The sequence below is a fragment of the Nonomuraea sp. NPDC002799 genome (assembly GCF_053592075.1).
In genome coordinates this window covers 54,211-168,437 of sequence record NZ_JBSFVA010000007.1, presented here as the reverse complement: position 1 = coordinate 168,437, position 114,227 = coordinate 54,211, and the positions used below count along the sequence as shown (strand labels likewise).

The window sequence follows — 114,227 nt, the reverse complement described above, 5'->3', positions numbered from 1 at the left end:
ACCTGCGCTTCTGCGCCCGCACCGGCAACGAGGCGCGCGGGCTGGAGATCCTGGAGCGGGAGCTGCCGCTGCTGGAGCGCCCGCCGTCGCCCGACCAGGCAGCCTGGTTCATGATGGGCGCCACGCTGGTGCTGCGCCGCCTGGAGGAGACCGGTCACACGGCTCTGACGGTACGCCGTTCCGGCGCGGACGTGCCGGTGCCCGTGCTCCGTGCCGAGATGGAGGCGGGCGCCCGCGCCATCGCCGCCCGCTTCGACGCCCGCAACGGCAACGACGTGCACACCCTGCGCATGGAGGCCCGGCTGGCCGCCACCCCCTTGGCCGAACGGCTGCCGCTGGTGCCGCACGCCCGCCGCAAGGTGACCGGCTCGCCCGAGGCGCGCTGGCGCAGCGGGATCGCCGCCATGGACGTGCGCGATCTGGAGGAGGCGGTGGCCGGGTTCACGCAGGCGGGCGACGGGGGACGGGCGGCGCTGGCGCGGGTGGACCTGGCGCGCGCGTACCTGGAGACCGGCCGCCCGCTGGACTCCGCCGAGGTGGCTGAGGAGGCCGTCCTCCTGCTCGCCACCGCGCCGGAGAGCGTGAACATCCCTGGGAACATCCCCGCGGGCGCCGTCACGGCCGCGGCCGGCGACGGCGGAGAGGGGGCGAAGACGCCGCAGGACGCGGCCCGCCGGATGCTCGCCCGGGCGCTGACCCAGCTCGGCGAGGCGGGCCGGGCGCTGGACGTGCTGCTCCCGCTGGACGACCCGGAAGCGCTGATGGAGGCCGCCGAGCTGCTCTCCGGCAAGGACGACGACCGGGAGGCCGCGGCGGCGTTCGCGGCGGCGGCCGAGCTGTACCGGCGCGACGGGGACCTGCTGCCGGCCGGCCACGCCCTGCGCAGGCACGCCCGGTCGATCTACTACGCCTCCGACCACGGGCCCGAGATCACCGCCGCCTACGAGCGGGCCAGGCAGGTGCTCGACGAGGCCGCCGCCGCCTCCGTCGAGGGCGCGGCGGCCGAACGGGCGGCCCTGGTCTACGACGAGGCCTCCGCCCTGTGCTGGCTGGGCCTGCGCGAGGCCGCGATCGTCCGCTGCCAGGAGGCGGCCGACGCCTTCCGCGAACTGGACGACCAGGCCGCGTTCGAGCTGGCCGTCGAGTATCTGGAAGAACTTCGCGAACAGGACGACTGATGCTGTTCACCCGCCCTTGACTCCAGGGTCACGGCGGAGTCAGCGGGGGCGGACATATCTGTGGACGTGGACCGCAGAGCCTTCCTGACAGCGGCGACAGCCGGCCTCCTCCTCCCGCGGACCGCCGTTCCGGCGTCCTCCGCCACCTCGGGGCGAACCCTTGTCCCGGCGTCCTCCGTCACCTCGGGGCGAACCCTCGCCTCGGACCCCTTCACGTTGGGCGTGGCCTCCGGCGACCCCTCGGCCGACGGCTTCGTCCTGTGGACCAGGCTGGCCGCCGAACCGCTGAGCGGCGACGGCCGCGGCGGCATGCCCGCCCGCGACCTGGACGTGGACTGGCAGGTCTCGTCCGACGAGCGCTTCGCCAAGATCGTCAAGTCCGGCACGGCCACCGCCGGGCCGCGCGACGCCCACAGCGTCCACGTCGAGCTGAACGGCCTGGAGCCCGGACGCGACTACTTCTACCGGTTCAGGAGCGAGGGCCGGCTCTCGCCGGCCGGCCGCACCAGGACGACGCCGACGGGGGAGACGCCGCTCACGTTCGCGGTGGCGGCGTGCGCGCACTACGAGCACGGCTACTACACCGCCTACCGCCGCCTCGCCGAGCAGGAGCCCGACCTGGTGGTGTTCCTCGGGGACTACATGTACGAGTACGGCCCGAGCGGCTACACCGCGCTGGCCGGCCGCGTACGCACGCACACGCCCGGCAAGTGCGAGACGCTGGCCGACTACCGGCTGCGGCACGCCCAGTACAAGAGCGACCGCGACCTGCAGCGGGCGCACGCGGTGGCGCCGTGGCTGGTGGCCTTCGACGACCACGAGGTGGAGAACAACTGGGCGGGGCCCGTCTCCAGCACGGGGGCGCCCGGGTTCGCCAGGCGCCGGGCGGAGGCGTTCAGGGCGTACTACGAGAACATGCCGCTGCGCCGCGCCAGCGTCCAGGGGGCGGTGCTGCGGGTGAACCGGCGGATCTCCTGGGGGACGCTGGCGCGCTTCCACCTGCTCGACACGCGGCAGTTCCGGGACGACCAGGCGTGCCTGGACGGGGTACGGGCCGGCTGCGACGACCGGCTGGCGGCCAAACGCACGCTGCTCGGGAGCGACCAGTGGCGCTGGCTGGAGAGCGGGCTGCGCGAGTCCGGCGCCCGCTGGAACCTGCTCGGCCAGCAGATCCTGATGGCGCAGCGCGACTACAAGGTCGGGCCGGGACGTGAGGTCAACCTGGACTCCTGGGACGGGTACGCGGCCGAGCGGACCCGGCTGCTGGGGTCGTTGTCGGGCACGTCCAACCCGGTGGTGCTGACGGGGGACGCGCACATGCACCACCTGGCCGAGCTCAAGGCCGACTTCGACGACCCGGACTCGCCGGTGGTGGCCAGGGAGCTGGTGGCGTCGTCGATCGCGAGCGACGGGGACGGGTACCGGGACCGGACGTGGATCGCCGAGGCCCTCCAGGAGAATCCCCATATTTCCTATATCGACCAGCGGCGCGGCTACCTGATGGCGCGGCTCACCCGGGACGAGCTCTCGGTCGACTTCCGGACCCTGGACTACATCTCCCGCAAGGGCGCCCCGGCCAAAACCGCCCACCACCTCACCATCCCGGCCACCACCGCCGCCGCCCGCGCCGCGGCGGCCGGCAAGGCCGGGACGCCCAGGGTTGGCTGAACGTTTGCTGGGAGCACGCTGAGGATCCGCTCAACGCCACGGGCGAACCCGCGCGCGTGCCCGGTCGCATCCGCCCTGGTCAGGCGTCTGGCCAGGCGCCTTCGGGGAACTCGCCCGAGGTGCCGCCCGACATCACCACCTGGTCGCTCTCGCTCAGCCCCGACTTCACCTCGACGTACTGATCACCACGCACCCCCGTCTGCACCACCTTCGCCAGGTCGCGATCGCCCGAGCGGACCGTGACCACCTGAGTGCCGTCCGACCGGGTACGGACCGCCGACGCGGGCACGTAGACCGCGTTCGCGGCCTCGTCCGTGGTGACCGTCACCGAGGCGGTCTGGCCGAGCATGAGGCCGGTGGGCGGCTGGTCGAAGGCCAGGGCGACGGAGTAGCGGACGAGCTGGCCGTCCACCGTGGCGGTCGGCGCGATCGACGTCACCGTCCCCTCGTGCCGCTCGCCGCTGCGGGTGGCCAGGGTGACCTGGGCTTTCTGGCCGAGCTTGAGCCGGTTCACGTCCGACTCGGTGACCATGGCCTGGACCTGGAGTTCGTTCAGGTTGCCGAGGCTGATGAACGTGCTGGTGCCGGCCGTGTCGCCGACCGCGCCCGCCACCGACAGGACCGTGCCCGCCGCAGGAGCGACGATGCGGGTCGCCCGTACGGCGTCGGCGGCCTGTTCGAGGGCGGCTTCGGCGCGGTCCACGTTCGCGGCGGCCTGCTCCTCGCTCATCCCGCCCTTGGCCGCCGCGCCGGTGCCTCCGCTGGTCCCCGCGCCCGCGTTGGTGCCGGTGCCCGCGTTGGTGCCCGTGCCGGCATTGGCGCCGGTGCCCGCCCTGGTGCCGGTGCCTCCCGTGCCGCCGCTGCCGCAGGAGCTCTGGGACGGGCGGGAGGCGCCGGTGCTCGACTTACCCGTGGGCTTGCCGCTCGCCGACGGCTTGGCGCCGGTGGAGGGCTTGGCGGAGGCGGAGGGGGACGCGGTCGTGGACGGGCGGCCGGTAGAGGGGCTGCCCGTGGAAGGGCCGCCGGTAGAAGGGCTGCCCGTGGACGGGCCACCGGTGGAGGGGTTGCCTGTGGAGGGACCGCCGGTGGAGCCACCGGTCGGGGTGGCGGTGACGGTCGCGGTGACGGTGGCCGTCACCGTAGCCGTCACGGTGACCGTGGCCGTCGGCTGTGGTTCGTGGCCGGTGGGCTTCGTGGTGGGGCCGGTGGTGGGTGTCGTGGTGGCCGTGGGGTGCCCGGTCGGGCCCGTCGTCGGATGCGGCGATGCGGTGGGATGCGGGGTGGAGACCGGTGTCGTCCTCGCGGCCGCGGCGGGGGCCGGCACGGTGGGCCCGAGCGCGCCGCCATTGGCCCGCGTCTGGGCCGAGCCGGCGGCGGGCGCGGTGGTGACGGGCGCGGTGACGGGCGCGATGACGGCGGGCCCGGTGGTGGCGGGTGCGGTGGCGTTGGGTGCGGTGGCGGCCGGGGAAGCGCCGCCGGCACCGGTCCCGCCGTTCACCGCGCCGCCGGTGGCACCGCCGCCGGGGGCCGCACTGCCGCTGGCCCCGCCGCTCGGGGCGCCGCTGGGAGCACCGCTCGGGGCGCCGCTGGGCGTGCCGCCGGTCGGCTGGGTGGTCGCCTTGCCCGCAGGCGTGGCGCCTCCGCCGGCCGGGGTGCAGGTCGCGGGCGTGCCCCCGGCGTTCCCGGTGGAGCCGGCAGGGGAGGCGGCGGCCGTGGCCGCCTCCTCCTGGGTCTCTTCGGCGGCGGCCAGGTCGGCCTTGGCCGCCTCGTACGCCTCCCGCGCCCCCCTGCCGTCGATCCTGGCCAGCACCTGGCCCTTCTTCACCTTGGTCCCGGGCTTCACGGACACCCTGGTCAGCGTTCCGGAGGAGCCGAACGCCAGGTCCCTGCGCGAGCCGTCCACCGTGCTGCCCGCCGCACTGACCGAGGCCGTGATCTGCCCGCGCTGCGCGGCGGCGAGCCGTACCTGGACGGCGGCGGGTGTGTCGTCGTGGAGTGCCAGCGCCAGGCCGGACCCGGCGACGAGCACGGCCAGGGCGAGGCCGCCCAGCACGAAAGTCGGTCTCATGACCGTTCATCCTGGCGCAGGAGGTTCGCGCCAGGCTGCGAGCATCCTCAGAGTTACCTGTGTGCCCGCCGGGGAGCCGGGGTTGTCAGCGAACGTTCAGCTAGCTCGCGGCTGCGGCGCAGCCTTGTGTGCAAGGGTCACCCGCTGTGAAGGTGTCGACAAGGCGCAGAGCGCTGATTACCAACGGAGTGCTTGCGGTGCTCCTGCTGGGCGGTGGCGTGATCGCCTACGCCCAGCTCGGCACGGGACAGGCCGCGAGCGAGACGACTGTGCGGACGGTCACCGCGGGCCGCGGCTCCGTGGTCGCCTCGGTGTCCGCCTCAGGGGCGGTCGAGAGCTCCAAGTCCCGTGCGCTCTCGTTCGGAGCGAGTGGCACGGTCGAGAAGATCTACGTCAAGGCCGGTGACAAGGTCGCCAAGGGCGACCTGCTGGCCAGGATCGACGACGCCGCCGCCCAGGAGAACCTGTCGGCGGCCAAGGCCACCTACGACAGCGCCCTGGACGACGGCACCGACACGGCCCAGCTCTACGCCGCCTACATCAAGGCACGCAACGCCTACCGCGAGGCGCAGCGCACGGTCGCGGCCACCGTCCTGAAGGCCCCGTTCAAGGGCACGGTCACCGCGGTGAACGGCTCCGTGGGCGCGACCGCCTCGGGCTCGGGGTCGGGCGGAAGCACAGGACAGAGCACGGGCCAAAGCTCGGGGCAGAGCACGGGACAGAGCACCAGCGGCTTCGTCGAGATCGCCGACACCGGAGCCCTGCAGCTCGTCGGCACCTTCACCGAGTCGGACGTCGGCAAGCTCAAGCAGGGTCAGGAGGCCACGGTCACGTTCGACGCGCTGCCCGGGGTGACCGCCTCCGGCGAGGTCACCCAGATCCAGCCGGTCGCCGCCACCAGCAACAACGTCGTGCAGTACCCGGTCACGGTGACGTTCACGAAGGTCCCGAGCCAGGTGCGGCTGGGCCAGACCGCCACGGTCGAGGTCGTGACCGGCCAGGCCGAGAACGTCGTCACCGTCCCGTCCACGGCGGTCTCCACCAGCGGCGGCCAGACCGCCGTCACCGTGCTGAAGAACGGCCGGCAGACCAGGACACCGGTCGAGGTCGGCGTCCAGGGCACCGCGCTGACGGAGATCAAGTCCGGGGTGTCCGAAGGCGACCAGATCGTGCCCCCGGCGGCCACGAGCACCACCACGAACGGCAACCAGCGCGGGTTCGGCGGCGGCGGCTCCGGGTTCCCGGGCGGCGGCGGCGTGCCCGGCGGCGGCGGCATGCCGGGAGGCGGCCGATGACCCCCCAGACGCTGGAGGTCGTGCCTCCCATCCCCGTGCTGCGGGTACGGGACCTCGTCAAGGAGTACGGCGAGGGCGACGCCAAGGTACGCGCCCTGCGCGGCATCACCCTGGACGTCGAGCGAGGAGACTACGTCGCCATCATGGGCGCCTCCGGCTCCGGCAAGTCCACCCTCATGAACATCCTCGGCTGCCTCGACGTCCCGAGCTCCGGCTCGTACCTGATCGACGGCGCCGACGTCGGCCGCCTCGACGAGCACCAGCTCGCCATCCTGCGCAACCGCCGGGTCGGGTTCGTCTTCCAGTCCTTCAACCTGATCCCGCGCATGAGCGCGCTGGCCAACGTCGAGCTGCCGCTCGTGTACGGCGGCATCGGCCAGGCCGAGCGCCGCCGGCGCGCGCTGGCCGCGCTGGAGCAGGTCGGCCTGACCGACCGCGTGCACCACGAGCCGAACCAGCTCTCCGGCGGCCAGCAGCAGCGCGTGGCCGTGGCCAGGGCGCTGGTCACCGCGCCCGCGCTGCTGCTGGCCGACGAGCCGACCGGCAACCTCGACACCGCCTCGACCGGCGACGTCCTGCAGATCCTGGACCGGCTCAGCGAGTCCGGCCGCACGATCGTGGTCATCACGCACGAGGACGACGTGTCGGCGCACGCCAAGCGGGTGATCAGGCTGGTGGACGGAGAGATCGTCGAGGACCGCCGCCAGGCACCCGTGGACGGCCCGCCGCCGCGCATGGTGGAGGTGGCCAAGTGAACCAGCTCGAGATCCTCCGCTTCGCGCTGCGCGGCCTGCTGGCCAACAAGATGCGCAGCGCGCTGACCACGCTCGGCATCCTCATCGGCGTGGCCGCGGTCATCATGCTGGTCGCCGTCGGCGAGGGCTCCTCGCAGAGCATCCAGCAGAACATCCAGCGCCTCGGCGCCAACACCCTGACGATCTCCCCGTCGTTCTCGGGTGGCGGCGGAGGAGGCGGGGGCGGCGGCGTACGGGCGCCGGGCGGCGGGGGCGGGAACACCGGCCCGCGCACGCAGGCCAGGCAGCTCAGCCTGGCCGACGCCAAGTCGCTGACCGACAAGACGACGGCGCCGTCCGTGCACAGCGTCTCGCCGGTGGTGAACGCCTCGTCCTCGACGGCCGCGTACGGGGCCGCCAGCCACGCCATCGCGCAGTTCGTCGGCACCTACCCCAGCTACTTCGAGGCCACGAACAAGCCCGTGGCCAAGGGCACCTACTTCTTCAACGACGACATCCTGGCCGCCAGGAAGGTCGTGGTGCTCGGCCAGACCGTGGTGGAGGAGCTGTTCGGCACCGTCGACCCGATCGGCAAGCAGGTCAGCGTGTCGGGCGTGCCGTTCACCGTGGTCGGCGTGCTGAAGGAGACGGGGTCCAGCGGCATGCAGGACGCCGACGACGTGGCCATCGCGCCGCTGCCGGCCGTGCAGCAGAGCCTGAGCGGCTTCGGCTCGCTGAGCTCCATCGTCGTGCAGGCCTCCGGAGCGGAGACCACCACGGCGGCGCAGTCCGAGGTCACGGCTATCCTCAACCAACGACACGGCATCACCGGCAACAACCCCGACTTCCGCATCCTCAACCAGGCCACTTTGCAGGAGACCGTCAGTGAGGCGACCGGCACCTTCACCGTGCTGCTCGGCGCCGTCGCCGCGATCTCGCTGCTGGTGGGCGGCATCGGCATCACCAACATCATGCTGGTCACCGTGACCGAGCGCACCCGCGAGATCGGCATCCGCAAGGCCATCGGGGCGCCCAGGAGCGCGATCCTGGGCCAGTTCCTGATGGAGGCCACGCTGCTCAGCCTGGTCGGCGGGCTGTCCGGGGTGCTGATCGCGTTCCTGGGGACCAGGTTCACCATCGCCGGCATCGAGCCGGTCCTCGTGCCGTCGTCCGTCGTCCTGGCGCTAAGTGTGTCGGTGGGGATCGGGCTGTTCTTCGGCAGTTATCCCGCCAACCGGGCGGCCAAACTCAGGCCGATCCAGGCCTTGCGCCACGAGTAAGGAGAAATGCGACATGGCCCAGCTTGACTCCTCCCCCTTCCCCGACGACGACCTGCGGGAAGAGCTCGCCGTACAGCCCAGGAAGAGCATGTCGAAGGCGACGCTGGCGCTGGCCGCCGGCGTGGTGCTGGTGGCGGGCGTCCTCATCGGCATCCAGGCGGACAACCTCTTCGGCTCGGAGGCGCCCGCCGGGGCGCAGCGCCCCATGGGCGGCGGGTACGGCCAGCAGCAGGGCGGCCTGCCCCCCGGTTACGGCGGCCAGCGCGGCGGCGGCCAGCAGCAGCCGGGCGGCCAGCAGCAGCCGGGCGGCGGCGGCCAGCCCGGCACCGGCCAGCAGCCCGGCGGCGGCCAGCGGATGGGCGGCGGCACCGTCGGCACCATCGAGAAGGTCGAGGACGGCAAGGTCACCATCAAGACCATGGACGGCTCCACCGTCACCGTGACCACCACCGACCAGACCGCCGTCCAGATCTCCAAGCAGGCCAAGGTGTCCGACCTCAAGGCCGGCACCACGATCGTGGTCCGCGGCCAGCAGGGCGGCGACGGCTCGGTGGCCGCGCAGTCCATCACGCAGGGCGGCCAGGGCTTCCAGGGAGGCGGCCCGCGATGACCGAACCCGAGGCCAGGCTGCTGGTGGTCGACGACGAACCCAACATCAGGGAGCTGTTCTCGGCCAGTCTGCGCATGGCCGGGTTCGAGGTGCTGACCGCCGCCGACGGCAAGGAGGCGCTGCGGGTGGCCGAGGAGAGCACGCCGGACCTGGTGATGCTCGACGTGATGCTGCCCGACCTCGACGGACTGGCGGTCGCGGGCAGGTTGCGCTCCCGCGGCCGCCGGGTCCCGGTGCTGTTCGTGACCGCCAAGGACACGCCGGAGGACCGGCTCGCGGGGCTGGGGCTCGGCGAGGACTACGTGACCAAGCCGTTCAGCCTGGAGGAGGTCATCGCCAGGATCAGGGCCGTGCTGCGCAGGACCCGCCGCGGCGCCCCGCCGCCGAACCGGCTCCAGGTGGCCGACCTGGAGCTGGACGAGGAGAGCCACGAGGTGTGGCGCGACGGCATCCCCGTACGGCTGTCGCCCACGGAGTTCCGCCTGCTGCGCTACTTCATGCTCAACGTCGGCCGGGTGTTGTCCAAGTCGCAGATCCTCGACCACGTCTGGAACGGCGACTGGCGCACCGACGTCGGCCTCGTCGAGTCCTACGTCTCCTACCTGCGCCGCAAGATCGACCTGGGCGACCGCAAATACCTGCACACGCTGCGCGGCGTCGGTTACATCCTGCGGCCTCCGCGCCTATGACCTCGGTGAGGAAGCACCTCTCGCGGACCCCGCTGTGGTTGCGGCTGGTGTCGGCGACGCTGCTGCTGGTCACCCTCGCCATCACGCTGACCGGCCTGTTCGCCGTGCGGCTGTTGCGCGGCTACCTCGTCGAGCGCGTCGACCAGCAGCTCCGCGCCGCCACCGGCCCGTTCCGCGACGCCCAGCCACCGCCCGACGACCCCCGGCCGGGGGTGCGCCCGCAACGTTTCCCCGGCCTGTTCCACTCCGCGGTGCTCGACTCCGGCGGCGTCACGATCAGGACGCTGACCGAGTCGACCGACGAGGACAGGCCCGCCCTGCCCCGCCTGACCGGCGCCGACGTCCTCGCGCTCCAGGGCCGTCCCTTCACCGTCGAGTCACGCGCCGCCGGCGGCCCGAGCTGGCGGGTGGTCGCCGTCCCGGCGCGCTTCGGCGAGAGCAGGGTGATCGCCGTCAACCTGGGCGACGTGGACGGAACGGTCTCCCAGCTCGCGCTGATCGTGGCGTCCGGGGGCGGCGGCACGGTGATCGTGCTCGGCTTCGCCACCTACTGGATGGTCCGCCGGAGCCTGCGCCCGCTCCAGGAGATCTCCCGGACGGCCCGGGACATCGCCGGCGGCGACCTGTCCCGCCGCGTGCCCCTGTGGGCGGGCACCACCGAGGTCGGCAAGCTCGGCCGCTCGCTCAACACCATGCTCGCCCGGATCGAGTCGGCCGTGCGCGAGCGGGAGTCCGCCGCCGAGTCGGCCCGCGAGTCGGCCACCGCCGCCCGGCGCTCGGAGGAGCTGATGCGCCGCTTCATGGCCGACGCCTCGCACGAGCTGCGCACGCCGCTGACGTCGATCAGGGGGTTCGCGGAGTTGTACCGGCTGGGGGAGAGCAAGGACCTGGCCGAGGCCGTGCGCCTGCTGCGGCGCATCGAGGGGCAGGCGGCCAGGATGGGGCTGCTGGTGGAGGACATGTTGCTGCTGGCCAGGCTCGACCAGCGGCGCGAGCTGGCGATGCGCCCCGTGGACCTGCTCAGCCTGGCCGCCACCGTCGTGATCGACGCCCAGACGCTGGCCCCCGACCGGCGGATCGAGCTGGTGCGGCTGTTCGGGGGCGAGGGGGAGGTGGTCGTGACCGGCGACGAGTCCCGCCTCGGGCAGGTGCTCAACAACCTCGTCACCAACGCGCTCGCCCACACCCCGCCCGGCACGCCCTTCCAGGTCCGCGTCGGCGTGGAAGGCGACCAGGCCGTGGTCGAGGTGGCCGACGAAGGGCCCGGGTTCTCGCCGGAGGTGGCCGAGCGGGTGTTCGAGCGGTTCTACCGGGCCGATCCGGCGCGCAGCTCGGGCGGCTCGGGGCTGGGGCTGTCGATCGCGGCCACGCTGGTGGAGGCGCACGGCGGCATCGTGATGGCGGAGTCGGAGCCCGGCGACGGCGCGCTGTTCAGGGTGATCCTGCCCGTCTCGGGCGAGGGCCCTGGGATGCCTCAGCCGAAGGTGTAGCCGTACAGGCCGGAGCCCTCGCTCAACCGCCGCACCTTGCCCAGGCGCAGGCCGGGCCTGCGGGAGCCGGGCACGTACATGACGAGTCCCTGGTCGGGGGCCGCCACCACGAGCCCGTACACCGGCCGCTTGCTCAGCGTCCGATACCGCTCGTTCAGCGGCAGTGCGGCCAGCGCGGCGCCGAAGTCGCGTCCCTTGCCCTTGACCAGCAGGTTCCCGGTCCTGGTGAGACCGCCCGACGCGCGGCCCATCAGCACCTGCACGGCCCGCTCCCCGGGCACGCCGATGGCCAGCTCGTCCCGGCCGTCGCCGTTGAAGTCCCCGGCCGCCAGCGCCGCCCCGAAACGGTCGTAGTAGCGCGGCACTCCCTCAAGGGTGTTCTGCGACCAGGCCTCGCTCCTGTGCGCCGTCAGGCCGCTCCCTGAGCCGTACAGCACGTCCACGGTGCCGTCGCCGTAGTCCATGGCCCGCTGGTTCGCGCTGAGCCCCTCGCCGGGCACGCCGACGGCCAGGTCGGCCTTGCCGTCGCCGTTGAAGTCGCCGGTGGCCAGGGCGGCGCCGAAGCCGTCCCACTTCTCCGCCGCGCCCTTGATCCCGGCCGTGCTCTGCGTGAGCAGCCGGGCCCGCTCGCCGCGCACGTCGATCACGGTGACCGAGCCCTGCCCGTCCAGCGTGACGCTGTCGGCGGGCGCGCCGGCCACCAGCTCGTCGCGCCCGTCGCCGTCGAAGTCCCCGGTGGTCAGCGCGGCGCCCCACTGGTCGGTCACGGCCGCCGCCTGCCGCACCCACGGCGTCTTCTGCGTGATCCGGTACGGCTTGCGGCCCTTCATCCAGTACACCGTCACGGCCCCGCCCGAGCGGTGGCCGGGCGAGCCCACGACGAGCTCGTCGCGGCCGTCGCCGTCGAGGTCCCCGGCGGCCAGCGCCGCCCCGAACCGGTCGCTCGACGGCTTGGCCGGCGCCAGCTCCTCGCCCGCGACCAGCCCGCCGGCGGACCCGCGGTAGATCTGCACGACCCCGTTCCCGTCGCCGCCCGGCACCCGCCGCCCGGCGAACTCCTCCGACACCCCGACGGCCAGGTCGGCGCAGCGGTCCCCGTCGAAGTCGCCCACGGCCAGCGCCGAGCCGAACGAGTCGCCGGGCTCCGCGCCCCGCTGGGTGAGCTTGACCCGCTGGCCCGAGCCGTACATCACGGTCACGGAGCCGGCCCTGGAGCCGTCGTAGGGGGCGGCCACGGCGAGGTCGGGGCGGGCGTCGCCGTCGAAGTCGAGGGGGTGCCCGCCGCACGACCGGGCCGCGGCGGCCGGCGTGCCGGAGAGGAGAGGAAGGATCAGGGAGGCGGCCAGCAGCGCGTTCATATCTGGAGGTATGTCCGCCGCGCCCGAACCACGCCTGAACACCGTGGGAACGTGCCAGGATAGATGAGTGGACATCGACCTCGCCGATCTGGACTTCTGGCGCAGACCCCCCAAAGAGCGTAACGAGGCGTTCGCCCGGCTCCGGCAGCTCGACCAGCCGGTGTTCTTCCCCGAGAAGAAAGTGCCGTTCCTGCGCTCGGGCAAGGGCTTCTACGCCCTCGTCCGCCACGCGGACGTGGTCGAGGCCAGCCGCAACGCCAAGCTGTTCTCCAGCGAGCCCGCCGTGACCAACCCCGAGCCGCCGGGCTGGGTGAAGCAGGTGTTCGGCGAGTCGATGGTCAACATGGACGACCCGCGCCACGCCCGCCTGCGCCGGATCGTCACCCGCTCGTTCAGCCCGAAGATGCTGGCCGGCCTGCAGGGTGACATCGAGGCCGCCTGCGCCCGCATCGTCGACGGCGTCGTCGCGGAGGGGCCGCGCGACTTCGTCTCCCAGGTCGCCGCCCGGCTCCCCATCCACGTCATCTGCGACATGCTCGACATCCCGCAGGACCTGCGCGCCAAGGTCCACCAGCACGTCGACGTCTCCACCGCCTACACCGGCGTGCGCCCCAGCCTGGCCCGCAGCGTGCGGCTTGCCGGCCAGAACATGCTGGCCCTGCTGGCGCTGCAGCGCATGGTGATCGGCCTCGGCCACGAGCGCGTCGCCGAGCCCAAAAGCGACCTGGTCTCCCTGCTGGTCAACGCCAACCCCGACGGGGAGAAGTTGTCGGACAAGGAGCTCGGCTCGTTCTTCGCGCTGCTGCTCGTCGCGGGCAACGAGACGGCCCGCAACACGATGGCCCACGGCATCCGGCTCCTCACCGAGAACCCGGCGCAGCGCGAGCTGCTGACGAGCGACTTCGACGCCCACATCAACGGCGCGGTCGAGGAGATGGTCCGCTACGTCTCGCCCATCATGCAGTTCAGGCGCACGGTCACCGAGGACTGCTCGCTGCGCGGCCTGGAGCTGAAGCAGGGCGACAAGGTGGTCCTGTTCTACGGCTCGGCCAACCGGGACGAGTTGGTGTTCCCCGACGCGGACACCTTCGACATCACCCGCGAGACAAAGCCGCACGTCGGGTTCGGCGGCCCCGGGCCGCACTTCTGCCTCGGCGCCAACCTGGCCAGGCAGGAGCTGCGCTCGATGTTCCGGGAGCTGCTGACCAGGCTGCCGGCCATCCGCTCGGTCGGCGAGCCCGACCTGCTGCTGTCCAACTTTGACAACAGCGTCCGCAGCCAGGCGTTCACCTTCTAGCCGCCGCCCTGGTCGCCGTCGCTCTAGCGGTCGTCCTGGTCGCCGTCGTCGGCCAGCACGTTCGTCCTGATGGTGAAGAACGTGATCAGCGCCGCCACCAGCATCATCCCGGCGCTGATCAGCATCGCCGTCCTGAACCCCGCGTCGAAGACCCGCGGCTGCCTGAACGCGTCACCCACCAGCCCGACCAGCGGCGGCACCGCGGCCACCGCCAGCAGGCTCCCGGTACGGGCGACCGCGTTGTTGATGCCGCTGGCCGTGCCCGCGTAGCGGTCGTCGGCCGTGGCCAGCACGGTCGCCGTCAGCGGCGCCACCGTCGCCGACAGGCCCAGCCCGAAGACGGTCACCGCGGGCAGCACCTGCAGCGGGTAGGAGGAGCCGAACCCGATCGCGCTCATCCACACGAACCCGGCGCCCACGGTGAGGATCCCGGCCGTCATCGGCCAGCGCGGCCCGACACGCCTGGCCACCTCGGCGGCCCTGGCCGACAGCAGCAGCATCAGCACCGTCGTCGGCAACATCGCCAGCCCGGCCGCGATGGGCGAGAAGCCGGAGACCACCTGGAGCTGCACGACCAGCAGGAAGAACACCACGCCCATGGCCGCGTACATGATGAGCGTCACGACGTTCACCGCCGTGAACACGCGGTCGCGGAAGAGCCCCACGGGCACCAGCGCGTCAGGCGACCTGCGGATCTCGGTCACCACGAACGCCACGCCCACCGCCAGCCCGGCGATCAGCGGCACCGGCGCGCCCTTCTCGGTCAGCCCGTAGGTGACCCCGGCCAGCGCCAGCGCGGCCAGCACCGAGCCGAGCACGTCGAACCGCCCCGCCGCCTGCTCGTCCCTGCTCTCCGGCACGTGCCGCAGGGTGACGAACACGATGAGCACCGCGAACGGCAGGTTGATCAGGAACGCCCACCGCCAGCCGGCCGTCTGCACCAGCCAGCCACCCAGCAACGGTCCGATGGCGCTGGCCACCCCGCCCAGCCCCGACCACACCCCGACCGCTCTGGGCCGGTCGTGCCGCACGAAGGACGCCTGGATGATCGCCAGCGCGCCCGGCGTGAGCAGCGCGCCGCCGACGCCCTGCAGCGCGCGGGCGCCGATCAGGAACTCGATGCTCGGCGACAGCCCGCACATGGCCGACGCCACCGCGAACCAGACCGTGCCGATGAGGAACACCCGCCGCCGGCCGTAGCGGTCACCGAGGGAGCCGCCCAGCAGGATCAGCCCGGCGAGGGTGAGCGTGTAGGCGTTGATCGTCCACTGCAGCCCGTCCATGCGCGCGCTGAGATCATGGCCGAGGAACGGCAGCGCGACGTTGACCACCGTGCTGTCGAGCAGCGCCAGCCCGGACCCGAGCACGGTGGCGGCCAGGATCCACCGCCCGCGCGCCGACTTGAGCGTGACATGGCCGTCGGCGCGGAGCCCTTCCGTCATGAGGCGCTTGCACTGCCGAATGAGGCGCTCGCGCTGCCGAGCGCGCGCAGCACGAACTCCGCGACCAGCGCCCCCGCGTCCTCCACCGTCACGTCGCCGCTGATCAGCGGCACCCGCTCGGCGCCGATCACGGCGAGGATCATCCGGGCCGTGGCGCTCACGTCGAGCACGCGGAAGTCACCCGACTCCGCGCCGCTGTCCAGGATCCCCACCAGGACGCGCTGCATGGGCGCCACGTGCTCGGCGAGCTGCTGGTAGGCGTCGGGCCCGAGCGCGGCGCTGAGGTCGGCGGCGCCCGGATGGGGATGGGCGAGCAGTCCCGCGAGCTGCAACCGCACGAACACCCGCAGCCGCTCGGCCGGGGAGGCGTCCGCGGGCAGCTCCCGCTGGTAGCTGTCGATGAAGTAGTGGGTCACCCGCTCGGTGAACGCCAGCAGCAGGGCGGCCTTGTCGGGAAAGTAGTTGTACAGCACCGTCCTGGTGATCCCGGCCTCGCCGGCCACGTCGGTCAGGGAGATGGCGTCGATGCCCTGCACCCTCGACAGGCGCGAGACGGCCTGCAGGATCCGGTCGCGCGTCTGAGCGCGGTGCTCGCCGATCGTGGCGGCGGTGATGCGGGGCATGAGCCCATCGTAGGCCGCGCCAGAGATCTCAGGGAGAAATCGACGCGCCCGCCGCCCCGGAGACACCCGCCCCGATGCAGGGTCTTTGTCACGCCCTGCCGGGATGCGCTCGCCTGCCGGGATGCGCTCGCCTGCCGGTACCGGGATGCGCTCGCCCCGCCGGGATGCGTGCGCTCGCCCCGCTCGAGGAGCGCTCGCCCCGCTCGAGGAGCGCTCGCCCCGCCGCGGTTCGCTCACCCCTCTGTGCGCCTCGCCGGCCGTCTCCAGGCTCGCCGTGCGGCGGGGCGCCACCCCCCATGACGCTGACCTTCGATGGCGACCAGCGGCACGGAATGCCGGGGCGGACACCTCGCCGGCGGCGTGCTGGATCGCCCGCTCATCGACGGGCGGTAACACAGGCCTTATTCAGGCTGTCATTCCCATTTCATCGGTAATATCATTGATTTCTATGATGATATCGGGCTTATCCTCTTCTGCCGGGGTCGGCGGCTTGGGCGATGCCGGGGGAAGGGTACCGAGGAAACTCAGCCCCCACGGTCGATTCCGGCCTCCACTCATACAGGCCTCCCTCTCATCGACTCTTCACCTGGTGACTCCTCTATGGGCCGTGTGACGAGGAGATCGGGACCAAGTATGGCCGTTACGGGCGCGACCTTTCTATAGATGAGGGGCCGGTAATTGACGGTGCTCAATTATTCAAAGCAGAATGCGCTGATAATTATGGATTTATGAACCCGGACGGGCACTCGTCAGAGGACAGGCATAGGCACAACGGCGACGGCGCGGCGTCGGACGGAGAGGATGCGGCTCAAGCGGCGGTGGCGCGGCGTTGGGTGGTGAGGGTGCGGCTCAGGCGGCGGTGGCGCGGCGTCGGACGGTGAGGGCGCGGTCAGGCGGCGGCGGCGTGCTGGAGTTCGGTGAGGACCTCCGTGTTGAGCTGGTAAGCCAGCCGCACCTCGTCGATGATCCGCTGCTGCTCGCGCTCGTCCAGCTCCAGAGCGTCCAGCCGGGCCCGGTATTCGTTCTTGAACCGGGGCAGACTGCCCAGCTCGTCGAAGAAATAGAAGTCGACGCCCCCGCCCCTCTGGTAGCCGTAGATCTTCTGCAGCTCCATCCGGATGAACTGCCCGCCGGACAGATCGCCCAGATAGCGGGTGTAATGGTGGGCGATGTAGCCGCCCGGCCAGTCGGCCACCTGATGGATCCGCGCCACCAGCCTCTGGGTGGACTTGGACGGCGCGATCCGGGCGCGCCAGTCAGGCCCGTAGATGGTGGCCAGATCGCGCTCCAGCGCCCGCTCGCGATAGAGCTCGGGGAACACGAACCGCCCGGCCACCGGGTGCTCGGCCAGCTTGCGGGACACGCCGTCGAGGGCCACGTAGGCGAAGTAGTGTTGCATGACCATCTCGCCGTATTCGTGCTCGCTCAACCGGCCGCCCATCAGCTCCGTGAGATAGCCCTCGGACTCGGCCGACTGGTGGTCGCCCCAGGTGGCGTTCCGCAAGGTCTCGGAGAACGACGTCGTCACTGCCCACCCCAACTTCGCTAGCTTTCATGACGAAGTGTCACAAACACGGCATCCGGCGTCAAGCTGATGACGACACCATGTCATCAAAGCTTCCTTCTCCCCTCACGTACCCACGAAACACGAAGTCAAGAGGTCACCTCGCCGGCGTACCCCTGGGCGATCAAGGCGAGGTTGCGCAGGGCGGGGGAGCCGGGCGAGAAGTAGTCGCTGTGCCCGCCGGAGCCCGCCGCGAAGACACGCAAGGGACAGGCACCGCCCGAGGGGCAGGCACCGCACAAGGGGCAGGCACCGCACAAGGGGCAGGCACCGCGTAGGGAATCGGCGCCGCACGAGGGGCAGGCACCGCCTAGGGGATCGGCGCCGAAGCCGAGCGGGCCGAGCTTGATCTTGGGCACGAACCTGTCCGGCCGCCGGATCGAGTGCTCGCCTGATTGCCCGTCCGACTGCCTGCCTTGCTGCCCGCTCGCCTGCCTGCTCGGCTGTCCGGTCGGCTGGCTGTTCGGTTGCGCGGGCGGCAGGAGGAATGCCAGGGCCGTCAGGAAGCCCGCGAGGGCGAGGTTTCTGAGCATGCTGAGAAGTTATGGAGTGCGGGGTGTGGCCCGCGTCACCTCAGGGTTTGATTCTTCGGGTCGTACCGGAGGGTGATTCCGGCCACTCTTGGTCGGCCTTCCGCGTCTGGTCAGGGACGATCCGGGGCCGTGCCGAACCGGGTCACCGTCCCCGCAGCATCGCCGTCCCGTCGCGGCGTCACAGGCTGTCCGGTCTGTTCGGGATGTCCGGACGCTGGTGCGCGTGAACACTCGCCGTACCGGACGTGTCCTCGCTACGCTCCGGAGGCAACCCCCGCATATACCGTCTGTCACGTCGAATCGGTGAATCGGGAGTCCCTGATGTTCGATAAAGCGCATTAACATACGAGCACATTGCCCGCCGCCGTCTCTGGAGTGATCTTTGTCGATTCATGCCGATGTCGCCCGCCGCCGCATAGAGGACCTGCTCCGTGCCAACGGGGAGCAGCTCATCAGCCGCTGGGGCCAGATCGCCAAAGCTCCGCGCGAGGAGCTCACAGACCTCTACCAGGCGCTGCTCGCCGCACTCGAAGACGGCAAGAACGACCTCGCCGAGCTTCGCGGCATGCTCGCCGAGCTGTCCCGTTCGCGGGCCCGCGCCGGATACACGCCGTCCGAGACCTCCAGGGCCGTGTTCGGGCTGAAGGAGGCCGTCTACGAGCTCGTCGAGACGGATGCCGACCCTGAGGTCATGCGGGGGTTCATCTGGTTCTCCCGCCTCACCGACGACCTGGGCCTGTACACGTTCGAGGCCTACGCGGAGGCCCGCGAGAAGATCATCCTCGACCAGGCGGAACAACTCCTGGAGCTGTCCACGCCGGTGGTCAAGCTCTGGGAGGGCATCGTGGCGGTGCCGCTGGTCGGCACGCTCGACTCCGCGCGTACCCAGGTCGTGATGGAGAAGCTGCTGCAGACGCTGGTGGACACCGGCGCCGAGCACGCGGTCATCGACATCACCGGCGTCCCGGCCGTCGACACGCAGGTCGCTCAGCACCTGCTGAAGACCATCGTCGCGGCCCGGCTGATGGGCGCGGAGTGCGTCATCTCGGGCATCCGCCCGCAGATCGCGCATACGATCGTCACCTTGGGAATCGAGTTCGGTGACATCGTCACCAAGTCGTCGCTGTCGGACGCGCTCGCCTACGCCTTCAAGCGCGGCGGCGTGCAGGTGGTCGGCGCTCCGGGACGGCGCATCGAAGTACGGGCGGAGAAGGCGTAGTGCAGCGGATCCCGATCCTCAAACTCGGCGAGATCCTGATCGTCTCCATCCAGGTGGACCTGGACGATCAGAGCGTGCTGGCCCTGCAGGAGGACCTGGCCGACACCGTCGTCGCCGTCGGCGCCCGCGGCGTGATCATCGACATCAGCGCGGTGGAGATCGTCGACTCCTTCATCGGACGGTCCTTGTCCACGGTCGCCTCCATGTGCGGCATGCTCGACGCGCAGACCGTGGTCGTCGGCATGCGGCCGGCCGTGGCGATCACCCTCGTCGAGCTGGGCCTCTCGCTCGGCGGCGTCCGGACGGCGCTCAACCTGGAGAAAGGGGTGGCGCTCCTGGACCACGTCAGGAGCGCCACGCCGTGAGCGGCGACCACGAGGTCGTCATCGTCGGCAGCAACGACGTCGTGGCCGTGCGCCAGATCGTCCGCAGCGTCGCGGTCGAGGTGGGGTTGTCGCTCGTCGACCAGACCAAGATCGTCACTGCGGCCAGCGAGCTGGCGCGCAACGCTCTGGTCTACGGCGGCGGGGGAGAGGTGCGGATCGGGATCGTGCAGAACGGCCCCAGACGCGGTCTCAAACTGGTCTTCAGCGATGAGGGCCCCGGCATCCCGGACATCGAGCTGGCCCTCACCGACGGCTGGACCACGGGCAACGGTCTCGGCCTCGGGCTGAGCGGGTCGCGCCGGCTGGTCGACGAGTTCGATCTGACCTCCGCCCCGGGAAAGGGCACCACGGTGTCGGTGACCAAGTGGGGCCGGTGATGAGCCGCCGGACGGGCGCCTGGGTTCGAGCGGAGGACCCGAGCGCGGTCGGCGCCGTCCGCCGCCGGGCCGTGGAGCTGGCCGAGGAGGCCGGGTTCGACCAGGCGCTCATCGGGCAGACGGCCGTCGCCGTCAGCGAGGCGGTCTCCAATCTCGTCAAGCACGCCGTGGAAGGGGCCGTCATGGTGCGCCCGCACCCGGAGGCGCCCGCCACGGTGGAGCTCATCACCATGGACAAAGGGCCGGGCATGGCCGACGTGACCCGCGCCCTGCGTGACGGCTACTCCACCTCCGGGACGCTGGGCATCGGCATGGGCGCCATCGCCCGCATCGCCAGCGGCTTCGACGTGTATTCGGTGCCCGGCAAGGGCACAGTGCTCGCCATGCACTTCACCGCCGGCGGCACCGCCGGCCCCCCGCTGCGGGCCAGCGGCCTGACCCGGCCCATCGGCGAGGAGGTCGTCTGCGGCGACGGTTTCGCCCTCGCCGAAACCGGCTCTGTCACCACCGCGATGGTCTGTGACGGGCTGGGCCACGGCGTCCATGCCGCCCAGGCCGCGCAGCTCGCCGTCGAGCTGTTCCTGGAGGTGCAGGAGCTGGAGCCGGTGGCGATCGTGGAGAGCCTGCACCGCGGGCTCGCCCGCACCCGCGGCGGAGCGGTGGCGGTCGCCCGCGTCGAGCCGGGCCGCGTGCGTTTCGCCGGGCTCGGCAACGTCTCCGGCTGGGTGGCGCACGCGCAGGGGCGCAAGGGCATGGTGTCGGTGCCGGGGATCGCCGGGCATCAGGGCGGCCGGCTGCGGGAGTACGTCTACGAGCTGCCCCCGTACGCTCTCGTGGTCCTGCACACCGACGGGCTGACGGAGCGCTGGGAGCCCGGAGCGGTGCCGGGCCTGTTCTCCCGCACGCCGGCGGTGGTCGCCGCGGGCCTGATGCGCGAGGCGGCCAGCAGGAGGGACGACGTCTGCGTCGTCACGGCGAGGCCGGTCGCATGACCGGGGCCGAGCTCATAGGCGTCCGGCTCGACCGCGACCAGGACGTGTTCATCCTGCGCCGCCTCGGCCGCGCCGCCGCCGAGTTCGCCGAGCTGGAGCCGCAGGACCAGATCCGGGTGGCGACGGCGCTCAGCGAGGTCGGCAGGGAGACCTTCGGCCCGGGATCGAGCGCGGCGATCATGCTCGGCGACGGCGAGCTGCTGATCACGCTGGAGCACACGCGCGGGCCGGATCTGGCCGAGTCCGAGGGCCTCACGCTGGCCAGGCGGCTGGTCGACAAGATCGTGATCGACGACGGCCGCGTCACGCTCGTCAAGCGCCTGCGTCCGCGCCCGCGTCCTGCCGCGCTGCCGGAGATCCGCCGCGCGCTCGCGACGCTCGCGCCGGCCACCGCCCTCGACGAGCTGCGCGAGCAGAACAGGGAGCTGGCCGAGACACTGGAGGACGTGCTGCGCCTCAACGCCGAGCTGCAGGAGACCAACACCGGCGTCATGGCGATGTACAACCAGCTCTCCGCCGAGCTGGAGGAGACCAACAGGGGAGTGGTCGCCCTGTACGCCGAGCTGGACGCGAAGTCCAGCCAGCTCCGCGAGACCACCGAGGCGAGAAACCGCTTCTGGGCCACCGTCAGCCACGAGCTCCGCACCCCGCTGAACTCGGTGATAGGACTCGTCAGGCTCCTGATGGGCCCGGGCGGCGACCCGCTGACCGAGGAGCAGAGCCACCAGGTGCGGCTCATCGGCAGCTCGACCGGGACGCTGCTGGAGCTCGTCGGCGAGCTCCTCGACATGGCCAAGGCCGAGTCCGGCCGTCTGGACCCCCAGCCCGCGCCGGTCGACCTCCCCCGCATGGCCGACCACCTCCACGTGACGATGCGCCCCACGAGCGAGCGCGTCGGCGTCACGCTGCGCCACGAGGTGGCCCCCGAGCTCGCCGAGATCTTCGTGGACGAGGAGATGCTCCTGCGGATCCTGCGCAACCTGCTGTCCAACGCGCTGAAGTTCACCCGCAGCGGGGAGGTGTTCCTGCGGGCGGTCCACGACGAGGCCGGGGGCGAGGTCGTCATCTCCGTGACCGACACCGGGATCGGCATCACGGCGGAGAACCTGAAGCACGTGTTCGAGGACTTCTTCCAGGTGCCCGGCCAGCTCCAGGTCGAGTCCAGGGGCACCGGCCTCGGCCTGCCGTACGCGCGCCGGCTCGCCGAAGCCCTCGGCGGCACCCTCGAACTGTCCAGCACGTACGGCGAGGGCACCACCGCCACGCTGCGGCTGCCGCACTACGGCGGCCCCCCGGAGCTGGGGCGGGTGCTGATCGCCGACGACGACGAGGTGTTCCGCGCCGCGGCCCGCCGGATGTTGCACGGCTTCGCCGCCCAGGTGGACGAGGCCGCCGACGGCGGCGAGGCGCTGGAGCTGATGACGGCGGACCTGCCCGACGCCATCCTGGTGGACCTGCTCATGCCCCGGGTGGACGGCAGCGTGCTGCTGCAGCGGATGTCCGAGGACGACGCACTCGCCCGGATCCCGGTCGTGATGGTGACGATCCAGCCGCAGCGCGCCCCAGACGGCCGCCCGGTGCTGGCCAAACTCGGACTGCGCAGAGAAGAGCTGCTGCAAGCCATCCGCAGCGCGAGAGAGGATGCCGGGTGATCGATCCTGGGACCGTGCTGGTGGTCGACGACACACCGACCAAGCGCTACATCCTGTCGAGCTGGTTGCGCCGGGCCGGCCACCGCGTCGTCGAGGCGGGCGGGGGCGAGGAGGCCCTGCGCATCCTCGCCGGGCAGCCCGTCGATCTGGTCGTCCTGGACGTCCGGCTGCCCGACATCCCCGGGTACGAGGTGTGCGAGCGCATCAAGGCCGACCCGGCGACCGCGTCGATCCCCGTCATCCAGGTCTCGGCCAACGCCATCACGGTCGCCGACCGCACCGAGGGGCTGGAGCGCGGCGCCGACGCGTACCTGGCGGAGCCGATCGAGCCCACCGAGTTCGCCGCCACGGTGGAGGCCATGCTGCGCTACTACCGGGCACGCTGGCGGGCCGAGCTCATGGCCCAGCGGCTGGCCAGGATGGCCGAGGTGACGCTGCGGATGAACGAGGCGGAGACCTTCGACCGGCTCCTGACGGTGGCCGTCGAAGGCGCGGCCGAGGTGCTGGACCGCTTCGCCGGCACCCTGGCGATGCTGCCCGACGGGCGGATCCGCCGTTACCGCGCCTATCCCGGCGAGCGCGTCACCTCCCACCCCGCCGCGTCCGACACCCTCGAACGCCTGGCCAGGATGGTGACGAGGGAGTCGGTGCGGGCCCACGTGCTGGACCTCGACGCCGGCGCCTGGCGCAAGATCACCTCCGACGTCCGGATCACCGGCGGCAGCACCGGTGTGCTCTGCCGGACGAAGACCTCCCGGGTGCCCGTCTACTTGGGGGTGGAGGCCGAGCCGCCGCTCGACGCGGACGAGATCAACGTGCTGCGCCAGCTCGGCCAGGCCCAGGCGCTGGCCCTCGACGCGCTGCGCGCCTTCACCGAGGAGCACGCGATCGCGCTGACCCTGCAGCGCAGCCTGCTGCCCAGCCGCATCCCCGAGGTGCCGGGCCTGCAGGTGGCGATGCGCTACCAGCCGGCCGTCGACAACGTCGAGATCGGCGGCGACTTCTACGAGGTGCTGCCGATCGGCGACCGGGTGCTGGTGGCGATCGGCGACGTGGAGGGTCACTCGCTGCACGCCGCGACCGTGATGGCGGAGCTGCGCCACGCCATGCGGGCCTCGTTCATCGGCCAGGTCGACCTGAGCGCCTCGCTCGACCTGCTCAACCAGATGTTGCGGCGCTACCACCCGCGCATGACGGCCACGGTCTGCCTGATGCTCATCGATCCGGCCACCGGAGAGGTCGAGGTGGCCAATGCGGGGCACATCCCGCCGCTGTTCGCCGGCACCGGCTCCTTCTACCACAATCTGGGCAATCTGCTGCTCGGCGTCATGCACGAGGACTACCAGGTGGACCGGATCAAGCTGCCTCCCGGCGGCACGATCCTCCTGTACACCGACGGGCTCGTCGAGGATCGCAACATCTCCCTCGACGAGAGCATGGAGCACGCCAGGCGGCTGGCCGAGACGGTCGAGGACGACCTGGAGGAGTTCGCCGACCGGATGCTCGGGGCGTTCGGCGTGAGCGAGGACGACATCGCGCTGGTGGCCGTACGCCGCGTGCCGTGACTCAGGAGCCCCGCTCGGCGTGACGGCCGCGCCCTCCGCTTCCAGCACGTGACGGCCGCGCCTTCCGCTTCCAGCAGGTGACGGTCGCGCGTCCGCGTCTCCGGCACGGGCTTCGACCTCTTCGCGGTACGCCTCAGCGCGTGTAGCGGTGTTTGGCACCCGGCGGGAAGTACTCCGGGTCGCCGGCCGCACGCAGCCGGATGACCGGCACCTGCCGCGCCGGCGGCACGTAGGCCGCGAACTCGCTGTTCAGCCGCCGCAACTGGGCCAGGATCGACGCGCCCGCGGCCTGGGCCGTCTCCTCCGAGGGCTGCTCGCCCGGCATCAGCTCCACCGTCACCGTCAGCCGCCGGTCGTGGCGCTCGTCCTCCACCACCTCCATCACGAACTTGCCCGTCACCGAGCCGCTCACCCGCGGCTGCTCCAGGCCGACCGCGATGTTCTCCGGATAGACGTTCGCCCCGTAGTAGGACACGGTGAAGTGGCCGCGCCCGAAGACGTACACGAACGGCCGCTCCGGGCCCGCCGCCTCCGGCGCGAAGCCGTGCCGCCCGACGAACTCCAGCATGCGCCCGTACGGGATCACGCCGCCCTCGTCGGCGATGTGGTAGCGGATCAGCGGGACGCCGTTGTCGCCCGTGAACAGCAGGGTGCCCTCGTGCGTCTCGAAGAAGCGCGCCCGCGGGTCGTACTGCAGGAGGCTCGGCAGCCGGGACTCCCCGAACAACTCCCTGGCCGTGCCAGGACGGCCGGCCAGGAAACGGCGGATCTCGACCGACAGCGCGGTCTCGTTGCCGAGGACGCCCGCGTCGGCGGTGCCGTACAGGGAGGCGATGCCCCTGACCGGGTCGGACATCCCGGCCCGCCGCGCCACCAGGGTGCGCCACTCCTCACTGAACACCTCACCCGCGGTGATCAGCTTGATGTTCCAGTCGGCCCAGGGGAGGTCCTCGGTGTCGATGACGTTCTTCAGGAACGGCGGATAGCCCAGGAGCACCACCTGGTCGAAGTACGGGGCCAGCTCGGGGATGACGCGCAGGATCTCCCGCCGGTCGGTGCCCGGCGCCACCACGCTGATCGGATAGCCGCGCTCGGCCAGGTGGCGGCAGCAGTTGACGGTGAACAGGCCGCCCACCCACGTGCCGAGGGCGAAGCAGACCACGGCCAGGGTCCGGCGTTCGCGGGCGGCGAAGGAGTCACGGAAGACCTCCTCGAAACGCGCGGCGATGACGCGCTCGTCCGACGCCGAGCGCGGCCAGAACGACGGCGTCCCGGTCGAGCCGGAGGACACCGCGATCATGTCCCCGATCACGCCGTCCCGGCACAGGTCGGGCAGGGGATGACGCCGGATGTAGCCCTCCTTGGTCGTCATCGGCAACCGCCCGAAGTCGTCCAGCGTCCTGATCTTCCCGGCGTCGACGCCGTTCTCCGCCAGGAACGCCCGGTACGCGGGAACGGCCGACGCCACCTGATGGAAAAGCTCAACCGGGTCCATCAGCCGAATGTACGTCGCTCGCCCGCCAGGGCGCACGAGCCCCCGGCTCGTCGCCGCACCTTCCTCCGGCGGCGAGCGGGCGGGCGGCCTCCGCTCTCTTGAACGACGACACAGCCGACAACGCCGGGATCGTCGCCAGGAGCACGGCGGTCAGCGCGGCGACGCCGGCGAACGCCCGCTGCACTCCGGTGGCGTCGGCGAGCAGGCCGAAGGAGGCCGGACCGGCGAGGTAGCCGAGATAGGCGACCGTGGAGATGGCGGAGGTGGCTCGTCCCCGTGACGTGCCGGGGACCGGCCGGAGCCCGTAGGACAACAGGGTGGGAAAGAGCACCGAGGCTCCTGCGGCGGCGGCCACGATGCCCGTCAGTGCGAGCGGCATCGTGGGTGCGAACGCCGTCAGGACGCCGCCGGCCGTGGCGATCACGCTTCCGCCGGCCAGCGTGGCGATCGGGCGGCGCAACGTGAGCGCGGCGGCGGCGAGCCGGGCCAGCGCGGCCGTCGTGGCGAACGCCGCCGGCGCGACGGCGGCCAGCGGCGGCGAGGCCGCGAACCCGTCCGTCAGCAGGACCGCACTCCAGGACTGGTAGGCGTTCTCCGATGCGAACGCCAGCGCGCCGATCGCGCCGACCACGAGCAGCGCGACCCGGCCCGGCACGCGACCGGCGCGCGCCGGCGTAGCCGGGCCTTGCGCTGCGGCAGCGTCCTGCGCGGGGGCTGGGCCTTGTGCTGTGAGAGCGTCCTGTGCAAGGGCCGAGCGTTGCGCCGCGTCCTGTGTGGGGGCCGAGCGCGTCGCGGCGACGACGGCCAGGCCGAGCGCGGTGGTGATCACGGCGGCCACGGTGAAGTTCAGCAGCAGGCTGCCCGCCATCCCGGTGAGTGCACCGGCTCCCAGGCTCGACACCGCGACCGTGGCGGAGAACACCGCGTGCGAGCGGGCCACGGCGGGGCGTCGGGTCAGCCGCTCCACCGTCGCCGCGAGCGTGTTGATCGCCACATCGGCCGCTCCGGAGCCGGCTCCCGCCAAGAGCATGCCGACGCACAGCGCGGCCTGGCTCACGGCCGTGACGGAGACGACGACGCCCATGACGCCCAGCAGTACGAGCAGCAGGCCGGCGATCCGCAACCCGAGCGCGTCGACGAGCCGCCCGGTCAGGAGCATGGCGGGCAGAGCTCCGGCGGCCACGAAGAGCAGCACGACGCCGAACTCGGCGTCGCTCACACCGGCTCTGGCGCGTAACAGGGGCAGGGTGGCCCCCCACACCCCCCAGAAGGCGCCGAATCCGGCGAAGCCGAGGAACGGCGCCGCACGGAACGTCACGGCGGAGCGAGTGATCACTATCGACATGTGTGTAACGCTACACAAGTAAGATGGGCCCCGTGCCGACCAGCCGTAGACGCGTGACCCTGAAGGATGTGGCGGCCCGTGCGGGGGTGTCGCCCATGACCGCCTCCTACGCCTTCACCCGGCCGGCGCGGGTCGCGCCCGCCACCCGCGACCGGGTGCACCGCGCGGCCGGCGAGCTGGGATATCGCCCCGACGCCGTGGGCCGCGCGCTGAGATCCGGCCGGACGCAGCAGCTCGGGGTGGTCTTCAGCGAGCACCTGGCGTACGCCTTCGACGATCCCCAGGCGGCACAGTTCCTGGCCGGGGTCGCGGAGGTCTGCGTCGAGGAAGGCCGGGGCCTGACCTTCATCCCCACGCGGGGCGACGCCGCCGACGCCGACCGGGTGCTGTCCGCGCCGGTCGACGGCTTCGTGTTGTGGACCACCGCGGAGGACGATCCGGTGCTGGCGGGGGTCGCCGGCGACCCCCGCCCCGCCGTCATCCAGGGCGGTCCGCCACGTGAGGGCATCGCGTGTGTCACCCAGGACGACTACCAGGCCGCCCTCGCGGCCGCCTCCCAGGGGCTCCGTGACGGCCGGACGCCCGCGGTGATCTCCTTCCCGCTCGATCGCGACCGCGAACGCATGGTGACGACCGGCGCGAACCTGCCGCCCCGCGCACCGTTTCCGGTCACCGACGCCCGCCTGCGCGGCTACCGCGCCGCCATCGAACGGACCGGGCTCAGGTGGACGAGCACGCCGATCGTCGTCGTGGCTCGCAACACGCGGCGAGACGGCGTCGAGGCGGCGCTGGAACTCGCCCCCGGGCTCGCCCCCGATGCCCTCATCATCGCCATGAGCGACGAACTCGCCCTGGGAGCCCACCAGGCCCTGCGAGAGACTCATCCGGAGGTCGCCTACCTCGGCTGGGACGCCTCACCAGCCGGCCGGCGGCTCGGCATCATGTCCGTCACGAACCCGCTACGAGACCAGGGCCGCCGCTGCGCCCATCTGGCACTCAACCCCGACCAGCTGAACCACCACGACATCCCCTGGACCATCACCCCGGACCCCGGACCTGGACCCGAAGCCGCTCACTAGGGACAGCGGACGTCGAACATCAGGCGGCGGGAGGGCGGGCTGGCCCCGTCCCCTCAGCGTTGCTTACATCATTACGATCGCCCTGAGCGAACATCGGCAATGAAGGGAACATTCGGAGGCTCCGATGAATTGAGTCGGTATAACTCAACCCTGAGGAGTTCGCGTGAGTGAGAGCTTGATCCTTCCGGTCCTGCCGCTGGACGACGCCGTCGTGCTGCCGGGCATGGTGGTTCCGCTGGACCTGTCCGACTCCGAGGTGCGCGCCGCCATAGAGGCCGCCCGTGCATCCGGTGGCAACAAGCCACAGGTCCTCCTCGTTCCCCGGATCGACGGCCGCTACGGCGGCATCGGCGTCCAGGCCGTGATCGAGCAGGTCGGCAGGTTGCCGGGAGGTGAGCCCGCCGCGGTGGTGCGCGGCGTGGGCCGCGTCCGCATCGGCACGGGCACGACCGGGCCGGGCGCCGCCCTGTGGGTGGAGGCCGAGTCGATCGACACGGTCCCCGCGGGCGAGCGCGCGGAGGAGCTGGCCAAGGAGTACAAGGCCCTGGCCACCACGATCCTGCAGAAGCGTGGCGCCTGGCAGGTCGTCGACCAGGTGAACACCATCGACGACCCGTCGGTGCTGGCCGACAGCTCCGGCTACACCCCTTGGCTGACCACGGCGCAGAAGGTGGAGCTGCTCGAATCGGCCGACCCGGCCGAACGGCTGGCCAGGCTGATCGAGTGGTCCCGCGAGCACCTCGCCGAGCTGGACGTCGCGGAGACGATCCGCAAGGACGTGCAGGAGGGCATGGACCGGCAGCAGCGGGAGTTCCTGCTGCGCCAGCAGCTCGCCGCGGTGCGCAAGGAGCTCAAGGAGCTCAACGGCGACTCCGAGACCGAGGAAGAGGACTACCGCGCCCGCGTCGAGGCGGCCGACCTGCCGGTCAAGGTGCGCGAGGCCGCGCTCAAGGAGGTCGACAAGCTGGAGCGGACCTCCGACCAGTCTCCTGAGACCGGCTGGATCCGCACCTGGCTCGACACGGTGCTCGACATCCCGTGGAACGACCGCACCGAGGACAACTACGACATCGCCGGCGCGCGAGAGGTGCTCGACGCCGACCACACGGGCCTGAGCGATGTGAAGGACCGCATCATCGAGCACCTGGCCGTGCGCAAGCGCCGCCAGGACAAGGGTCTCGGCGTGGTGGGCGGCCGCCGCAGCGGCGCCGTGCTCGCCCTCGCCGGTCCTCCCGGAGTCGGCAAGACGTCCCTGGGCGAGTCCGTGGCCCGCGCGATGGGCCGCAAGTTCGTCAGGGTCGCGCTCGGCGGCGTACGCGACGAGGCCGAGATCCGCGGCCACCGGCGCACCTACGTCGGCGCGCTGCCCGGCCGCATCGTCCGCGCCATCCGCGAGGCGGGCTCGATGAACCCGGTCGTCCTGCTCGACGAGGTCGACAAGGTCGGCGCCGACTACCGGGGCGACCCCACGGCCGCCCTGCTGGAGGTGCTCGACCCGGCGCAGAACCACACGTTCCGCGACCACTACCTCGAGGTCGAGCTCGACCTGTCCGACGTGCTCTTCCTGGCCACGGCCAACGTCCTGGAGGCCATCCCCGGCCCGCTGCTGGACCGGATGGAGATCGTCACGCTCGACGGCTACACCGAGGACGAGAAGGTCGCCATCGCCCGCGACCACCTGCTGCCCAGGCAGCTGGAGCTGGCGGGGCTGACGGCCGAGGAGGTCGCGGTCGAGGACGGCGCGCTGCGCAGGCTGGCCGCCGAGTACACCCGTGAGGCCGGCGTCCGGTCGCTGGAGCGCGCGGTCGCGCGGATCCTGCGCAAGGTGGCGGCCAACGGCGAGCTGCCCGTCACGGTCGGCGAGGACGGGCTGGTCGGCTACATCGGCCGGCCGAGGTTCGTGCCGGAGTCGTCGCTGCCCGAGTCCACCCAGCGCACCTCGGTGCCGGGCGTGGCCACGGGCCTGGCGGTCACCGGGGCGGGCGGTGACGTCCTCTACGTGGAGGCGTCGCTGGCCGACCCGGAGACCGGCGAGACGGGTCTGACGCTGACCGGCCAGCTCGGCGACGTGATGAAGGAGTCGGCCCGGATCGCGCTGTCCTACCTGCGCTCGCACGGCGCGGAGCTGGAGCTGCCGGTCACCGCGCTGAAGGACCGTTCGGTCCACGTGCACTTCCCCGCGGGCGCCGTGCCCAAGGACGGCCCCTCGGCCGGGGTGACGCTGACGACCGCGCTGGCCTCCCTCCTGTCCGGGCGCCTGGTCCGCGGTGACGTGGCCATGACCGGCGAGATCTCGCTCACCGGGCGGGTCCTGCCGATCGGCGGCGTCAAGCAGAAGCTGCTGGCGGCGCACCGCGCGGGCATCACCACCGTCCTCATCCCGGCCCGCAACGAGCCGGACCTGGACGACGTGCCCGCGGAGGTCCGCGACGAGCTGACCATCCACCCGGTCAGCGACGTGCGCGAGGTCCTGGACATCGCGCTGGTCCCGGCTCAGGTCGCCTCCTCCGTGGCGGCCTGACCACGCGGGCACCGCCCCGCCGCACCCAGCCTCCTGGAGTACGGCGGGGCGGTCCCATGTCCGGGTGGCCGCCCGGTGGCGGAGCGTGATGCAGATCACAAAACAGATCAGGAATATCGGGATATCACCCGCTGTTGACCATGGAGTGACCGAGACATACGCGACCGACCACAGCGCCCGCCGTGACGTTCTGTGTGTCTGCGTGTGTATGGGACGAATGCCGGCCTGACACTCCGACCGATCGCCCGTCCTCCTCGAAGGTCATCATGATCACACCTGACTATGTGCTGAGCAGGCTGAGTCACCTGCCGTTCCACCCGGGCACCCGCTGAGGGCCCCGCCTCTCCCATAGGTGATGTACGTTCCGCGGCTCGCCACCCGAGCCGCCCTCAGTCGTGGGGATGTTCCGTGATCCAGGCTTCCGGCCTGCGCAAGCAGTACGGCGACACCGTCGCGCTCGACGGCGTCGACCTGCACGTGCGCGAAGGCGAGATCTTCGGCGTGCTCGGCCAGAGCGGCGCCGGCAAGAGCACGCTGCTGCGCTGCGTCAACCTGCTCGAACGGCCCAGCGCGGGCACCGTCACCGTCGCGGGGCAGGACCTGACCGCGCTGCGCAGCGCCGAGCTGAACCGCGCCAGGCAGCGCATCGGCATGATCCACCAGCACTTCGCGCTGTTGTCGTCGCGCACGGTGGCCGGCAACGTGGCCTTCCCGCTGGAGGTCATGGGCGTGCCCAGGACCGAGCGCGAGCGCCGCGTCGGCGAGCTCCTGGAGCTCGTCGGGCTGGAGGGACGCGGGGGAGACCGCCCCCGGCAGCTCTCCGGCGGCCAGAAGCAGCGCGTCGGCATCGCCAGGGCGCTGGCGGGCAACCCGGACGTGCTGCTGTCCGACGAGGCCACCTCGGCGCTCGACCCGGCCACCACGCAGTCGATCCTGGCGCTGCTCAAGCGGCTGAACGCCGAGTTCGGCCTGACGATCCTGCTCATCACCCACGAGATGAACGTCGTCAAGAGCGTCTGCGACTCGGTCGCCATCATGACCCAGGGCCGCATCGAGGAATCGGGCACCATCGCCGACCTCATCAGGACCCCGGGATCCCGGCTGACCAGGGAGATCTTCCCGCTGCCCGACCCGGCCCCGGCCGGCTCGGTGACCCTGACGTTCACCGGCGACCCCCGGCAGCCGGTGGTGTCGGAGGTGGTGCGCAAGTTCGACGTGGACCTGAGCATCCTGGGCGGCTCCATCGAGGACCTGGCCGGCGGCTCCGTCGGCCGCCTGCGCGTGGCGCTGGCCGGCGCCGAGGCCCCCGCGGCGCTCACGTACCTGCGCGGGACCGGACTGATCGTCGAGGAGGCCGCGTGACCTGGGAAGAGATGCTGCCGCTGCTCTGGCCGGCGACGCTGGAGACGGCGCAGATGGTCGGGTGGTCGGCGCTGTTCACCGCGCTGCTCGGGCTGCCGCTCGGCGTGGCGCTGGTGGTGTTCGACCGGGGCGGGCTGCGGCCGATCCCGGCGCTGAAGTCGGTGCTCGGCTTCGTGGTGAACATCGGGCGGTCGCTGCCGTTCATCGTGCTGATGATCGCCATCATCCCGTTCACCCGGCTCGTCGTCGGGACCACCATCGGGACCGCGGCGTTCGTCGTGCCGCTCACCGTCGGGTCGGTGCCGTTCTTCGCCCGGCTGGTGGAGACCGCGCTCAGAGAGGTCGGCGCCGACGTGGTGCAGGCCGCCCAGGCCATGGGCGCGAGCCGGATCACCATCGTGCGCAAGGTCCTGCTGCCCGAGGCGCTGTCCGGGCTGGTCGCGGGGCTGACCGTCACGATCGTGGCGCTCATCGGCTACTCCGCCATGGCCGGCACACTCGGCGGCGGCGGCCTGGGGGACCTGGCCGTCCGGTACGGCTACCAGCGGTTCGAGACGCTGCTGATGATCGTGACCGTCGTGCTCCTCATCGTCATCGTGCAACTTCTGCAGAGCCTGGGCGACTGGGTCGCCCGGCGCCTATCGCATAAATAGAGGGAAAACATATGAGAATTTATCGCCTTGTGGGTGCGGCCGTACTGGCTCTGTCGCTCGCCGCATGCGGTACGTCGCAGTCCGCCGGCAGCACCGCCGCCGCCACGGCCCCCGCCGAGTCCGCGGACACCGTGCTCAAGATCGGCGCCAGCCCGGTGCCGCACGCGGAGATCCTCAACTTCGTCAAGGAGAACCTGGCCCCGGCCGCCGGCCTGAAGCTGGAGATCGTCGAGTTCACCGACTACGTGCAGCCCAACGTGCAGCTCGACGAGGGCCAGCTCGGCGCCAACTTCTTCCAGCACAAGCCCTACCTTGACGACTTCAACGCGACCAAGGGCACCAAGCTCAGCTTCGTCACCCCGGTCCACCTGGAGCCGCTGGGCCTGTACTCCAAGAAGCTCACCGACGTGTCGGCGCTGGCCAGCGGCGCCACCGTGGCCGTCCCCAACGACGCCACGAACCTGGGCCGCGCGCTCAAGCTGCTCGCCGACAACGGCATCGTCAAGCTGAAGGACGGCGCGGGCACCGCGGCCACCGAGCGCGACGTCGTGGACAACCCGAAGAAGCTGCAGTTCAAGCCGCTGGAGGCGGCCCAGCTCCCGCGCTCGCTCGAAGACGTCGACGCCGCCGTGATCAACGGCAACTACGCCATCGAGGCCGGGCTCAAGCCGGCCTCGCAGGCGCTGGTGCTGGAGAAGACCGAGGGCAACCCGTACGTCAACGGCCTCGTCGTCCAGGCCGGCCACGAGAAGGACGCCGGCATCGTCACCCTCGGCAAGCTCCTGCAGGACCAGAAGGTCAAGGACTTCATCAAGCAGAAGTACGAGGGCTCGGTCATCCCCGCGTAGTCAGCGGCCAGGAAAGCCGCGGTCCGTCACCGGGCCGCGGCTTTCGCATGCTGGCGCGGCGGGCGGTCTCCCGAATACTGTTCTGGTATGCATCCGGGAGCCATCGCAGCAGTCACCCCAGACAAGCCCGCTGTGATCATGGCGGGCTCCGGGCTGGTCATCACCTATCGAGAGCTTGACGAGGAGTCCAACCGGCTGGCCCACCTGTTCCGGAGCGCCGGGCTGCGGCCGGGCGACCACATCGCGTTCATGCTCGCCAACCACCCGCTCTTCCTGGCCGTGGCCTGGGCGGCGCACCGCTCCGGCCTGTACTACACGCCGATCAGCTCGCGGCTGCGCACCGACGAGCTGGCCTACATCGTCAACAACTGCGGCGCCCGGATCTTCCTGTCCAGCGCGGACCTGGCCGGCGTCGCCACCTCGATCACCGGGGACACGCCCGGCGTCGAGCTGCGGCTGATGCTGGACGGCGTGGCCGAGGGCTTCACCTCCTACGAGGAGGCGGTCGCCAAGCAGCCGGTCACCCCCATCGACGACGAGTGCCAGGGCATGGACATGCTCTACTCCTCGGGCACCACCGGCCGGCCGAAGGGCGTCAAGCTGCCCTCGGCGTACGGGCCGCTCGACGAGCCCGGCATGCTGTTCCGGCTCATCCAGGGGCTGTTCGCGCCGTCGCAGGAGAGCGTCTATCTCTCGCCCGCGCCGCTCTACCACGCCGCGCCGCTGCGTTACTGCCTGACGTTCCAGCGGCTGGGCGCCACGGTGGTGGTGATGGAGCGCTTCGACCCCGAGCAGTATCTGTCGCTGGTGGAGCGATACGCGGTGACGCACTCGCAGCTCGTGCCGACGATGTTCATCAAGATGCTCAAGCTGCCCGAAGAAACCCGGACAAAATACGATATTTCATCACTCAAGTACGCGATCCACGCCGCCGCGCCCTGCCCCGTCCCCGTCAAGGAGCAGATGATCGGCTGGTGGGGCCCCATCGTCCACGAGTACTACGCCGGCACCGAGGGCAACGGCTTCCTCTACGTCGGCTCCCAGGACTGGCTCCAGCACAAGGGCACGGTCGGCCGCTCGCTGCTCGGCGTCGTGCACATCTGCGACGAGGACGGCGACGACCTGCCGCCCGGCGAGCACGGCACGATCTACTTCGAGAACGGCGGCCGCTTCGAGTATCACGGCGACCCCGGCAAGACCCGCTCGGCCCAGGATCCCCAGGGCCGGGGCTGGACCACGCTCGGCGACATCGGTTACCTGGACGAGGACGGCTTCCTCTACCTCACCGACCGCCGCTCGTACATGATCATCTCAGGTGGCGTGAACATCTACCCGCAGGAGGCCGAGAACGTGTTGTCGGTGCATCCCAAGGTGGCCGACGTGGCGGTGTTCGGGGTGCCGGACGAGGAGATGGGCGAGCAGGTCAAGGCCGTGGTGGAGCCGGTGACCCCGGCCGAGGCCGGCCCGGAGCTGGAGGCGGAGCTGATCGCCTACTGCCGCGAGCACCTGGCCTCCTACAAGTGTCCCAAGTCGGTGGACTTCCGCGCCGAGTTGCCCCGCCACCCGACGGGCAAGCTTTACAAGCGCCTGCTCAGGGACGAATACTGGCCGGTCGGCGACGTGCGCACAGCCGGCTGAAAAGACGAAAGCCCCCGCTCGGTTTCGCACTGAACGGGGGCCTCGCTTTGTGGGTGGCGACGGGACGGCTACCACCCCGTCCTTGTCGCCCGGGGTACAAACTGCTCCGCGAAGAGTCACCTGCACCGGCACCGACGATACCTCGTGCGGCGCTGAATGACTGCACAACGTAAGAGAATGGTGACTCTGCGTTCTGCATTCTCGGTGCTGTGTTCAAAAAGTTGAAGGGCAAGTCGCTACACGATGGCCATTGAAGGGAGTAGAGTGCCCATGTCGGGTACTTAGAGTGACCGTTTAACTACCACAAGTGGTCGCTCTTGTCGTTTATTCGACATGCTCCGCGAACTGGGTCTTATTGGGCATAACGGGAGGAAATATGTCCGCCCTGCACATCAGCGCTCTCTGCGTGATCCTCGCAGTTCTGACGCTCACGGGATACATCGTCCGGCGACTCTCCGATGTCGCCCCCAAGACCATCGCGGCCATTCTGCTCGCGCTGGCCACTCTCCTGGGAAGCATCCCTCTCCTGCTCGGTTTCTTCTCCGTCTGACCGCCCGGCCGAGAGGCGGACGCGCGGATCAGGTGGTCCTGAAGGCGTCGGCGTTCCGTTCGCACCAGGCGGCGAAGGTGCGGGGCTTGCGCTGGAGCAGGCGCTCCACGGTGTCGGTGCGGAATCCGGCGGTGTCGGCGCGCATGAGGTGGAACCCCTCGGTGATGGCCTCGGCCAGCGCCGGAGGCGCCCCGTTGGGGAATCGGGAGGCGACGGCCTCCTCCGCGGTGGTCACCGGCCGGATCGCGATGTCCCGGCCGGCCGTCGCGGCGAGGATCTCCACCTGTTCGGTGACGGTGAACACCTCCTCGCCGGTGAGGACGTATTCCTGGCCTTGGTGGCCGTCGCCGGTCAGGGCCAGGGCGGCGACGGCGGCGATGTCGGCGGGGTCGATCGGCGCGTACCGGCCGGGGCCGGCCGGATCGAGGACATAGCCCGCCTGGCGGATGGTGGGCAGCCAGTCGAAGGCGTTGGTCATGAAGCCGCCGGGCCGCAGGAAGGTGGCCGGGACGCCGGAGGCTCGGATGGCCTGCTCGCGCTCGTGGTGCCAGCGGCCCATGGCGGGCATGGGGTCGCCGAGCACGTTGAACGAGGACAGGTGCACGATGTGGCGCACCCCCGCGGCCTGGGCGGCGGCGACGGCGTTCCCGGTGTGGTCGAGGCCGATCCCGGGGGTGAGCAGGAACAGCCGGTCGACCCCGGCGAAGGCGGGCGGCAGCGTCGCCGGGTCGCTCAGGTCCGCCACGACCCGTTCGGCCCGCTCGGGCAGAGCGGCGGCGCGGGCCTGGTCGCGGACCAGGATGCGGAACGGCACGCCGCTCTCGTCCAGCTCGCGGACGAGCTCGCGCCCGACGTTTCCGGTGGCACCGGTCACCAGTATCATGAGAATCCTCAGTTCGTTTGCCGGTTAACGATCGGGAGAACGCTAACCGGTACACGATTTGCTGTCAATCGCACACCGGAGGCCTCGACGTGCCCGAGTTCCTGGACCTGCACAGCAAGGCGTCGAAGGCGCTGCGGACGGCGGCCGAGACGGCCGTGCGGCGGCACGGGCTGCATCTGGGGCAAGATCACCTGCTCGCGGTGTTGTGGCGGCAGGACGGCCGCACCCCGGGCGAGGTCGCCGCCGCGCTGAACGTCACCACCCCCAACGTCGTCAAGGCGGCCACCCGGATGGCCGCGGCCGGCCTGCTCACCCGTCGCCGCGACGACCGGGACCACCGGCTGGTCCGGCTCTGGCTCACCGACGCCGGACGCGCCCTGCAAGCACCCATCGAAAAGGAACGGCGGCTGCTCGAAGAGCAGGTCACCGCCGACCTCACCGACGCCGAACGCGAACACCTCCTCAGCGCGCTGACGAAGATCCACCGTTCCGCGACGGCCCTGATGAGCGCCCCCGTCGATCGGCACGGCTCGGCCGCCACCTGATGCCGCGATGCCCTTTTTTCGGCCGGTCGTGCCGGGGCGGCCGGCTCGGTGAGCAGCAGTGATAAGCCGCCCGTCAACTGTCGCTTGTTTCGCCGATCATTGGCTTAACCAGGTCTTACGCGCTTGTTGCGACCCTAGAGTCATAGGGACCTGAGGGAGATGACAGATGGACGCGAACGAGCCTCGCGAGCAGGCCACCGGCGGGTGGAGCCAGTTCGGCAGCACCCCGCCGGCCGCCGGGGGCTTCCCCCGGCGTGACACGCAGATCATGCAGCAGCCGCCCCCACCGCCACCGCCGCCCGCTCCGCCGAGAAGGCCGGGCTTCTCCGGGGGCCGCAAGGCCATCGCCGGGCTCGCCCTGGCGGTCACGGCCATCGGCGGCGGCATCGTGGGGGCCGTCGTCGCCACCTCGTTCCAGCCCGAGCAGGTCGCCAGCGGCGGCAGCGGCACGCCCAGCCCCGTCTTCAGGTCGGCCTCCAAGGAGCTGACCGTCGCCGAGGTCGCCGCCAAGGTGCAGCCGACCGTGGTGATGATCCAGGGCCAGACCGGCGAGGGCTCCGGCGTGGTGCTGTCGGCGGACGGGCTCATCCTCACCAACAACCACGTGGTCGAGGGCGCCGGCCAGGGCGGCGGTCAGATGAGCGTCAAGTTCAGCGACGGCAAGACGGCCAAGGCCAGCGTCGTCGGCACCGACCCGCCCACCGACCTCGCCGTCATCCGCGCGGAGGGCGTCGCGGACCTGACCGCGGCCGCGCTCGGCGACAGCGACGCGCTCAAGGTCGGCGACGCGGTGCTCGCCATCGGCAGCCCGCTCGGCCTCGACGGATCCGTCACCGCCGGCATCGTCAGCGCGCTCGACCGCACGCTCACCGTCGGCGGCGAGCAGCGCCAGCAGATCCCGCCGGGCTGGGGCCAGGAGCAGCAGCAGAGCCAGGGCGGCGCCACCACCACGATCGGCGGCGCCATCCAGACCGACGCCTCGATCAACCCGGGCAACTCCGGCGGCGCGCTGGTGAACGCGGCGGGCGAGCTCGTCGGCATCAACACCGCGATCGCCTCGGACGCGGCGGGCGGCGGCGTCGGCTTCGCCATCCCGGTCAACACCGCCAAGCAGGTGTCCCAGCAGCTCATCGACAGCGGCAAGGTCAGCCACGCCTTCCTCGGCGTCAGTGTCACGGACGCGACGGGCGACGTGCCGGGGGCGCTGATCCGGCAGGTCACCTCGGGAAGCCCGGCGGAGAAGGCGGGATTGCAGCAGGGCGACCTGATCACCAAGATCGGCGACAAGGCGGTTGACGGGGGAGATACGGTTGTCGGGCAGGTCAGAGGTTTCAAACCGGGCCAAGAGGTCAAGATCACATATATGAGGGACGGTAAGGCCGCCGAGGTCACCGTCACTCTCCAAGAACAGAGCTGACACAGAAGGACCCCCTCATGGACGGGTGTGCCGTTGAGATCGCTGCGGACTCGGCGGCACACCCCCCCATTACTCAGGTGAAGCGGCGCCCCTCGTCGCGGCGGTAGGCCCAGACCGCCGCGGCCGCCGTGACCACGGTCCAGACGGCCAGCATGACCAGCGCGACCACGTTGGGCGCGCGGTCCACGGTCACCAGCCAGAGCAGCTCGGCCACGCCCCTGGCGGGCGTGTACGGCGAGACGACGTCGATGAAGTCCGGCAGCACCTGCGGCGGCAGCAGCAGCCCGCCGAGGATCGCCAGCGGGAAGAACAGGATCTGCGACACCGCGATCGCGGCCTTGGACGTCAGCGTGAGGCCGATGAACAACGCCATCAGGATGAACGGGATCCCGCCCGCGACCAGCGCGCCGAGCCCGAGCAGCAGCTTGACCGGCGTGATCGTCGCCTCCGTGAGCAACGCCGCGACGACCAGCACGGGGATCACCGAGGTCAGCATGATCGCGATCGTCACCAGGATCCGGGCGGTGAAACGGGGGAACGGGCCGGCGGGAAGCGTGCGCAGGTAGGGGTTCCAGGGCAGCTCGCGGTCCATCGCGACGGTGATGCTGAGCCCGATGAGCGCCCCGGACATGGCGCCGAAGAACATCAGCGACGCGGTCGCCATCGTGGCCGCCTCCGGATCGGCGCCGGAGAACGGCATCACGAACGCCACCATCGTGACGGCCGGGAACAGCGCGCTGGCCAGGATGCTGATCGGCACCCTGAGCTGCTCGATCATCAGGTAGCGCGCGTGCGCGAGGACCAGGCTAGACATGTGCGGCCTCCGTCGAGGTCAGGGCCAGGAAGGCCTCTTCCAGGGTGCTCGGCCGGATCTCCAGGCCGGAGAACGGCGCTCCGCTCCGCACCAGCTCGACGACCAGCCGGTCGGGATCGGTGGTCACCAGCGTGATCCGCCCGTCCGCGCGCTCCGAGCCCAGGACGCCGGGCAGCTCGGGCAGACCGTCGGCGACGAGCGAGACCCGCCGGACCCCCACGACGTCGCGTACGGCCTGGACCGTGTCGTCGGCCAGCACCCGGCCGTGCCCGATCACCACCGCCCGCTCGGCCAGGGCCTCGATCTCCTCCAGGTAGTGGCTGGTCAGCAGCACCGTGCCGCCGCCCTCGTGGAAGGACTTGACGCCGTCCCACAGCGCCCGCCTGGCCTCGACGTCCAGGCCGGTCGTGGGCTCGTCGAGGAAGACCAGCCGCGGATCGCCCGCGAACGCCAGCGCCACCGCCAGGCGCCGCTTCTGCCCGCCGGACAGGCCGCCGACCTGCCGTTTGGCCAGGTCGCCCAGGCCGAAGCGGTCGAGCAGCTCGCCCTTGTCCGCCTTGGCCGTGAAGTGCGCCGACACGAAGTCGACGATCTCGCCGACGCGCAGCGCCTCGGGCAGCCCGGTCTCCTGCGGGGTCACGCCGATGCCGCGCCGCCTGGCCGGATCCTGCGGCGAGCCGCCGAGTAACTCGACGGTGCCCGACGTCGGCCGCCGCAGCCCCACGAACAGGTTGATCAGGGTGGACTTGCCCGCGCCGTTCGGGCCGAGCAGGCCGACCAGCTCGCCCGCCCGGATGTCGAGCGAGACGCGGTCGAGGGCGGCCACGTCGCCGTAGCGCCGGGTCACCTCGATCGCTCTGGCGAGAACGGTCATTGCACGCCTCCAGCGTTGTCGAGCAAGGCGCGGATCGCCTTGGTGTATTCCTCGAAGGCCAGCCGCCCGCGCTTGGTGATCGCGGTGTAGGTCACGGGGGTGCGGCCCTTGTGCGTCTTGGTGATCCGGATGTATCCGGCCTCTTCCAGCTTGGTGAGGTGCACCGACAGGTTCCCCGCCGTCATGCCGAGCAGATCCTTCAGCGACCCGAACGCCAGCTCGTCGCCGTCGCCGAGCACGTTGAGCGCGGCGATCACGCGCAGCCTGGCCTGGGCGTGGATCACGGGGTCGAGCTCGGGCAGGCCCTTGTCCTCGGTCACGAGCGGCGCCGCAGCCACAGGCCGGCGACGATGAATCCGCCGCCCAGCAGCACCGCGGTCAGCAGCGCGTGCCAGCCGGGGCCGAGCAGCACGCCCAGGGCGTTGACGCCCGCCGCCCAGACGCCGAGGAAGAACATCGGCCAGTTCAGCCAGATGGCGCCGCCCGCCATGTACATCACCGCCACGACCAGCAGGGACGTGCCCGACCAGAGCAGGCCGGTCTCCGCGGGGGGCAGGATGTCGCTCAGCCGGGTGCAGATGACCGTGACCAGCAGCATCCCGGCGAACCAGGCGTAGCCGTACATCGCGCCTCTGGCCGAGCTGTCGCCGCGGACGCTCATGTTCATCCGCACGATCCCGTACGCGGCCACCGACCCCGACACGAGCTGGGCGCTCATCAGGATGGCCAGCGCCTGCATCTGGGAGATCGGCGCGTACGGCCGGCCGTCGAGGCCGTAGTGCAGGAAGAAGGCGGTGAAGCCGAGCAGCCAGGCCACGCCCCAGGGGGTGTAGAGCAGCACGGGGTTGCCCCGCAGCCGCTTCACGGTGGCGACGCTCTGCTCCTCGATGACGCGGAGCATCTCCTCGGGACTCGGAGGGGTGTCGTCTTCTACCATGCGCAAACTCCTCGCAATCTCAAACTGGTTTGTACTGTAAACCTGATTGCGTCGCCAACTCAACCCCTAGCGGGATATGTCTGGACTTACCGTCTGGTCAGGATTTCGGACTGCCACAGGTCCCGGTAGTAACCGGGCACGGAGACCAGCTCGTCATGGTGCCCCCGCTGCACGACCCGGCCCTCCTCCAGCACGACGACCTCGTCGACCAGCTCCAGCCCCTTGAGGCGGTGGGTGACGAGCAGCGTGGTGCGGTTCCTGGTCACGTCGAGCAGATCGCTCATCAGCCGGTCGGCCGTCTCCTCGTCGAGCGCCTCGGCGGGCTCGTCGAGCAGCAGCACGGGCGGGTCGTACAGCAGGGCCCTGGCCAGGGCCAGCCGCTGCAACTGCCCGCCGGAGACGGTCCCGCCGTCCTCGCCCAGCTCGGTGTCCCAGCCGGTCCGCTCGACGAACCCGTCGAGCCGGGCGTCCCGCACGGCCCGCCGCAGCTCCTCCTCGCCGGCCTCGGGGCCCGCCAGGCGCAGGTTGTCGCGAAGGCTGGCGCGGAAGATGTACGGGTCCTGGGTGAGACCGGTCATCAGGACCCGCACGTCGTCGCCCGCCAGGTCCCGCAGGTCCGTGCCGTTGACCGTGATCGTGCCCGACTCGGGCTCGGCCAGCCGCATGAGCGCCGCCAGCAGCGTGCTCTTGCCGGCTCCGCTGGGGCCGACGATCGCCAGCCGCTTGCCCGGGGTCAGGCGCAGCGACACCCCGTCCAGGGCCGGTCGCCCGCCGTGACCTCCTGCGGAGCCGCCGGGTGTGGTGGCCGGCCGCGGCGGGTGACGGACGACGAGGTCGTCGACGTCGATGGTGAGCGGGGCCTGCGGGCGGGGCGCGGGCGCGGCGGGCTCCGTGGTCGCCGGGCGCGCCGAGCGGACCTCGCGCAGCCGCCCCAGCGCGGCCGTGATGCCCGCCAGGCGCTCGCCCGCCGCCGCCAGCGGCAGCACCGGCTCGAACGCCACCAGGGCGGTCAGCGCGAGCACGGCCGTGCCGACCGAGCCGGCGCCCGCGCCCTGGGCGAGCAGGACCACCGCCGCGACCGTCAGCCCCTGCGTCAGCGTGCCTCCCGCCAGGGCGGCTGCGTGCACGCGGGCCTGGCGGCGTTCGAGCGCTGCCAGGCTCTCGTCGGCGGCCAGCGCCCTGGCGAGGGCCTCCTCGTCGGCGCCGTACGCGGCCAGGTCGGCGGAGCCGTGCACCAGGTCGGCCACGCGGCCCGCCAGCGCCGCCCTGGCCGGGGCGATCCTGGCCGACCAGCGGCGGGCGGCGGCGGCCGTGGCGGCGGGCAGCGCCACACCTGCCAGCAGCAGCCCGGCCACCAGCACCAGCGCGGCCACCGGCAGGATGGTCAGGCCGACGACGACGGCCGCCAGCCCGGCGATCGCCGCCGCGGCGGCCGGGAGCAGGCAGCGGACGAGCAGGTCCTGCACGGCCTCGGTGTCGTCGACCATGCGGCTGAGCAGGTCGGCGCCGCCGTGACGGGGCTGCTGGGGCGGGATGAGGGCCTGGTAGAGGCGCTCGCGGCTGCCCGCCTGGGCGCGCAGCGCCACCTCGTGGCCGGTGAGGCGCTCGGCGTAGCGGAAGACGCCCTTGCCGGTGGCGAACGCCCGCGTCGCGACGATGGCCACGCTCAGGGCGGCCAGGGGCGGCTGCTCGGCGGCCCTGGTGATGAGCCAGGCCGCGGCCGCGATCAGGCCCAGCCCGGCCAGGTCCGCCGCCGCGCCCGCCAGCACGGCCCAGACGAGCCGCCTCCCCATGCGCTCACTCATCGATGACTCCCCGTGGTCGCCGGGCGGGGGGTGTCGGAGACGATGCGGCCCCCGTGGACCCGGATGACGCGGTCGGCGAGGTCGATCATGGCCGGCCGGTGGGCGACGATGACGGCCGTACGCTCCCTGGCCAGCTCCGAGGTGCCCGCGACCACGGCCGCCTCGCTCCGCCCGTCCAGGCGCGCCGTGGGCTCGTCCAGCAGCAGCACCGAGGCGGCGGGCCGGCAGAAGGCACGCGCCAGGGCGACGCGCTGGCGCTGACCCGCCGACAGGTTGGTCCCGCGCTCGCCCACCACGGTGTCGTACCCCTGCGGCAGCGCCTCGACGAAGTCGGCGTGCGCGGCGGCGGCGGCCTGGCGTACCTGCTCCAGGGAGGCCGAGGGGGACCCGAGGCGGATGTTGTCGGCGACGGACACGGCGAACAGGTGCGGCCGCTGCGCCACGAACGCCAGCCGCCCCCGCCATTTCCCGAGGTCGAGCTCGCGCAGATCGGCGCCGTCGACCAGGACCCGGCCCTCCGACGGCTGGACGAAGCCGAGGATGAGGTGGAGCAGCGTGCTCTTGCCGCCGCCGCTCTCCCCGACCAGGGCGACGCGTTCGCGGGGGCCGATGGTGAGGGAGACGTTCTCCAGCGCGGCGCCGTCCCGTCCCGGGTAGCGGACGGTGACGTTCTCCAGGCGGATCTCCGGCGCCGGCCCGTCGCCGGGCGGGCGGCCGGAAGCGGCGCCAGGGCGGGCCTGCGCGTCCTGTTCCAGTACGGCGAAGGCCGCGTCGGCCGCGGCCACCCCCTCCATGGAGGCGTGGAAGCGTGTCCCCATGGCCCGCAGCGGCAGGTAGGCCTCCGGCGCCAGCAGCAGCACCAGCAGGGCGGTCGTCAGATCCAGCGACCCCCCGAGCAGCCGGAGCCCGATGGGCACCGCCACCAGCGCCAGCGACAACGACGCGCACAACTCCAGCACCAGCGACGACAGGAACGCCACCCGCAACGTGCGCATCGTGGCACTGCGATGGGCGTCGGCCACCTGCTGGATCACCCCGGCCTGGTAGCGGGCCCGTCCGAACGCGCGCAGCGTCGGCAGCCCGCGCACCACGTCGAGGAAGTGGCCCCCGAGCCGCGACAACGCCAGGAACTGGCGCTCGGTGACGGCTTTGGTGGTCATGCCCACCAGCGCGCCGAAGACGGGGATCAGCGGCAGCGTGACCAGCACGATGACCGCGCCGGCGAGATCGGCGGCGAACAGCCGGATGAGCACCGCCAGCGGCACCACCCCGGCCACCGCGATCGCCGGCAGGTAGCCGGTGAGATAGGCGTCGAGCCGGTCCAGGCCGCGCCCGGCGAGCGTGACGAGCTCGCCGGAGCGGTGCCCGGTGAGCCCGGCGGGCCCGAGCTCGCGCAGCCTGGCCAGCAGCCGGTGGCGCAGCGCCGACTTCACGCCGGTCGCGGTGCGCCCGGCGAAGACGCCCTGCGTCCATGCGAGCAGCGCCCGCACGCCCACCACCGCCGCCAGCCCCGCCAGGGCGACGGCGGTGAACCGGCCGGACAGCACCCCGGCCAGCAGCTCGGCCTGGATGAGCACGAGCAGCCCGGCCAGGACGGCCGCGGCCATGGTGACGGCGAGATGGCGGCGAACCGGCCGTTCGGCCCGCATGAGCCGCAGGAGATCCTTGTGCACGAGCCCTCAGAAGAACGACGGGAGCCGGAAGGCGTCCTTACCTGGCCGGAAAGTCCGCCATACCCATACTTGCGCGCCCAGCATGATCGGCGCGCACGGAAACACCATGACACTGAGCACATTCAACGTAGCCGGAGAGGCGCTGTGCTCCAGCAGGTACGGCATCGCGCCCGCGAGCACCCCCACCACGGGCACGGCGGCCACCAGCGCCGATCCCAGCAGAGCGGGCCCCGACCGCGCCGCCCCGAACTCCCCGGGTGCCCGCCAGGCCAGGAACGTCCACCCGTGGAAGGCGAACAGCAGGGTCACGACCACGCCCAGCAGCACGCCGACGGGGTGCACGGGCGAGCCGTCGAAGCCGGTGGCCGCCGCGTACAGGGCCATGCCCCAGCCGAACGACAACCCCAGGGACCCGAACACGATCATCGCGTCCCAGAACCCCCGCCAGCGCGGGCCGTCCAGCCGGCGCCTGAACCACAACCCCGCGTCCCGCAGGACCCAGCTCAGCAGCATGGCCACCACCAGCGGGTACAGCCGGAACAGCACCTCGCCTTCGAGCCTCGGATAGACCCCGAACAACGTTCCGGCCACCGCGACCAGCCACACCTCGTTGGCCAGCACGTACGGCGCCATGGCCGCCACCATGCGATCACGGCCCCGCTGCGTCCTGCCCAGCACCGGAAGCAGCAGCCCCACCCCCAGATCGAACCCCTCAAGGGCGAAATAGCCGGCGAGCAACCCGGCGAAGATGACAAACCAGATCATTTCCACAACGACTCCTAAAGGCTCATCGCGGGGGAGCGCGTCTCGTCGGCCGGGGCCCCGAGCGCCAGGCCGGCCGGCCCGCGCCTGACCACCTTGGCGATGAGGACGTAGTCGGCGACCGCCAGCAGCCCCAGCACGGTGACGAACGCGGTCAGCGAGGCCGTCACCATGCCCGGCGTCAGCCCGGGGGACAGGGCGTCGGCCACCGTGAGCCGCTGCCAGATCATCCAGGGTTGCCGCCCCACCTCCCGCGCCGCCCACCCCAGGATCGACAGGATGAACGGCAGCGGCGTCATCGCCATCAAAATGGGGTGGGTCCAGCGCCAGCGGGGCAGGACGCGGATGAGCGGCACCATCACGAACAGCACGCCGAGGGCGAGCAACTGGCCGAACTCGACCATGATCCCCAGCGGGATGGCCGCCCCCGTATTGCCGTTGAACTTGTCCTCCTGGACGCCGGCGAACTGCGCGTACCCGAAGCCCATCGTGATGAAGATCCCGACGGCCGCCACGACGACGCCCGTGCGCAACGACCGGGTGAAGAACTCCACCTCAGCGGTACGGCGCCGCAACTGGTAGGCGCTGGCGCCGACCATCACCATGGCCCCGGTGAACAGCCCCGCCCCGACGACGTGCGGGAAGGAGAAGATCAGCGCCTTGTTCGTGAGCAGGGCGCCGAAGTCCACCAGCTCCAGCCGGTCGCCCCGGACGAGCGACCCGGCCGGGTTCTGCAGGAACGAGTTGGCCACCATGATGAAGAACGCGCTCGCGTACGCCGTCAGCGTCACGAGCCAGATACAGGCCAGGTGCGCCCATCGGGGCAGGCGTCCCCAGCCGAAGATCCACAGCCCGAGGAACGTGGACTCCAGGAAGAACGCCACCAGCGTCTCCATGGCCAGCGGGGCGCCGAAGACGTCGCCCGCGTAGTGGGACAGCCCGCTCCACGAGAGCCCGAACTGGAACTCCATCACCAGCCCGGTGACGATGCCCAAGGCGTAGTTGATGACGTAGATCTGACCCCAGAACCGCGTCATCCTCTCGTGCAGGGGGTTTCCCGAGAGGACCCATCGGGTGTGCATCAGCGCGACCAGCGGCGCCAGCCCGAGCGTCAGCACGACGAACAGGAAGTGCAGGCTGCCCGTCACGGCGAACTGCGTACGTGCCAGTTCCAGTACATTCATCATGACTCCGTGGTTGTGCCTGTCTACATATAGACAGCCTACATGTAGATTGGCTACATGAGACGCGGGTGTTTAGGATCAGAGCCATGAATCCAGACGCGCTGCGCGGGCACATGGACGCGCTGCTGCTCTCGGTGCTCGAAGCGGAGCCCCTGCACGGCTACGCGATCATCGAGGCGTTGCAGCAGCGCAGCGGTGGCGCGCTGAACGTGCCGACGGGCACCGTCTATCCGGCCCTGCGGCGGCTGGAGCGCATCGGCTACCTGTCCAGCGAATGGGCGACGGTGGGCGGGCGCAAGCGGCGCACCTACCGCCTGACGGCCTCCGGGCGCAAGCAGCTCGCCGGGGAACGAACGGCCTGGCGGGAGTTCGCCGCCGTGATCGGCGGCGTCCTGCACGCGGAGCCCGCCGCCGCCCTGGAGTGACCGGCGGGCCGCCGTCCGGCCGCCGACGTTCAGGGAACGACCGGCGGGCCGCCGTCAGGCCCGGACTGCTTCAGGCCCGGACTGCTTCAGGCGTGGACGGCGTGCGCGCGGGAGGGGCGGGTGATGCGCAGGCAGCGCGTGGCGCCGTAGAGCTGCATGCCCCACATGGCCGCGGTCACCAGGTTGGCGAGCACGGTGGGCAGGACGTCCAGGGTGTTGGCCGAGCCCGCGCCGTAGCTGAGCGGAATCGACAGCCCGGCGCTGATCGGCAGCGCGGCCCAGACGAGCACGCCCAGGGACCGCGTCATCAGCCGCGGCCGGCGGATCCACCGGGCGCCCCGGCTCAGCGCGAGCAGCACGAGCCCGCCGTACAGGCCGGTGCCGAGCTGGAGGAGGTCGAGCAGCCGCGCGACCAGCGGGTACCAGGCCGGCCGGTGCGCCCAGGCCTCGTCGGTGGCGGGATACAGGCGCCACAACATCGACCACATGAGCACGGTGAGCGGCACGCTGATGAACATCAGGACGCCCAGCCGCCGGCCTGAGCAGGCGGTGAGCTCGGCCTGGTAGCCGGGGACGATCTCGGCCACCGGCCCGAACTCGGTCACCGCGGCCCGCTCGGCCGCCGCCCGGTCCAGCCCGCCGGCCTCGAACGCCTCGGCGGTGTCGGTCAGGCTGTCGCGCGCTTCGACGACCAGGTCGCGCTTCGGCCCGTACGGCCCGGCCAGGGCGCGGCTGAGCTCTGTCACGTAGTCGTCGATCCGCATGGGCTCAAGTCTACGGAGGCCCGTCTCAGGGTCCCATCAGGGAAGTCCCCGATATTTCACCGCCATGGATTGTTATGTAGGGAAATTCCTACATATAGTGTCTGGCATGGCACTTTCCAGAATCCGACCCAGCGATGAGCCGCGGGGCCGCCGGTTGCCCTTCCAGGACCTGTTCGGTCACGGGTTCGCGGCCAGCCAGGAATGACCGCCGACCATGTGTTCACCGCGCTGGCCAGCCCGGCCAGGCGCGAGCTGCTGCGGCTGCTGCGCGACGAGGGTGCCCAGCCCGCGGGGCGGCTGGCCGAGCGGTTCGCCATGAGCCGGCCCAGCGTGTCGGAGCACCTCAAGGTGCTCAGGGACGCGGGCCTGGTGGCCGAGACCCGCCAGGGCAGGGAGCGCCACTACCGGCTGGAGGCGGCGCCGCTCATGGAGATCCGCGACTGGCTCACCCCGTACGAACGGTTCTGGCGAGAGCGCCTGACCGACCTCACCGCCCTGCTCGACGAGATGGAAGGCGACGACGATGCCCCAGGATGAGTCCTACCGTGAGTCCCACCGTGAGTCCCACCGTGAGTCCCACCGTGAGTTTCCCGGCCTCCCGGACGAGCCTCGCGGCGAGTCCCGCGACGACCGGCGCGCGATCCGGATCGACCAGTTCATCGCCCATCCGCCCGGGAAGGTGTGGCGGGCGCTCACCGAGCCCGATCTGGTCGCCCGGTGGCTCATGCCCAACGACTTCAAGCCCGAGGTGGGACATCGGTTCACCTTCACCACGACGCCGAAGAAGCAGGTCGGCTTCGACGGCGTCGTCTACTGCGAGGTGCTGGAGCTGGAGCGGGAGAAGCTCCTGAAGATCAGTTGGAGCGACCGCAAACTGGCCGACTGGACGGTCACCTGGCGGCTGGAGGCCGAAGGCGAGGGCACCCGGCTGTTCCTCGACCACGAGGGCTTCGATCCGGACGACGAGATCCAGCAGCTCTCGCGGCGGATCATGGGCGGTGGCTGGCGCTCCTCCCATTTCCGCGCGATCGCCGACATCGTGGCGGACCTCTGATCGGTCCTGGCCACCCGAGCGCGCACGGCGGGGCCGCCGCGCGCACGGGTGCGAGCTCAAGGCCGTACGGCAGGGTCGTGCGGTCTGGGATGCGAGTTCAAGGCCGCAGGGCCGGGCTGTGCGGTCGGGGGTGCCGGTCGGCGTGGGAGGTGGCGGTGGCGGTCCACACCACCGCCGCCACGCTGACCGCCACCAGCACCGTGAACCAGGTGGTCGCCCGCCCCAGCCGCGCGCCGTAGCCGCACAGCAGCCAGCTCAGCGACAACCACCACCGGTGCCCGGCCCGGCGGCGCATCTCCATGGCGGCGATGGCGAAGTCGGCCGAGGTGACCCGGTCGCTGAGGCGCAGCCCGGCGTACAGGGCGGCCAGCCGGTCGGGTGTGGCGCCCGGGTCGCCCTGGCCCGGGCGGCCGTCCTCGTCGGCCAGGGCGCTGCGCCGGGAGAACCACCGCAACATCGGCCGGCGCAGGCTCACCCGCACCCCGCGCGGCGTGATCGCGAACGTGCAGTCCTTCACCCGCACCCCCGACGGATGCGCGAGCCCGGCGAACCTGCAGGCCGACAGGTCCAGCCCGAGCAGCGTCAGGCTGGCCGCCTCCACCTGCCGCAGCGAGGTGAGCGTGGAGGCGCCCCGCCCGGTCACGGTGGCCGCGCCGCGCAGCACCGCGCCCTCCAGGTCGGCCTGCGAGTCGGTCAGCCGCAGCGTCGTGGTGCCGGTCACCTCCACCCCCCGCAAATCGACCCCGCAGCGTACGACCGCCATGTCCAGCAGCCCGTCGGCCCGCGCCCGGGCCACCGACAACCGGCCGGTCGCGGAGAGGTAGGCGTCGGCGGCGAAGTGCGCGGCGTCGAACCCGGCGTTGCCGTTGACCTTGCGGAAGGACAGCGTGCGGCCGAAGCGGGCCCCCCGGAAGGCGGCGCCGTCGCGGATGCGGGCACCGTCGAAGGTGGCGTATCCGTCGAACCTGGCCCGCTCGCAGGACAACCCGTGATCGAAGACGGCCTGGCTGAACAGCGCGTCGCGGGACATCACGGCCCGGTCCAGCGAGACGTGCCCGCGCACGGTGACGCCGTGCAGCGACAACTCGCGCAGGAACCGGGCGCCGGCCAGCGACACGTTGCCCTCGAAGCGGGCGCCGAAGAAGGAGGCCAGCCGGTCGAACCTGGCGCCGTCGAGCGACACGTCACCCGCGAAGACCACGTCAGCCAGCCGGACGTCGCCGGTGAACCTGGTCCGGTCGAGGCGCGCCCTGCCGGGCCTGCCCCTGATGGCTTCGAGCACCCGGGACAGCAGGTCGCCGCCCACGGTGGTGCCGCGCAGGTCGAGCAGCCTGCCGGGGGCGAGCTCGTCGAGCGCCTCGGAGAGTTGGTCCGGTGACAGGTGTGCCATGCAGAAGCCGGCCGGCCGGCTAGCGATTCCGGTGCAGGCAGCCGAATACGCGCAGGTGACCCAGTCCATGCACTGGTCATACCCGCAGGGGCGCGTGTCAAGGTTCGATGTTTTTATGTTCTATCCACTTTTACGCGGAAATATGCGGGCTAAATTGGCGGTCAAGTGTCGGACATGCCGCTTCATCGCGGGCTACCTCGGCCGCCGCCGGTTGCGGGGACGCGCTTCGCCGCCCCGCCTCAGCCGCCCACCGCGACCTCTGAGGTGATCTTCACGGTCGATGTCACCACGAAGCCACTCTGCTTCTGCGGCCATGATCCCCTGGTCGCCGGCCTGGTCCCGCCGGGCCGCCGCCGGCCCTCGCCGGGCCCGGCCGAGCCGGTGGCCGCGTCCGGCGCCGGAGCATGGAATTCTAGTAGTGGGTACGTGGTTGACACGGATGCACTTCAGCGCGACAGACGTCAAACTCCAGCCAACGAACGAGGAGCCACTTGATGGCGACTATCGAAGTAACCGAGAAGAACTTCAACGACATCGCCGACAAGGGCATTGTCCTGCTCGACTTCTGGGCAGAGTGGTGCCCGCCGTGCAAGAAGTTCGGGCCGATCTTCGAGCAGGCGTCGGACAAGCACGACGACATCACGTTCGGCAAGATCGACACTGACGCGGAGCAGGGGCTCGCGCAGGGGTTCGACATCTCCTCCATCCCCACGCTCATGGCGATCCGCGACGGCATCGTGGTCTTCGCCCAGGCCGGCGCCATTCCGGGGCCCGCACTCGACGACCTGATCCGCCAGGTGCGCGAGCTGGACATGGACTCCATCAGGGCGGAGCTCAGCGAGGAACTGAAGGACGCCCAGAAGAGCTGACGCCGGCGACGAGCCCCGCCTCCCGGCGGGGCTTTCGTGCGTCAGGGCTTGTGGCCGACGCCCACGTATCCGAAGTCGATGCCGTTGCCGGGGGCGTCCGGGTCCTCGGGCCGCCAGCCGTTCGGGTACGTCAGGCCCGGCTCGGCCAGCTCGTACCCGTCGAAGAAGCGCTCGATCCCCTCGCTGGTGCGCAGGTTGAGCGACGCCGTCGCCTTCCGGTAGATCTCCAGCGCCTGCGGCGTGGTGGCGGGCGTGCTGTCCACGGCGTGGCTGATCACGAGATGGCTGCCGGGCGCGCTGATCTTGCGCAGCTTCCCGACGGCGTCGTACGCCTGGTCGTCGGGGATGAAGTGCAGGATCGCCAGCATCAGGAAGGCCACCGGCCGGCTGAAGTCCACCAGGCCGCCGAGCTTGTCCAGCAGCGCGTCCGGCTCGCGCAGATCGGCCTGCAGGAAGTCCACGTTCTCCTGCCTGGCCAGCAGCGCCCTGCCGTGCACGCACACCACGGAGTCGTAGTCGACGTACACCACGCGCGCCTCCGGGGCGATCTCGTGGGTGTTGCCCTGGGTCGGCAGGCCGGCGCCGAGGTCCACGATCTGCCGGACGCCCGAGTCCACCACGTGCCGTACGGCCCGGCGCAGGAACGCCCGGTTGGCCCGGGCCCCCTCCTTGGTGTTGGGGAACGTCCGCAGGATCTGCTCCGCGGCCGCCCGGTCAGCCGCGAAATTGTCCTTGCCGTCGAGGAAGTAGTCATACATCCGCGCGACGTTGGGGACGTTAGGGTCGACCCCCTCCGGGGCACTATCCACGTTTTTCTCCCGAAATTTCGTTATCTTTCGGGGCGATCATAGCCGTGAAACATCGGCGCCCACTGGAATTCCGTTCTGCAATGAGACGCAGATCACCCCCAGGGCGCGGCGGGCCGGATGAGACCGGCCCGCACGACCGTGCGGATGGCTCGGTGCGACCCCGCCACCCGGAAAACCAGGTCGGAGGCGGGGCCGCTCCTGCAAAGCTTCGCGACGGGCGGGTCAGCTCCGGTAGAGCTCCGCCACCCGGAAGGCCAGGTCGAGCGACTGGCCGCGGTTGAGCCGCGGGTCGCACGCCGTCTCGTAACGCGTGCCGAGGTCGGTCTCACCGATCTCGTGCCCGCCGCCGACGCACTCGGTCACGTCGTCACCGGTGAACTCGATGTGGATGCCGCCGGGATGCGTGCCCAGCGCCCGGTGCACCTCGAAGAACCCCGCCACCTCGTCGAGCACGTCGTCGAGCCGGCGCGTCTTGTGCCCGCTGGGCGCCTCGAACGTGTTGCCGTGCATCGGGTCGCAGATCCAGGCCACCTGCGCACCGCTGGCGGTGACCTCCTTGACCAGCGCGGGCAGGTGCTCGCGGATCTTGGCGGCGCCCATCCGGGTGATGAACGTGAGCCGCCCGGGCTCGTTGTCCGGGTTGAGCCGCTCGACCAGCGCGAGCGCCTCCTCGGGCGTGGTCGTGGGCCCGAGCTTGACGCCGATCGGGTTGCGGATCCTGGCGAAGAACTCGACGTGGGCCCCGTCGAGCTGGCGGGTGCGCTCGCCGATCCAGACCATGTGCGCCGAGACGTCGTAGGGCAGCCCGGTGCGGGAGTCGATGCGGGTGAGCGCCCGGTCGTAGTCGAGGATCAGCGCCTCGTGCGAGGAGTAGAACTCGACCGTGTGGAACTCCTCGGGATCGGCTCCGCAGGCGCGCATGAACGCCAGCCCTTGGTCGATCTCCCTGGCGAGCTGCTCGTAGCGGCGCCCGGCCGGCGACTCGGCGACGAAGTCCTGGTTCCAGGCGTGCACCTGGCGCAGGTCGGCGTAACCGCCCTTGGTGAACGCGCGCGCCAGGTTGAGCGTCACGGCCGACGAATGGTAGGCCTTGAGCAGCCGCCACGGATCGGGCCGGCGCGACTCGGCGGTGAACTCGAACCCGTTGACCATGTCGCCCCGATAGGCGGGCAGCTCGATGCCGTCACGCGTCTCGGTGGGCTTGGAGCGCGGCTTGGCGAACTGGCCGGCGACCCGGCCGATCTTCACGACCGGCACCCTGCCCGCGTAGGTCAGCACGATCGCCATCTGCAGCAGCGTCTTCAGCTTCTGACGCACGTTGTCGGCGGTGGCGCCGGAGAAGGTCTCGGCGCAGTCACCGCCTTGCAGGACGAACGCCTCGCCGCGGGCGACGGCGGCCAGCTGCTGCTTGAGCTGGTCGCACTCACCGGCGAAGACCAGCGGAGGCAGGCCGCCGAGCTCGGCGACGACCTTGTCGAGCTCTTCGCGGTCGGGCCAGTCGGGCTGCTGCGACACGGGGAGGGCTCGCCAGGAATCAAGATCCACGAGATTGCTGCTCACGAGATAAGAGGGTATTCCACTGAGCCTGCCCAACCGACCCCTCTTGTCCACGTTTTGACATCGGTACCGGCAGCTAAGGCGTCAGACCTCCTTCACGCGCACATGTTCGGGGCGTACACCGAACCCCAGAAAGCGCGGCGCCAGCTTGTTGAGCAGCGGAATCCGGGTCAGGTCGCGCGGCAGCCTGGACGGGTCGAACCGGCGTCGCAAGGATTTACTGATCACTTGATTCTGCACCAGCCGCTGGGCGGCCTGGGTGGCCCGCGTCGGCAACATCCGCCTCCTTTGCACCAGGTGCAGCGTGCGCTCGGGAACGGGCGCGCCGGACTTGAGCGGGCCGGCCAGCAGGTTGGCCGCCGCGACCGCATCCTGTACGGCCAGGTTGATGCCCACCCCGAACACCGGCGACATCGCGTGCGCGGCGTCGCCGACGCACAGGAACCCCGGCCGGTGCCAGCGGCGCAGCCGGTTGATCGCGACCGTGAGCACGCTCACGTCGTCGAAGCCCGCGATCTGCCCGACGCGGTCGGTCAGCCAGGGCAGGAGCGCCGCCACGGGGTCGCGCAGCGCGCCGATGCCGCGGCTCACCAGCTTGTCGTAGCCGCCCTTGGGGATCAGGTACGCGAGCTGCCAGTAGGTCTCCCTGTTGATCGCGACCATCATGTGCCCGGCGGACACCCGCAGGAACGTGTCGTCGCGATCGGTGTCCTCGCGGGGCAGCCGGAACCAGACCACGTCCATCGGCGCGCCGAGGTCCTCGGGCACCAGCCCGGCCCGCCCGCGCAGCACCGAGTGCCGCCCGTCGGCCGCCACGGTCAGGTCGGCCCTGATCTCGTGCTCGCCCGACGCGTCCCGGTAGCGCAGACCCCGTACGGCACCGCCCTCCCGGATCAGGTCGTACGCCTCGGCGTTCATCAGCAGCCGGAACCCCGGATACCGGGCGGCGGCCGAGGTGACGAGCTTGAGGAAGTCCCATTGCGGGACGAAAGCGATGTAGTTGTACTTACCGGGCAGGTCTCGCAGGCTGGCCAGCCTGATGTCCCCGAGGTCGGTGACCATGGTGAGCCCGTACGCCTTCCGGTGCGGAAGCTTCAGGAACTCATCGGCCAGCCCGAGCTCGTCGAGCACCTGCAACGTGGATGGATGGATGGTGTCGCCTCTGAAGTCGCGCAGGAAGTCCTCGTGCTTCTCCAGCAGGGTCACCTCTACGCCCGCCCTGGCCAGCAGCAGTGCGAGCATCGCTCCGGCGGGTCCGCCGCCGGCGATCACACAGCGCATAATTCATCACCCCATGAGATTGTCTCACGCCAGAAGAAATGAGCAAGCCTCACAGCCATCCGCGATGGCCGAATCCTCGAAGTACCAGAGTGAGCCGCCTCTCACACAGGGAAGTGGATGATGAACGACGGACTCCACATCCTCTCTGGCGCCTACGCCGTGCACGCACTGCCGTACGCCGAGTGGGTGTTGTTCGAGGAACACCTGGTCGCGTGCGCGTGCTGCGAGGCCGAAGTCCGGCGTCTGCGGGAGACGGCCGCCAGGCTCGCCGAAGCGGTGGCCGCCGAGCCGCCTGCCCGGTTGCGCGCGCGCCTCATCGCCGCCGCCCACCGCGTCCGCGGTCCCGGGCTACGGCAGGCGCACGATGACAGCCCGACCGTCTGGCGCCCGCCGGCCGACCGCCGGCCGGCGGCCGCACCTCCCGACGCGCCCACCCTCGCCCTACCCGGCGCCGTGCCCCTGGACCCCGGCAACAGCCCAACCCTCGGGCTCCCGCCGGACTCCGGGCGCGGCTCGGTCGTCGGGCTCCCATCGGGCGTCGCGCCGCCGGACTATGACAACGGCCCGACCCTCGGGCTGCCGCCGGAGCGGCGGCCGGCCGTCGTGACGGGGGCGGGGACCCCCGTGCCGGCCGAGGGCGGCGAGGTGGTGCCCTTGCGCCGCCGGAGGACGAAGGTGCTGGCCGGGCTGGCAGCGGCCTCCGTGGCGGCCGCGGTCGCGTTCGGCGTGGTCGCCCTGGACGCCCGCCGCGACCTCGGTGAGCTGGGCAGCAGGAACTCCGAGCTGCTGGCCGTGCTGGCCGCGCCCGACGCCGCGACCGTGCGCCAGCCCGTGACCGCCGGGGGCACCGGCACGGTCGTGATCTCCCGGGCGCGCAAGCGCATGATCTTCACCGCGTGGGGGCTGCCGGACCTGCCGGACGCGAAGGCGTACGAGTTGTGGCTGATGGACGACGACGGCCCGCGTCCGGCGGGGATGCTGGCGCCCGCCCACGACGGCCTCACCCCGCCCATACTCGTCACACCGAAGGGCGGGGACGCCCGGGTGGCGCTCACGGTGGAGCCGGTGGCCGGCTCGGAGCGCCCCACGACCCAGCCGATCCTGCTGGCCGAGCTGCCCAGCGCCTGACACGAGCTGCCCAGCGCCTGACACGAGGTGCCCAGTGCCTGACACGAGGTGCCCAGTGCCTGACACGAGGTGCCCAGTGCCTGACACGAGGTGCCCGGCGCCTGGCCGAGCTGCCCGACACGAGGTGCCCAGCGCCTGACAAGGGTCCTGGTCGCGCGGCCACCGGTCGGCGATAGTGCAGGGCATGCGTAGATTCGCGGCCCTCGTCTCGGCCGCCGCCGTGTCTGTCACCCTCTTATCCGTCAGCCTCTTATCCGTCTCCCCGGCCCGCGCCGCCGAGCCAGGCGCGGCCACGGTGGTGCCCGTGCAGGTCACGGGCGCCCCGGCCAAGAGGTTCAACCTGATCCTCATGGGCGACGGCTACACCGAGGCCGATCAGGCCACGTTCAGGGCCGACGCCGACCGCCACCTCAACGTGATGTGGTCCATCGAGCCGTTCAAGTCCTACCGGAACTACATCAACGTCTACCGGATCGACATCGTCTCGGGGGAGTCCGGCATCAGTTGCGACCCCGGCCTCGACGCGCCGAGGAAGACGACGCCGCTCAGCATGGGCTTCTGGGGCCGCTGCAACCCGGCCAGCGTCCAGCGCCTGATCACCATGGACAACGCCGCCGCCACCCGCTACGCCGACCTGGTCACGGGCACCTCCTCCGGCAACCGGCAGATCCTCGCGATAGGCAACAGCGGCACGTACGGCGGCGCCGGCGGCTCGTACGCCACCGCCTCCGGCAGCAACAGCATGTCGGCCCTGATCAGCCCGCACGAGCTGGGCCACTCGCTGGGCGGCCTGCAGGACGAGTACGACTACTACCAGCGCGGCGTCCCCGGCGGCGCCTACACCGGCGGCGAGCCGTCGAGCGCGCACCACACGCTCCTCACCGAGCCGCAACTGCGCGAGCAGCGGCAGAAGTGGTGGCGCTGGCTCGGCGAGCCCAGCGAGTCCGGCGGCCCCATCGGCCGCTACGAGGGCGGCCAGTACTACACGACCGGCATCTGGCGCCCCAGCGCGCACTCCATGATGAAGACGCTCGGCTACTACTTCGACCAGGTCGGCCGCGAGGTCATGGTCCAGCGCATCACCGCCAAGACCATGGTGATCCAGGACGCCACGCCCGCCCAGCAGCCCGTCGGCGCGGACCGCGTGTTGTGGGTGGAGTCGATGCGTCCCGTCTCCCACTCCCTCACCACCACCTGGAACGTCGACGGCGCGGACCTGCCGGGCGACCGGGACGCCCTCGACCTGCGCACCCTCGGCCTCACCCCGGGAACGCACACGGTCACCGCCACGGTCTCCGACCCGACCGGCTTCGTCCGGGACCCGGCGATCAAGGCCGCCGTCACCAGGACCCGCGCCTGGACGGTCGACACCGCGCTGACCACCCAGCCGGACGGCGTCGAGCCCGCGTTCGTCTCCGCCACGCCCGCGGACCGGCCGCTCGGCCGCGCCGACGTCGTGTACGTGGAGACCACCCACCCGGCCGCGACCGTCCCCGAGGTCACGTGGACCCTGGACGGCACGACCCTGGACGGCACGCGGGCCGGCCAGGGCAGCGACCTCGACCTGGGCGCGCTGGACCTCACACCGGGCACGCACACCCTCACCGCGGCGCTCGCCGGCCGGACGCTCACCTGGCAGGTCGACGCCGGCAAGCCCGCCACCGCCTACGACCTGTCCGCCCCCCTCGTCTCGGCCGGCGACACCTACGTCTACAACGGCCCCTTCTCCATGAAGCTCACCGGCACCGACGACCACGACGGCTACGTGGTCTCGGAGTCCAGGGTCGACGGCGACGGCTGGTTCAACTACTTCGGCTGGCCCACGTCCTCGCAGTCGCCGTGGACGTTCACCGAGCAGGGCACGGTCATCGACTCCCTCGTGTACGGCAGGCTGCCGCGCGGGCGGCACACGATCGAGTACCGCTCGATCGACGCGGCCGGCAACCGCGGCGACGCCCGGAGCTTCACCGTCACCACGATCGCCCCGCCGCCGGCCTGCACCCGCACGATCACCGGAGCCCACCGCGGCCCCCTCACGGTCGCGGACGGCGTCACCTGCCTCGACGACGCCCAGGTCACCGGCGCCGTCACGGTCAGGCGGGGCGCCTCGCTGGTCGTCACCGGCGGCCGGATCACCGGCGCGCTGCACGCCACAGGACCCGCCGCCGTGCACCTGCTCAACACCCGCGTCACCGGCGCGCTCGCCGTCAGCGGCGCGGGCGAGCTGGTCGTGGCGGGCGCGGACGTGCGCGGCGCCGCGCTCCTCACCGGCAACACGGCGCCGATCCTGACCGGCACCACGGTCAAGGGCGCCCTCGCCTGCGCGGGCAACACGCCCGCGCCGGCGGACCTCGGCGTGCCCAACCGGGCCACCGGCGCCGGTCAGTGCGGCAGGCTAGCCGCGGGCGTCAAGGGCGGCGCGTACGAGGCGGTCCAGCACGTCGCTCAGTGAGCTGATGGACTTGTCGCGGACCCTGGCGTATTCCTGTTCGGGATACTGCCGGGGTCCGTTCTCCACCAGCAGGATCAGGTAGAGGTAGGCGCGGTAGAGGTCGAGCCGGACCCGGGCGGAGGGGGTCAGCTCCAGCGGCGTCACCTCGCGGTAGCCCGCCAGCAGCGGATCGTCCTCCGACAGGTCGCCGAAAAGGGTCGGGGTGACGAACTCCGCGATCGGATCGCCCCAGAAGGCGCGCTCGTGGTCGATGATGGCCTGGATCCGCGGCGGGCCGCTCAGGTCGAGGAAGACGTTGCCCGCCCACACGTCGAAGTGCACCAGCCGCGGCGTCGTGACCTCCGCCAGCACCGGCGCCGCCGCCTCGAACACGGCCATGATCTCCCCGGCCGGGCGCGGCAGCGGCGTCGGGTAACGCTCGGTGTCGCCGAGCAGCGCCGCCACCATCGCCAGGAACGCCTCCGGCCAGGTCGTGCCCACGATCCCGGCGTGCGGATAGCCGAACACCTCGCCCGTCACGGCGTTGAACCTGGCCAGATGGCGGCCCAGCTCCCGGCGCAGCGCGTCCTCGCCGTCGGGCTTGACGTCGTTCCAGGACACCCCGCTGAGCGCGCCCAGCAGCAGGTAGTCGCCGCCCAGGACCGGGTCGTCGAAGCCGGCCCGCAGCAGCGTCGCCACCGGCACCCCGGCCTTGAGCGCCAGCTCGTAGGCGGCGGCCTCCATGCGCAGCAGGTTGCGCTCGTAGCTGAGCTGGTCGAGGTCGGGCGGCGGCGACAACTTGAGCACCACCTGCCGCCCGTCGTGGAGCTCCAGCCGCCACACGGCGTTGGCGTAGCCGTCGGTCAGCTCCGTCGCGGTCCGCACGCCCGTGCCCAGCGCCCGCCGCGCCAGCGCGTCGAGCTCGGCCTCGGATAAGCGGCGCTTCGTCCTACTGTCCACGGGACTCCTCTCAGGTGGCGCTGATCGTCCAGCTCGCCTCGTGCTCCTCGCCGGGCCCCAGCACGACCAGGTCGACACCGGAGTTGAACGCGTCGGGCGGGCACGTCATCGGCTCCACCGCCAGGCCCTCGTAGCCGAGCTGCCGGCTGGTGCACACCTGCACCCACGGCATCACCTCGGGATCCCAGGAGATCCGCACGCCGCCGGCCCGCGCCTCGCCGCTCACGCGGGTGAAGGCGTGGTCGATCACCATGTCGCCCACCTGGTGCGGCCGGCTGAAGTCGAACGGCGTGCCGGCCACCTCCGCCAGGCGCACGGGCAGCAGATCCGCGTCGGTCTCCAGGACCTCCGCCGCGTCGAGCCGCAACTCGGCGCCGAGCAGCCACGGGTGCACGCCGCAGCCGTAGGGGACCGCCTGCTCGCCGATGTTGCGGGCGGTGAGCGTGGTGGTCAGCCCGGAGCCGCCGAGCCGGTGCGCCGTCCGCAGGGCGAGCGTGGACGGGTAGCCCGGGGAGGCCGTGATCGTGTGCTCCAGGATCACGTGATCGTCCTCGGCCTCCGCGACGTGCCAGTCGACCTCGGCCACCAGCCCGTGCAGGGCGTGGCCGCGCTCCGGCTCGTTGACCGGCAGGACGTGCAGCCGCCCGGCGAAGGTGTAGCGGGCGAAGGCCACCCGGTTGGGCCACGGGGCCAGGATCGTGCCCGCGTAGTAAGGCGGCGGGCCCGGCTCCGGCCAGGAGGTCAGCAGGTCGAGGTCACCATGCCGGAGCAGGCGGACCCCGGCTCCGCGCCGGCTGATCTGCGCGGTGTAGCCGCCGGCGGTGAGCTTGGGCACGACCGGAGTCCTTTCATGTCGAAGCCGGGGGCCCGGCCAGGATAACTCCTGGTCAGGCGGAATCTCTGCGTACGAGGTGCGTGTCGAGGATCACGACGGGCTGGCGGAGCTCCTCGCCGTTGATGCGGGCCACCAGGAGCTGGGCCATCTGCCGGCCCATGGCCTCGGTCGGCTGGTGGACGGTGGTCAGCGGCGGGTCGGCGTGCAGCGCGGCCTTGGAGTCGTCGAACCCGATCACCGCCACGTCGCCGGGCACCGTCCGCCCCTCGGCCTTGAGCACGCGCATCGCGCCCAGCGCCATCGGGTCGGAGGCGGCGAAGACCGCGTCGAGATCGGGATGCGTCCGCAGCAGCTCGGTCATCGCCGTCGCGCCGCTGAGCTCGGAGAAGTCACCGTAGGCGACCAGCTCCGGCAGGCCCGAGGGCAGCAGCGCGTCGCGGTAGCCGGCCAGACGGTCGACGCCCACGCCCATGTCCTGGGGGCCGGCGATCGCCGCGATCCCGTCACGGCCGAGGCCCAGCAGGTGTTTGACCGCCTGCCGGGCCCCTGCCCTGTTGTCCATGTCCACGTAGCTGTACGGGTCGAGGCCGACGGGCCGGCCGCCGAGCACCGTCGGCACGCCCATCGCCTCCAGCCTGCCGGGCAGCGGATCGGCGCCGTGCAGCGACAGCAGCAGCACGCCGTCGACGTGCTGCCCCGTGAGGTAGAGCTCCAGCCGGGCGTGTTCCTCGGGCGTGCGCGCCATCGCCAGGATGAGCTGGAGCCCCGTCTCCGCGAGCGCCGAGCCGATGCCGCGGATGGTGCCCGCGAAATACGGCTCGTCGAAAACGCGGAGCTGCGACTCCGACACCACCAGCGCCACCGTGTCCGTGCGGCGCGTCACCAGAGCGCGCGCCGCACGGTTGGGCACGTAGCCCAGCTCGCTGATGGCCAGCTCGACGGCCTCGCGGGCCCTGGCGCTGACGTTCGGCGAGCCGTTGATGACTCTCGACACCGTGCCCCGGCCTACGCCGGCCCGGGCAGCGACTGCCTCAAGAGTCGGTCGGTTCATGGCGCCTATTCTGCCGGATGATCTCCGAGTACCAGAGCGCGCTGTCCTTGAGCAGCCGCTCCTGCGTATCGAAGTCCACATGGACCAGGCCGAACCGCTTGCCGTAGCCCCAGGCCCACTCGAAGTTGTCCATCAGCGACCAGGCGAAATAGCCCTCCAGCGGCACGCCCGCGTCGATGGCCTCCTTGCAGGCGCCGAGGTGTGCCTCCACGTAAGCCTGCCGCTCGCGGTCGTGGATCCGCCCGTCGACGAGCACGTCGTCGAAGGCCGCGCCGTTCTCCGAGACCACCATCGGGATGGCCGGGTAGTCCCGCGCCACCCTGGTGAGGATCTCCACCAGGCCGCCCTCGTCGATCTCCCAGCCCATCGCGGTGACCGGCCGGCCGCCGTTGACGAACCCGACGTGCTCGCTGCCCACCCACGGCGAGGCCGAGTCCGTGGGAGCCGCCGCCGCCGACGCCTTGCCGCCCGGCGCACCCGAGACCGTGAAGCGGCTGTAGTAGTTGACCAGCAGCACGTCGATGGGCGCGCCGATGGTCTTCATGTCGCCCGGCTTGATGAAGTCCGGCTCGATCGGCAGATCGGCGAGCACGTCCTCCGGATAAGTGCCGGTCAGCATGGCGTCGAGGAAGAACCGGTTCTGCAGCCCGTCGATGCGCCGCGCCGCGTCCAGGTCGGCCGCGCTGTCGGTGGCGGGGGTGACCGCGTACAGGTTCACGCAGCCGCCGACCCGCTCGGCGTCCATCGCCTGGACGGCCAGCCCGTGGGCCAGGTTGAGGTGATGCGCGCCCCTGATCGCGTTCTGCGGCTCACGCCTGCCCGGGGCGTGCTCGCCCGAGGCGTAGCCGAGGAACGCGGCGCACCATGGCTCGTTGACGGTGCTGAAGGTGTGCACGTGGTCCTTCAGCGCCGTGTGCACCGCCGCCGCGTACTCGGCGAAGCAGTAGGCCGTGTCGCGGTTGGGCCAGCCCCCCTTGTCCTCCAGCTCCTGGGGCAGGTCCCAGTGATAGAGGGTCAGCCACGGGTCGACGCCGTGCTGCCTCAGCTCGTCGGTGAGGCGCTTGTAGAAGTCGAGGCCCTTCTGGTTGACCTTGCCGGAGCCCGTCGGCTGGATGCGGGGCCAGGAGACCGAGAAGCGGTAGGCCGTCAGGCCCAGATCCCCCATGAGGGCGACGTCTTCCCGGTACCGGTGGTAGTGGTCCATCGCCACGTCGCCGTGGTGCCCGTTGAGCACCCTGCCCGGTGTCTTGGTGAAGGTGTCCCAGATGGAGACGCCACGCCCGTCCTCGGTGACCGCGCCCTCGATCTGGTACGCCGACGTCGCGGCGCCGAACGCGAAACCAGCGGGGAAGCGCAGCCCAGCACGTGTCTGTTCCTCTTGTGTCGTCACGCCTTGACCGCACCTTCCATGAGTCCGCCGACGATCTGGCGGCCGAATGCGACGAATACTGCGATGAGCGGGATGATGGACAGCGCCGTGCCCGCGAAGATCAACGTGTAGTTCGTGGAGAACCTGGCGTTGAGCGAGGTGATCGCGATCTGCACGGTCGGGTTGTCCGGGGTCAGCACGATCAGCGGCCACATGAAGTCGTTCCACATGAGCATGAAGGTGTTGATGCCGAGCACGGCCATCCCGGGCCGTACGGCGGGCAGCACGACGTTCCACCAGATGCGCAACGTCGCGGCGCCGTCGACCCTGGCCGCCTCGACCAGCTCCATCGGCACGGCCTGCCGCGTGTACTGCGTCATCAGGAACACGCCGAACCCGTTGAGCAGGTAGGGCAGGATGACCGCCTTGAGGGTGCCCGTCCACTCCAGGCTCACCATCAGCCGGTAGAGCGGCACCACGCCCATCTGCTGCAGCGGCACCGCCATGGTGAGCAGCACGAGCAGCAGCAGCACGTTGCGGCCCTTGAAGTTCAGGTTCGCGAAGGAGAAACCGGCCAGGGTCGAGATGATGACCACGGAGACGGTGACGACGCTCGCCACGATGAAGGAGTTCGTCAGGCCCAGCAGGAACTTGGCGTCCTCGTTGTTGAGCACCGCGATGATGTTCTCGCCCAGGTTGCCCCCGGGCAGGAACGGCGGCGGCACCGAGACCGCGTCGGAGTTGGTCCGCGAGGCGATGACCAGCATCCAGTACAGCGGGAAGGCCGACAACAGGACGGCGAGCCCCAGCATGACCCTGGTGATGACGGTCGGTTTCCAGGTGGTCATTTCGTGCCCCCGATCCTGCGCACGAACAGGAAGTTGATGGCCGCGCCGATGAGGATCAGCAGGAAGAGCAGCCAGGCGGCCGCGGCGGCGTAGCCGTAGTCGAACTCGCGGAAACCCTGCTTGACGATGAACATGGCCACCGTCTGGAACTGGCCCTGCGACCCGCCGTCGACGTTGCCGTTGTAGAACGTCGTCGGCTCGGAGAACAGCGTCAGGCCGCCGATGGTGGAGTTGAGCACCACGAAGATCATGGTCGGGCGCAACATCGGCAACGTGATCTGCCAGAACTGCCGGCGCCGCGACGCGCCGTCGATCGCCGCCGCCTCGTACAGGTCGCGCGGGATCGTCTGCATGCCGGCCAGGAAGATGATCGCGTTGTAGCCGGTCCAGCGCCAGTCCACCATGGTGGCGATGGCGATCCACGACGGGATGCGCTCGGCGCGCCAGTTCGTCGCTTCGGCGCCGAACCAGCTCAGGATCCAGTTGACCAGGCCCCAGTCGCGGGCGAAGAGCTGTGTGAACACCACCGCGACCGCGACCACCGAGGTGACCAGCGGCAGCAGCACGCTCATCCGGATCGCCAGCCGGAGCCGGAAGCGCTTGTTCAGCGCGTTGGCCAGGAACAGCGCGAGCAACATCTGCGGGATGGTGGCCAGGAGGAAGATGCCCACCGTGTTGGTCACGGCGTTCCAGAAGTCCTCATCGGCCAGCAGCGCGGTGTAGTTGCCCAGCCCGGTGAACTCCGTGGTCCCGGCCAGGTCGTAGTCGTAGAGCGAGTAGTACAGCGTGAAGGCCAACGGGAAGAGCCCGAAGGCGGCGAACAACAGGAAATATGGGGACACCAGGGCGTACGGCATCGCCTTGACGTCCAGATGGGAACGCCTGCGGCGGCGGGGAGGGCGATCACGGCGGTGGTTGTTCCGCGCCGCTCGCGGGAGGGGGTCGAAACTCATAGCAGACCTTTCGGCGGCAACATGCCCGGCCCGCTGGTCGCGGGCCGGGCGGGGAAGATCAGCCCGCGGCCTTCACCGCGTCGTCGACGAGTTGCTGCCAGGCCTTGTCGTAGGAGACGGAGCCGTCGTCCATGCCCTGGATGACGGACTCGATGGCGTTCTTGACCTGGGCGTGCTTCACACCCAGGAAGACCGGCTGGAGGCTGGAGGCGGACTTGGCGAAGATCTCACCGATGGGGGCGTCGTTGAAGAACTCGTTCTTGGCGCCCTGTACCGACGGGTCCTGCTGAGCCTTGGTGTTGCTCGGCATGTTGCCGAAGTCGGTGAAGATGCTCGCCTCGGTCTGCGCGTTGGTCAGGTAGTCGGCGACCGCCGCGGCCTCCTTCGGGTGCTTGGACTGCTTGGGCACGGCCACCCAGGAGCCGCCCCAGTTGCCGCCGCCGCCGGGAACCGAGGCCACGTCCCACTTGCCCTTGCCGCCGTCACCGGCGTTGCCGGTCACCACGCCGAGCATCCAGGACGGGCAGCCGACCGTGGCGAACGCGCCCTTCTGGGTGCCCGCCGCCCACTCGTCGGTGAAGTTGCGCAGCTTGGCGGTCAGCCCCTGCTGGCTCATCTTCTGGGCGAAGTCGTAGCCCGCCTTCACCGCCGGGTTCTTGTCGACGATGAGGTTGTTCTGCTGGTCGAAGTAGGTGACGTTGCCGTTCTTGGCCGCCTCCTGGTACAGGACCACCTGGTAGAGGGTGTTCGTGCCGTCGGTGAACTTGCTGTCCTTCACCTTCGACTGGAACGTCTTGCCGACGTTCATGAACTCGTCCCAGCTCGGCCACAGGGCGCTGACCTCGGTACGGTCGGTCGGCAGGCCGGCCTTCTTGAACAGGTCCGTGCGGTAGCAGATGCTCATGCCGCCGATGTCGGTGCCGAGGCCGAAGAGCTTGCCGTCGGCGCTGACGCCGTTCTCCCACTTCCAGGCCGGGAAGTCGGCCTTACGGGACTCCAGGCCGAACTCCTTCAGGTCGGCCCACCACTCGGGGTGCGCCTTGGCCAGGCCCATGCCGCCCTCGTCGATGCCGACCACGTCGCCGGCGCCGTTACCGGCCTGCAGCCACTGGATCATCTGCGGCCAGTACTGCTGCTCGAACTGGTCGGTGAGGTGCTCTTCCTTGATCTGGATGTCCTTGTGCTCGGCGTTCCACTTCGTGATCGCGTTCTTGTAGCCGAAGTTGGTGCCGCCGCCGAAGGTCTGCACACGGATCGTGACCGGCTCCGCCGCCGCGGAGGAGGCGGGAGCGCCACTGGCCGCCGGGGTGCTGCCCGAACCGCACGATGCGACGGTCAGTGCCGCCGCGGCCAGGGCCGAGGCCGCGGCAAGACCGCCGCGACGCCTACTGATCATCATGGTGGACCCCTTCTCGGGTGAATGTTTGGGGAGGTGCACCGCGGCACACGCTCCGCCGCGGTGGGAGTCTTTGGGAGCGCTCCCACAAAGGGTGCACTTACCGGCCCAGCACGTCAATCCACCGAAACGCAACCGTTACCTTTGAGGCGATTTGTCGCCGTGAAATCGGATTTTGAACGTTAAACCTCTCAATCGCCTGATTGGGAGCGCTCCCATCACAAGAGACATCTTTTGTGCCGGATCAAGGGCATGTCACCCGCACCCTGCGCTCTTTCTCGTGGTCACAAGCCCAGTCACCGTCTGCTGGGAACGCTCCCAGCGGCCGGCCGGGACGTGTGCCCCGCTCCGCGCGGGTGCAGTACTCTCGTCCCACGGCGGGGCGCCGGCCGGTCGTCCGCGAGCACGGGGAGGCCGGTCGTCCGAGAAGCATGGGGAGGAGCACCAGGGGAGCGCAGGGGCGTCAGCAGGCGGCGGCGCGTTCCCTCAGCAGAGCTCGTTCGCGGGCGTTGCGGGTCAGGGCGGCCGCGCGCTCGAACTCCGCGCGGGCCTCCGCTCGCCGCCCCAGCTTGAACAGCAGGTCCCCGCGTACGCTCGGCAGCAGGTGATACTCCTTGAGCGCCGGCTCGTCCACGATCTGGTCGAGGAGTTCGAGGCCGGTCGCGGGTCCGTACGCCATGGAGAGCGCGACCGCCCGGTTGAGCTCGACGATGGGGGATCGGGACGTCCTGGCGAGCGACTCGTACAGGGCGGCGATGCGTACCCAGTCGGTGTCCTCGGGGCCGGCGGCCCGCGCGTGACATGCGGCGATGGCGGCCTGCAGGGTGTAGGGGCCGAGTGTCCCGGCGAGCTTCTCGGCGTGGTCGAGCGCGGCCAGGCCGCGCCGGATGAGGAGCTGGTCCCACCTTGCCCGGTTCTGCTCCAGCAGCAGGATCGGCTCCCCGGACGAGCTCACCCGGGCGGCCGACCTGGACGCCTGGATCTCCATGAGCGCCACCAGCCCGTGCACCTCCGGCTCCTTCGGCATCAGGCCCGCCAGCACCCGGCCCAGCCGGAGCGCGTCCTCGCACAGCGCGGGGCGCATCCAGTCGTCGCCGGCCGTCGCCGAATAGCCCTCGTTGAAGACGAGGTAGATGACCTCCAGCACGGCCGCCAGCCGGGCCGACAACTGCGCGCCCTGCGGCACCTCGAAGGGGATCCGCTGGTCGGCCAGCGTGCGCTTGGCCCGCACGATCCGCTGGGCCACCGTGGACTCCGGCACCAGGAACGCCCGCGCGATCTCGTCGGTGGTCAGGCCGCCGAGCACGCGCAGCGTCAGCGCCACCCGCGCCTCCTTGGACAGGGCGGGATGGCACGCGGTGAACACCAGCCGCAGCAGATCGTCCTCGATCTCGTCCGGCTCGGGCGGCCGCTCCTCGGCGCTCTCCAGCCGGTGGCCGAGCTCGGACAGGTTCCGTTCGAGGCGCTCGTTCCTGCGGATCAGGTCGATGGCGCGGCGCTTGGACACCGTCATCAGCCAGGCGCCCGGGTTGCGCGGCACGCCGGACTCCGGCCACTGCTCCAGGGCGGCGACCAGCGCGTCCTGCGCCAGCTCCTCGGCCAGGCCGACGTCGCGCACCAGCCCGGCGAGCCCGGCGATGAGCCGGGGCGCCTCGATGCGCCAAACCGCTTCGATCGCGCGATGCGTGTCTGAAGCCACCACCGGCTCATGAGAGCAGCACCCGGCCCCGCGGCGCAACCCTGCCCGCCACCCGCCCGCCCGGTCACCGCAGTCCGGTCGGCCGGCATCGCCCGGTCGTGGCGTCCGCCCGGCGTCAGCGTCAGGAGTCGGCGCGCAGCCGCTCCCGCAGCGCCTCCTCGTACTCGCGCACGTTCGCCGGCATCGAGTCGTCAGGCAGGTCGGAGGCGTCGAACAGCTGCCAGACGTCCAGCCCGACCCCTTCGTGCCCCGGCGGCACCGGCACCCGCAGGGCCCACTCGATGGCCTCCTCGCGTGACTTCACCTGGATCAGCCAGAATCCGGCGATGAGCTCCTTGGCCTCGGTGAAGGGCCCGTCGATGACACTCGCCCGGCCGCCGCTGTAGGAGATCTGCGCTCCCCGCGAGCTCGGATAGAGCCCTTCGCCCGCCAGCAGCACCCCCGCCTTGGTCAGCGACTCGTTGTAGGCGTGCATGTCGTCGACGAGTTCCTGGCTGGGCAGCACCCCCGCCTCGGTCTCCGCGTTGCCCTTGCCCACGATCATGAACTTCATCGGTGTCGCCTTCCTGTCGTCCCGAACCGGCCGTACGACCGATCCCGGCAACGCGTCGAACGCCGGCGTCGCGGATCGACACGGCCCGCGAAACAATCCTCGTCCGGCGAAGAGCCGGGCGGCGACGCCGCCCAGAACGTACTGGAGTCCGGTCTCCGGCGGCCACCCCCCGGTCCGCCGGCGCTGTACCTGTCACAACCGGCTGGTTTCCTCGTCTTATGGGTGTGCCGGATTCTGGTGCCGAGAGACATTGACCGGACATTCAGCGGTCATTTGCCCGGAAGGCCATCCTTCGCGGACGCCGTCCCTCTTTAGGCGCGCGTCATGGAATTCGTTGTCGACAACCCGAGATGACGCTGGAGACTGTTGCCGGGACACCGGACGAGCGGGTGATCCGGCACTAGGCGCTGAACGACGAGGCCGGTCGCCTCTGGGCCACCGCGTGTGGCGAGCTCACCCGCCGGCGCCCAGGAGCGTTTAACCGGGACACATTCGACCTGAATCTGCGCACGGGGCGAAGCAACACCCGGACGATGTCTTCTGGGCATGCTTTCACCGGAAAGAGACGGTGGAACCGGAAGCGGAGCAGGCCGGCTTCATTCACGAACACCTTTTGGGTCACCACTGGGTAATGGGCGGTGTGCCCGGTTCGTGCTGCCGCCAGGCCCCGGCGAGGCGGGTGGGGACGGCGATGCCGCGCAGGGTTGTGATCTTGCCGTCGCTCATTCAAGATCCGAAGCCATCATCGCGAATTGTTACGAGCTATTGACGCTAAGTAATCAGTCCGAGAGGATGGGCTGCCAGATGATCAACGAGAGAGGCTGACCATGTCCAGGCGCATCAAGAAGCTCGCGGCTCTTCTCGGGGCCTCTGTCGTCCCCCTGCTCGCTGCCACTCCAGCCAGTGCCGAAGTCCACACACAGTGCGGCACGTATATCTGCGTCATGACCGCGCACCACAACCGGTTCGTCCAGGACATCACCGTCAGGACCAGGGACGGCCTCCCCGGGACGCTCCGCGCCTACTGGGGCAATTTCCACTCCCCGAAGGTGAACGCCGCGTCTCATCGGTGGGCGGTGGGCTACGAGCAGGCGCAGGCGAAGCTGGTCTGTGGCGGTCTTGAGCGCGACGGCCGATCGATCGAAGACGGGATCTGCGTCACGATCTGATCCGCCCGGCGTCCCTCTTCGTACAGTCCCGAGAGTGCCAGGCCGGCGGCACCTCGGTGATCTTCCAGCAGGTCGGCGACGCCGCCCCCGCCCGCCACTGAGCGATCACGTCCGGGCCCCGTGGCCCGTTGCCGCTCTGGGGTCGCTTACGGTATTGATCACGCATGTCGTTGATAAGGGTGATCCGGGCGTTCCTTGATGCGCTCGACAAGACCTCGCGGATGCGGCTGGGGAGGTCCTGGGACGACCCAGCGCTGGAACAGGTCTTGCCGCAGGTGAAAGCCGGACGGCTGGAGTCCGGGCTGGACCTGATCGGCCAAGCGCGCGGCGACAACGAACGGCGAGCGCTTCGCGTCGAACAGCTGGCGATCGCCGCCGCCTCACATACGGAGGCGTTGGCTCGGCTGGCCGGGGACAACGCCGACGGGCTGCTCTGGCTTGGCGCCGCGCGCATTCAGCAGGCATGGGCGATTCGCGGCGGGTTTTCCGCCGCGTACGTGGGCGAGGACCGCTTCGTCCGTTTCCTGCAGGTGCTGTCGAGCGCGGCCGGCCCGCTGCAGCAGGCCGCCGAGGAGTTGCCGGACGATCCCGTGCCGTGGGACCGGCTGCAGTGGCACGGGATCGGCATGCAAGCAGGCAGGCAGGAGCTCGACCGTATCTGGACGGAGCTGACCGCTCGCGATTCCCAGTTGTACCTCGGACATTACGGCCGAGCTCAGGCACTGTGCGCGAAATGGTACGGCTCTGACGAACAACTGCTCGCCTTCGCCCGAAAGGTGACGGCGTCCGCGCGTCCGGGCGACCCGGTGACCGCCATGGTGCCGCTGGCTCACTTCGAGATCGTGTGGAGTGAGATCAACGGCACTGAGCAACCTGCTCAGGGCCTCCTGGAGGCCTACTTCGGCAGCTCCGACGTGGCGGACTCGCTGATCGAGGCGGCCGGCAAATGGCGTGACGGCAGCCGGCCACATCCGCGCGCCTTGGACGCCATGCACTTGTTCGGCGCCGCGTTCTACTTCGGCGGGCACCTGACCCGCGCGCAGCGCATGCTGGCGGACGCGGGCAGGCGCATGCCGGAGATCTTGCCGTGGTCGGCTGCGTCTCCCCTGCCAGGGCGCCGCTACGCCCGCGTGCGCCGGGACCTGGGGCTTTCGTAGGCGTGCGCCGCGGTCCTGCTGGTGGCGAGCATGGCCGGGCCCGCCCGCCGTTGGTGATCCGGACAGTCCGTAGAAATCTACAATGTAAAGGCGGCGTGCGGGAACGACGGCCACCATGTCGTGCGTGCTGAGCGGGATGGTGTGCAGGCCGGGCGCGGGCAGGGTGACCACGCCCACCTCGGCGGCCCCGGCGCGCAACCAGGCGCGGATGTCGTCGTCGACGCCTTCGAACAGGCGAACCCGGACCTGCGGGTAGCGGTCGGTGAAGGCGCGCAGCAGCCGGGCGACGAGCGTCCCGGTGGCGCTGGGCAGGCTGGCCAGGCGCAGCTCCCCGGTGACCTGTCCGGCGGCGGAGGCGACGTCGGCGCGGATGAGGTCGAAGTGCCGCAACGTCTCGCGGGTGCGGTCGAGCGCCCGGCGGCCGGCCTCGGTGAGGGCGATGCCGTCTCGGTGACGCACGAACAGGGGCGCGCCGAGCTCGCGTTCGAGGGTGGCGATGGCCCGGCTGACGGCGGGCTGCGACATGCCGAGGTGCTCGGCGGCGGCGGTGAAGCCGCCGTGCCCGGCGACCGCGACGAGCACTCTGAGCTGCGCCAATGTCATGCCGACATACCCTAACTGGTATTTGACCACGCCATGATCAGCACCCGATCGTTATGCCATGGGCAAGCGAATGACGATCGAGGTAGACGGCCGGCAGGCCGGCTTTCTGACGGCGGGGGAGCGGGGCCCGGTGGTCCTGCTGCTGCACGGCACCTACTGGAGCCGGGTCTGGCAGCCGGTGCTCGGCGACCTGGCGGCGGCCGGTCTGCGTCCCGTCGCGGTCGACCTGCCGGGGCTGGGGCGTTCGGCAGGGGAGCTCACGGCGGCGACCGCGACCGTGCCCGCGCTGGCGGAGTGGGTGGGGCGGTTCGCCGCCGCGTACGCGTCCGTCTCCGGGGCCGGCGAACCGCTGGCGGTGGCCGGGCACGACATCGGCGGCGCCGTCGCCCAGCACCTGCTGGCCGGCGGTTTCGTGGGCCGGCTGGCGCTGGTGAACTCGGTCCTGTACGACTCCTGGCCGGTGCCCGGCGTGGCCCGCTTCCGCGACCCGGCCGTGGTGGCCGCCACGACCGTGGCGGAGCTGCTGGCCGCCCGGCGCACGGCGGTGACGACCGCCCTGGGCCGCCCGGCCTCGGAGGCGGAGCTGGCCGGCTATCTCGACCCGTGGAACGACCCGCGGGTCTGCCGGTCGTGGATGGCGCTGGCGGGCGCGGCCGACAGCCGCTACACCCTCGACCTCGTGCCCGCGCTCAAGGCCGATGAGAGGCCGAAACTGCTGGTGTGGGGCGAGGACGACACCTTCCAGGAGGTACGGCACGCCGAACGGTTCGCCGCCGAGATGCCGAACACCAGACTCGTCCGCATCCCGCGGGCCGGTCACATCCCGATGGAGAACGACCCCGCCGCCGTCGCCCGCGCACTGGCCGGCTTCTTCCTGGAACGGTGACCCCGGTGCCGGGTGAACGCGGAAGAGCGCGCGTCCCGGGTGGGACGCGCGCTCTTTCTACCGAAGTGCGATCAGGCGCGGTAGTCGGGGTAGCCGTAGCCGACGACCTGGCCCTTCGGCCGGACCCGCTCTTCGACGGCGCCGTTGCCGGTGTTACCCTCGATGGTGGAGATGGTGCCGTTCTCGTTGTCCTTCACGACGAACCCGACGTGCTGGATGTCGTCGATGTCCTTGCTGCCGCTCCAGGAGAAGAAGACGACGGCGCCGGGCTTGGCGTCGGTGCCGAAGCGGTGGTTGGCCTTGAACCACTTGGCGTGGGCGACGGTGTAGGCGTCCCAGCCGACCTGCGGGCGGGCACCGGTCTGCTCGCCGACCCAGGACACGAACATCGAGCACCAGGCGGCGTTCAGGTAGGCGGCGCGGTTGCCGCCGTCACGGGCGATGGTCTCGGCGGCGCGCTTCGAGCCGGCGTACCACTCCTGGAACTTGGTGCCGCCGCCGTTGGCGTTCTCCGAGGTGCCGACCTGAGATCTGGCGAAGTCGAGAACCTGCGCGGCGGTGACGTTGACCGTGGTCTCGTCCTTGGCGGCCTTGCGGGCGGCCAGGGCGGTGTCCGGGTGCCTCGCGGCGGTGGCCGCGGCGGCTCCGGTGGCGGCGTCGGCGCTGGCCGTGGCGGTGTGGGCTCCGAACGCGGAGGCGGCGATGGTGGCGCCGAGGAGGGCGCGGGCGATGGTGGTCTTCGGGGCAGAGAGGATACGGTGTTTGGCCATCGAGGGGGTTACTCCTTGCTTCCATGCCGCTTACCGGGTTAGCTGACGGGTTCGGGCGTGGAAGCTGCCCTACGGCACCGAAGTGCCGATTCACCCCAAAGGACATGGGTCCCCGGTTCCGCCCAGGGGCGGATTCAGCGGTCACAGGACGTTCCTGTGATGTGTCATGCGATGGTTGGACATTTCCGGACAAACCGGACGTATGCCACGAGATGCCTCATAAGGTAATACATGCGGCAAGAGGATTACAAGTGGATAAAGCTTCCGCTAGGCAAGTTGCCCGCGAGCGTCGGCCAGAAGCCCCATCATGGCAAGGGATTCGTCAAGGGGCATGATCGAACTTTCGGTCCTGCCCTCGGCCGTGGCCGCGCGGACCTCGCGGAGCTCCCCGGCGTATCCGTTGTCCGCCGGATCGAGCACGAGCTCTTCCGGCTCCATGGAGGGCCCGGTGAGGAGAATCCGCTGCGGGGCCCAGAACGGCGCCTGGATCTCCGCCCGCATCTGGGTGCCCACGACACGGGCGTCGTTCGGGTAAGTCGCGAGCAAAGAGGTCTCCACCAGGGCCTTCCTGCCACCCGGATAGAGCAGCACGCCGCCCGCCTCCGCGTCCACCCCGTTGGGCGCCAGTGACCCGGTGATCCGCAGGTCGTCGGGCATGCCAAGGAGGAGCTGAGCCAGGCCGAACGGGTAGATCCCCAGGTCGAGCAGGGCGCCGCCGCCCAGTTCCGGCGCCCACAGCCGGTGCGCGGGATCGTAGGGCAGGGTGAAGCCGAAGGAGGCCTGCACCGAGCGGAGCTCGCCGAAGCGCGGATCGGCCGCCACCCGCTGGATGAGCGGGTTGAACCGCATCCACATGGCCTCCATCAGGAACACGCCCGCCTCCCGCGCCAGGCGTACCATCTTCTCGGCGTCGGCCAGGGTCGCGGCCAGCGGCTTCTCGCACAACACCGCCTTGCCCGCGGCGATGGCGGCCTCGGCGACCGCCAGGTGCTGGGCGTGCGGCGTGGCCACGTAGATCGCGTCCACTGCCGGGTCGGCGCACAGCCGCTCATAGGAGTCGTAGGCCGACTCCGCGCCCAGCGTCGCGGCCAGGTCGCGCGCCCGGCCCAGGTCCCTGGAGCCGACGGCGCCGACACGCATCCCCGGCTCCGCCACGATGGCCGCGCCCACGGTCCGAGCGATGCCGCCTGTCGCCGCTATTCCCCACGTAAATTCTCGCACGCGGGAGATCGTAGACGTTTTCCGGCCATAGCGGTCAGAACGGGTCCATATCTGGTGAGGCTTTGGGGCCCAGGTCAGGTCATGTTGAAGGTGGCCGGGTCGGGCCCGAGGCGTTCACCCTTGTTCATCGCGCCGATGGCGGCCATGTCCTCGGGGTTGAGGACGAAGTCGAAGACGTCGATGTTCTCGGCGATCCGCGACGGGGTCACGGACTTGGGAATGACCACGTTGCCGAGCTGGATGTGCCAGCGGAGCACGATCTGCGCGGGTGTCTTGCCGTGTTTGCCCGACAACACCGCCAGCGCCGGATCGCCGAGCAGACCCTTGCCCTGGCCGAGCGGGCTCCACGCCTCCGTCAGGATGCCGTTGGCGTCGTGGAAGTTCCGCAGCTCCCGCTGCTGGAAGTAGGGGTGCAGCTCGATCTGGTTGATGGACGGGGTGATGTCGGCCTCGTCCATCAGCCGGGTCAGGGCCTGGACGGTGAAGTTCGAGGTGCCGATGGCCTTGGCCCGCCCGTCACGGTAGATCTTCTCCATCGCCCGCCACGCCTGCACGTACTTGTCCTGCTGCGGCACCGGCCAGTGGATGAGGAAGAGATCGACGTAATCGAGGCCCAGCCTGGCCAGGCTCTCGTCGAAGGCCTCACCGGCGCGGCCGTGGTCGCCGTTCCACAACTTGGTGGTGACGAACACCTCCTCGCGCGGCAGCCCGCCACCGCGCACGGCGCGCCCGACCCCCTCCTCGTTGTCGTAGGCGGCGGCCGTGTCGACGTGCCGGTAGCCCTTCTCGAAGGCCGTGCGCACGGCCTGCTCGGCCTCGTCGCCGGGAACCTGCCAGACGCCGAACCCGAGCTGCGGGATGTGCACGCCGTCGCTGTTGAGCATGAGCGAATTCATACCCTCCATTGTTCACACACCGTTTCTGAGCGCTTAAGTCGGCGGGGCTAGCTTGAAGCGGACATGAACGGGCCATCACCTGGCTGGGAGGGCAACGAGTGGTCGGACAGGCGTCGGCCTGGGTGGAGTCCCCGCTCCAGATGCTGTGCGCCGTCGAGGCTCATCATGCCGGGCTCCTCGGGGCCACGACGACCGTCGTGCCGCGGGCGGGGCTGCGTCCGCTGAAGGCCACCCGCCGTGAGCTGCTGTCCCTCGGCCTGCCCGGCGGCCTGGAGCTGGGCGAGCCGCGCGAGCGCATGCCCCGGCGCGTGCGGGCCGTCGGCGACGCCTTCTCCGGCAGGGTGCAGCTCCGCTGGCTGCTCTCCGGCCCCGGCCGCATCGTCATCGTCGACGACGGGCTGGCCACCCTGCGCCTGCTGGAGCTGCTGGCGGCCGGCCCGTTCCGGCCGCTGCTGCGCGCCCGCGCCACGCCCACCAGGCTCCGCGCCACGCTCGGCGTGGCCGCCGCGCTGAGACTGCGCCTGAGCAGGGTCTCGGTCTTCACCGCTCTGCAGGTGGACAAGGATCTGGAGGACGCCGTCCGCCGCGCGGGCGTCGACCTCGTCCGTCACGACTTCCCCTGGTTGCGCTCCCAGCCGCCCAGCGCCGAGGGCCCCGCCGAGCGTACGGTCGTCCTCGGCACCTCACTGGTGCGCAACGGCCTCGTGCATCGCGACCGTTACCTGCGCTGGCTGACGGACCTGGCCTCCCAGGAGCCGCTGGCCTACTACCCGCACCGCCGCGAGGACCCCGTGGACCTGGCCCTGATCCGGGAGCGTCCCGGCATCACCGTTCACGAGGCCGGCGCGCCCGCCGAGCTCACCCTGCGCGGACTCGGCGCCGGACAGCGCGTGCTCAGCCTCCCCTCGACCGCGATCACCTCGCTGCGGGTGCTGCTCGGCCCGCGTGGCGTCGCCGTCGAGCCCGTAGACGTTCCCGATGACTGGTGGACCAGCAGGGCGGCGCCCGCCCTGCGCTCGCATCTGACTGGAGTGCCCGGTTGAAAGTGTTGGCGATAGCCGACTCCGACTCGTATCTGAAGTGGGCCTCCTGCCTGCTCGACGACCTGCCCGCGGGCTGCGTGACGGAGCTGGTGGTGGTGCGCACGCCGATCGCGCCCTCCCCGGAGCAGATCGCCGCCGCCGTCGGCGACAGGGAGCCGCCGCCGTTGTTGTCGGCGCGCTCCGTGCGCAGGGCGGCGGAGCGGACGCGGCCCGACGTGATCCTCGTGGCCTGTACGGGGCCGGTCGTGGACGTGCTGGTGGCCGAGGTGCTGGCCGGTCTGCGGCCCCGGCCGGTGTTCGTCAGCGGGCTGCCCGGCATCTCGGTGCCGGCGACGGAGAAGGCGTGGGTGTTCCGCAGCGGGTGCGACCTGTTCGTGGTGCACAGCGAGCGGGAGGTGGCCGAGTTCTCCCGGATCGCGGCCCAGCTCGGCGGGGGAGGGGCGGTGGGCCTGGCCCGGCTGCCGTTCCTGCGCCCGCGCTCGGGCGTCCCGAATGCCCTGGCGGGCGGGAACCGGGTGGTGTTCGCCACGCAGGCGAAGGTGCCGCGTGAGCGCGAGCAGCGCGAGCGCATCCTGTCGTCGCTGGCCGGCCTGGCCGGGCGCCGTCCCGACCTGGACGTGGTGGTCAAGCTGCGCGCGCTGGAGGACGAGCGGCAGACGCACAACGAGCGCCACCACTACCAGCGGTTGTGGCGGGAGATGGGCGAGCCGGGGCGGCTGGCGTTCGAGGCCGGGTCGATGCACGACCAGCTCGTCCGCGCGGCCGGGTTCGTCACGGTGAGCTCGACGGCGGCGCTGGAGGCCATCGCGCTGGAGGTGCCGTCGCTGGTGCTGGGCGACTTCGGCGTGAGCGCGGAGATGATCAACCTGGTGTTCGAGGGCAGCGACCTGCTGGGCACCCTGGACGACCTGGCGGAGGGCGATTTCCGCGCCGCCTCGGCCGCCTGGTGCGCGGCCAACTACTTCCATCCGGCGGAGCGCAACGACTGGGCGGGCCTGCTGGCCGGGCTGGTGATCGCCCGGCCGCGGGTGCCGGCCAGGTCGTTGCTCGACGGGCCCGAGCACGCCGCCGCGCGCCGCCGGGCCAGGCTGCGGGTGGAGGTGCATCCCTCGATGTTGCGCGCGGGCTACCGCGCCAAGCGCCGGATGCGCCGCTACCTCAAAGCCCTGAGCTGAACGACGCGCCGGCTCGCGGCCGGGGACCCGAAGTCCTGAGCCGGCGAAAGCCCGGCTCGCGGCCCGGGAGCCGGGAGCCGGGCTCAGATCGCTGAGCGGATCTTCCTGCGGAGCCGGGAGAGCGCGGTCGGCCGCTCCGCGAAGCCCAGTGTCTCCAGCCGCTTGCGCTTGAAGTAGCGCGCGTCGAACTCGATGCCCGCCGGCCGCAGGTCCGGGTAGGTGTCGGGCTGCATGCAGTAGCCCACCGCCCGGACCAGCTCCGGCAGGTCCACGGGCGGCGGCGGGTCGATCACGCCGTCGGGTGCCAGCCGCGGCAGTGACGCGTGCACGACGGTGGCCGGGATCCGGTTGCTGTTCTCGTACGGGGCGAGCCGGTCGAGCACCAGGTCCGCGCCCAAGGAGGCGACCGGCAGCCCGAAGTAGCGCCGCGCGGTCACCAGCCCGGTGGAGAAGCAGCCCACGACCAGCTCCGGCCGCAGCGCGGCGAAGCACACCTCGGCGGGCACGCTCTCCCCGGCCACCGACAGCCGCACGCCCAGCGGCGCGGCCGCGGCCCGCAGGAGCTGGGCGTGCCGGCGGCCGGCCGCCGGATGCGGCTTGAAGACGACGTCGGTGTGGCCGCGGGCGACCAGCGCCCTGAGCATCGTCTCGTGCAGCCCGGCCTCCTCCTCCGGCGTGACGATCTCCAGGGCCGACAGGTACTGGCCGAGGATGACGGCCTGGCCGGCCATCATGTCCGGGGCGGTGGCGGTCACCTCGCGCACGATCGACAGGAACCGTTCGCCGGGCAGGACCTCGGGCGCGACGCCGTACTCGCTGAGCAGCAGCGGCGTCAGGCCCGGCACCAGGTCCAGGTGGATCAGCCGGTCGATGCGGCGGAAGATCTCGGCCGGCAGCGGGTCGCGCGTCGGGCCGTAGCTCATGAGCCCGTCGGAGTAGACCGTGATGGGGCAGTCGCGCACCAGCCCGGCGATCGTCCGCGCCGGCGGCACCGCGATCGACTCCAGCACCAGCTCCTCGACCCCGTCGAGGCGCAGGTGGGCGCCGATGAGGCGCTCCATCATCGGCACCTCGATGATCCGCGCCCGCCAGTCCGACGGGTGCAGCGGCGCGATGATGTCGTTCCAGGAGTGCACCTGCTCGAAGCGCGAGCGCAACACGGCGAAACCGGGCGTCTGGTCGAGCGGCGCCGAGACCTCGGGGATCGCCGCGTTGTTCGACACGATGAGAACGCGGGGGCCTTCGCCGAAACGCCCGTCGTCGATGGCGGCGGCCAGCGACATCGCCCCGAACAGCGTCGAGGCGTAGAAGACCTTCACCTAGGACTCCTCCCGGTCACGGCGGACCCGGACGTGCGGACTGGGGGGCAGGTCGGGCACCAGGGCCCTGAGCGTGCTCTCGCGTTCGACGGACATCCGCGCCACCGCGTCGGACACCAGCTCCGGAGGCAGCGAGCGCACCATCTGCGCGCCGCGCTCCTCGAAGCGGGCGCGCAGCGCCGGAGTGAACCGCTCACCGATCTCCAGATGGTGGGCCAGCAGCGCGCAGAAGTTGCGCGCCGCCTTGGGCAGGAACTCCGGCTCCAGCTCCTTGAGCACCAGCTCGAACGCGTCGAAGAAGTGCAACTGGCGCTCGTCGCCGACCTGCGTCAGCGATCCCGGCACCAGGCGCCGGTAGAACAGCCCGGCCAGCGACGCCACCGCGAACGTGGCGGCCTCCCGGTGCAGCCGCCAGATCCACGGCCGGTCCTCGGCGGTGTGCAGCGACCCGGGGAAGTGCAGCAGGTCGCCCAGGGAGCGCCGGTAGATCCCGGCCCAGGCGTAGGGGTAGTCCACCATCGTCCGCACGCCGGCGGGCAGGATGGCCTCGCGAGGGTCGAGCACCGAGCCCCGCCGCGCCAGCGGAGCCCGGTGCACCACCCGTTTGCGGCCCTCGACCTGCACGTGGTCCACGCGGACGAAGTCGCAGCCGAGCCCGTCGATGGCGGCCACGAGCCGGGCCAGGTAGCCGGGCGCCAGCCAGTCGTCGCCGTCCATGAACGTGACGTACCGGCCGGACGCGGCCGCCAGCCCCGTGTTGCGCGCGTCGGCCAGCCCCACGGGCACGGGGTTGCGCACCACGGTCAGCCCGGGCAGATCATCGGCGAAGTCGCCGATGATGTCGCCCGTGGCGTCCACGGACCCGTCGTTCACGACGATGAACTCGAAGTCGTGCCGGGCGTTGCGGCGCAGCGAGGTCAGCGCGTCGGCGATGAACCGCTCGCCGTCCCGGATCGGGACGACGACCGAGAGCGTGATCAAGGTGTGTCTCTCCTGGCGGACGAGCGGTCAGACGGTCACCCGGCGCAGGCGGGCCTTCGGGGCCTCCTCGCCGGGGAAGACGCGCTTGACGCCGTCGCCCAGGGCCTGCTCGATGATCCGGATGTCGCGTACCAGGTGCTCCAGCCCCGACGGCTCCAGCGAGGCGGCGTGGTCGGAGCCCCACATGGTGCGGTCGAGCGTGATGTGCCGCTCCACGCAGACCGCGCCGAGCGTGACGGCGGCCAGCGAGATCTGCAGGCCGCGCTCGTGCCCGGAGTAGCCGACCGGGACGCCGTAGCGCTCCTTGAGCGTCGTGATCGTGCGCAGGTTCGCCTCTTCGGGCGGCAGCGGGTACGTCGACGTCGCGTGCATCATGATCAGCTTGTCGGTGCCGAGGATCTCCACCGCCTGGTCGATCTCCGACAGCGTGGACATGCCCGTCGAGAGGATGAGCGGCTTGCCGGTGGCGGCCAGGGCACGCAGCAGCTCGTGGTCGGCCACGCTCGCCGAGGCGATCTTGTGCACGAGGACGTCCATGTCCTCCAGGAACTCCACGGACGGCGCGTCCCACGGCGAGGCGAACCAGTGCAGGTTGCGCTCGTCGCAATATTTCGCGATCTGGCGGTACTCGTCCCGCCCGAACTCGGTGCGCTCCTTGTACTCCAGATACGTCATCTCGCCCCACGGCGTCTGCCTGATCTGGCCCTTCTGCTCCTCGGGCACGCAGATCGCGGGCGTGCGCTTCTGGAACTTGACCGCCTGGCAGCCGGCGTCGGCCGCCACGTCGATGAGCCGGCGGGCCAGGTCGAGGTCGCCGTTGTGGTTGATGCCGATCTCGCCGATCACGTAGACGGGCTCGCCGTCGCCGACCAGCACGTCGCCGATCGCCACCGGGCCCAGTCTGGGCCGCACCCGTGTCTCGGCCACCGCCGGCTCGGGCTTGGCGGCCACCACGCGGTCGCACAGCTCGCGTACGGCGCCGGAGCCGCCGGGCCTGGTCAGCACCACCCGGGCGGCGGCGCGCACGCGCGGGTGCGCGTCCGGCGTGGCGACCGGCCAGCCGACCTCGGCCATCGGGCCCAGGTCGTTGACGTCGTTGCCGACATAGGCCACCCGGGCCGGGTCGAGGCCCTCGATGGTCAGCCAGTCGCGCAGCACCGTGCGCTTCTCGGCCAGTCCCTGCAGCACCGGCACGCCCAGCTTGCGGGCGCGGGCGGCCACGACCGGGTTGTGCTCGGTCGACATGACCAGCACCTTCACCCCGGACCGCTTCAGCAGCGACACGCCCATCCCGTCCGAGCGGCTGACCAGCACCATCTCGCGGCCGTCGGAGTCGACGTAGGCGCGGTCGTCGGTGTGCACGCCGTCGAAGTCGGTGATGACCGCGTCGACGTCGATCGGCTCGGGCTCGTCGATGAACGGGGCGAGCGCGCGCACGAGCTCCAGGTCCTCGGGGTTGTCGACCTCGATGGCGTGCCGGGCGGGCACCGGCTGGACGGCGGTCGTGCCGAAGAAGCGGTGACCGTGCTCGCGCAGGCCGGCGGCGCGCATGACGTAGAAGGCGCCGTTCTCGCGGAACTGGGCCGCCAGCTCCTGCCTGCGCGGCCGGACGGCCGGGTCGTGGTTGATCCCGCCGCCGGCGGCCGTCCAGAGGAACTCGTGCGTGGGCAGCCCCGAGACCACCGAGTCGGCCTCGCCGTCGAGCACCTTGCGCACCGCGGCGGACAGGTCCTCCGGGTTGATGAACGCGCTCGTGCACTGCACGAGCACGACCACCTCGGGCTGCTCCCCGAGCACGTCGAGCGCGTGCAGCACGGCCGACTCGCTGGAGGCGGTGGCGCCGCTCAGCTCCTCGGGGCGGTCCACGACGAGCGCGCCGGCCCGCCGGGCGGTCGCGGCGATCTCCGCGTGGTCGGTGCTGACCACGACCTGGTCCACGAGCTCGGCCCGCAGACAGGCCCGCACCGCGCGGGTGACGAGCGGGACGCCCCCGACCAGGGCGAGGTTCTTCAGGGGTACGCCCGCCGAACCTCCGCGGGCGGGAACTACGGCCAGGACTCGCAAGGTGTGTCTCCTCAGTGCATGGGATTGCACCCAGAAGCTAAAGGGCTGGATTGAACGGCCAGCGTCACCGTCATTAACTTTCCATGGGGATCCGGTAGAGCGACTCTGGCCGGCCCGCTCCGCCGCACCCCAGGGACCGGCTGCTCTCAGGCTTTGCGGCCGATGCCCGCGTAGCCCATGCGGGCCATGTCCTCGTCCACGAAGACGGGGTTGTCGGGATCGGCGAACGGCCACACCATGTGCGGTCCGATCCCCGAGGCCAGGCCCGGCGGGATGAGCTCGAAGTCGCCGAAGAAGGCGGCGATCTCCTTACCGGGCCGCGGGGTGAACGCGGCGTTCGTCTTCTTGTAGAACTCGGTGACCTTGGCCGTCCGCTCGGTGGCGACGTCGTTGCCCACGTGCGAGATCGCCAGAAAGCTGCCCGGCGCCAGCGCCTCGCGGTAGACGGCCACGAAACGTTGCGGATCGTCATCGTCGGTGATCATGTGCAGCAGGAACATCATGAGCACCGCGACGGGACGGTCGAAGTCCAGCAGCCCGCGCACCTCCGGGCTCGCCAGGATCTCCTCGGGCCGGCGGGCGTCGCCGTGCACCATGGCCACCCGGTTCGGATCGGCCAAGATCGCCCTGCCGTGCGTGGCCACCACCGGGTCGACGTCCACGTAGACCACGCGGGCCTCGGGAACGTGGCGGTGGGCCACCTCATGCACGTTCTCCTGCGCCGGCAGGCCGGAGCCGATGTCCAGGAACTGGGTGATGCCCTGCTCGCACAGGTACTTCACCACGCGCCCGATCAGCGCGCGGTTCTCCCTGGTCCCCTCGCGAACCTCGGGCATCACGTTCAAGACCATCTGCGCGAGGTTTCTGTCGGCCTGGAAATTGTCCTTGCCGCCCAGAAAGAAGTCGTACATACGCGCCGCGTTGGGAATGTGGGGGTCTACGCCCTGCGGCGCCTGCTCTGTCATGAATCCATGATCCACGAGATGAGTGCCGCAAATCTACCGGTTCGCCGTTTAGTCGGCTGGAAGTCCCACGGCTGGGAGCGTCAGCACGAACTTCGCGCCGCCCCGGTAGTCCGCGACGCGGATCCGGCCGCGGTGGGCCAGCGCCACGTCCCTGGCGATGGCCAGGCCGAGGCCGGTGCCGCCCGCGTCGCGGCTGCGGGAGGCGTCGAGGCGGGTGAAGCGCTCGAAGATGCGCTCGCGGTCCTCCTCGGCGATCTCCATGCCGTCGTTCTCCACCGCCAGCACCGCCGTGCCGCCCTCCCGGCAGACCGTGACGCGGACCCGGTGCTCGGCGTGCCGCTGGGCGTTGTCCAGGAGATTCGTCAGCACCCTGGCGAGCTGCATCCGCACGCCCTCGACGACCACCCCCTCGGCCAGATCCACCCGGACGGGCAGCTTGTCACTGCGGGTGGCCAGCTCCTGGCGCACCAGGTTGGCGAGGTCCAGCCGCTCCCTGGCCTGGTCCACCCGGGAGCCGATCCTGGCCAGCAGCAGCAGGTCCGTGATGATGGCCTCCAGACGGTCGGTGTCGCGCAGCGCGCTGTCCACCAGCGTCTCCAGCTCGGTGTCCTCGGGATAGAGCTGGGCGCTCTCCAGCTGGGCGCGCAGCCCCGCGATCGGGGTGCGCAGCTCGTGCGAGGCGTCGGAGGCGAACTGGCGCTGCTGCAGCGAGGAACGTTCCAGCCTGGCCAGCGTGCTGTTGACGGAGCCGGCCAGCTCGGCCACCTCGTCCTCGCCCGGCGGCTGGGTGACCCGGCGGCTCAGGTCGCCGGCGTGGACGGCGTCCAGCTCGGCCCGCATGGTCGCCACCGGCCGCAGCGCCCGGCCCGTGACCAGCCAGGTGGCCCACGCGGCCAGCGCGATCAGCACGAACACCTGCGCGAACACCACGATGTCGAGGGTCTTGCCGGCGAGCACCTCCGGCGTGCTGCGGCCGGCGTAGACGAAGGGGGAGTCGGCGAACATGGTCACCCTGACCGCCGTCACGTGCAGGCACTCCGTCGGCAGGCAGTGGGTGGTGCTGACCACGCGGTTCTCGGCGGTCGGGCGCACGTCGCTGATCGGCGGCACGTTCCTGGCGGCGTCGCTGGAGGCCAGCAGGCGCCCGTCGCGGCCGACGATCTGGACGAGGTCGACCGACGGGTCCGGCAGCGGGACGGTGGCGCCCATGGGCAGGGCGCCGCCGCGCATCTCGTACGCGATGCGCTCGGCCGTGTCCCTGGTGTCCCGGAACACGCTCGCCTCCACCAGGGCCTTCGAGGCGACGAGGCCGCCGGCGCCCACAGGGATCAGCACGAGGGCGGCCACGGCCGTCGCGATGAGGGTGACCCGTCCCCGCAGGGATCGGGCCCACAGGGGTACCACTCTCTGAAGCTACCGAGAGTAATTACCCACATATGTCGGTCTAAGGGAAAGATTCTGCCAACCGTCAGCGCTGAATCCAGACCGTGGTGTCGGGCGGGACGGTGCCGTCGCCGGGCATCGGCCCGCTGGACAGCAGCACCTCGCCGGCCACGTCGAGCCGCACCGGCTCCTCGCCCGTGTTGAGCACCACGACCAGCCCGGGGTCGCGCTCGATGGCCAGCACGTCCTTGGGGGAGTCCAGCCAGGTGAGCGTGCCGCCGCCGAGCGCGGGGTGCCGCTTGCGCAGCCGCAGCGCCGCGCGGTAGAGGCTCAGCGTCGAGCCGGGGTCGTCCTGCTGCGCCTCGGCCGACAGCGCCGCCCACTCGGCGGGGATCGGCAACCACGGGTCGCGCCAGCCGAGGTCGCCGGAGCTCGTCCACGGGATCGGCACCCGGCAGCCGTCGCGGCTCTCGCCGCTGCGCCGGAACGCCGGGTCCTGGCGCAGCTCGTCGGGCAGGTCGAGCACCTCGGGCAGACCCAGCTCCTCGCCGTTGTAGAGGTAGGCCGAGCCGGGCAGGGCCAGCATGAGCAGCGTGGCCGCCCTGGCCCGGGCCGTACCGCCGTGGCGGGTGACGTGGCGGGGCTTGTCGTGGTTGGACAGCACCCACGTGGTGGGCGCGCCCATCAGCTCCACTTCCTTCAGCGACTTCTCGATCACCGTGCGGAAGGCCTTGGCGTGGAAGTCGGCGAGCATGAAGTCGAAGTTGAACGCCTGGTGCAGCTCGTCGGGCCCGACGTAGCGGGCCAGGCGCTCCGGCGAGGACACCCACGCCTCGGCCACCGCCATCCGGCCGCCGGGGTAGGAGTCGAGGATCGGCCGCCAATCGCGGTAGATCTCGTGCACGCCGTCCTGGTCGAAGTACGGGACCTGCTCGTCGCCGAGCATCTCGGCCTGGGGCCCGTCCTTCGGCCCCACGTCGGGCAGCCCATCGGCCTTGATCATGCCGTGCGCCACGTCGACCCTGAAGCCGTCCACGCCCCGGTCGAGCCAGAAGCGCAGGATGTCGCGGAACTCCGCGCGCACCTCCGGGTTGTCCCAGTTGAGGTCCGGCTGCTCGGGCGCGAACAGGTGCAGGTACCACTGCCCGTCCTCGACCTGCGTCCACGCCGGGCCGCCGAAGATCGACTCCCAGTCGTTCGGCTCGTCCCTGAAGACGTAGCGGTCGCGCAGCCCGTCCCTGAACCAGGGGTGCTGGTCGGAGGAGTGGTTCGGCACCAGGTCCACGATGACCCTGATGCCCTTGTCGTGGGCGTCGGCGACGAGGGCGTCGAAGTCGCCGAGCGTGCCGAACATCGGGTCCACGTCCCGGTAGTCGGAGACGTCGTAGCCGCCGTCCGCCATGGGAGAGGTGTAGAAGGGGCTCAGCCAGATGGCGTCCACGCCCAGGTCAGCGAGGTAGACCAGGCGGTCGCGCACGCCCTGCAGGTCACCGACGCCGTCGCCGTCGGCGTCGGCGAAGCTCCGGGGGTAGACCTGATACACGACGGCGTCGCGCCACCAGTCGTCGTTGTCCAGCATGGCTGTCCCTCCCCGGATGCCCCGACTTGTCGGGGTGATGGTCTGGAGCAGGATTTCGCGATCTCTCACTCGCGGTCAAGCGCAAGTTGCGGAAAGTTGCACATCTCACCCTCGTGATCGACAGCGGAGCTTGGTGAGGTCAGAGGCCCACCTGGGGATCCAGGCGGATGACAGCGCTTTCGCAAGTTTTGCAAGAACCGCCGGTGGACCTGGCCGGACATGCGAAGTCCGTTCGCTTTTCTGGGACGGACCTTCGTGGCGCACCTGGCGCGTGACGCACCGCCACGCTACGGTGTGTAGTCCTGCCGGTGCACTTTCAACTGGATAGTGGTGTGCCCCTATGAGGTTGCTCTGCGTAGCCGTCGTGGCCTCGCTCCTGCCTGTCGTCCCGGCGGCCGCTGAGGCCGCCGCGGGCACCGCCTACTATCTGGACGCCGTGTCGGGAGACGACGCGGCGTCGGGCAGGAGCGCCGCCCGAGCGTGGAAGTCGCTCGACAAGCTCAACGCCGCCGAGCTCGGACCGGGCGACACCGTCAACATCAAGCGCGGCGGCAACTTCACCGGAAGCCTCACCCTGAGCGCCAGCGGCACCAGGGCCAGGCCCATCGTCGTCCAGCCGTACGGCACCGGCACCTACGCCAAGATCAGCGCCGCGGACGCCGACTGCGTCGTGGTCAGCGGCGACCACTGGCGGATCAGCGGCCTGCGGGCCTCTCGCTGCCGCTGGGCCGGCTTCCAGCTCGACGGTGACGACAACGAGCTGGCCGGCGTGGCGGCCGACCACAACATCGCCGGCGTGCTCGTCACGCCCTCCGGCTCGCGCAACACCATCCGCGACAGCGTCCTGACCGACAACAACAGGATGAGCGTCAACGACGACGGCGGCGACAACGACTCCGGCGCCTTCGGCGTGCTGCTGAACGGCGACGACAACGTGGTGACCGACAACGTCATCACCGGCAGCTACGCCAAGAGCAGGGACTACGGCGCCGACGGGGCCGCCGTGGAGATCTTCGACGGCGACCGCAACCGGATCACCCGCAACACCTCGCACAACAACGACACCTTCACCGAGCTCGGCGCCACGAAAGGCAAGACCGCCACCGGCAACGTCTTCGCCTCCAACGTGGTGACCTCCTCGCTCAGCCGCGGCTCCTTCCTCATCACCCGCGGCGCCGGCCACGTCGTGGGCCCGGTCAAGGGCACGATCGCCGTGCACAACTCGGTCTACCTGCCGGCCAGGAAGACCCTCGGCTGGTCCTGCCACGACGGCTGCGCGCCGTCGATCCTCAAGCTGCGCAACAACGTGATCATCGTCGGCGGGGAGGCCGGCTGGGAGGACGGCGCGGGGGCCGACGAGGGCGGCAGCGTCTACAAGGGGAGCACGTCCGACTTCAAGCTCGGGCCGAAGTCCGTCGTGGCCGACCCGAAGTTCGTCTCCCGAACGAACCTGCGGCTGCGCCCCGGGTCCCCGGCGCTCGGCCGCGGCCTCCGCCTCACCTCCACGTGGTTCGGCGGCAGCGGCTTCGCCAAGGACCGCGCCGGCAAGCCGATCTCCGGCACCCCGGACGCGGGCGCCTATCAGCACTGAGCGCCCTGGCGGGCGTTTCCCGGCGTCCGGGAGCCCTAGAGTGGGCGGGGTGTTCTCAGATGTTCGCCAGCCGCTGGTGAGGCAGCTCGCCGAGTCCGACGCTCCCCGCCACTACTGGCACATGGCCGACGAGGACGGGCGGGTGTGGCTGTTCGAGAGCGTCGAGGGTGACGCCGCCGAGCAGTGGGCCACCCGGCAGGTCCAGGTCGGCGCCGATCGCGCCGCCCGGCGCTACTGGTGGCGGCATCTGCAGGACGAGCAGGGCTTCCTCACCGACCAGCCGCTGGAGATCTGGGAGCTGACCGAGATCACGCAGGACGCCTTCGAGGCCGTCTGGGACGCCACGGGCTGAGCTCCTTCCGCCTTCCTGTCTTTCGGGCTAGCGCCGGCCGGAGAGGCCGTTGATGATCAGGTGGATGGCCGTCTCGAAGTTGCGGTCGATCTCCTCGGGGTCGTCCGGCATGTGCCCCCGGGTCTCGGCGATGACGAAGCCCGTGACGAACGCGTGCAGCACCTCGCTCGTGCGCCGCAACTCCCCCTCCGGCACCCCGGCCAGCCGCAGGATCCGGTAGAGCGTCTGCCAGATCGACAACCGCCGGTCCGCGATGAGCTCGGGGTGCGTGGTGACGTGGCTCCACATGGCCGGATGCGCCGTGGCGTGCGCGTGGTAGGCCAGCGCCAGGGCCCTGAGCTGGTCCTGCCAGGGGGCGCCGTCGTCCGGCGGCAGGTTCATGCGCTCGGCCGCCGTGGCGCAGATCAGCCCGAGCAGCGTCTCCTTGCTCGCGACGTGGTGGTAGAGCGACATCGGGTTGACGTCCAGCTCCGCCGCCAGCTTGCGCATGGACAGGCCCGCGACGCCGCCCGCGTCCATGAGGCGCAGCGCGGCGGTCGAGATCTCTTCCAGGGTCAGGGGTGCGCCCCTGCGCGCGCTCACGGCCATACACCGTATGGTAGCGTCAACCATACGGTGTATGGCTACGTTATGGAGCACTCATGTCGCGGATTCCCGCCCCGCCGGGTCTGCCCATCCTGGGCAACACGCTGCAGATTCCCGCCCACTCGCCGGTGGAGCACTTCATCCAGGTCGCCTCCCGGTACGCGGAGGGCATTTTCAAGATCGAGGTGGCCGGCCGCACGATCGTGCTCGTGTACGACCCGGACATGGTGGCGGAAGTGTGCGACGAGAGCCGGTTCGTCAAGCGCATCCGCCAGCCCCTGTCGATCGTGCGCGACTTCGGCGGCGACGGGCTGTTCACGGCCGAGATGCACGAGCCGGTGTGGGGCCAGGCGCACCGCATCCTGATGCCGGCCTTCAGCCAGCGCGCGATGAAGGCCTACTACCAGCAGATGCTGGAGGTCGCCGAGCAGCTCGCCGACTCGTGGGCGGGCCGCCAGGGCGAGGATCTGCCCGTGGCCGACGACATGACGCGGCTGACCCTCGACACCATCTCGCTGACCGGGTTCGGCTACCGGTTCAACTCCTTCGACTCGCCCGAGCTGCACCCGTTCCTGCAGGCCATGGGCGGCGCGCTGACCGAGGCCATGCACCGCAACCAGCAGTTGCCGTTCGTCACCCGGCTCAAGCGCAGGAACGAGGAGACCTACCGGCGCGACATCGCGACCATGCAGGCGCTCGTCGACGACGTGATCAGGCAGCGCCGCGCCGAGGGCGTCACCGGCTCGACGGACCTCCTGGGCCTGATGCTGGAGGCCGCCGACCCGCAGAGCGGCGCCCGCCTGTCCGACGAGAACATCCGCAACCAGGTCCTCACCTTCCTGATCGCCGGCCACGAGACCACCAGCGGCCTGCTCTCCTTCGCCCTGTACAACCTGCTGCGCGAGCCGCACCTGCTGGCCCGCGCCTACGACGAGGTGGACCGGCTGCTGCCGGGCGACGAGCCGCCGGCGTACGAGCAGATCATGAAGCTCGACGTCATCCCGCGCATCCTGGAGGAGACGCTGCGGGTCTGGTCACCGATCCCCGTCTTCAACGTGAGCGCCGTCGAGGACACCACGATCGGCGGGTACGCCATCCCCAAGGACCAGGGCGTCACCGTGCTGCTGCCGACGCTGCACCGCAACCCCAAGGCGTGGGAGCGGCCCGGCGACTTCGACATCGACCGCTGGCTGCCGGAGAACAAGAAGGGCCACCACCCCGGCGCGTACAAGCCGTTCGGCAACGGCGAGCGGGCCTGCATCGGCCGCCAGTTCGCGCTCACCGAGGCCAGGCTGGCCCTGGCGATGATCCTGCGGCGTTTCGCCCTGTCCGACCCGGACGCCTACCGCATGAAGATCAAGCAGACGCTCACCCTCAAGCCGGACGGGTTCACGCTCAGGGTCCGCGAGCGCCGGGCGCACGAGCGGACCGTGGCCGTGGCCGAGGCCGCTCCGGAGCGCGAGCAGCAGGACCTCGCCGTCACCGGCGTCCCGCTCACCGTCGCCTACGGCTCCAACCTCGGCACCAGCGCCGACATCGCCGAGCGGCTGGCCGAGCGGGCCGGGCGGGCCGGGTTCGCCACCACGCTGACCACGCTGGACGACCTCCGGCCGCCGGCCGAGGGCCTGCTCGTCGTGGTCGCCTCCTCCTACAACGGCAAGGCCCCCGACAACGCCCAGCGCTTCGACGCCCTGGAGACGCTGCCCGACCTGTCGGCGGTCCGGCTGGCCGTGCTGGGCTGCGGGAACACGCAGTGGCCGACCTATCAGGACTTCCCCCGGCGGGCGTACGAGAAGCTGACCGCCGCCGGAGCCGTGCCGCTGATCGAGCGCGGCGAGGCCGACACCGACGGCGACTTCGACGGCGACGTGTCCGCGTGGACCGCCCGGTTGCAGGCCGCGCTGGCCGAGGAGTACAGCGCCTCCGACGCCGGCGCCGGGCCCCGCTACACGATGGAGGTCCTCACCGAGGCCGAGGTGCGCCCCTCCGTGGTCTCCGAGCGCGCCTTCCCGCTGACCGTCGTGTCCAACGAGGAGCTGACCCGCGACCCCGCGGGGCTGTGGGACTTCTCCACCGAGGCGCCGCGCCCCGGCGTGCGCTCGATCGTGGCCCGGCTGCCCGAGGGCGTCACGTACGCGGCGGGCGACCACGTGGCCGTCTTCGCCAAGAACGACCCCGAGCTGGTCGAATGGGCGCTGCGTTGCCTGCGCGTGCCCAGGGAGCAGGTCGTGCGGCTGCGCGCCGCCGGGGTCACGCATCTGCCCGTGGACGCCCCGGTGACGGCCGGCCTGCTGCTGACCGAGTTCGCCGAGTTGCAGGAGGTGGCCACCAGGTCCGACCTGGAGGCGCTGTCCGCGCACACCGGCTGCCCGTGGACCCAGGGCCGGCTCGCCGCGCTGACCGCCGCGTACGCCGACGAGATCCTGGCCAAGCGGGTCTCCCCGCTGGCGCTGCTGGAGCGCTTCCCGTCGATCGAGCTGCCGCTGCCGGCGTTCCTGGAGATGGCGGGGCCGATCAAGCCGCGTTACTACTCCGTCTCCTCCTCTCCGCTGGCCGGCGCGTCGCTGGTGCGGCTCACCGTCGGCCTGGTCGAGGGGCCCGCCTGGTCCGGCGCCGGCACCTACCAGGGCATGTGCTCGGCCTACCTGGCCGGTCTGGGGGAGGGCGAGGTGTTCTACGGCTACGTCCGCGTGCCCGCGCCGCCGTTCCGGCTGCCCGCGGACCCGGCCACGCCGGTGATCCTCATCGGTCCCGGCACCGGATTCGCGCCGCTGCGCGGCTTTCTGGAGGAGCGCGCGCTGGCGAGGGCCACCGGGCGCGCCGAGGTCTTCACCGGAAGCCGCCATCCCGGGCACGACAGCCTGTACGCGGACGAGGTGGCCGCCTGGGGCGCCCGCGAGGAGGTGCGGGTGCACGCCGCCTACTCCGCCGTGCCCGGCCACCCGTACCGCTTCGTCCAGGACACGCTGGCCGCCCACGCCGGCGAGGTGTGGGAGCTGCTCTCGCGGGGCGCCCACGTGTACGTGTGCGGCGACGGCCTGCGGATGGCGCCGGCCGTACGGCAGGTGCTGCTGGACCTGCACCGCGAGCGCACCGGTGAGGACGGGGCCGCCTGGCTGGCGGGGCTGGAGGCGGACGGGCGCTACCAGCAGGACGTGTTCGCCTGACCCCGCCGGCGGGATTGCACGGTGACCTGGGGCAAACCCCGACGTTCCGTTTGCTGACAATTCGGACTTAACCCTTCATCCTGGGATATAAGCGCAGCGTGTGCGACATATCCGTGGAACATGCTGGAAACCTTTCCACGGCACTGTGAGGGCTTCGGGGCTTCGGGGCTTCGGAAAGGAGGGCGGCAATGCTGCTGCGACTGAGGGTGTCGCTGCCGGACCGGCCGGGCGGCCTCGGGCAGGTCGCCAAGGCGCTGGGCGCGCTGGGCGCGGACATCCTGCAGGTCACCGTGCTCGAACGCGAGGCGGGCCGGGCCGTGGACGACTTCACCGTCTCCTGGCCGGGCCCGGTGAGCGCGTCCGAGGCGCGCGAGCGGCTGTCCGCCATGCCCGGCGTACGGGTCGAGGGGGTCTGGGTGACCAAGGACCTGCCGGGCTCCGCCCCCGACTACGACCTGCTCATGCACGTCGCCTCCGAGCCGTCGCGGGGATTCGCCACGCTGGTGGACGCCCTGCCGGCGCTCTGTGGCGCCGAGTGGTCGCTGGCCCTGGCCGACGGCGCCGTCCGGCACGCCTCACTGGCCGCGCCCGCCGAGTTCGACCTGCCCGAGCCGCCGCCCAGGGCCGCCATCATGGACGCCGACAAGCTGAACCTGCTGCTGCTGCCCGTGACGGCGGAGGGGATGCACCTGGTGATCGCCCGCGCCGACGGGCCGGTGTTCCACCGAGCCGAGATGGAGCGTGCCGCCCGCATCGTGGACGTGGTCGCCAAGCTGGCCGCCCGCGCCTAGCAAACCGAATGTCCTTCTATTAACGTGGGCTTCCTGATCAGCCTGAACAGGAGCCCAGCGTGGATTTCGAGCTGACCGACGAGCAGAAGGCCCTGCGCGAGACCCTGCGCGCGTTCGTGGACAAGGAGATCGTCCCGGTCGCTACGGAGTGGGAGCATTCCGGTAGGTATCCGACGGAAATCATCGAGAAGATGAAGCAGATGGGGCTGTTCGGCCTGTCCGTGCCCGAGGAGTACGGCGGGATGCAGGCCGACATGGTCTCCTTCGCGCTGGTGTTCGAGGAGATCGCGCGCGGCTGGATGGGCGTGGCCGGCGCGATCGGGTCCCACTCGCTGGCCTGCTGGATGATCGCCCACCACGGCACCGAGGAGCAGAAGAGCCTCTACCTCAAGGACCTGGCCACCGGCGCCCGCCGTACCGCGATCGCTCTCACCGAGCCCGGCGCGGGCACCGACCTGCAGGGCATCCAGACGCGCGCGGTCCGCGACGGCGACCACTACGTCGTGACCGGCACCAAGACGTGGATCACCAACGCCCGCCACGCCGATCCGCTGCCCGTGCTCGTCAAGACCTCGATCACCGAGCCCGCGCACAAGGGCATGTCGGTGCTGCTCGTCGACCCGTCGTCACCCGGCTTCAGCGTCAGCCGCGACCTGCCCAAGCTCGGCTACAAGGGCACCGAGACGTGCGAGGTGGCGCTGCAGGAGGTGCGCGTGCCGGTGTCGAGCCTGCTCGGCGGCGTCGAAGGGCGCGGCATGCAGCAGGTGCTGGGCGGGCTGGAGATGGGCCGCATCAACATCGCCGCCCGCTCCGTCGGCGTCGCGCAGGCCGCGTTCGACGCCGCGCTGTCCTACGCCAAGGAACGCACCGCGTTCGGGCAGGCGATCTCCGAGTTCCAGGCCATCCAGCTCAAGCTGGCCGACCTGGCCACCGAGATCCAGGCCGCCCGCCTGCTCACCTACTGGGCCGCCTCCCAGGCCGACGGCGGCCGGCGGGTGGACATGGAGGCGGGCATGGCCAAGTACTTCGCCTCGGAGGTGGCGCTGAAGGCGTCCCTGGAGTCGATGCGGATCCACGGGGGCTATGGCTACTCCCAGGAGTTCGTGGTCGAGCGCCTCTACCGGGACGCGCCGCTGATGGCGATCGGCGAGGGCACCAACGACGTGCAGCGCATGGTGATCGCGCGGGCGCTGATCTCGGGCAAGGGCAAGGTCGGCTGGTGATCGCACCCGCCGGATCGTGAGCGCTCGGTCGAGGCGGGCGGTGAACGAGCGGGCGGGCGAGGCGCGCCGATGGCTTCGGTAAGTGAGTTCACCTCGCGCTCGCCGGAGGACACTGTCCAGACGGGATGGACTGCGCAAGCGAGGGACACCATGTCAGACGAGCAGGATTCCGGCCCGACACCCCACGGGCACGGGCATGGGGATGGTCATGGTGACGGGGATGGTCACGGGCATGGTCACGGGGATGAAGGTGGGGCGCGGGGGCGTGGCGGTGTCAAGGCCGTGCTGGGGCGGCTCGTGCACGCGGTCGCGCCGCACAGCCACGACAGCGCCGCCAAGACCGACACCGCCCTGGAGTCCAGCAGCCGTGGCATGCGCGTGCTGGCCGTCTCGTTCGCCGTCCTGATCGTCACCGCCGCCGTCCAGGCGGTCATCGTCCTCGCGTCCGGCTCCGTCGCGCTGCTCGGCGACACCCTGCACAACCTGGCCGACGCCCTCACCGCGGTTCCGCTGGCGATCGCGTTCTCGGTCGGGCGCCGCGCCGCCACCCGGCGCTTCACCTACGGGTACGGCCGCGCCGAGGACCTGGCCGGCATCGTCATCGTCCTGCTCATCGCCGCGTCGGCGGTCCTGGCCGGCTACGAGGCGGTCAAGCGGCTGTTCGACCCGCAGGACATCCGCGCCGTCGGCTGGGTGGCCGCCGCGGCCGTGGTGGGATTCATCGGCAACGAGTGGGTGGCGCGCTACCGCATCAAGGTGGGCCGGCAGATCGGCTCGGCCGCCCTGGTGGCCGACGGGCTGCACGCCAGGACCGACGGCTTCACCTCGCTGGCCGTGCTCCTGGGCGCGGGCGGCGCCGCGCTCGGCTTCCCGATCGCCGACCCGATCGTCGGCCTGCTGATCACCGTGGTCATCTGCTTCGTGCTGCGGGACGCCGCGCGCGAGATCTACCACCGCCTCATGGACGCCGTCGACCCGGCCCTGGTGGACGCCGCCGAACGCGTCCTGGCCACGGTCGAGGGCGTGCGCCGCGTCGGCGCCGTACGACTGCGCTGGATCGGTCACGCGCTGCACGCCGAGGTGGAGATCCTGGTGAACCACGACATCTCTGTCGTCGCCGCGCACAAGGTGGCGGTGGAGGCCGAGCACCGGCTCATCCACGACCTGCCGCGTCTGAGAGCCGCCACCGTCCACACCGACCCGTACGGCCCGGACGGCGCGGACCACCACGCCTCCCTGGCCACCCACCGGGACACCTGAGCACCCGCGCGTTCCTCGCGGCGGCACGGATCACATGCGCGTCCTCGCGGCGGGCCGGTCGGCCCATCGGATCTGCCACGTGCGCGTTCTTGGGGCGGGCCGGCCGGCCGGAGCGACTCGCCGCATCACTTGTGCGGGTACGGGTATGTTGTGGCGGGTGTCCGCCGCCGCCATCCCCGCCGCCCCCGACGCGCTGTCCGGCGCGCCCGCCCGCGACGCCCACCTCGCCAGGCTCGGCTGGCTGGACGCCCTGCGCGGCGTCGGCGCGCTGGCCGTGGTGGGCGAGCACCTCCTGCCGTGGTTCCTGCCGGGGCTCCGGCCCTACTGGTTCAACCTGGGCGTCTACGGCATCCTGGTGTTCTTCCTGGTCAGCGGCTACATCATCCCCGCGTCCCTGGAACGCCACGGCGACGTGCGGGCGTTCTGGGTCAGCCGGTTCTTCCGCCTCTACCCGCTCTACCTCAGTGTGATCGTCCTGGTGCTGGCCCTGGCGTGGTGGGTGCCGGTGCGCGAGGCCGTGCCGCGCGACGGGAGCGCGGTGGCGGCGCACGCGACCATGCTGCTCGACGTGGTGAGCGTCGGTGGCGTGGCCGACACGATGTGGACGTTGTCGTACGAGATGGTGTTCTATCTGGTGGTCACCGCGCTGTTCCTGATCAGGGCGCATGATCGCAGCGGGTCGCTGTCGATGGTGTTCGCGGCCGGGTCGGTGGTCGTGGGGCTGGTGGCGTCGGGGGCCGTGCTGGTGGGCGCGTGGCCGGCGTACGTGTCGTGCGCGGTGTTCGTGGCCGGGCTGGGCTGCGTGGTGTGGGGGCGGTTCCGTACCGCTTCGGCGTGCGTGCTCGGGCTCATGGCGGTGGTGCTGCTGGTGCTGAGCAGCCGGGTGCCGTGGCTGGGGGCGGCGGTGCTCGCGGTGATGTTCGCGGGGACGGCGATCCATCGGTGGGAGCGCGGCGAGGGACGGTTGTGGCCGGTGGCGGTCACCACCGCGCTCGTGGGGGTCGCGCCGCTGTGGGCGATCGAGAGCGGCTGGTGGTGGGTGCGGGCCGACGTGTGGCTGACCACGATCGCGCTGGCCGGGGCCACGTTCGCGGGCGCGATGGCCCTGCGCGGGCGGCGGCTGCCCCGGGTGCTCACCTGGCTCGGGCTGATCAGCTACTCGCTCTACCTGGTGCATCATCCGCTGCTGAAGTACTTCGTGGAGATCACCGGTGACCTGCGGCGGGCCGATCTGCCGTACCAGTTCCTCATGGTCGTGCTGGCGCTCGCCGTGGTGCTGGCCGTCAGCGCCTTGACCTACAGGTTCATCGAGCGGCCCATGCAGGACCTGGGCCGCCGGCTGTCACGCCGGCGCGGCGGCGGGCTCCAGCGCCAGGGCGATCTCGGGGTGGCGGGACAGGACGCCTGACACCACCGGATCCTCGGCCAGCAGGAACGCCAGATGCCTGACGGCGTGCGCGACCACGTTGGCCAGGGAGATGTCGCCGGGTGACGGCGTCGCGGGCGCCTCGCCGCGGGCGATCTCCAGCACGGGCGCCTCGATCGCGGGCAGCCAGGGCGACGGGTCCGGGCACACCGCGTACGTCAGCACGATCCGGCCGTCCGGCTCGTAACGCCAGCTCGTCGAATGCAGCACCGTGTCCTGAGCGCCGGCCGGCACCCCGCTGAGCCGCCGTGCCGCCTCATCCGGGCTTTCACCGCGCCGGGGCTGGGTAATGGCATGGCGGTATGACCAGCGATGGTCGGCGCTCGCCCGTAGCATGAGCGTCTCAACCGAGACCACGTGTCTTCCCGTCATCGCCGACAACTTACTGCCCATCATATGCAACTGCGCCCCACCCGCATACGTGCCCCCCGGCTCTTGCGCCTCACGGCGGGCCCGGCTGTAGTCGATGGCGTGCGAGAGAGAGGCCGACAGCCATGCCCGGTTCGCTGGTGCTGATGGGGTCGGGCGAGACGAGCCCGACCATGGTCGAGATCCACCGCGCCGCCACGCGGGCGTTGCGGGCGGGAGCGCGTGCCGTGCTGCTCGACACCCCCTACGCCTTCCAGGAGAACTCCGCCGACATCTCCGCCCGCGCCTGCCGATACTTCGCCCGCAGCGTCGGCCTGGATGTCGAGGTGGCGCCGGGCATCACCGGCGCCGACTGGGTCTTCTGCGGCCCCGGCAGCCCCACCTACGCGCTCGACCGGTGGGCGGACTCGGGCGTGGCCGGCGACCTGCGGGCCCGGGTTCGCGCACGTCAGGGCGTGACCGTGCTGGCCTCGGCGGCGGCCTGCACCGCCGGGCTGGCGACCGTGCCCGTCTACGAGATCTACAAGGTCGGCGCGGACCCGCACTGGCGCGAGGGCGTCGGCCTGCTGGAGCCGCTCGGCCTGCAGGCCGTCCTCATCCCGCACTACGACAACGCCGAGGGCGGCACCCACGACACCCGCTTCTGCTACCTCGGCGAACGCCGGCTCTCGCGCATGGAGCGCGAGCTGCCGGCCGGCACCGCCGTCCTGGGCCTCGACGAGCACACGGCGCTGGTCATCGATCTGGAGACCGAGTCGGTGCGCGTGGCGGGCCGGGGCGGTCTGACCGTCCGGCGGCCGGGCCGGGAGACGGTCCTGCCCACGGGCGCCCGCACCGACCTGGCCGAGCTCCGCCGCCTGGCCGAGGGCGGCGCCGGCACGGCCGCGCCGCCCCGGCCCGCGCCGGAGCCCGCGCCCGCCGAGGCCACCCTGGAGGAGTCGATCCACTCGTGCGAGGACCTGTTCAAGGCGGCCGCCGCCAAGCCCGACATGGTGGCGGCCGCGCAGACGGTCCTCGACCTGGAGGCCGAGATGGTCAAGTGGGCCGCCGACACCGAAGAGGACTCCGGCGGGGTCGAGCAGGCCAGGGAGCTGATGCGGCTGCTGATCGCCCGGCTCGGCGAGCTCGCCTCGACCGCCGGCCTGCGCTCCCTCGGTCTGCGTTCGCTGGTGGAGTCGCTGCTCACGCTCCGGGCGGAGCTGCGCGAGCAGGGGCGCTACGAGCTCGCCGACACGTTGCGGGCGGCGATGTTGCGGGGCGGCGTCCTGGTGGAGGACACCCCCGACGGCCCCCGCTGGGTCGCCGAGACCTGAGCGGGCTGGCCATGCGGGGCGCGGGCATCTCGGGCGTGGCGCGTGGGCAGGCAAAGGCAGGGTAACGTGGTTCTGTCACTCGGCGTGCTCGCTCGGCTACTCTTGGCCCCGTGTTGTCGTGCGTGCGAGACTCCCATCCATGGAAGGCGATGAGGACATGACCGCTGCGCCCGCTGACGGCTGGCTGGATGCCCATTCGCCTCCCCGGCGCGCACGGCTCTTCTCCCTGCCGCCCACCGGTGAGGACTACACCGTCGAGGACTGGCTGAAGCTGCCCGAGACAGGGGAGCGGATCGAGTTGATCGACGGGAGTTTCCTGGTGAGTCCCATGCCCGGCTACGATCACGCCATCGCGGCGAAGCGGCTGGTCCGCATCCTGGACGACGCGCGCCCCGGGGGCTTGGAGGTGGTCGAGACAGGCAATCTCGAGGTCGGCGAGGACGGCCTCATCCCCGACATCGTGGTGGGACACGCCGAGGCCATGCTGGCGGGGGTCGCCAAGCCGGCCGCGAGCGACGTCGTCTGCGTCGTCGAGATCGTCAGCCCGGGCAAGGGCAGCCATCGGCGTGACTACGACATCAAGCCCCCGAAATACGCCGCGGGTGGCATTCCGGTCTTCATCCGGGTCGATCTGGAAGGCGATGACACGCCTCGTGTCGAGGTCTTCAATCTCGGCGCGCAGGGTTACGAGCTGGTCGTGGAGGCCAAGGCGGGCACGGTGCTGGCGATCGATCTCCCGTTCCCCGTCTCGTTCGATCCCGCGGTGCTCACCGGGCCGCGACGGAAGTGACTTCCTGATCGCACGCCCCGGTGGGCACCGACGCTGGTCGCAGCGGGAAAGGTTGTTACCGGCGGGGCGGGTCGATGCGGGCGCCGTCGGCGGTGAAGATCATCACTCGGGACAGGTCCACCCCGACCTTGGCCGCGTCGCCCACGCGCCAGATGGGCCGGCCGCCGAGCCGGACGATCAGATCCGTGCGGCGGTGGATCCCGCTGTTCGGGTTCTGTCCCACCTGCTCCTGCTGCTGCCGCTCCTCCTCGCGTTGCGCGAACAGCCGCCGCATCAGCCCCGACAGCTTGCCCGAGCCGTTCTTCTCGCCGTTGGCCTGCCCGCGCGGGTCCGGCGGCTCGGGCACCGCCACGGCCGGCATGCCGCACTCCAGGTACGCCAGCCACTCGTGCCCGTGATACTCCAGCGCTCGCACCCGCCCGTAGAACGACGGGCCCTCATAGCTCTCCGGCACCGGCGCCAGCCCGTCCGGGCGCAGCCCCACCAGCACCTGCCCGCCGGTGTGCTGCGAGATCGCGTACGCCCTGGGATCGCTCCAGGGCAGCGTGAGCCGATGCGGGCCGAAGTCCATGAGCACATATTGGTTCTGCGGCGTCCTGACATGGGCGGCTAACAGGTTCAACTGCTGGGAGTTGAGGAAGGCCGCCACGAACGCCGTCGCTGGATCGTTGTAAATCTGGGCCGGAGTACCGACGTCCTGCAGGACGCCGCGATTCAGGATCGCGATCCGGTCCGCCAGCGTCAGGGCCTCGACCTGGTCGTGCGTCACGTAGATCGTGGTGACGCCGAGCGACCTGACCAGCGCCGAGATCTCCATGCGCAGTTCGGTGCGCATGCCGGCGTCCAGGTTCGACAGGGGCTCGTCCATGAGGAACAACTTGGGCTGCCGCACGATCGCCCGGCCCATCGCGACCCGCTGCCGCTGCCCGCCCGAGAGCGTGCCGGGGCGGCGGTCCAGCGTTTCGTCGATGTGCAGCGCCTTGGAAAGTTCAGTGACGCGCTCGCGTACCATCGACGGGTCGGCTTTGGCGATCTCCAACGGAAAGGCGATGTTCCCGCGTACGGTCCGGTGCGGATACAGGGCGCCGTTCTGAAACACCATGGCGACGTCGCGATCTCGCGGAGGCAGATGTTTCGCCATCTGGCCGTCCAACCAGAGATCACCCTCGGTGATCTCCTCCAATCCCGCGATCATCCGGAGTAACGTCGACTTGCCACATCCTGAAGGTCCAAGGAGGACGAGAAACTCGCCGTCTTCCGCGTGGAGGCTCAGCCGGTCGACTGCTAGGTAGCCGCCCGGATACACCTTGGTCACTTTGTCGAGAACGACTGAGCTCATGGGCTCACACCTTGCGCGCGGGTCACCTGTGACGAGGCTGATTAAAGAGGTAGTACATCGCTCCTTAACGCTACATGTCCACCTTTGACATAAAAGATCTCGTGTTTGCGTGTTTCGGTCAGGGGTTTTGGGGGTCCGTACGCCGTAATTTCCGTATTAGGGGTTTTTGGAAAGGGCTTGCGCAAATTTGCCGCAAGGGTTTTCATGGGTCGGGGACGATCCGAGGGGGACCATGACCGCATGGGCGCGGGACACCGCGATCCGCCAGGTGCGCACGCGCAGCGTCGCGGGCCGCGACGGCGATCCCGAAAGCGCCCTGATGAGGTCCGGAGGGCGGGACGTCCGTGCCGGAAACCTCGCGGAGCCCGGCGTCGAGGGAGCGCCGCCGCTCGCCTCCGATGTGCCTGGAGCAGGAGCTTCGGCGGCCTGCCGGAAAGTAAAGTGTGAGGCATGAACGGTCACGCTCGCCTAGCCGACATCGCCGCCCAGGCCGGGGTGAGTGAGGCCACGGTCAGCAGAGTGCTCAACGGCAAGCCCGGTGTCTCCGCGGCCACCCGCCAGGCGGTGATGACCGCGCTCGACCTCATGGGTTACGAGCGCCCGCCCCGGCTGCGGCAGCGCAGCAACGGGCTGGTCGGCCTGGTGACGCCGGAGCTGGACAACCCGATCTTCCCCGCGTTCGCGCAGGCCATCGAGAAGGCGCTGACCCAGCACGGCTACACGCCCGTGTTGTGCACGCAGCTTCCTGGCGGCGCGCCCGAGGACGAGTTCACCGAGCTGCTCGTCGATCGCGGCGTGAGCGGCATCGTGTTCGTCTCGGGCCTGCACGCCGACACGACCGCGCGGATGGACCGCTACACCCGCCTGACCGATCGCGGGCTGCCGATCGTCCTCGTCGACGGCTACAGCGAGCACATCGACGCGCCCTTCATCTCGCCCGACGACCGCCTGGCCGCGCGGCTGGCCGTGCAGCACCTGGCCGACCTCGGCCACGAGCGCATCGGGATCGCGCTGGGGCCGCGCAGGTTCGTGCCGGTGATCAGGAAGATCGAGGGCTACAAGGAGGCGATGGCCCAGCTCCTCGGCGCCTCCGACGTCGACGACCTGATCTCTCACTCGCTGTTCTCCGTCGAGGGCGGGCAGGCCGCCGCCGCGCAGCTTCTCCTGCGCGGCTGCACCGGCATCGTGTGCGCCAGCGATCTCATGGCGCTGGGTGCGATCCGCGCCTGCCGGCAGAAGGGGCTGTCGGTGCCGGGAGAGGTGTCCGTCGTCGGGTTCGACGACTCGCCGCTGATCGCGTTCACCGATCCGCCGCTGACCACCGTGCGCAAGCCGATCGGCGCCATGGCGTCGGCCGCCGTGCAGACGCTGCTCGAAGAGGTCAACGGCGCGCCCGGCAAGCACGTGGAGCTGGTCTTCCAGCCGGAGCTCGTCGTGCGCGGCTCCACCGGCTCGGGTCCGCTGGTCAACCGGTGACGCGCGACGTCCTGGTCCTCGGCGGCGCCGGGGTCGACACGACGGTGTACGTGCCGGAGCTGCCGCTGCCGTACAAGGACACTTATCATGTGCCCCCGGTCGTCGACCGGATCGGCAACACCGGCGCGGGCGTGGCGCTCGGCTGCCACGCGCTGGGGCTCGGCGTCGCGTTCGCCGACCTGATCGGCGACGATCCGCAGGGCGCGCTGATCCGCCACGCGCTGCGCGCCCTCGACTGCCGCTGGGGGAGCGCCGAGGCGGGCACCCGGCGCAGTGTCCTGCTCGTCGGGCCCGACGGCCGCCGCACCTCGTTCTACGACCCGAAGGCCACGCCCGACGAGCGCCTGGCGCGCGAGCTCTACGCCGACGTGCGCCCCCGCCACGTACACCTGTCGATCATGGACTTCTGCCGCCACGTCTTCCCCGACGTCGAGGGCCTGCCGATCTCCACCGACCTGCACGACTGGGACGGCGACGGCGACTACCAGAAGGACTTCGCCTACGGCTCCGACCTGGTGTTCCTGTCGGCCGCCGCGCTGCCCGACCCGGCCGCCACGATGCGGGACGTCCTGGAGCGCGGGCGCGCCCACACGGTCGTGTGCACGCGCGGAGCCGACGGCTGCCTCGTCCTGACGCGAGAGTCGGGCTTGCGGGCCTTCTCCGCCGCGCCGCTGCCCGGCCCGGTGGCCGACAGCAACGGCGCGGGCGACGCGTTCGTCTCCGGCTTCCTGTACGGCACGCTGCGTGACCGGCCGCTGGAGGAGTGCGTGCGGCTCGGCTCGGTCGCCGGCGCGCACGCCTGCACGGTCACCGGCACCCACGAGTCCCCGATCACCGAGGATCTGCTGCTGAGCAGGGCTCTGCCCTAGCCCGCCGATCGTGCGCCTCGCCTGCGTGCCGGAGACGGCTCGTCCAGCTCCCGCCAGGCGCGGCAGGCGAACGGGGGGACGGAGGCGATCACGTAGACGGCGGTGAACGCGTACAGGGTGATCGCCAGGCCGGTCAGCTCGGTGAGCGAGCCGGCCAGCAGGCCGCCCATGGGCATGCCCGCGTACGTGGTGGCCGTCAGGGTGCTCAGCACCCGCGCGCGCAGCCGCACCGGAATCCGGTCGAACTGCACCACGCCGAGAATGGGATTGATGGCGCCCGCGGCGAAACCGGAGAGCGCGGTGACGGCGAGGACCATGGGGAACGGCACCTCCAGCGCCAGCGCCAGCACGCGCGGCACCCCGGCGAAGAGAAAGCACCATCCGTAGGTCAGGCGGCGGGGTAATCGTTCGGCCGCGGTGCCGTAGACGATCGTCCCGGCCACCGCGCCCGCCCCCAGCGCGCCGGTCAGCAGGCCGAACGCCCGGGGATCGCCGGCCACGTCGCGGGCGTAGAGCACCAGCAGGACCTGCGTCACGCCCGTGTCCAGCATGTTGACGACCACGATCATCGAGGTGGCGCTCATCTGCAGCCGGTCGCGCCAGAGGAAGGTCAGGCCGTCGCGCAGGTCGCTGAGATATCTGCGCGAGTCGCCCTGCCACCTGTCGGTACGCGGCACCCCGCCGCCGATCAGGGCCGCGGAGAGCAGGAACGTCACCCCGTCCACGCACAGCAGCGCGCTCGGGCCGAGCCAGAGGATCAGCAGGCCGGCGAGCGGCGCGCCCACCATCGTGGCGCCCCGGTTGACGCCGTCGTACGCCGCCGTCGCCCGCTCGATCCGCACCCCGGCGAGCTCGGACAGATCCGGCAACATCGCCTTGCGGGCGGTGTCTCCCGGCGTGGCCGCCAGCCAGCGGACGAACAGCAGCACGAGCAGGAGCGGGAAGGAGATCCCGGTCGTCAGGGACACCATCGGGATGGCGAGGACGATGAGCCCGCTCGCCAGATCCGACAGGACGCTCGTCCAGCGGAAGCCGAGCCAGTCCACCAGCGTCCCGCCGAAGGCGGCGGAGATGACGATGGGGAAGGTGGTCGCGAACGCGGCCAGACCCGTGAGCCCCGCGCTCTTCGTGGTCTCCAGGACGAACCACGGCACGGCGAGCATCGACAACACGTTGCCGGTGACCGATAAGGCGTTGGCGGCCAGCAAGGTGATGAATGGACGCCTCACGCGACAATGCCCCCGCCAACGGTTCCTGCTTCAGCGTTACTCATGGGCGGCTTGTGGTCAAGGTATCCGGTTTGGGGTCTAAAGTCTGGGCTGTGGGCTTCTGGGGGATGGTGGCGAGGGTTCTGCCCGCGTATCCGGCTCTCGTTGTTCGAAGGGGAGTCATGTACCGCTGGGAGATCGTCCAGGCTGTCACCGGGCAGCGGGTGTTCGGGATCGTCAGGACCGCGGGGCCCGATGAGGCGGTGGCCGCCGCGCAGGCCGTGCTGGACGCCGGGCTGCACGCCGTCGAGGTGGCGCTCACCACGCCGCGGGCGCTCACCGCCATCGCGCGGCTCACGGAGCTGCGGCCCGGGGCGCTGGTCGGCGCCGGGACCGTGCTCGACGCCGCGGCGGCCCGCGCCGCCGTCGAGGCCGGCGCCCGCTTCCTCGTCTCGCCCCACCTGAACCCCGACGTCATCCGCGCCGGGCACCGCTACGGCGTGCCGGTCTTCCCCGGGGTGTTCACCCCGGCGGAGATCGTGCGCGCCCTGGAGGAGGGCGCGGACGCGGTCAAGATCTTCCCGGCCTCCGCCGTGTCGCCCTCCTGGCTGCGTGACGTGCGGGCCGCGCTGCCGCAGGTGCCCGCCATCCCCACCGGTGGGGTGACCATCGACGACGCGCCGGACTGGATCGCGGCCGGCGCCGTGGCCTGCGGCATGGGGGCCGCGCTCACCTCTGGCGGCGCGCAGGCGGCGCGCGAGCGGGTCACCGCGCTGCTCGCCAGGCTCGCCGCACCCGGGCGGCCCGGTGGAGCTTGCTGACCCCCGCCATCAGAGGAGAAGCCATGATCGCCGCCGTTGAGGAGAGCGCATGACCGTCGCCGTCCATGTCGGCCCCGAGCCGGTGCCCGTGCTCATCGACGCCGTACGCCGCGCGGGCGGCCGGGTCGTGCCGCTGGACGAGGCCGAGGCCATCGTCTACTACGGCAACGACGACCCGGAGGAGGTGCGGTCCATGCTGCACGACCGCATCCGCTGGGTGCAGCTCCCGCACGCGGGCGTCGAGCGGTGGGCCGACGCCGGGGTCATCACCGCGCGTCCCGTCTTCACCGCCGCCACCGGCTCCTACGGCGCGCCCGTGGCCGAGCACGCGCTGGCTCTGCTGCTGGTGGCCGCCCGCGGGCTGCACCGGCTGGCCAGGGCGACGACGTGGGGGCCCAACACCTCCAGGGAGCTGGCCGGCTCGACGGTCGCCATCGTCGGCTGCGGCGGCATCGGCCGGGCGCTGATCCGGCTGCTGGAGCCGTTCGGCTGCTCGATCGTGGCGGTCAGCGACAGCGGCGAGGTGCCCGGCGCGACCAGGGTCCTCCCGCGCGCCCGCTATCGCGAGGCGCTGCCCGAGGCCGGGTACGTCGTCGTCGCGGCGCCCGCCACCCCCGGCACCAGGGGCATGTTCGCCGCCCGCGAGTTCGGCCTCATGCGCCAGGACGCCTGGCTGGTGAACGTCGCCAGAGGCGGCCTCGTCGTCACCGACGACCTGGTGACCGCGTTGCGTACGGGCCGCATCGGCGGTGCGGCGCTCGACGTCACCGACCCCGAGCCGCTGCCGGCCGGGCATCCGCTGTGGGAGCTGGAGAACGTGCTGATCACACCGCACAGCGCCAATCCGCGCCAGGCATACTGGCGCGGCCTGGCCGAACGCGTCACCGCCAACGTCCGCCACTTCGGCGCCGGCGACCCGCTGGAGGGACGCATCTCCCCGTCACAGGGCTTCTGACGGCACCATGCCACCGGGACTTCCCGACGTTTTGATCGCGCTCACCCGAGGCTGAGCCGGGCTCCCGTGCTCAGGCCCGAGTCGTGCACTTCCAGCCCCCGGGCGGCGAGGCTTTTCGGCAGCTCGAAGACCAGCGCGCCGGTGAACGACCGGCCGGCTTCGATGCGGATCGGCGTGATCTCCTTGCCGCCGCTGTCGAGCAGCTTGGTGCCGCCGTGCAGCGCGTCCTCCTCGTCGATCAGCTTCTGCTGACCGGGGTAGAGCACCCGGGCCTCCTGGCCGACGTTGTTGACGCGGACGCCGATCTGGCACGTGCGCTTGGCCGCGGTCTTGGCGGGCTTGGGGCACTTCGTGCTCGTCACGGCGAACTCCAGCTTGCCGTCCTGCACCGGCCCGTCCTCGCCGACGGCGGGGGTGCGCCACACCCAGGCGAGCACGGTCAGCAGCAGCACCAGCAGCAGCGCCGCGATGACGAGGGCCGTCAGGCAGCCCGCGAGCACGCTCCGCTTGCGCTTGGCGGGCGGGTAACCCGGGAGCGGCCCCTGGCCGGTGGTCGCGTGATGGGGCACGTGCCCGGCTTGGTGGGGGAGCGGGACGTGCCCGAGCGGGCCCGTCCGGTCCAGATGCGGCGGCTGCGGCACCCGCCCCGTCCCGGGCACGGGACCGGTGCGCTCGGCCCGCGGCGGCTGCTGTCCACGGGGAACCCCCGGTGTGGGGCCGGTGCGTTCGGCCGGTGGTGGCTGGTGCAGGTTGCGGGCGACGCCGGGCGTGGGCCCGGTGCGTTCCGCCGGTGGTGGCTGGCGCAGGTTGCGGGGAGTGCCGGGGGTGGGCCCGGTGCGTTCCGCAGGCGGCGGTTGGTGGAGGTTGCGGGCAACACCGGGCGTAGGTCCGGTGCGTTCCGCCGGTGGCACCTGCTGGGGTGCGCGGACGTCGGGCGGCACCTGGTGGGATGCGCGGACGTCGGGGCGGCGCGGCGGCTGGGGCCGGCCGGTGCCCGGCGCCTGGCCGGTGCGGTCGGGCGGCATCGGCTGCGGCGCGTGCGGCATCAGCGGCTGGAACTCCGAGGCGTTCCACGCGTTGGTCAGATGCTTGGTCGCGGCGAGTTGCGCCGCCGGCTCGTCGGCCGCCTCCACCAGCTCCAGCAGCAGTTGCCGGGCCGCCGGACGGCGCGCGGGGTCGGGATGGATGGCCGCGGCCACCAGCCGGTCGAGCGGCGCGGGCAGCCCCCGCAGGTCCGGCGGCGCGGTGCGGGCCCGTGCCGCCATCACGTAGGCGTCGCCCTCGCCGAACGGATGCCCGCCGAGCCCCGCGTACGCGATGAGCGACCCCCACGCGAACACGTCGCCCGCCGGGCTGGTGCGCCCCTCGAAGACCTGCTCGGGAGCGATCCATCCGGGTGTGCCCATCACCATGCCGGCGTTGGTGTGCCGGGCGTCCACGTGTGAGGACCTGGCCAGGCCGAAGTCGATCACCCGGGGCCCGGCCAGCGTCAGCATGACGTTGGCCGGCTTGAGGTCGCGGTGCACGAGCCCCGCCGCGTGGATCGCGGTCAGCGCGGCGGCCACGCCGACGGCCGCGGAGTGCAGCACCGACGGCGACAGCGCGCCGTGCTCGATCAGGTGGTTCTCCAGGGAGATGCCGTCGATGTACTCGGTCACCAGGTAGAGGACGCCGCCGTCCTCGCCGTGGTCGAGCACGCGCGCCGTGCAGAACGAGGCCACCTTGCGCGCGTTGGACACCTCTTCGTTGAAGCGCGCGCGGTAGACCGGGTCCGCGGCGAAGTCGCGGCGGATCGCCTTGAGCGCCACCCGCGTGCCGTCGGCCCCCTTGGCGAGGTAGACCGTGCCCATTCCGCCCGAGCCGAGACGGCTGATCAGCTCATATGAGCCGATCGCCGGCGGATCTTCCGGCGTCAGCGGAGTGCCTGCGGAGCGCCCCAACGTCGCCGTCCTCTCGCCGTCGTCATCCCGTCCCCTCAACCCGAACCGTTCCTCCGCCCGGCATGGCCTATTTCCACCCAAGACTCTAACGGAGGAAGGGCCTGCCCGGTGGCGTCTAGGTCTGAGCGGACTGGCGGCGGACGGGGCGCATCGTCACCCGCAGGCGCGCGAGATTGATCGTGTGCGGGAGCGGCCGGCGCGGGGAGAGCGGCCGCCCGACCGGCTTGGGGCGGGCCGTGCGCAACATGCCGCCGAGGAAGGCGGTCCCGACCGCGAGCGTCAGGTGCACGCCGCCGCAGCCGGGCATGGCCCACCACTCCTGCGCGGCGGTGCCGTCCAGCCAGATCTCCGGCGTGAACGTGTCCGCGTACGCCAGGCGCGGGTTGCGCTGGTGCGCGGCCATCGGCACGAGCACGGTGGTGCCGGGGGGCAGGGTGGCGCCGTACCAGTCGGTCTCGGTGGTGGTGACCCGGGACAGCGCGGGCACGGGCGGCCACAGGCGCAGCGCCTCGCGCAGGCAGGCCCGCAGATGGTCGGCGTCGGCGCGGGCCGCCTTGCGGTGCGCGGGGTGGACGGCGAGCAGGGCCAGCGTCTGCATCAGGCCCGTCCCGGCCACGCCGAGCCCCATCAGCCAGAACGCCGCCTGCATGAGCCCGCGTGAGTCGGCCTCGCCGGACCTCTCGGCGATCAGCCCGGCCAGGCTGCCGGGCTCGGCGCGGCGCAGGTGGTCGATGATCCGCGCGTCGTAGCGGCCGGCGAGGAGGTCCTGGCGGCGCCTGGCCCGCCACCTGCCCGCCCGCGTCACGCCCGTCAGCAGCCGGGTGAGCTCCTCGTCGCGGGCCGCGCCGTCGCCGTAGACGCAGCGCCGGGCCACGCGCTGCCAGCGGGCGTTGAGCCGCGCGTAGTCCACCACGCCCTCGGTCAGCGTGCCGGCCTCCTCGCGGGCGATCTCGATGAACGCCGGCCGCAGCACGTCCGTCGGCAGGCCGAAGGGGCGCTGCTCGACGGACGGGGCGTACGCGTCGTCCCCCTCCGACAACACGCGCAGCGCGTCGCGCTTGGACAGGACCAGCAGCGCGGGGCCGCGCAGGCCGCGCACCAGCACGGGCCGGCCGCCGTAGCGGCTCTCCAGGTCGGCCACCAGCGCCCGCGAGCGCAGCGGGTCGCGGCCGGGGGTCAGGTGCGGCGTGCCCGGCGGGACGAGCGTGGCCGCCAGCCGGACGCTCTCCAGCGTGGTGGCCCTGGGCAGCCCCCTAGGCACGCGCCGCCTGCTCGACCGGCGCCCGCGGATCCGGGGCTGTCCAAGGCCGGACCGCGGGCGCCTCCTGGGTGGCCGGAGCGGGAAGGAAGTCCATGAGTCGATGTGATCGCCCGGCGCCCGGTCCGCGCAATCACGGATTTCGGTCAGTGGAACACTTTCGGTCGCGAGATTCGCGGGCGTCCCAGTGACCGGAACACCTACACGCCGAGCAGCGCGGCCGAGAGGGCCCGGGCGGCGCCGCGCACGGTGCTGCCCAGCTTGGCGAGCGGCGCCGCGGCGGCGGGCGCGGCCACGCCCAGCGACATGCAGATCCGGCCGCCCGGCCCGAAGACGGGGGCGGCCACGCAGGCCACGCCCTCGGTGTATTCCTCCAGCGCGTACGCCACGCCGTGCCGGCGGATCTGGGCCAGCTCGCGCTCCAGCCGGCCCGGCGTGGTGATCGTCCGCGACGTCATGCGCTCGAACGACCCGCGCGCCAGCAACTCCTGGCGCAGCGCGGGATCGAAGGCCAGCAGCGTCTTGCCCGTGGCCGTGCAGTGCAGCGGCGCCCGGTCGGCGTCGTCGGAGCGCGAGCCGACCCGGTTGTGCCCGTAGAGGCGCTCGACGTAGCGCGCCTCCAGGCTGGCGGGCACGGCCAGGTTGACCGTCTGCCTGGTGCTCTCGTAGAGGTAGAGCAGGTAGGGGAGCACCACCCGGCGGGTGCCGGGCACCCGGGCACGGGTGATGCCCGCCATCGACTCCAGCAGCTCGCCGGGCAGATAGCCGTTGCCCACCCGCCTGGCCAGCGCGCGCGAGCACAACACGCCGAGCAGCCGGTGGGCGGTCGACTTGGGCAGGCCGGTGCGGCGGCACAGGTCGGACAGGCTCATGGGGCGGGCGGCGGCGCTCAGCGCGAGCAGGAGGTCGATCCCGCGCTCCAGGCTTCCCGGCTGCGCCGCCGGGCGTACGTCGATCAGCGGTGGCGCCTGACGGGCCGTTGGCGTCGGCATGAATGTCCTTTCACCCTCCGAGGAGCGGAAAGGGCTACCCGGGGTCAGCGGTTTTCCGTTACTTGACGTACCCGCTCGACTACCGCTGATACCCGCCGATGATCTCCGCGTACACGGAAACAGCCACTTCACCAGGTGTTCTGGCCCCTATGTCCAGACCCGCCGGAACTCGGATCCGCTCACCTCCCTCCACCCGCGCCAGGACCGCCGCGCCGCGCTTGCGGCTGGCGATCAGGCCGATGTACGGGACGCCCTTGGCCAGCGCGTCGCGCAACACCGGCTCCTCGGCCACGCCGTGCGAGGCGACCAGCACGGCGGAGGTGTCGGCCGCGACCGCGGTGAGCGGGTCCGAGGCGACCTCGATCTGGTAGCCGAGTGCCTTGCCGACCGCGGCGAAGGCCCTGGCGATGGGGCTGTCGCCGTACACGTGGACGAGCACGGGAGGCAGCACGGCCTCCAGGAAGATCTCCAGCGTGCCGCCCGACAGGCACGGCTGGCCCACGGCGACCAGGCCCTCCTCCTCGCGTGGCGCGTCGGCCTCCGGGGTGATCCGCAACAGCGTGGCCTGCCCGGTGCGCAGCAGCCGCAGCCCCTGCGCCCGGACGGTGTCGGTGGCGCAGACGCCGCCGACGAACCCCTCGATCGTCCCGTCGGGCAGCACCAGCGCGCGGTCGCCCGCCTTCGCGCTGGTCGGCCGCTGCGCCCGGACGACCGTGGCCAGCACGTACGGCTCCCGCCCCGACCGCAGCCGCGCGACCCGGGTGTCCAGGTCCACGGCCGGCTGCGGGCGGGGCGCGGGCATGCCGAGGAAGTCGGTCACGAGATCGCCAGGTCGGTGCGGAACGGATCGCCGTGGATCACGCGCCAGACGTTCGCGGGGGTGAGCGGCATGTCGGCATGGCGCACGCCGTACGGCTGAAGCGCGTCCACCACGGCGTTGACCACGGCCGGCGGGGACCCGACGGTGGCCGACTCGCCGACACCCTTGGCCCCGATGGGATGCGTCGGCGACGGCGTCACGGTCTCGCCCAGCTCCCACGACGGGCACTCCATCGAGGTCGGCAGCAGGTAGTCCATGAACGACGCCCCGAGATGGTTGCCGTCCTCGTCGAACGCCATCACCTGCATCAGCGCCATCCCGATCCCGTCGGCCAGACCGCCGTGGATCTGCCCCTCGACGATCATCGGGTTGATCCGCACGCCGCAGTCGTCCACCGCCACGAACCTGCGCACCTTCACCTGCCCGGTGCCCGGGTCGACGTCCACGACGCAGATGTAGGCGCCGAACGGGTAGGTGAGGTTGGGCGGGTTGTAGACGGTGGTGGCGTCCAGGTGGCCCTCGACGCCCTCGGGCAGCTCCAGGTTGGAGTGCGCGGCCAGCGCGATCTCCGCCATCGACCGGCCGGTCGACGGGTCGCCCACGACCGACCACTTGCCGCCGGCCCACTCCAGGTCCTCCGGCGCGGCCTCCAGCATGGCCGCCGCGACGATCTTGGCCCGGTCGCGCACCTTCCGCGACACGATCGCCGCCGCCGCCCCGGAGACGGGGGTGGAGCGGGAGCCGTAGGTGCCCAGCCCGAACGGCGTCTGGTCGGTGTCGCCGTGCACCACCTCGACGTCGTCGGCCGGGATGCCCAGCTCCTGCCCGACGATCTGGGCGAACGTGGTCTCGTGCCCCTGGCCCTGCGACTGGCACGACACCCGCAGCACCGCCTTGCCCGTCGGATGCACGCGCAGCTCGGCGCCGTCGGCCATGCCGAGGCCCAGGATGTCCATGTGCTTGCGCGGGCCGGCGCCGACGGCCTCGGTGAAGAAGCTGATGCCGATGCCCATCAGCTCGCCCCTGGCCCGCTTGTCGGCCTGCTCGGCGCGGAGCTTGTCGTAGCCGGCCATGTCCAGGGCCAGGCGCAGCGCCTTGGGGTAGTCGCCCGAGTCGTACTCCCAGCCGGTGGGGGAGTGGTAAGGGAACTGGTCAGGCTTGAGCAGGTTGCGCGTCCGCAGCTCGGCCGGGTCCAGGCCGAGCTCGGCGGCCAGCACGTCGACCATGCGCTCGACCAGGTAGACGGCCTCGGTGATGCGGAAGGAGCAGGCGTAGGCGACGCCTCCGGGGGCCTTGTTGGTGTAGACGCCGGTGACCTCGCAGTGCGCGGCCTCGATGTCGTAGGAGCCGGAGAAGACGTGGAAGAACCCGGCGGGGAACTTGGTGGGCTGCGCGGTGCCGTTGAAGGCGCCGTGGTCGGCCAGCACCTTGACCCTGATCGCCTGGATCCGGCCGTCGCGGGTCGCGGCCACCTCGCCGCGCATGTGGTAGTCGCGGGCGAAGGAGGTGCTCATGAGGTTCTCGGAGCGGTCCTCCATCCATTTGACCGGCTTGCCGGTGACGATGGAGCCGACGATCGCACAGACATATCCCGGATAAATCCCGACCTTTCCGCCGAATCCGCCGCCGATGTCCGGTGAGATCACCCGGATCTTGTGCTCCGGCAGCCCGGCCACCATCGCGTACAGCGTGCGGTGCGCGTGCGGCGCCTGCGTGGGGCACCAGACGGTCAGCTTGCCGGTCACCTTGTCGAAGTCGGCCACCGCGCCGCACGTCTCCAGCGGCGCCGGGTGCACGCGCGGGTAGATCATGTCCTGCGCCACCGTGACCTCGGCCTGCTCGAAGAGCGTGTCGGTCCGGGCCCGGTCGCCCGCCTCCCAGTCGAAGATGTGGTTGCCGGTACGGCCTTCGAGATCGTCCCTGATCACCGGCGCGCCGGGGTCGAGCGCCTTCCTGGCGTCGATGACCGCGTCGAGGGGCTCGTAGTCGACGTCGATCAGCTCCAGCGCGTCACGGGCCGAGTAGGGGTCCTCGGCCACCACGAACGCGACCTCCTGCCCCTGGAAGCGCACCTTGTCGGTGGCCAGCACGGCCTGGGTGTCCTGCGACAGCGTGGGCATCCAGGCCAGGCCGAGCCCCGCCAGGGTCTGCCCGGTGATGACCGCCTTGACCTTCGGATGCGCCTCGGCGGCCGAGGTGTCGATCGACAGGACGCGGGCGTGGGCGTGCGGGCTGCGCAGCACGGCGCCGTACAGCATGCCGGGCAGGCGTACGTCGTCGGTGTAGTTGCCGCGGCCCCTGATGAAACGGGCGTCCTCTTTGCGCTGCATGCGTCCGTAGCTCATGAGCTCTTCGCCTCCTCGTCCGCGGCCCACCGGATGGCGCGGACGATGTTCTCGTAGCCGGTGCAGCGGCAGAGTTGCCCCGAGATGGCCTCGCGGATCTGGCCCTCGTCGGGGTTGGGCACGCGGTCGAGGAGCGCGCGGGCGGTCAGCAGCATGCCGGGCGTGCAGAACCCGCACTGCAGCCCGTGGCACTCCACGAACCCCTTCTGCACCGCGTCCAGCTCGCCGTCCCGCTCCAGCCCCTCCACGGTGGTCACCTCGTGGCCGTCGGCCATCACGGCGAGCACCGTGCACGACTTGACCGGAACGCCGTCGAGCCGCACCGTGCAGACGCCGCAGTTGGAGGTGTCGCAACCCCAGTGGGTGCCGGTCAGCGTCAGTTCGTCGCGCAGGAAGTGCACGAGCAGCAGCCTGGGCTCGACGTCCCTGGTGTACGGCTGCCCGTTCACGGAGACCGTGATCCGCATGTCAGATCCTCCCCGCGGCCCTGGCCAGCGCGCGCCGGGTCAGCTCGGCGGCCAGGTGGCGCTTGTAGTCGACGGGGCCGCGCTGGTCGGCGTGCGGCTCGCAGTGCTCGGCGGCGATCCGGCCCGCCTCCGCGAACGCCTCGTCGCCCGGCGGCCGCCCGGTCAGGTGCGCCTCGGCCTCCGGGGCGCAGAAGTGCTCGGCCCCGACGGCGGTCAGCCCGATGCCGGCCTGCGCGATCACGCCGTCCCTGACGGTGAGCACCGCGCCGGCCGCCGCCACCGGCCAGTCGCCGACACGCCGCTCGACCTTCTCGTACGCGCTGCCCGTCCCCGCCGCGATCGGCACGCGGAGCTGGACCAGCAGCTCGTTCGGCTGGACCGCGGTCTCGTACGGGCCCTCGTGGAAGGCGCGCAGCGGCACCGAACGCCGCCCGCCCGCGCCCTGGATCACCGCCGACGCGCGCAGCGCGGAGAAGACGGCCGAAAGGTCCTCCGAAGGGTCGCCTTGGCAGAGCGATCCGCCGACGGTGCCCCGATTTCTGACGACGGGGTCGGCGATAACGCGCTCAGCATCCTGAAATATCGGGAAAAGGTCGGTGGCCGTGGCGCTGTCGAGCAGCTCCGAGTGGCGGACCAGCGCGCCTATGACCAGCTCATCACCCTCGACGGCGATCCGCCCCAGCTCCGACAGGCCGTTGATGTCGATCAACGCCTCCGGCTGGGCCAGGCGCAGCTTCATCATGGGGATGAGACTGTGGCCGCCCGCCACGATTCTGGCTTCGGGGCCGTACCGCTCAAGGAGCTCGATCGCGTGCGGCACGCTGTCGGCCCTTTCGTATTCGAACCTCGCTGGAACCTGCATGCCTGCACATTGCTGTTACCGATTTGTCGCGACAATCCACAAATAAGGGATTCCTTAATGCGGTTCCGCGATCTATGAAGGAGCAATGACACTCGGCCAGCTAGGGGCGTTCGTCTTCGTCGCCCGTCTGGGTTCCGTCAAGGCGGCCGCCAGGGCGCTCGGCGTGAGCGAGCCCGCGGTCTCCCAGTCACTCGGGCAACTGCGCAAGCATCTCGGGGACCCGCTGCTGACCCGGTCCGGCGACGGGATGGTGCTGACGGAGGGCGGCCGGCGGCTGCTCGGCATCGCCGCCCAGATCGTCGCCCTCGGCGCGGAGGCGGTCGCCGCCGTCCAGCCCGGCCATCCCGCCCGGCTGCACGTCGTCATGGACGCCGAACTGGCCGAGTACGTCGCGGGGCCGCTCATCTGCCTCTTCGCGCAGCGCAAGGCGGTGGACGCGACCACCGGCGTGGCGGCCACCGCCGAGATGCCGCTCCTGCTGGCCAGCCGCCTGGCCGACGTCGCGCTGGGGGCGCAGGCGCAGGGCGACGGGCTGACGAGCCGGCCGGTGTTGCGCTGCCGCCTCATCGTGGTGGGCTCGCCGCGCGGGCGCCGGGACCACTGGCTGGTGGGCCCGTCCGGCGCCGACCCGGCCAGCGACACCAGCAGGCTGCTGCGCCTGCTGCGGGTGCCGGAGTCACAGGTGCGGGTCTTCGCCAACCAGACGGCGGCGTGGAAGGCCGCCGCCGAGGGCGCCGGGGTCGCGCCGGCCACCGCCCACCTGGTGGCCCCGCAACTGCGCAAGGGCGAGCTGGTGGCGATCGAGACCGCGGCGACCCCGCTGCCCGCCTACTGGTACGCCAGCACGCTCGAAGGGGCGAACCGGTCGGCCGCGGCGGGCACCTTCCTGGACTTCCTGACGACGCCGGCCGCGACCCAGATCATGCGCACGCCCGACGACGGCGTCCCGCGCAGCCGCTTCCGCCCGCCGGTCCGCGTCTCCATCTGGAGCTGACGTCAGCGGAGGGCGGCCGCCTCGGC

101 protein-coding genes, 1 pseudogene and 1 riboswitch (2 of these 103 only partly in view) are annotated in these 114,227 nt (G+C 71.3%); of the genes and pseudogenes, 49 read left to right on the top strand and 53 right to left on the bottom strand.

All coding sequences use genetic code 11. The features are described from left to right. Window positions 1-1,178: the 3' portion of a hypothetical protein gene (locus ACWD0F_RS16185; RefSeq protein WP_449876026.1), read on the top strand. The gene continues 736 nt to the left of window position 1, outside the view; the window shows 1,178 of its 1,914 coding nt (coding positions 737-1,914); its start codon lies off the left edge, out of view; it ends in the stop codon at window positions 1,176-1,178. 222 nt (window positions 1,179-1,400) lie between these two features. Beyond that, a complete protein-coding gene (locus ACWD0F_RS16180; protein ID WP_449876323.1) occupies window positions 1,401-2,846 on the top strand; it encodes an alkaline phosphatase D family protein in 1,446 nt (481 codons plus the stop codon). Between the two features lie 79 nt (window positions 2,847-2,925). On the opposite strand, the gene ACWD0F_RS16175 is transcribed toward ACWD0F_RS16180, so the two are convergent. After that, entirely contained in the window at window positions 2,926-4,914 is a 1,989-nt protein-coding gene (locus ACWD0F_RS16175; RefSeq protein ID WP_449876024.1) for an efflux RND transporter periplasmic adaptor subunit, read from the bottom strand. 188 nt (window positions 4,915-5,102) lie between these two features. Here ACWD0F_RS16175 and ACWD0F_RS16170 point away from each other — a divergent pair, with 188 nt between their 5' ends. The 6 genes from ACWD0F_RS16170 to ACWD0F_RS16145 are packed head-to-tail and all read left to right on the top strand — an operon-like array spanning window position 5,103 to window position 11,012. Beyond that, window positions 5,103-6,209, top strand: coding sequence for an efflux RND transporter periplasmic adaptor subunit (locus tag ACWD0F_RS16170; protein ID WP_449876022.1), 1,107 nt, complete (start codon window positions 5,103-5,105; stop codon window positions 6,207-6,209). Further along, the gene (locus tag ACWD0F_RS16165; protein ID WP_449876020.1) at window positions 6,206-6,964 is read left to right on the top strand and encodes an ABC transporter ATP-binding protein; all 759 of its coding nucleotides are present in this window, start codon (window positions 6,206-6,208) and stop codon (window positions 6,962-6,964) included. Before ACWD0F_RS16170 ends, ACWD0F_RS16165 begins: the two co-directional genes overlap by 4 nt. Continuing rightward, window positions 6,961-8,223 carry an ABC transporter permease gene (locus tag ACWD0F_RS16160; RefSeq protein ID WP_449876018.1) on the top strand — a complete coding sequence of 421 codons (1,263 nt, stop codon included), beginning with the start codon at window positions 6,961-6,963 and terminating at the stop codon, window positions 8,221-8,223. The genes ACWD0F_RS16165 and ACWD0F_RS16160 overlap by 4 nt, the downstream gene beginning before the upstream one ends. A 13-nt stretch (window positions 8,224-8,236) precedes the next feature. Continuing rightward, a complete protein-coding gene (locus tag ACWD0F_RS16155; protein WP_449876016.1) occupies window positions 8,237-8,833 on the top strand; it encodes a hypothetical protein in 597 nt (198 codons plus the stop codon). After that, window positions 8,830-9,522, top strand: coding sequence for a response regulator transcription factor (locus ACWD0F_RS16150; RefSeq protein ID WP_449876014.1), 693 nt, complete (start codon window positions 8,830-8,832; stop codon window positions 9,520-9,522). The genes ACWD0F_RS16155 and ACWD0F_RS16150 overlap by 4 nt, the downstream gene beginning before the upstream one ends. Beyond that, complete coding sequence (locus ACWD0F_RS16145) at window positions 9,519-11,012, top strand: sensor histidine kinase (protein ID WP_449876012.1); 1,494 nt, start codon at window positions 9,519-9,521, stop codon at window positions 11,010-11,012. The genes ACWD0F_RS16150 and ACWD0F_RS16145 overlap by 4 nt, the downstream gene beginning before the upstream one ends. Here the strand turns inward: ACWD0F_RS16145 and ACWD0F_RS16140 are convergent. Continuing rightward, window positions 10,997-12,370 carry an FG-GAP and VCBS repeat-containing protein gene (locus ACWD0F_RS16140; RefSeq protein ID WP_449876011.1) on the bottom strand — a complete coding sequence of 458 codons (1,374 nt, stop codon included), beginning with the start codon at window positions 12,368-12,370 and terminating at the stop codon, window positions 10,997-10,999. The genes ACWD0F_RS16145 and ACWD0F_RS16140 overlap by 16 nt on opposite strands. A gap of 67 nt (window positions 12,371-12,437) precedes the next feature. Between ACWD0F_RS16140 and ACWD0F_RS16135 the strand changes: the two genes are divergently transcribed. Continuing rightward, window positions 12,438-13,667: a cytochrome P450 gene (locus ACWD0F_RS16135; protein WP_449876009.1), complete on the top strand. Its 1,230-nt coding sequence runs from the start codon at window positions 12,438-12,440 to the stop codon at window positions 13,665-13,667. A gap of 23 nt (window positions 13,668-13,690) precedes the next feature. Here ACWD0F_RS16135 and ACWD0F_RS16130 read toward each other — a convergent pair whose 3' ends face one another. From ACWD0F_RS16130 to ACWD0F_RS16115, 4 genes are all read right to left on the bottom strand, one after another. Next, window positions 13,691-15,109, bottom strand: coding sequence for an MFS transporter (locus ACWD0F_RS16130; protein WP_449876007.1), 1,419 nt, complete (start codon window positions 15,107-15,109; stop codon window positions 13,691-13,693). Next, complete coding sequence (locus tag ACWD0F_RS16125) at window positions 15,106-15,732, bottom strand: TetR/AcrR family transcriptional regulator (protein ID WP_449876005.1); 627 nt, start codon at window positions 15,730-15,732, stop codon at window positions 15,106-15,108. Before ACWD0F_RS16125 ends, ACWD0F_RS16130 begins: the two co-directional genes overlap by 4 nt. Before the next feature lie 889 nt (window positions 15,733-16,621). Continuing rightward, window positions 16,622-17,260: a biliverdin-producing heme oxygenase gene (locus ACWD0F_RS16120; protein WP_449876003.1), complete on the bottom strand. Its 639-nt coding sequence runs from the start codon at window positions 17,258-17,260 to the stop codon at window positions 16,622-16,624. 125 nt (window positions 17,261-17,385) lie between these two features. After that, complete coding sequence (locus ACWD0F_RS16115) at window positions 17,386-17,829, bottom strand: hypothetical protein (RefSeq protein ID WP_449876001.1); 444 nt, start codon at window positions 17,827-17,829, stop codon at window positions 17,386-17,388. 382 nt (window positions 17,830-18,211) lie between these two features. On the opposite strand from ACWD0F_RS16115, the gene ACWD0F_RS16110 reads away from it, so the two are divergent. The 6 genes from ACWD0F_RS16110 to ACWD0F_RS16085 are packed head-to-tail and all read left to right on the top strand — an operon-like array spanning window position 18,212 to window position 24,020. Next, window positions 18,212-19,048 (top strand): STAS domain-containing protein, encoded by an 837-nt coding sequence (locus ACWD0F_RS16110; RefSeq protein WP_449875999.1) that lies wholly within the window; start codon window positions 18,212-18,214, stop codon window positions 19,046-19,048. Further along, entirely contained in the window at window positions 19,048-19,413 is a 366-nt protein-coding gene (locus ACWD0F_RS16105) for an STAS domain-containing protein (RefSeq protein WP_449875997.1), read from the top strand. Before ACWD0F_RS16110 ends, ACWD0F_RS16105 begins: the two co-directional genes overlap by 1 nt. Next, window positions 19,410-19,811: an anti-sigma regulatory factor gene (locus tag ACWD0F_RS16100; RefSeq protein WP_449875995.1), complete on the top strand. Its 402-nt coding sequence runs from the start codon at window positions 19,410-19,412 to the stop codon at window positions 19,809-19,811. The genes ACWD0F_RS16105 and ACWD0F_RS16100 overlap by 4 nt, the downstream gene beginning before the upstream one ends. Beyond that, complete coding sequence (locus ACWD0F_RS16095; protein WP_449875993.1) at window positions 19,811-20,803, top strand: ATP-binding protein; 993 nt, start codon at window positions 19,811-19,813, stop codon at window positions 20,801-20,803. The genes ACWD0F_RS16100 and ACWD0F_RS16095 overlap by 1 nt, the downstream gene beginning before the upstream one ends. Further along, the gene (locus ACWD0F_RS16090; protein ID WP_449875991.1) at window positions 20,800-22,455 is read left to right on the top strand and encodes an ATP-binding response regulator; all 1,656 of its coding nucleotides are present in this window, start codon (window positions 20,800-20,802) and stop codon (window positions 22,453-22,455) included. Before ACWD0F_RS16095 ends, ACWD0F_RS16090 begins: the two co-directional genes overlap by 4 nt. Next, window positions 22,452-24,020: a SpoIIE family protein phosphatase gene (locus ACWD0F_RS16085; protein ID WP_449875989.1), complete on the top strand. Its 1,569-nt coding sequence runs from the start codon at window positions 22,452-22,454 to the stop codon at window positions 24,018-24,020. The genes ACWD0F_RS16090 and ACWD0F_RS16085 overlap by 4 nt, the downstream gene beginning before the upstream one ends. Window positions 24,021-24,153: 133 nt before the next feature. Here ACWD0F_RS16085 and ACWD0F_RS16080 read toward each other — a convergent pair whose 3' ends face one another. Together ACWD0F_RS16080 and ACWD0F_RS16075 are read right to left on the bottom strand one after the other, a co-directional pair. Further along, window positions 24,154-25,515: a phenylacetate--CoA ligase family protein gene (locus tag ACWD0F_RS16080; protein WP_449875987.1), complete on the bottom strand. Its 1,362-nt coding sequence runs from the start codon at window positions 25,513-25,515 to the stop codon at window positions 24,154-24,156. Next, window positions 25,502-26,860: an MFS transporter gene (locus ACWD0F_RS16075; protein ID WP_449875985.1), complete on the bottom strand. Its 1,359-nt coding sequence runs from the start codon at window positions 26,858-26,860 to the stop codon at window positions 25,502-25,504. The genes ACWD0F_RS16080 and ACWD0F_RS16075 overlap by 14 nt, the downstream gene beginning before the upstream one ends. A 53-nt stretch (window positions 26,861-26,913) precedes the next feature. Here ACWD0F_RS16075 and ACWD0F_RS16070 point away from each other — a divergent pair, with 53 nt between their 5' ends. The 7 genes from ACWD0F_RS16070 (at window position 26,914) to ACWD0F_RS16040 (ending at window position 35,511) form a co-directional block, all read left to right on the top strand. Further along, window positions 26,914-27,939 (top strand): LacI family DNA-binding transcriptional regulator, encoded by a 1,026-nt coding sequence (locus ACWD0F_RS16070; protein WP_449875983.1) that lies wholly within the window; start codon window positions 26,914-26,916, stop codon window positions 27,937-27,939. A gap of 163 nt (window positions 27,940-28,102) precedes the next feature. After that, window positions 28,103-30,460 carry an endopeptidase La gene (gene lon / locus ACWD0F_RS16065; RefSeq protein WP_449875981.1) on the top strand — a complete coding sequence of 786 codons (2,358 nt, stop codon included), beginning with the start codon at window positions 28,103-28,105 and terminating at the stop codon, window positions 30,458-30,460. Between the two features lie 408 nt (window positions 30,461-30,868). Continuing rightward, window positions 30,869-31,822, top strand: a complete 954-nt coding sequence (locus tag ACWD0F_RS16060; RefSeq protein WP_449875980.1) for a methionine ABC transporter ATP-binding protein — start codon at window positions 30,869-30,871, stop codon at window positions 31,820-31,822. Further along, a complete protein-coding gene (locus ACWD0F_RS16055; protein ID WP_449875978.1) occupies window positions 31,819-32,475 on the top strand; it encodes a methionine ABC transporter permease in 657 nt (218 codons plus the stop codon). Before ACWD0F_RS16060 ends, ACWD0F_RS16055 begins: the two co-directional genes overlap by 4 nt. A gap of 11 nt (window positions 32,476-32,486) precedes the next feature. Next, window positions 32,487-33,323: a MetQ/NlpA family ABC transporter substrate-binding protein gene (locus ACWD0F_RS16050; RefSeq protein WP_449875976.1), complete on the top strand. Its 837-nt coding sequence runs from the start codon at window positions 32,487-32,489 to the stop codon at window positions 33,321-33,323. Between the two features lie 87 nt (window positions 33,324-33,410). Further along, the gene (locus ACWD0F_RS16045) at window positions 33,411-34,961 is read left to right on the top strand and encodes an AMP-binding protein (RefSeq protein ID WP_449875974.1); all 1,551 of its coding nucleotides are present in this window, start codon (window positions 33,411-33,413) and stop codon (window positions 34,959-34,961) included. Between the two features lie 376 nt (window positions 34,962-35,337). Then, window positions 35,338-35,511, top strand: a complete 174-nt coding sequence (locus ACWD0F_RS16040) for a hypothetical protein (protein WP_449875972.1) — start codon at window positions 35,338-35,340, stop codon at window positions 35,509-35,511. A 28-nt stretch (window positions 35,512-35,539) separates the two neighbouring features. Here ACWD0F_RS16040 and ACWD0F_RS16035 read toward each other — a convergent pair whose 3' ends face one another. Continuing rightward, window positions 35,540-36,385, bottom strand: coding sequence for an NAD(P)H-binding protein (locus tag ACWD0F_RS16035; protein ID WP_449875970.1), 846 nt, complete (start codon window positions 36,383-36,385; stop codon window positions 35,540-35,542). A gap of 98 nt (window positions 36,386-36,483) precedes the next feature. Between ACWD0F_RS16035 and ACWD0F_RS16030 the strand changes: the two genes are divergently transcribed. Both ACWD0F_RS16030 and ACWD0F_RS16025 read left to right on the top strand, forming a co-directional pair. Then, window positions 36,484-36,939 (top strand): MarR family winged helix-turn-helix transcriptional regulator, encoded by a 456-nt coding sequence (locus ACWD0F_RS16030; RefSeq protein WP_449875968.1) that lies wholly within the window; start codon window positions 36,484-36,486, stop codon window positions 36,937-36,939. Window positions 36,940-37,105: 166 nt separating this feature from the next. Next, window positions 37,106-38,356 carry a S1C family serine protease gene (locus ACWD0F_RS16025; protein WP_449875966.1) on the top strand — a complete coding sequence of 417 codons (1,251 nt, stop codon included), beginning with the start codon at window positions 37,106-37,108 and terminating at the stop codon, window positions 38,354-38,356. Between the two features lie 73 nt (window positions 38,357-38,429). Here ACWD0F_RS16025 and ACWD0F_RS16020 read toward each other — a convergent pair whose 3' ends face one another. The 8 genes from ACWD0F_RS16020 to ACWD0F_RS15985 form a co-directional block, all read right to left on the bottom strand. Next, a complete protein-coding gene (locus ACWD0F_RS16020; RefSeq protein WP_449875964.1) occupies window positions 38,430-39,170 on the bottom strand; it encodes an ABC transporter permease in 741 nt (246 codons plus the stop codon). After that, on the bottom strand, window positions 39,163-40,044 hold the full coding sequence (locus ACWD0F_RS16015; RefSeq protein ID WP_449875962.1) for an ABC transporter ATP-binding protein: 882 nt from the start codon (window positions 40,042-40,044) through the stop codon (window positions 39,163-39,165). Before ACWD0F_RS16015 ends, ACWD0F_RS16020 begins: the two co-directional genes overlap by 8 nt. Beyond that, a complete protein-coding gene (locus ACWD0F_RS16010; protein WP_449875960.1) occupies window positions 40,041-40,364 on the bottom strand; it encodes a winged helix-turn-helix domain-containing protein in 324 nt (107 codons plus the stop codon). The genes ACWD0F_RS16015 and ACWD0F_RS16010 overlap by 4 nt, the downstream gene beginning before the upstream one ends. Continuing rightward, window positions 40,361-40,981 (bottom strand): hypothetical protein, encoded by a 621-nt coding sequence (locus ACWD0F_RS16005; protein ID WP_449875958.1) that lies wholly within the window; start codon window positions 40,979-40,981, stop codon window positions 40,361-40,363. The genes ACWD0F_RS16010 and ACWD0F_RS16005 overlap by 4 nt, the downstream gene beginning before the upstream one ends. Window positions 40,982-41,067: 86 nt before the next feature. Next, a complete protein-coding gene (gene cydC / locus ACWD0F_RS16000; protein WP_449875956.1) occupies window positions 41,068-42,786 on the bottom strand; it encodes a thiol reductant ABC exporter subunit CydC in 1,719 nt (572 codons plus the stop codon). Next, on the bottom strand, window positions 42,783-44,459 hold the full coding sequence (gene cydD / locus ACWD0F_RS15995; RefSeq protein ID WP_449875954.1) for a thiol reductant ABC exporter subunit CydD: 1,677 nt from the start codon (window positions 44,457-44,459) through the stop codon (window positions 42,783-42,785). The genes cydC and cydD overlap by 4 nt, the downstream gene beginning before the upstream one ends. Window positions 44,460-44,465: 6 nt before the next feature. Beyond that, complete coding sequence (locus ACWD0F_RS15990; RefSeq protein WP_449875952.1) at window positions 44,466-45,224, bottom strand: cytochrome d ubiquinol oxidase subunit II; 759 nt, start codon at window positions 45,222-45,224, stop codon at window positions 44,466-44,468. A gap of 14 nt (window positions 45,225-45,238) precedes the next feature. After that, window positions 45,239-46,405, bottom strand: coding sequence for a cytochrome ubiquinol oxidase subunit I (locus ACWD0F_RS15985; RefSeq protein WP_449876321.1), 1,167 nt, complete (start codon window positions 46,403-46,405; stop codon window positions 45,239-45,241). Window positions 46,406-46,491: 86 nt separating this feature from the next. On the opposite strand from ACWD0F_RS15985, the gene ACWD0F_RS15980 reads away from it, so the two are divergent. Next, window positions 46,492-46,830: a helix-turn-helix transcriptional regulator gene (locus tag ACWD0F_RS15980; RefSeq protein WP_449875950.1), complete on the top strand. Its 339-nt coding sequence runs from the start codon at window positions 46,492-46,494 to the stop codon at window positions 46,828-46,830. 86 nt (window positions 46,831-46,916) lie between these two features. Here the strand turns inward: ACWD0F_RS15980 and ACWD0F_RS15975 are convergent, their stop codons facing one another. Beyond that, window positions 46,917-47,594 carry a permease prefix domain 1-containing protein gene (locus ACWD0F_RS15975; RefSeq protein ID WP_449875948.1) on the bottom strand — a complete coding sequence of 226 codons (678 nt, stop codon included), beginning with the start codon at window positions 47,592-47,594 and terminating at the stop codon, window positions 46,917-46,919. A gap of 201 nt (window positions 47,595-47,795) precedes the next feature. On the opposite strand from ACWD0F_RS15975, the gene ACWD0F_RS15970 reads away from it, so the two are divergent. Both ACWD0F_RS15970 and ACWD0F_RS15965 read left to right on the top strand, forming a co-directional pair. Beyond that, window positions 47,796-48,131, top strand: coding sequence for an ArsR/SmtB family transcription factor (locus ACWD0F_RS15970; protein ID WP_449875946.1), 336 nt, complete (start codon window positions 47,796-47,798; stop codon window positions 48,129-48,131). Further along, window positions 48,118-48,648 carry an SRPBCC family protein gene (locus ACWD0F_RS15965; protein WP_449875944.1) on the top strand — a complete coding sequence of 177 codons (531 nt, stop codon included), beginning with the start codon at window positions 48,118-48,120 and terminating at the stop codon, window positions 48,646-48,648. The genes ACWD0F_RS15970 and ACWD0F_RS15965 overlap by 14 nt, the downstream gene beginning before the upstream one ends. A gap of 97 nt (window positions 48,649-48,745) precedes the next feature. On the opposite strand, the gene ACWD0F_RS15960 is transcribed toward ACWD0F_RS15965, so the two are convergent. Continuing rightward, on the bottom strand, window positions 48,746-50,038 hold the full coding sequence (locus ACWD0F_RS15960) for a pentapeptide repeat-containing protein (RefSeq protein WP_449875942.1): 1,293 nt from the start codon (window positions 50,036-50,038) through the stop codon (window positions 48,746-48,748). Between the two features lie 494 nt (window positions 50,039-50,532). On the opposite strand from ACWD0F_RS15960, the gene ACWD0F_RS15955 reads away from it, so the two are divergent. Then, entirely contained in the window at window positions 50,533-50,907 is a 375-nt protein-coding gene (locus tag ACWD0F_RS15955) for a thioredoxin family protein (RefSeq protein WP_449875940.1), read from the top strand. A 41-nt stretch (window positions 50,908-50,948) separates the two neighbouring features. Here the strand turns inward: ACWD0F_RS15955 and ACWD0F_RS15950 are convergent, their stop codons facing one another. The 3 genes from ACWD0F_RS15950 to ACWD0F_RS15940 form a co-directional block, all read right to left on the bottom strand. Continuing rightward, window positions 50,949-51,716: an SAM-dependent methyltransferase gene (locus ACWD0F_RS15950; protein ID WP_449875938.1), complete on the bottom strand. Its 768-nt coding sequence runs from the start codon at window positions 51,714-51,716 to the stop codon at window positions 50,949-50,951. Between the two features lie 222 nt (window positions 51,717-51,938). Further along, entirely contained in the window at window positions 51,939-53,276 is a 1,338-nt protein-coding gene (locus ACWD0F_RS15945; protein ID WP_449875936.1) for a class II 3-deoxy-7-phosphoheptulonate synthase, read from the bottom strand. Between the two features lie 81 nt (window positions 53,277-53,357). Continuing rightward, the gene (locus ACWD0F_RS15940) at window positions 53,358-54,554 is read right to left on the bottom strand and encodes an FAD-dependent oxidoreductase (protein ID WP_449875934.1); all 1,197 of its coding nucleotides are present in this window, start codon (window positions 54,552-54,554) and stop codon (window positions 53,358-53,360) included. Window positions 54,555-54,671: 117 nt separating this feature from the next. Here ACWD0F_RS15940 and ACWD0F_RS15935 point away from each other — a divergent pair, with 117 nt between their 5' ends. Beyond that, window positions 54,672-55,682, top strand: coding sequence for an anti-sigma factor (locus tag ACWD0F_RS15935; protein WP_449875932.1), 1,011 nt, complete (start codon window positions 54,672-54,674; stop codon window positions 55,680-55,682). Window positions 55,683-55,866: 184 nt separating this feature from the next. Continuing rightward, entirely contained in the window at window positions 55,867-58,134 is a 2,268-nt protein-coding gene (locus ACWD0F_RS15930) for a M64 family metallopeptidase (protein WP_449875931.1), read from the top strand. Here ACWD0F_RS15930 and ACWD0F_RS15925 read toward each other — a convergent pair. The 9 genes from ACWD0F_RS15925 to ACWD0F_RS15885 all read right to left on the bottom strand — a co-directional run bounded on the left by ACWD0F_RS15925 (window position 58,078) and on the right by ACWD0F_RS15885 (window position 67,777). Continuing rightward, window positions 58,078-59,073, bottom strand: coding sequence for a phosphotransferase family protein (locus ACWD0F_RS15925; protein WP_449875930.1), 996 nt, complete (start codon window positions 59,071-59,073; stop codon window positions 58,078-58,080). The genes ACWD0F_RS15930 and ACWD0F_RS15925 overlap by 57 nt on opposite strands. A 10-nt stretch (window positions 59,074-59,083) precedes the next feature. Beyond that, entirely contained in the window at window positions 59,084-59,908 is an 825-nt protein-coding gene (locus ACWD0F_RS15920) for an aldose 1-epimerase family protein (RefSeq protein WP_449875929.1), read from the bottom strand. Between the two features lie 52 nt (window positions 59,909-59,960). Then, entirely contained in the window at window positions 59,961-60,959 is a 999-nt protein-coding gene (locus ACWD0F_RS15915) for a LacI family DNA-binding transcriptional regulator (RefSeq protein WP_449875927.1), read from the bottom strand. Beyond that, window positions 60,940-62,349: a GH1 family beta-glucosidase gene (locus ACWD0F_RS15910; RefSeq protein ID WP_449875925.1), complete on the bottom strand. Its 1,410-nt coding sequence runs from the start codon at window positions 62,347-62,349 to the stop codon at window positions 60,940-60,942. Before ACWD0F_RS15910 ends, ACWD0F_RS15915 begins: the two co-directional genes overlap by 20 nt. After that, complete coding sequence (locus tag ACWD0F_RS15905) at window positions 62,346-63,176, bottom strand: carbohydrate ABC transporter permease (RefSeq protein ID WP_449875923.1); 831 nt, start codon at window positions 63,174-63,176, stop codon at window positions 62,346-62,348. The genes ACWD0F_RS15910 and ACWD0F_RS15905 overlap by 4 nt, the downstream gene beginning before the upstream one ends. Further along, the gene (locus tag ACWD0F_RS15900) at window positions 63,173-64,129 is read right to left on the bottom strand and encodes a carbohydrate ABC transporter permease (protein WP_449875921.1); all 957 of its coding nucleotides are present in this window, start codon (window positions 64,127-64,129) and stop codon (window positions 63,173-63,175) included. The genes ACWD0F_RS15905 and ACWD0F_RS15900 overlap by 4 nt, the downstream gene beginning before the upstream one ends. A gap of 58 nt (window positions 64,130-64,187) precedes the next feature. Then, window positions 64,188-65,528: an ABC transporter substrate-binding protein gene (locus ACWD0F_RS15895; RefSeq protein ID WP_449875919.1), complete on the bottom strand. Its 1,341-nt coding sequence runs from the start codon at window positions 65,526-65,528 to the stop codon at window positions 64,188-64,190. 460 nt (window positions 65,529-65,988) lie between these two features. Next, entirely contained in the window at window positions 65,989-67,227 is a 1,239-nt protein-coding gene (locus tag ACWD0F_RS15890; RefSeq protein WP_449875917.1) for an RNA polymerase sigma factor, read from the bottom strand. 118 nt (window positions 67,228-67,345) lie between these two features. Further along, window positions 67,346-67,777: a YciI family protein gene (locus tag ACWD0F_RS15885; RefSeq protein WP_449875915.1), complete on the bottom strand. Its 432-nt coding sequence runs from the start codon at window positions 67,775-67,777 to the stop codon at window positions 67,346-67,348. Window positions 67,778-68,721: 944 nt separating this feature from the next. Between ACWD0F_RS15885 and ACWD0F_RS15880 the strand changes: the two genes are divergently transcribed. Next, window positions 68,722-68,946, top strand: coding sequence for a hypothetical protein (locus ACWD0F_RS15880; protein WP_449875913.1), 225 nt, complete (start codon window positions 68,722-68,724; stop codon window positions 68,944-68,946). Between the two features lie 179 nt (window positions 68,947-69,125). Further along, window positions 69,126-70,103, top strand: a complete 978-nt coding sequence (locus ACWD0F_RS15875) for a hypothetical protein (RefSeq protein ID WP_449876331.1) — start codon at window positions 69,126-69,128, stop codon at window positions 70,101-70,103. Between the two features lie 153 nt (window positions 70,104-70,256). Here the strand turns inward: ACWD0F_RS15875 and ACWD0F_RS15870 are convergent. Beyond that, window positions 70,257-70,706: pseudogene (locus ACWD0F_RS15870) on the bottom strand (LysR family transcriptional regulator); the annotation flags it as partial. Between the two features lie 58 nt (window positions 70,707-70,764). On the opposite strand from ACWD0F_RS15870, the gene ACWD0F_RS15865 reads away from it, so the two are divergent. Next, on the top strand, window positions 70,765-71,592 hold the full coding sequence (locus tag ACWD0F_RS15865; RefSeq protein ID WP_449875911.1) for an alpha/beta fold hydrolase: 828 nt from the start codon (window positions 70,765-70,767) through the stop codon (window positions 71,590-71,592). Window positions 71,593-71,663: 71 nt separating this feature from the next. Here the strand turns inward: ACWD0F_RS15865 and ACWD0F_RS15860 are convergent, their stop codons facing one another. From ACWD0F_RS15860 to ACWD0F_RS15850, 3 genes are all read right to left on the bottom strand, one after another. Then, the gene (locus ACWD0F_RS15860) at window positions 71,664-72,362 is read right to left on the bottom strand and encodes a CHAP domain-containing protein (RefSeq protein ID WP_449875909.1); all 699 of its coding nucleotides are present in this window, start codon (window positions 72,360-72,362) and stop codon (window positions 71,664-71,666) included. A gap of 12 nt (window positions 72,363-72,374) precedes the next feature. Further along, window positions 72,375-72,512, bottom strand: a riboswitch (cyclic di-AMP (ydaO/yuaA leader). Between the two features lie 117 nt (window positions 72,513-72,629). Next, the gene (locus ACWD0F_RS15855; protein ID WP_449875907.1) at window positions 72,630-73,583 is read right to left on the bottom strand and encodes a Gfo/Idh/MocA family protein; all 954 of its coding nucleotides are present in this window, start codon (window positions 73,581-73,583) and stop codon (window positions 72,630-72,632) included. Between the two features lie 74 nt (window positions 73,584-73,657). Next, a complete protein-coding gene (locus tag ACWD0F_RS15850) occupies window positions 73,658-74,479 on the bottom strand; it encodes an aldo/keto reductase (protein WP_449875905.1) in 822 nt (273 codons plus the stop codon). A gap of 98 nt (window positions 74,480-74,577) precedes the next feature. Between ACWD0F_RS15850 and ACWD0F_RS15845 the strand changes: the two genes are divergently transcribed. After that, the gene (locus ACWD0F_RS15845; protein WP_449875903.1) at window positions 74,578-75,522 is read left to right on the top strand and encodes a hypothetical protein; all 945 of its coding nucleotides are present in this window, start codon (window positions 74,578-74,580) and stop codon (window positions 75,520-75,522) included. 2 nt (window positions 75,523-75,524) lie between these two features. Beyond that, window positions 75,525-76,697: a DUF6716 putative glycosyltransferase gene (locus ACWD0F_RS15840; RefSeq protein WP_449876319.1), complete on the top strand. Its 1,173-nt coding sequence runs from the start codon at window positions 75,525-75,527 to the stop codon at window positions 76,695-76,697. Window positions 76,698-76,780: 83 nt separating this feature from the next. On the opposite strand, the gene ACWD0F_RS15835 is transcribed toward ACWD0F_RS15840, so the two are convergent. From ACWD0F_RS15835 to ACWD0F_RS15810, 6 genes are all read right to left on the bottom strand, one after another. After that, the gene (locus ACWD0F_RS15835; protein WP_449875901.1) at window positions 76,781-78,016 is read right to left on the bottom strand and encodes a polysialyltransferase family glycosyltransferase; all 1,236 of its coding nucleotides are present in this window, start codon (window positions 78,014-78,016) and stop codon (window positions 76,781-76,783) included. Then, window positions 78,017-78,997, bottom strand: a complete 981-nt coding sequence (locus ACWD0F_RS15830; RefSeq protein ID WP_449875900.1) for a glycosyltransferase family 2 protein — start codon at window positions 78,995-78,997, stop codon at window positions 78,017-78,019. Window positions 78,998-79,024: 27 nt separating this feature from the next. Next, window positions 79,025-81,061: an N-acetylneuraminate synthase family protein gene (locus ACWD0F_RS15825; protein ID WP_449875898.1), complete on the bottom strand. Its 2,037-nt coding sequence runs from the start codon at window positions 81,059-81,061 to the stop codon at window positions 79,025-79,027. 146 nt (window positions 81,062-81,207) lie between these two features. Next, a complete protein-coding gene (locus tag ACWD0F_RS15820; protein WP_449875896.1) occupies window positions 81,208-82,026 on the bottom strand; it encodes an SAM-dependent methyltransferase in 819 nt (272 codons plus the stop codon). 48 nt (window positions 82,027-82,074) lie between these two features. Further along, window positions 82,075-83,430 carry a sensor histidine kinase gene (locus ACWD0F_RS15815; protein ID WP_449875895.1) on the bottom strand — a complete coding sequence of 452 codons (1,356 nt, stop codon included), beginning with the start codon at window positions 83,428-83,430 and terminating at the stop codon, window positions 82,075-82,077. A gap of 64 nt (window positions 83,431-83,494) precedes the next feature. After that, window positions 83,495-84,988 carry a glycoside hydrolase family 13 protein gene (locus tag ACWD0F_RS15810; protein ID WP_449875893.1) on the bottom strand — a complete coding sequence of 498 codons (1,494 nt, stop codon included), beginning with the start codon at window positions 84,986-84,988 and terminating at the stop codon, window positions 83,495-83,497. A gap of 340 nt (window positions 84,989-85,328) precedes the next feature. Here ACWD0F_RS15810 and ACWD0F_RS15805 point away from each other — a divergent pair, with 340 nt between their 5' ends. Further along, the gene (locus ACWD0F_RS15805) at window positions 85,329-86,579 is read left to right on the top strand and encodes a NosD domain-containing protein (protein ID WP_449875892.1); all 1,251 of its coding nucleotides are present in this window, start codon (window positions 85,329-85,331) and stop codon (window positions 86,577-86,579) included. A 49-nt stretch (window positions 86,580-86,628) separates the two neighbouring features. Further along, window positions 86,629-86,931, top strand: a complete 303-nt coding sequence (locus tag ACWD0F_RS15800) for a hypothetical protein (RefSeq protein ID WP_449875890.1) — start codon at window positions 86,629-86,631, stop codon at window positions 86,929-86,931. 27 nt (window positions 86,932-86,958) lie between these two features. Here the strand turns inward: ACWD0F_RS15800 and ACWD0F_RS15795 are convergent, their stop codons facing one another. Then, window positions 86,959-87,519, bottom strand: a complete 561-nt coding sequence (locus tag ACWD0F_RS15795; RefSeq protein ID WP_449875888.1) for a TetR/AcrR family transcriptional regulator — start codon at window positions 87,517-87,519, stop codon at window positions 86,959-86,961. A 53-nt stretch (window positions 87,520-87,572) separates the two neighbouring features. Here ACWD0F_RS15795 and ACWD0F_RS15790 point away from each other — a divergent pair, with 53 nt between their 5' ends. From ACWD0F_RS15790 to ACWD0F_RS15770, 5 genes are all read left to right on the top strand, one after another. Continuing rightward, window positions 87,573-90,683: a bifunctional cytochrome P450/NADPH--P450 reductase gene (locus ACWD0F_RS15790; protein WP_449875886.1), complete on the top strand. Its 3,111-nt coding sequence runs from the start codon at window positions 87,573-87,575 to the stop codon at window positions 90,681-90,683. A 188-nt stretch (window positions 90,684-90,871) separates the two neighbouring features. Next, window positions 90,872-91,474 (top strand): ACT domain-containing protein, encoded by a 603-nt coding sequence (locus ACWD0F_RS15785; RefSeq protein ID WP_449875884.1) that lies wholly within the window; start codon window positions 90,872-90,874, stop codon window positions 91,472-91,474. Between the two features lie 59 nt (window positions 91,475-91,533). After that, the gene (locus tag ACWD0F_RS15780) at window positions 91,534-92,697 is read left to right on the top strand and encodes an acyl-CoA dehydrogenase family protein (protein WP_449875882.1); all 1,164 of its coding nucleotides are present in this window, start codon (window positions 91,534-91,536) and stop codon (window positions 92,695-92,697) included. A gap of 282 nt (window positions 92,698-92,979) precedes the next feature. Continuing rightward, the gene (locus ACWD0F_RS15775) at window positions 92,980-93,957 is read left to right on the top strand and encodes a cation diffusion facilitator family transporter (protein WP_449875881.1); all 978 of its coding nucleotides are present in this window, start codon (window positions 92,980-92,982) and stop codon (window positions 93,955-93,957) included. Window positions 93,958-94,114: 157 nt separating this feature from the next. After that, window positions 94,115-95,365, top strand: coding sequence for an acyltransferase family protein (locus tag ACWD0F_RS15770; protein ID WP_449875879.1), 1,251 nt, complete (start codon window positions 94,115-94,117; stop codon window positions 95,363-95,365). On the opposite strand, the gene ACWD0F_RS15765 is transcribed toward ACWD0F_RS15770, so the two are convergent. Continuing rightward, window positions 95,300-95,755, bottom strand: coding sequence for a hypothetical protein (locus ACWD0F_RS15765; protein ID WP_449875877.1), 456 nt, complete (start codon window positions 95,753-95,755; stop codon window positions 95,300-95,302). The genes ACWD0F_RS15770 and ACWD0F_RS15765 overlap by 66 nt on opposite strands. Window positions 95,756-95,877: 122 nt before the next feature. Between ACWD0F_RS15765 and ACWD0F_RS15760 the strand changes: the two genes are divergently transcribed. Then, window positions 95,878-97,065, top strand: coding sequence for a hypothetical protein (locus tag ACWD0F_RS15760; protein WP_449875875.1), 1,188 nt, complete (start codon window positions 95,878-95,880; stop codon window positions 97,063-97,065). 139 nt (window positions 97,066-97,204) lie between these two features. After that, complete coding sequence (locus ACWD0F_RS15755; RefSeq protein WP_449875873.1) at window positions 97,205-97,855, top strand: Uma2 family endonuclease; 651 nt, start codon at window positions 97,205-97,207, stop codon at window positions 97,853-97,855. A gap of 55 nt (window positions 97,856-97,910) precedes the next feature. Here ACWD0F_RS15755 and ACWD0F_RS15750 read toward each other — a convergent pair whose 3' ends face one another. Then, entirely contained in the window at window positions 97,911-99,194 is a 1,284-nt protein-coding gene (locus ACWD0F_RS15750) for an ABC transporter ATP-binding protein (protein ID WP_449875872.1), read from the bottom strand. Window positions 99,195-99,644: 450 nt separating this feature from the next. On the opposite strand from ACWD0F_RS15750, the gene ACWD0F_RS15745 reads away from it, so the two are divergent. Beyond that, window positions 99,645-100,670 carry a LacI family DNA-binding transcriptional regulator gene (locus ACWD0F_RS15745; RefSeq protein ID WP_449875870.1) on the top strand — a complete coding sequence of 342 codons (1,026 nt, stop codon included), beginning with the start codon at window positions 99,645-99,647 and terminating at the stop codon, window positions 100,668-100,670. After that, window positions 100,667-101,539 (top strand): carbohydrate kinase family protein, encoded by an 873-nt coding sequence (locus tag ACWD0F_RS15740; protein ID WP_449875869.1) that lies wholly within the window; start codon window positions 100,667-100,669, stop codon window positions 101,537-101,539. The genes ACWD0F_RS15745 and ACWD0F_RS15740 overlap by 4 nt, the downstream gene beginning before the upstream one ends. Here ACWD0F_RS15740 and ACWD0F_RS15735 read toward each other — a convergent pair. After that, entirely contained in the window at window positions 101,536-102,768 is a 1,233-nt protein-coding gene (locus ACWD0F_RS15735; RefSeq protein WP_449875867.1) for an MFS transporter, read from the bottom strand. The two genes, ACWD0F_RS15740 and ACWD0F_RS15735, sit on opposite strands and share 4 nt — an antisense overlap. 161 nt (window positions 102,769-102,929) lie before the next feature. On the opposite strand from ACWD0F_RS15735, the gene ACWD0F_RS15730 reads away from it, so the two are divergent. After that, entirely contained in the window at window positions 102,930-103,568 is a 639-nt protein-coding gene (locus tag ACWD0F_RS15730; RefSeq protein WP_449875865.1) for a bifunctional 4-hydroxy-2-oxoglutarate aldolase/2-dehydro-3-deoxy-phosphogluconate aldolase, read from the top strand. A 49-nt stretch (window positions 103,569-103,617) separates the two neighbouring features. Further along, the gene (locus ACWD0F_RS15725) at window positions 103,618-104,523 is read left to right on the top strand and encodes a D-isomer specific 2-hydroxyacid dehydrogenase family protein (protein ID WP_449875863.1); all 906 of its coding nucleotides are present in this window, start codon (window positions 103,618-103,620) and stop codon (window positions 104,521-104,523) included. A 41-nt stretch (window positions 104,524-104,564) separates the two neighbouring features. Here ACWD0F_RS15725 and ACWD0F_RS15720 read toward each other — a convergent pair whose 3' ends face one another. The 7 genes from ACWD0F_RS15720 to ACWD0F_RS15690 form a co-directional block, all read right to left on the bottom strand. Further along, window positions 104,565-106,463 (bottom strand): protein kinase domain-containing protein, encoded by a 1,899-nt coding sequence (locus ACWD0F_RS15720; protein ID WP_449875861.1) that lies wholly within the window; start codon window positions 106,461-106,463, stop codon window positions 104,565-104,567. 115 nt (window positions 106,464-106,578) lie between these two features. Next, entirely contained in the window at window positions 106,579-107,724 is a 1,146-nt protein-coding gene (locus tag ACWD0F_RS15715; RefSeq protein ID WP_449875859.1) for a cytochrome P450, read from the bottom strand. A 197-nt stretch (window positions 107,725-107,921) separates the two neighbouring features. Continuing rightward, window positions 107,922-108,713 carry an IclR family transcriptional regulator gene (locus ACWD0F_RS15710; protein ID WP_449875857.1) on the bottom strand — a complete coding sequence of 264 codons (792 nt, stop codon included), beginning with the start codon at window positions 108,711-108,713 and terminating at the stop codon, window positions 107,922-107,924. Window positions 108,714-108,792: 79 nt separating this feature from the next. Then, window positions 108,793-109,533, bottom strand: a complete 741-nt coding sequence (locus tag ACWD0F_RS15705) for an XdhC family protein (protein WP_449875855.1) — start codon at window positions 109,531-109,533, stop codon at window positions 108,793-108,795. Then, on the bottom strand, window positions 109,530-111,878 hold the full coding sequence (locus ACWD0F_RS15700) for an aerobic carbon-monoxide dehydrogenase large subunit (protein WP_449875853.1): 2,349 nt from the start codon (window positions 111,876-111,878) through the stop codon (window positions 109,530-109,532). The genes ACWD0F_RS15705 and ACWD0F_RS15700 overlap by 4 nt, the downstream gene beginning before the upstream one ends. Continuing rightward, window positions 111,875-112,345 carry a (2Fe-2S)-binding protein gene (locus ACWD0F_RS15695; protein WP_449875852.1) on the bottom strand — a complete coding sequence of 157 codons (471 nt, stop codon included), beginning with the start codon at window positions 112,343-112,345 and terminating at the stop codon, window positions 111,875-111,877. Before ACWD0F_RS15695 ends, ACWD0F_RS15700 begins: the two co-directional genes overlap by 4 nt. A gap of 1 nt (window position 112,346) precedes the next feature. Further along, window positions 112,347-113,207, bottom strand: a complete 861-nt coding sequence (locus tag ACWD0F_RS15690; protein ID WP_449875850.1) for an FAD binding domain-containing protein — start codon at window positions 113,205-113,207, stop codon at window positions 112,347-112,349. 85 nt (window positions 113,208-113,292) lie between these two features. On the opposite strand from ACWD0F_RS15690, the gene ACWD0F_RS15685 reads away from it, so the two are divergent. Next, a complete protein-coding gene (locus tag ACWD0F_RS15685; protein WP_449875848.1) occupies window positions 113,293-114,201 on the top strand; it encodes a LysR family transcriptional regulator in 909 nt (302 codons plus the stop codon). Window positions 114,202-114,203: 2 nt separating this feature from the next. Here the strand turns inward: ACWD0F_RS15685 and eda are convergent, their stop codons facing one another. Beyond that, on the bottom strand, window positions 114,204-114,227 hold the 3' end of the coding sequence (eda, locus tag ACWD0F_RS15680; RefSeq protein WP_449876317.1) for a bifunctional 4-hydroxy-2-oxoglutarate aldolase/2-dehydro-3-deoxy-phosphogluconate aldolase. The gene runs 612 nt beyond the window's last position; the window shows 24 of its 636 coding nt (coding positions 613-636); its start codon lies beyond the right edge, outside the window; it ends in the stop codon at window positions 114,204-114,206.

Coding starts and splice junctions, on each gene's coding strand:
- ACWD0F_RS16175 (WP_449876024.1), bottom strand. CDS start 4,914: ATGAGACCGACTTTCGTGCTGGGCGGCCTCGCCCTGGCCGTGCTCGTC.
- ACWD0F_RS16165 (WP_449876020.1), top strand. CDS start 6,206: ATGACCCCCCAGACGCTGGAGGTCGTGCCTCCCATCCCCGTGCTGCGG.
- ACWD0F_RS16155 (WP_449876016.1), top strand. CDS start 8,237: ATGGCCCAGCTTGACTCCTCCCCCTTCCCCGACGACGACCTGCGGGAA.
- ACWD0F_RS16150 (WP_449876014.1), top strand. CDS start 8,830: ATGACCGAACCCGAGGCCAGGCTGCTGGTGGTCGACGACGAACCCAAC.
- ACWD0F_RS16145 (WP_449876012.1), top strand. CDS start 9,519: ATGACCTCGGTGAGGAAGCACCTCTCGCGGACCCCGCTGTGGTTGCGG.
- ACWD0F_RS16140 (WP_449876011.1), bottom strand. CDS start 12,370: ATGAACGCGCTGCTGGCCGCCTCCCTGATCCTTCCTCTCCTCTCCGGC.
- ACWD0F_RS16130 (WP_449876007.1), bottom strand. CDS start 15,109: ATGACGGAAGGGCTCCGCGCCGACGGCCATGTCACGCTCAAGTCGGCG.
- ACWD0F_RS16125 (WP_449876005.1), bottom strand. CDS start 15,732: ATGCCCCGCATCACCGCCGCCACGATCGGCGAGCACCGCGCTCAGACG.
- ACWD0F_RS16115 (WP_449876001.1), bottom strand. CDS start 17,829: ATGCTCAGAAACCTCGCCCTCGCGGGCTTCCTGACGGCCCTGGCATTC.
- ACWD0F_RS16095 (WP_449875993.1), top strand. CDS start 19,811: ATGAGCCGCCGGACGGGCGCCTGGGTTCGAGCGGAGGACCCGAGCGCG.
- ACWD0F_RS16090 (WP_449875991.1), top strand. CDS start 20,800: ATGACCGGGGCCGAGCTCATAGGCGTCCGGCTCGACCGCGACCAGGAC.
- ACWD0F_RS16080 (WP_449875987.1), bottom strand. CDS start 25,515: ATGGACCCGGTTGAGCTTTTCCATCAGGTGGCGTCGGCCGTTCCCGCG.
- ACWD0F_RS16075 (WP_449875985.1), bottom strand. CDS start 26,860: ATGTCGATAGTGATCACTCGCTCCGCCGTGACGTTCCGTGCGGCGCCG.
- ACWD0F_RS16050 (WP_449875976.1), top strand. CDS start 32,487: ATGAGAATTTATCGCCTTGTGGGTGCGGCCGTACTGGCTCTGTCGCTC.
- ACWD0F_RS16045 (WP_449875974.1), top strand. CDS start 33,411: ATGCATCCGGGAGCCATCGCAGCAGTCACCCCAGACAAGCCCGCTGTG.
- ACWD0F_RS16040 (WP_449875972.1), top strand. CDS start 35,338: ATGTCCGCCCTGCACATCAGCGCTCTCTGCGTGATCCTCGCAGTTCTG.
- ACWD0F_RS16025 (WP_449875966.1), top strand. CDS start 37,106: ATGGACGCGAACGAGCCTCGCGAGCAGGCCACCGGCGGGTGGAGCCAG.
- ACWD0F_RS16020 (WP_449875964.1), bottom strand. CDS start 39,170: ATGTCTAGCCTGGTCCTCGCGCACGCGCGCTACCTGATGATCGAGCAG.
- ACWD0F_RS16015 (WP_449875962.1), bottom strand. CDS start 40,044: ATGACCGTTCTCGCCAGAGCGATCGAGGTGACCCGGCGCTACGGCGAC.
- ACWD0F_RS16005 (WP_449875958.1), bottom strand. CDS start 40,981: ATGGTAGAAGACGACACCCCTCCGAGTCCCGAGGAGATGCTCCGCGTC.
- cydC (WP_449875956.1), bottom strand. CDS start 42,786: ATGAGTGAGCGCATGGGGAGGCGGCTCGTCTGGGCCGTGCTGGCGGGC.
- ACWD0F_RS15990 (WP_449875952.1), bottom strand. CDS start 45,224: ATGATCTGGTTTGTCATCTTCGCCGGGTTGCTCGCCGGCTATTTCGCC.
- ACWD0F_RS15985 (WP_449876321.1), bottom strand. CDS start 46,405: ATGAATGTACTGGAACTGGCACGTACGCAGTTCGCCGTGACGGGCAGC.
- ACWD0F_RS15980 (WP_449875950.1), top strand. CDS start 46,492: ATGAATCCAGACGCGCTGCGCGGGCACATGGACGCGCTGCTGCTCTCG.
- ACWD0F_RS15975 (WP_449875948.1), bottom strand. CDS start 47,594: ATGCGGATCGACGACTACGTGACAGAGCTCAGCCGCGCCCTGGCCGGG.
- ACWD0F_RS15970 (WP_449875946.1), top strand. CDS start 47,796: ATGACCGCCGACCATGTGTTCACCGCGCTGGCCAGCCCGGCCAGGCGC.
- ACWD0F_RS15965 (WP_449875944.1), top strand. CDS start 48,118: ATGCCCCAGGATGAGTCCTACCGTGAGTCCCACCGTGAGTCCCACCGT.
- ACWD0F_RS15960 (WP_449875942.1), bottom strand. CDS start 50,038: ATGGCACACCTGTCACCGGACCAACTCTCCGAGGCGCTCGACGAGCTC.
- ACWD0F_RS15955 (WP_449875940.1), top strand. CDS start 50,533: ATGGCGACTATCGAAGTAACCGAGAAGAACTTCAACGACATCGCCGAC.
- ACWD0F_RS15940 (WP_449875934.1), bottom strand. CDS start 54,554: ATGCGCTGTGTGATCGCCGGCGGCGGACCCGCCGGAGCGATGCTCGCA.
- ACWD0F_RS15935 (WP_449875932.1), top strand. CDS start 54,672: ATGATGAACGACGGACTCCACATCCTCTCTGGCGCCTACGCCGTGCAC.
- ACWD0F_RS15930 (WP_449875931.1), top strand. CDS start 55,867: ATGCGTAGATTCGCGGCCCTCGTCTCGGCCGCCGCCGTGTCTGTCACC.
- ACWD0F_RS15915 (WP_449875927.1), bottom strand. CDS start 60,959: ATGAACCGACCGACTCTTGAGGCAGTCGCTGCCCGGGCCGGCGTAGGC.
- ACWD0F_RS15905 (WP_449875923.1), bottom strand. CDS start 63,176: ATGACCACCTGGAAACCGACCGTCATCACCAGGGTCATGCTGGGGCTC.
- ACWD0F_RS15900 (WP_449875921.1), bottom strand. CDS start 64,129: ATGAGTTTCGACCCCCTCCCGCGAGCGGCGCGGAACAACCACCGCCGT.
- ACWD0F_RS15895 (WP_449875919.1), bottom strand. CDS start 65,528: ATGATGATCAGTAGGCGTCGCGGCGGTCTTGCCGCGGCCTCGGCCCTG.
- ACWD0F_RS15885 (WP_449875915.1), bottom strand. CDS start 67,777: ATGAAGTTCATGATCGTGGGCAAGGGCAACGCGGAGACCGAGGCGGGG.
- ACWD0F_RS15880 (WP_449875913.1), top strand. CDS start 68,722: ATGACCGCGCACCACAACCGGTTCGTCCAGGACATCACCGTCAGGACC.
- ACWD0F_RS15865 (WP_449875911.1), top strand. CDS start 70,765: ATGGGCAAGCGAATGACGATCGAGGTAGACGGCCGGCAGGCCGGCTTT.
- ACWD0F_RS15860 (WP_449875909.1), bottom strand. CDS start 72,362: ATGGCCAAACACCGTATCCTCTCTGCCCCGAAGACCACCATCGCCCGC.
- ACWD0F_RS15850 (WP_449875905.1), bottom strand. CDS start 74,479: ATGAATTCGCTCATGCTCAACAGCGACGGCGTGCACATCCCGCAGCTC.
- ACWD0F_RS15820 (WP_449875896.1), bottom strand. CDS start 82,026: ATGACAGAGCAGGCGCCGCAGGGCGTAGACCCCCACATTCCCAACGCG.
- ACWD0F_RS15810 (WP_449875893.1), bottom strand. CDS start 84,988: ATGCTGGACAACGACGACTGGTGGCGCGACGCCGTCGTGTATCAGGTC.
- ACWD0F_RS15805 (WP_449875892.1), top strand. CDS start 85,329: ATGAGGTTGCTCTGCGTAGCCGTCGTGGCCTCGCTCCTGCCTGTCGTC.
- ACWD0F_RS15795 (WP_449875888.1), bottom strand. CDS start 87,519: ATGGCCGTGAGCGCGCGCAGGGGCGCACCCCTGACCCTGGAAGAGATC.
- ACWD0F_RS15790 (WP_449875886.1), top strand. CDS start 87,573: ATGTCGCGGATTCCCGCCCCGCCGGGTCTGCCCATCCTGGGCAACACG.
- ACWD0F_RS15785 (WP_449875884.1), top strand. CDS start 90,872: ATGCTGCTGCGACTGAGGGTGTCGCTGCCGGACCGGCCGGGCGGCCTC.
- ACWD0F_RS15765 (WP_449875877.1), bottom strand. CDS start 95,755: ATGACGGGAAGACACGTGGTCTCGGTTGAGACGCTCATGCTACGGGCG.
- ACWD0F_RS15760 (WP_449875875.1), top strand. CDS start 95,878: ATGCCCGGTTCGCTGGTGCTGATGGGGTCGGGCGAGACGAGCCCGACC.
- ACWD0F_RS15755 (WP_449875873.1), top strand. CDS start 97,205: ATGGAAGGCGATGAGGACATGACCGCTGCGCCCGCTGACGGCTGGCTG.
- ACWD0F_RS15750 (WP_449875872.1), bottom strand. CDS start 99,194: ATGAGCTCAGTCGTTCTCGACAAAGTGACCAAGGTGTATCCGGGCGGC.
- ACWD0F_RS15745 (WP_449875870.1), top strand. CDS start 99,645: ATGAACGGTCACGCTCGCCTAGCCGACATCGCCGCCCAGGCCGGGGTG.
- ACWD0F_RS15730 (WP_449875865.1), top strand. CDS start 102,930: ATGTACCGCTGGGAGATCGTCCAGGCTGTCACCGGGCAGCGGGTGTTC.
- ACWD0F_RS15725 (WP_449875863.1), top strand. CDS start 103,618: ATGACCGTCGCCGTCCATGTCGGCCCCGAGCCGGTGCCCGTGCTCATC.
- ACWD0F_RS15710 (WP_449875857.1), bottom strand. CDS start 108,713: ATGCCGACGCCAACGGCCCGTCAGGCGCCACCGCTGATCGACGTACGC.
- ACWD0F_RS15700 (WP_449875853.1), bottom strand. CDS start 111,878: ATGAGCTACGGACGCATGCAGCGCAAAGAGGACGCCCGTTTCATCAGG.
- ACWD0F_RS15695 (WP_449875852.1), bottom strand. CDS start 112,345: ATGCGGATCACGGTCTCCGTGAACGGGCAGCCGTACACCAGGGACGTC.
- ACWD0F_RS15690 (WP_449875850.1), bottom strand. CDS start 113,207: ATGCAGGTTCCAGCGAGGTTCGAATACGAAAGGGCCGACAGCGTGCCG.
- ACWD0F_RS15685 (WP_449875848.1), top strand. CDS start 113,293: ATGACACTCGGCCAGCTAGGGGCGTTCGTCTTCGTCGCCCGTCTGGGT.